Genomic DNA, 113,020 nt, shown 5'->3' on the forward strand with positions numbered 1-113,020 from the left:
TCAGGACGACCTTGTCTGCGAGCGTGTGAGTGGCCACGGTTGACTCCTTTCAGCGTTGAATGAAGCTACGAGTGTAGGCACGCACGACGCGACGGTCAGCCGGGCACGGCTGGATGAATTATCCAGAAAAACGATCCAATCATTCGGCCGGAATGGTGGGCTGCCGCACTGACGGCGGCTACTCGATCTGTCCGACGCGACACGCTAGCGGCGCCGGCCTGCCGGCTCAATAGCAGCGAATCGAATGGCATGACTTTCCGTGAAGAATGACCGCGCACAGAGCGCGCGTTCGTGCCGGTGCCGCCCCGCCGCTTGATAGAATGCGCGCGCTATGGATCTCGAAAGCATTCTCTACACGCAGGGCTTCGGCTCGCGCCGCCAGTGCCGCGGCCTGATCGAATCGGGCCGCGTCACCGTCGCGGGCGCGAGCGCGACCGACCCTGACGCGTCGTTCGACACCGACGGCCTCGTATTCGCGGTCGACGACACCGCCTGGCCGTTCCACGCCCGCGCGTATCTGGCGCTCAACAAGCCGGCCGGCTATGAGTGTTCGCGCGACCCGCAACACCACGCGAGCGTGTTCAGCCTGCTGCCCGCGCCGCTCGTCGCACGCGGCGTGCAGTGTGTCGGCCGTCTGGACCAGGACACGACGGGCCTGCTGCTGCTGTCCGACGACGGCCAGTTCGTGCACGCGTACACGTCGCCCAAGCGCAAGGTGCCGAAGACCTACGTCGCGACCGTGCGCCACCCGCTCGACGACACCCAGTTGAACGCGCTGCGCGCCGGCGTGCAGCTCCACGGCGAGCCGAAGCCGATCGCGGCGGTCGCCGCCCACGCGCGCGACACGCACGCGCTCGCGCTGACCGTCCTCGAAGGCAAATATCATCAGGTGAAGCGCATGGTCGCCGCGGCGAGCAACCGCGTCGAGGCGCTGCACCGCGAAAGCATCGGCGGCTTCACGCTGCCGGAGGATCTCGCGCCCGGCGCGTGGCGCTGGCTCGGGGAACGCGAGCTGTCGGCACTGCGCGATCCCGTCAAAACCCTCTAAGGGAAAATCCGCACGACCGTTCGGTGTCCGGCCGCATCTCGGCCGCACGATCCCCCGCTATACTGAAATCACAAGCTGTACGAGCAGCGATGCAGGGGAGACACATCATGAACATCAATCATTCGTTGGAACTGTCGTACGTGATGATCGCGTTCGCGGTCGTGGGCGCCATCGTGATCGGCGCACTGCTGGTCATGATGCACAGGAAGCACAAATACAGTCCGAACCTGATCGGCGCGCTGATCGGCGCGTTGCTGTGCTTCCTGCTGATCGAGGCGCTACCGGCGCTGACCTGACGCGCCGCGCGGCGCGAGCGTTTGAAGGAATTCGTCTACGGTCGGGTAGCGCAACGTCACGCACAATTCGGTCTTGAGGCGCGCATTGGACAGGCGCCGCGATTCGCGCATGAATGACAGCAGCGTCGGCTCGAGCTGATGCTCGGCGTCCGCGCGGCTGATGCGCGGCGGCGGCGGCAGGCCGAACACTCGCGCGACCCGGTCGAAATACTCTCCCATTCGCAGTTCGCTGTCGTCCGACGCGTGCACGGCGCGCGCCGGCTTGCCGCGCACGGCCGCGCGGCGCAGGATCGTCGCGAGATCGTCCGCGTGGATGTGATTCGTGTAGACGTCGTCGGCCGCATCCAGCGCCGGCGTGCCGCGCTCGAGCCGCGCGAGCGGCAGCCGGTTCGCCGCGTAGATGCCGGGAATGCGCACGATGCGCGCGGACAATGCGCCGCGCACCGTCGCCGCCCGCAACTGACGCTCGGCCGACACGCGCCGGAACGCGCGCGGATTCGCGGGGCGCAGCGGCTGCGTTTCGTCGATTCGCGCCCCGCCGCAATCGCCGTAGACGCCCGTCGTGCTGGCGTAGACGAGCGTCGGCGCGCGAAGGGCGTCGGGTACAATACGCGCTGCCCGACCGGGCGCGCCGGCTTGTCGGGTCGCCGCGCGCAGCGTGCGAAGCCGGCCGACCGCGGACACCGACGGTGCGGCGGGTCGCCGCGCAGGCACGGACAATGCGGCGATCAGCGCGCGGGTGCGGCGATCGTCGCTGCCGTCGGACTGCGGCGGCGCCAGATGCAGGATCGTGCGGGCGAGCCCGGCGATCCGTCCGAGCGTCGCGCGGTGATCGAGGTCGCCGACGATCGGCGTCGCGCCTGCCGCGCGCAATTCGTCGCAGCGGCCCGGATGGCTCGTCAGCGCGACGATGCGCAGGTCGGGGCGCGCGGCGCGCCATTGCGCGACGCAGCGCAGGCCGACGTCGCCGCAGCCCACGATCAGTGCGCGCGGGCGGTGCAGGATTCGAGTCGCGATCATGTTGGTTGCGAAATCAGTAGCCACCGTTGCGCGGCGCGCAACGGGTTTGCATTGTAGCTGCCGTGCGCGATATGCACGGTCCCCACATTTTGTTCTATTTGGTTCTATGGCATTCAACGTTACTCTCAAGCAAAGCGGCCGGCAGTTCCAGGTCGAGTCGGACGAAACCGTGCTGGCGGCGGCGCTGCGCCAGAACGTCCATCTGCCGTACGGGTGCAAGAACGGCGCGTGCGGCTCCTGCAAGGGTCAGATCGTGTCGGGCCAGATCGAACAGGGCCCGCACGCCGCGTCCGCGCTGTCCAACGACGAGCGCACGCGCGGCCTCGCGCTGCTGTGCTGCTCGAAGGCGCAATGCGACCTCGAGATCGACGTGCGTGAAATCGCCGGCGTCGACGGCGTGCAGGTGAAGAAGCTGCCGTGCCGGATCGCCGCGCTCGAGCGCCGTGCCGACGATGTGATGGTCGTGAAGCTGCAGTTGCCCGCCAACGAGCGCCTGCAATACCTCGCGGGCCAGTACGTCGAGTTCATCCTGAAGGACGGCTCGCGCCGCAGCTACTCGATGGCGAACGCGCCGCACGAGGAAGGCCCGGTCGAGCTGCACATCCGCCACATGCCGGGCGGGAAGTTCACCGATCACGTGTTCGGCGCGATGAAGGAGCGCGACATCCTGCGCTTCGAAGGCCCGCTCGGCACGTTCTTCCTGCGCGAGGACTCCGACAAGCCGATCGTGCTGCTCGCGTCGGGCACCGGCTTCGCGCCGATCAAGGCGATCATCGAGCACGTGAAGCACACGGGCATCACGCGCCCGATGACGCTCTACTGGGGCGCGCGCCGCAAGAAGGATCTCTACCTCGGCGAGCTCGCCGAGCAATGGGCGCGCGAGATCCCGAACTTCAAGTACGTGCCGGTGCTGTCGGAGCCGGACGACGCCGACCAGTGGACCGGCCGCACCGGCTTCGTCCACCGCGCGGTGATCGAGGATCTGCCCGACCTGTCGGGCTACCAGGTGTACGCATGCGGCGCGCCGGTGATGGTCGAATCCGCGCAGCGCGACTTCACGCAACATCACGCGCTGCCGGCCGACGAGTTCTACGCGGACTCGTTCACGAGCGCCGCCGATCTCGCGCATCCGGTCTGAGCACCGGGCGCGCCCGCGCCTGCCGCTGTGCTCCGCCGTGTCACATCCGTGGCATCGCGGCGGTTTACAGTGGGGCGCGGGATGCCTTATGCTTGCGCACATGAACCGCTTCCTGTCCGCTCTCCGACGTCGCCGCTCGCCGCTCCGCCCGGATGCCGCCGGCTCGTCACGGACTCGCGCGTAACCCTCCTCGCTTCACCGGTTACGCACAAGCTGTTCGATCCACCAGCCACGGCCTTCCGTGGCTTTTTTATTGCCCGTTTCCCTTTCAACGCCCGCTGGAGTCTGCTGCCATGCCCCTGAACGATTACCCGATCGACTCGCTGATGTACATCACGAACCGCCCCGACATCGTGTTTACGCACGGCAAGGGTTCGTGGCTCTACGATCACACGGGCAAGCGCTATCTGGACTTCATCCAGGGTTGGGCCGTCAACAGCCTCGGGCACTGCAACGATGGCGTGGTCGAAGCGCTGAAGAGCCAGGCGGAAAAGCTGCTGAACCCGTCGCCGGCGTTCTACAACGAGCCGATGGCGAAGCTCGCGGGGCTGCTCACGCAGCACAGCGTATTCGACAAGGTGTTCTTCACGAACAGCGGCGCCGAGGCCAACGAAGGCGCGATCAAGCTCGCCCGCAAGTGGGGCCGCAAGTTCAGGAACGGCGCGTACGAGATCATCACGTTCGACCACAGCTTCCACGGCCGCACGCTCGCGACGATGTCGGCCAGCGGCAAGCCGGGCTGGGACACGATCTACGCGCCGCAGGTGCCGGGCTTCCCGAAGGCCGAACTGAACAACATCAACTCGGTCGAGAAGCTGATCACCGACAAGACCGTCGCAGTGATGCTCGAGCCGATCCAGGGCGAAGGCGGCGTGATTCCGGCGACGCCCGAGTTCATGCGCGAGCTGCGCGCGCTGACGAAGCAGCACAACCTGCTGCTGATCGTCGACGAAGTGCAGAGCGGCTGCGGTCGCGCGGGCACGCTGTTCGCGTACGAGCTGTCCGACATCGAGCCGGACATCATGACGCTCGGCAAGGGTATCGGCAGCGGCGTGCCGCTCGCGGCGCTGCTGTCGAAGGCCGACGTCGCGGTATTCGAGGCCGGCGACCAGGGCGGCACGTACAACGGCAACCCGCTGATGACGGCGGCCGGCTATTCGGTGATCTCGCAACTCGTCGCACCCGGCTTCCTCGAAGGCGTGCGGGCGCGCGGCGAATACCTGAAGCGCAAGCTGCTCGAACTGTCGGAGGAGCGCGGCTTCGAGGGCGAACGCGGCGAAGGGCTGCTGCGCGCGCTGCTGCTCGGCAAGGACATCGGCCCGCAGATCGTCGAGAAGGCGCGCGACATGCAGCCCGACGGCCTGCTGCTGAACGCGGCGCGCCCGAACCTGCTGCGCTTCATGCCCGCGCTGACCGTGACGACCGACGAAATCGACCAGATGATGGCGATGCTGCGGTCGATCCTCGACACGCTCTAAGGAGACTGCCGCGATGGATGCCGCCGCCGATGTTGTTGCCGATGCTATCGCCATCCGCCCGTTCGAACGCGCCGACACCGATGCCGTGCTGGCCGTCTGGCGCGACGCCTTCCCGCAGTACGACGAAGCCGGCGCGCCGCCGCACCGCGATCCGCTGCGATCGATCGAGCTGAAGCTCGCGACGCAGCCGGAGCTGTTCTTCGTCGCGACCTGCGGCGCGCGGGTGGTCGGCACGCTGATGGCGGGTTTCGACGGACATCGCGGCTGGCTCTACTCGTTCGGTGTGTCGAACGACGCGCGGCGACTCGGCATCGGCCGCGCGCTGATCGCGCATGCGGAACGCGCGCTCGCCGCGCGCGGCTGCCTGAAGATCAATCTGCAGGTGCTGCCCGGCAACGACGACGCGTGCCGCTTCTATGCGGCGCTCGGCTATCGCGTCGAGGAACGCATCTCGTTCGGCAAGACGCTGCCGGCCGCCTGACGACGCCGGCAGTCGCCTGCCTCAGCGCGTGATCGGCCCCGCGTCCGGCAGCGGATTGCCGAGCGCGTCGGTCGGCACGGCCTGCTTCTCGAACGCCGCGAAATACGCGGCCCATTGCGTGTCGCTCACGCGCACGATCAACGCGCCGTCCTGCCACACGTCGTTGTGATCGTTGTGGTCGTTGCCCGCGCGGTGCAGGTAGTTCGAGCCCGTCGAACCCTGGTTCATGTGCGTGTCGTGGATGCCGTTGCCTTGCGCATACGTGCGGCCGAACACGACGACGTCGAGCTCTTGCGACTGCGCGGCGTTGACGAGCCGCAGCAGCGATGGAATCGGCTCCGCGCTCTCGGTGCCGTCCATGACGGCGCTCGCACGCCATGCGCCCGTCTCGTTCAGGATGTCGCTGCGCAGATAGTCGAGCGCCGGCAGCGCCGTTTGCCCGGTGAGATCCGTATAGCCTTCGGCCGCGGCCGCGAGCGTCGCCGTGACCGGATGATGGAAATCGTAGACGAGCTTGTAGTTCAGCAGGTCGTCCGCGTCGTTGGTACCGACGTTGATCGCGACGTCCCAGTCGCCCGTCGGCAACGCGAGCGTCAGGTGAATGTGATACTGGATCTCGCTGCCGTGCGGCGAGCCCTTGAGCTTCGCCACCGACGTCACCTTCGCCTTCACGAAACCGTAGTCCAGACTCATGCGTGCTCTCCGTGTCCCGATGGATCGACCATGCTACGCAGCCCGCGTGTCGGTTTGCCGACGGCCGGTGCGGACGGCCGGTAGCGGACGGCCGGTGCAACTATCGAATCAATGGAGTCGCATCCGCGTGCACAGTTCGCCGTCGGGCGCGCCGCATGAAAAAAAGGCTGTCACGGATTCCCGTGACAGCCTTTCGAAAGCCCTGGCGCGACACGCCGGCATCCGCCGCCGCGCCGCCCCGGGCCCCCGGGCCCGCTCATTCACCCAGATACGCAGCCCGCACCTTCGGATCGTCGAGCATCTGCTTCGCATCGCCTTCCATCGTGACCGTGCCCGAATCCATCACGTAGCCACGGTCGGCCGCCTGCAGCGCGAGGCGCGCGTTCTGCTCGACCAGCAGCACCGTGATGCCCTCCTTCGAGATCTCGCGCACCACTTCGAAGATCTTCTCGACCATGATCGGCGACAGGCCCATCGACGGCTCGTCGAGCAGCAGCAGCTTCGGCTTCGACAGAATCGCGCGCGACATGGCGAGCATCTGCTGCTCGCCGCCCGACAGCGTGCCGGCCAGCTGCGTCGCACGCTCCTTCAGACGCGGAAAGAAGCCGAACATCCGATCGACGTCCTTCTTGATCTGCTCGTTGTCGTTGCGCAGGTACGCGCCCATCTGCATGTTCTCGATGATCGACATCCGCGCGAAGATCCCGCGGCCTTCCGGCACCATCGCGAGGCCGCGCTTCAGGAGCTCATGCGACGGCACGCCCTTGATCGACTTGCCGTCGTACTCGATGTCGCCCGCCGAATACGGCTTAAGACCCGTGATCGCCTTCATCGTCGTGGTCTTGCCTGCACCGTTCGCGCCGATCAGCGTCACGAGCTCGCCCTGACGGACTTCCATGTCAACGCCCTTGACGGCCTGGATGCCGCCGTAGTTGACCTGCAAGCCCTTGATTTTCAACATTGCCGCTGCCATCAGTGCACCCCTGCGCCGAGATATGCCTCAATCACCTTCGGATTCTTCTGCACGTCCTGCGGCAGACCCTCGGCGATCACCTTGCCGTAATCGAGCACCGTCATCCGGTTGCACAGACCCATCACGAGCTTCACGTCGTGCTCGATCAGCAGGATCGTGCGGCCGTCCGAACGGATCTTGTCGAGCAGGCGCGTGAGTTCGACCTTCTCGGTCGCATTCATCCCGGCCGCCGGCTCGTCGAGCGCGAGCAGCTTCGGGTCGGTGGCAAGGGCCCGCGCGATCTCGAGACGGCGCTGGTGGCCGTACGAAAGGTTGCGCGACGTGTAGTCGGCGTACTGCAGCACGCCGACGTATTCGAGCAGCTCGATCGCACGCTCCTTGATCTCGCGCTCTTCCTTGCGCTCGGCCGGCGTCTGGAACACCGCGCCCAGCAGCCCGTGCTTGGTGCGCACGTGGCGGCCCACCATCACGTTCTCGAGTGCGGTCATCCCGCCGAACAGGCGGATGTTCTGGAACGTGCGCGCGATGCCCGTCTTCGCGACCTGGTGCACCGCGGTCGGCTTGTATTCCGTGCCATCCAGCTTGAACTCGCCGGAGTCCGGCGTGTAGAGGCCCGTGATCACGTTGAAGAACGTCGTCTTGCCGGCGCCGTTCGGGCCGATCAGCCCGTAGATCTCGCCTTCCTTGATCTCGAGGCCGACGTCGGACAGTGCCTGCAGCCCGCCGAAGCGTTTGTTCACGCCCTGCACGGACAGTCGGATTTGCTTGTCGCTCATGTGTGTATCCCCTGTGTCCGTCGATTAAGCGCGCACCGGCTTCTTGCTGGCGCGCTTCGCCAGTTTCGCGATCTTGTCCTCATGCTTCGGCGCGGGCCACAGGCCTTCCGAGCGGTACAGCATGATGATCACCATCGCGAGGCCGTACAGCGCCTGACGGATCACTTCCGTATCGACGATGTCATGACCGAACAGCGCATGCTGCAGCGGGCTCATCGTCGAGCGCAGGAATTCCGGGAAGATCGCGAGCAGCACTGCGCCCAGGATCACGCCCGGGATGTGGCCCATGCCGCCGAGCACCACGCAGGCCAGCACGACGATCGATTCCCAGAACGTGAACGATTCCGGCGACACGAAGCCCTGGAACGAACCGAACATCGCGCCCGACAGGCCGCCGAACGATGCGCCCATCGCGAACGCGAGCAGCTTCACGTTACGGGTGTTGATGCCCATCGCCTTCGCCGCGATCTCGTCTTCGCGGATCGCCGCCCACGCGCGGCCGATACGCGAGTGCTGCAGGCGCGTACAGATCCAGATCACCAGCAGCGAGCACAGCACGAACAGGTAGTAGTACATGTACACCGACGGCAGCTGGAAGCCGAACAGCGAGTGCGTCTGCGACAGGTTGAAGCCGGCGACGTGCACCGGATCGATGCCCGTGATCCCCTTCGGGCCGTTGGTGATGTTCACCGGACGGTCGAGGTTGTTCATGAAGATCCGGACGATTTCACCGAAGCCGAGCGTCACGATCGCCAGGTAGTCGCCGCGCAGGCGCAGCGTCGGCGCACCGAGCAGGATCCCGAAGGTGGCCGCCAGCGCCATCGCGATCGGCACGATCAGCAGGAACGGGATGTGCAGCCCGTTCGGCGCGAGCGCCGCGATCCACTCGAACTGCGAGGTCAGGTGCGGCGAGCTCAGGAGCGCCGCCGTGTACGCGCCCACCGCGTAGAACGCGATGTAGCCGAGGTCGAGCAGGCCGGCGAAGCCGACCACCACGTTAAGACCCAGCGCGAGCATCACGTACAGCATCGCGAAGTCGAGCACGCGGACCCAGTAGTTGCCGCCGGCCGAGCCGATGATGATCGGCGCCGCGATCACGAAGACCGCGGTCAGGATGCCGATGATGACCGTCTTGGTGATGTTGCGTTCTTCGACGAGCGACGTCGAGGATTCGATCGGTTGAATGGATGTCATGTTGTTTGCTCCCCTTCCGTTACGCGCGATCCGCGACACGTTCGCCCAGCAGGCCCGACGGACGGAACACCAGCACGATGATCAGCACGATGAAGGCGAACACGTCCTGGTAGTTACTGCCGAATACGCCGCCCGTGAGGTTGCCGATGTAGCCGGCACCGAGCTGCTCGATCAGGCCGAGCAGCACGCCGCCCACCATCGCGCCGCCGAGGTTGCCGATACCGCCGAGCACCGCTGCCGTGAACGCCTTCATGCCGGGGATGAAGCCCATGTAGAAGTGCACGTTGCCGTATTCGGACGCGATCATCACGCCGGCCAGCGCGGCGAGCGCGGAGCCGATCATGAACGTCGCGGAAATCACGAAGTTCGGGTTCACGCCCATCAGGCTTGCCGTGTTCGGGCTTTCGGCGATCGCGCGCATCGCGCGGCCGAGCTTGGTCTTGTGCACGAGCAGCAGCAGGCCGCCCATCACGATGAACGCCACCGCGATGATCACGATTTCAGTGACCGAGATCACGGCGCCGGGCGTCGTGTCGGTCGCCTTGATCACGTTGATCGGATCGGTCGGCAGCAATTGCGGGAACGGCAGCGGGTTGCGCGACCAGATGATCATCGCGGCCGTCTGCAGCAGGATCGACACGCCGATCGCGGTGATCAGCGGCGCGAGGCGCGGCGCGCGGCGCAGCGGCCGGTACGCGACCCGCTCGATCGCGAAACCGACGAACGCACATACGACCGCCGCAATGCCCAGGCCGATCGTCAGCGTCGCGACGTTGCCGAGTCCGGGAAAATGGTTCTGCAGCACGGTGATGGCCGACAGCGCAACCATCGCGCCGATCATCAGCACGTCGCCGTGCGCGAAGTTGATGATGCCGAGAATGCCGTACACCATCGTGTAGCCCAACGCGATGATGGCGTACACACTGCCGAGCACCAGCCCGTTGAGAACCTGCTGGACGAAAATATCCATTTAAAGCTCCTTGGCCCATGCTGCCGGAGGACGTTGCGCCCCGCGGGTAAGCGAGGAATCGCGCCTTCTCGGCGACACTGCGGGTACTAGTCGATACCGGTAAGGGTGGATCGTCCCGGCGCGCGCCGCCCGGCCTGTACGGCCGGACCTGCCGCCGGAGCGGATACAAAAACGGCACCGCACTGTTCCGGTGCCATCGAGGGTCCTGTCGCTAAATCGTCACGACATCGAGGACGGTGTACTTGGCCTCCTTGAAGTCGTAGGGCAGCGTGCCGAAACGGCCGGCCTCCGGTTTCCCGAAGTCCACGCCTTTTTCCGTCCGGGCCGGGGCGAACCCCGCGTCCGGGCAGATCAGGTTCCGCGCCGCGTCGCCCGCGTGCTCGACCACCTTGACGGCGCACATGCCATTGCCGCCAGGGATTTGCGCTCCGATGCAGGACGCCGGCGCCTGTCTGGCAAGCCGGCCGTCCGCTGCCGCCCGCGCGGCGCCCGAACGGGCATCGCGAAGGTGGCGTCCGACTTTCGTCAGGACTGCATCGGAATTCGTGAAACGAAGCACGCCGCCCGCCGCGCCGCGGGTCGCGGCGACATGCCGTTTCGTCGAATCGAAATGAAAGGGGATCACCGACATCTGCACGCTGCCTGTGTTGCCCCGAAACCCGGGCGTCCGTCGGATGACGCGCCCTGCTGCTGCCGCATCGGCGGCTCGTTGTCGGGCGACCCACGTGCCCGTCGCCCGGTTGGCCGCAGCGTTACCGGCGCATGCTGCCCGCCGTGCCGAATGCATGCCGATCTTCGGGCCCTGCGCGTTGAAATCCTCGATCGCCAAACGTGCCCCGTTATCCTTGTCACCGTCCGATTGCGCCATGCGGCACGCCACCGGCGTCGCACGACCGGTTCCGGCAGCGTGCACGTCGCTGCTCGCCGATACTGCGTATGCCGCAGCCTCCCCACCCGCCCCGTCGTCGCTCTTTTTGCTGCGACCGGCAAGCATTGCAACCGGTGCGGCGACGAACCTGGCGTAAGCCAACCTCACATGCATCGAATAGGTCTCCCGCGCCTTCCCAAAACCCGATTTCAAAGCCATTCCGGCCTGAAAACGGGCGCATTGTAACTCCATTTAGAGGACGCCAATATTCCTGATTCGATGGGGTTTTCCTGCATTGCAACCAATTTTGAGAGACGGTTAAGCGCGGGGATAGCAACCGGGTTGCACTATTAATGTGAATAATGGTTGCGATGTCGTTTTTCACGACGCAAAAAAAGCGCGCCCGGAGGCGCGCTTTTGGAGTACCGCGGGTGCGATGCGGCAATCAGACGGCAGGCGGCAGATTCAGGCCGCGCGGCAGCGGAAACGACACGTTTTCCTCGATGCCGTCGAGCGCGCGCACGTTGCGCACGCCGAGCTCGCGCAACCGCGCGATCACGGCCTGGGCGAGCACTTCGGGCGCCGATGCGCCGGCCGTCACGCCGATGCGGCGCTTGCCCGCGACCCACGCGGGATCGATCTGGTCGGGTGCGTCGACCATGTACGCGGCCACGCCGCGCTTCTCGGCCACTTCGCGCAGGCGGCTCGAATTCGAGCTGTTCGGGCTGCCGACGACGATCACGACGTCACACTGCGGTGCCATGAACTTCACCGCATCCTGGCGATTCTGCGTCGCGTAGCAGATGTCCTGCTTCTTCGGCTCGCGGATCTTCGGGTACTTCGACTTCAGCGCGCCGATGATCTCGGCCGCGTCGTCGACGGACAGCGTCGTCTGCGTGACGAGCGCGATGCGCTCGGGATCGGCGAGCTCGAGCTTCTGGACGTCTTCCACGCTTTCGACGAGATGCATGCCGCGCTCGACCTGCCCCATCGTGCCCTCGACTTCCGGATGGCCCTTGTGGCCGATCATCACGATGTCGACGCCGTCCTGGCGCATCTTCGCCACCTCGACGTGCACCTTCGTGACGAGCGGGCAGGTTGCGTCGTAAATGCGCAGCCCGCGCACGTCCGCTTCGTCGCGCACGGCCTTCGACACGCCGTGCGCGCTGAAGATCACGGTGTTGCCGGCCGGCACTTCCTCGAGTTCCTCGACGAAGATCGCGCCCTTCTTCTTCAGATCCTCGACCACGTACTTGTTGTGGACGATTTCGTGACGGACGTAGATCGGCGCACCGTGCATCGCGATCGCGCGCTCGACGATCTCGATGGCGCGGTCGACCCCTGCGCAGAAGCCGCGCGGCTGGGCCAGCAGGATTTCGGCATCGGCGGCGACGGTCTGCCCGGACAGCGTATCGGTGGTACTCATGATTACAGGATTCCGATGATTTTCACTTCGAACGTGAGCGCCTGGCCCGCGAGCGGATGATTGAAGTCGAACAGCGCCGAGGTTTCGCTGACTTCCTTCAGCACCCCTGCATAGCGGCCGCCGTCCGGCGCGTTGAACTCGATCAGCTCGCCCGGCGTGAAATCGTCGCCGACCATCCCGTTCTCGCGCAGCGTCGACAGCGTCACGCGCTGGAGCATGTCGGGATTGCGGGGACCGAACGCCTGCTCGGGCGTTAGCTGATAAGTCGAATGGTCGCCGACCCGGAGCCCGAGCAGAATCTGTTCCAGCGAGGGCGCCAGTTGGCCCGCGCCGAGCAGCAGCGTGGCGGGCTTGTCGGAGAAGGTATTGACGATGTCGGCGCCGTCGGCAAGTGCAAGCCGGTAATGCAGCGTGACATGGGAACCGGGCTTCACTTCGGATAGATCGATGAGGCTCATGGATTACTCGTGTTCGTCGGCGCCCGAACTGGCCGAAAGGCCCGGCGCAAAGCCAATATTGTAAGTCACCTGAGCGCGCAAGGCTGAAAGTGCGACGACGTCGCATCCACGCCCGCCGCCAATGGAGTTTCGCTCATGCTGTCACCCTGTCTCGCCGCCCCGGCGACCGAATGTCGCGACCCCGCCGATGCGCCGGCCGCTCCGGCCCGCCACACGGGGCCGGCCCGGCCGCGCAAGCGCCGTCCGCGAAACTGGAAGCCGCATCTGCCGCGCGAGCGGTTGCTGGAACGCGGGCCGGCCGCGCTGACCGACGCGGAGTTGATCGCGCTGCTGCTCGGCACCGGGGGCGGCGGCCGCGACGTATTCGCCAGCGCCCGCGCGCTGCTCGCCCGGTTCGGCGACTCGCTGCGCGACATGCTCGATGCGGAGCCGGACGTGTTCGCCACGCACCCGGGCATCGGCACGGCGCGCTCGGCGGTGCTGATCGCCGTGACCGAGATCGTGCGGCGCGCGCTGGTCGAAAAAGCGCGCGAGCGGCTGCAGATCGATTCGCCGGGCGCGGTCGAGGATTATCTGCGGCTCAGGATCGGCACGCGTCCGCACGAGGTGTTCGTCACGCTGTACCTCGACGCCCGCCACGGCCTCATCGACGTGGAAGAAAGCGCCCGCGGCTCGCTCACGCGGATGGCCGTCTATCCACGCGAGATCGTGCGACGCGCGCTCGTACTGAATGCCGCGGCGCTCATTATCGCGCACAACCACCCGTCCGGCGCGGTGCAGCCGAGTGCCGAAGACCGGCGGCTGACGCGCGTGCTTCACGAGGCGCTCGCGCTCATCGACGCGAAGCTGCTCGATCACGTGGTCGTCGGCACCGCCGATACATTTTCGTTCGCGCGTGCCGGTTGGCTGTAGACTGTGGCCCGGCGACCCGCCCTGGGGCGCCGCGACGATGAAGCGAAATTGGGTTTGATTTTTCTGAACTTTTTCTGCTAGAATCATCGTCTGTCTTTTTTCCAACCAGTTCTAGCCATCGAAGGGCCTTGTCTGTAAGGGCTTCGGCGTTCTGAGTGCAGCCATGGATCACGTGGCGGTACGATGGAACCTTCATCGGCGATCGAACCCCGAATTTAGCGTATTAGGAGTGCTCTCATGGCACGCGTATGCCAAGTAACTGGGAAAGCGCCGATGAGCGGCAACAACGTTTCCCACGCCAACAACAAGACCAAGCGTCGCTTCCTGCCGAACCTGCAAAACCGCCGGTTCTGGGTAGAGAGCGAAAACCGCTGGGTGCGCCTGCGCGTCTCGAACGCCGGCCTGCGCCTGATCGACAAGAACGGCATCGATTCCGTGCTCGCTGACCTGCGCGCACGCGGCGAAGCCTAAGCCCAAGGAGCACAATCATGGCAAAAGGCGCACGCGACAAGATCAAGCTCGAGTCGACCGCTGGTACGGGTCACTTCTACACGACCACGAAGAACAAGCGCAACATGCCGGAAAAGATGGCGATCAAGAAGTTCGATCCCGTCGTCCGCAAGCATGTGGAATACAAAGAAACCAAGATCAAGTAATCTCCGGTTTCTGTAGCCTGACGGCGACCAAAAAGCCCCGCACATGCGGGGCTTTTTGTTTTGCGCATACGCGCGCGGGCCCGACGCGGTATGCTCTCCCCTTTCCGCGGCCATAGCCGACGGAACGCACAAGTCTAAAGCGTAACGATGGAGATGCAGCATGAAATTCGACGTGGCGATCGTCGGCAGCGGCCTGGCAGGGCTGTCGGTCGCACTCAACCTGGCCAGCACGCGACGTGTCGCGCTGATCGCGAAACGTTCGATGATGGAGGGGGCGAGCGATAACGCGCAAGGCGGCATCGCGGCCGTCCTCGACTCGGCGGACAGCATCCAGAACCACGTCGACGACACGCTGGTCGCCGGCGGCGGGCTGTGCGACGAAGGCGCGACGCGCTACATCGTCGAGCACGGCCGCGAAGCGATCGAATGGCTGATCTCGCAAGGCGTGCCGTTCACGAAGGACGATGCGGCCGAACTCGGCTTCCATCTGACGCGCGAAGGCGGCCACAGCCACCGCCGGATCATCCATGCGGCCGACGCGACCGGGCATGCGGTGCTCGCGACGCTGTCCGACCGCGCGCGCCAGCATCCGAACATCACGTTCTTCGAAAACCACCATGCGATCGACCTGATCACGTCGGACCGGCTCGGCCTGCCCGGCCGCCGCTGTCACGGGCTGTATGCGCTCGACGTCGACAACGACCGCACGATCACGATCGAGGCGCCGCACACGGTGCTCGCAACGGGCGGCGCCGGCAAGGTCTACCTGTACACCACGAACCCCGACACCGCGACCGGCGACGGCATCGCGATGGCGTGGCGCGCGGGCTGCCGCGTGTCGAACATGGAATTCATCCAGTTCCACCCGACTTGCCTGTTCCATCCGTATGCGAAATCGTTCCTGATCTCGGAAGCCGTGCGCGGCGAAGGCGGCTTGCTGAAGCTGCCGGACGGCACGCGCTTCATGCCCGCGCACGATCCGCGCGCGGAACTCGCGCCGCGCGACATCGTCGCGCGCGCGATCGACTTCGAGATCAAGAAGCGCGGGATCGACTGCGTGTATCTCGACATCAGCCATCAGCCGGAAGCGTTCCTGCGCGAACACTTCCCGACGATTCACGCGCGCTGCCTCGAATTCGGCATCGACATCGCCCGGCAGCCGATTCCGGTCGTGCCGGCCGCGCACTACACGTGCGGCGGCGTCGTCACCGACCTCGCGGGGCGCACCGATCTCGCGGGCCTGTATGCGGTCGGCGAAACGTCTTACACGGGGCTGCACGGCGCGAACCGGCTCGCGAGCAACTCGCTGCTCGAATGCCTCGTGATCGGCCGCGCGGCGGCCGAGGCAATCGAGGCGGCCGGCTTCGACGCCCAAACGCCGGCCACGCTGCCCGCATGGGACGAAAGCCGCGTGTCGGATGCGGACGAGGAAGTCGTCGTGGCGCACAACTGGGACGAGTTGCGCCGGCTGATGTGGAACTACGTCGGCATCGTGCGTACCGACAAGCGTCTCGAACGCGCGAAGCACCGCTTGTCGCTGCTGCGCGACGAGATCCACGAGTACTACGCGAATTTCCGCGTGACGCGCGACCTGCTCGAACTGCGCAATCTGGTCGACGTCGCGACGCTGATCGTGAAGAGCGCCTACTCGCGCCGCGAAAGCCGCGGGCTGCACTACAGCCGCGACTGGCCGCACACGTTGCCGAAGGCGCTGCCGAGCGTGCTCACGCCGCGCTCGCGCCGCTGACCGGCACGCCCTCCCGGGGGCGGCCACCATACAGAAAAAAGGCCGTTGGCGCTTGCACGCCAACGGCCTTTTTCGTCAGACGACATGCCGCGAGGTCAGTCGACGATCCGCATCGAATAGTCGGTCGCGCGCACGTCCTTCGTCAGCGCGCCGATCGAGATGCGGTCGACACCCGTTTCCGCGAACGTGCGCACCGTATCGAAATTGACACCGCCCGACACTTCGAGCACGGCCTTGCCGGCCGCGACGCGCACCGCTTCGCGCATCATGTCGAGCGTAAAGTTGTCGAGCAGCACCGATTGCGCGCCATGCGCGAGCGCCGTGTCGAGCTGCGCGAGCGTCTCGACTTCGATCTGCACCGGCACGCCCGAATCGAGCGCGAACGCCGCATCGAGGGCTTCGCCGACGCCGCCGGCCGCCGCGATGTGGTTCTCCTTGATCAGGATGCCGTCGTACAGCGCGAGACGCTGGTTCTCGCCGCCGCCGACCCGCACCGCGTACTTCTGCGCGAGCCGCAGGCCCGGCAGCGTCTTGCGCGTATCGAGGATCTTCGCGCGCGTGCCTTCGACGCGATCGACGTAACGACGCGTCGCGCTCGCGACGCCCGACAGCAGTTGCAGGAAATTCAGCCCGTTGCGCTCGGCCGTCAACAGTGCGCGCGCCGGCCCTTCGAGCTCGCAGACGGTCGAATCCGGCGTCATCCGGTCGCCTTCGCGATAGCGCCATTGCACGACGATCGACGGATCGATCCGCGCGATGACGGCCTCGAACCATGGCACGCCGCACAGCACCGCTTCCTCGCGCACGATGATCCGCGCACGGCGCCGCTCGCCGGCCGGCACGAGCCGCCCGGTCTGGTCGCCGGTGCCGACGTCTTCGGCGATCGCATCGGCCACGTTGCGCGCGATCGCTTCGTCGAATGCCGCACCGTATTGAGCGCGGACGGCGTCGAACAGCGGCGAGACTGCGGTCGCAACGGCGCCTTCCGGCGCGCCGCCCTCGAGCACCGCGGCCTTCCCCTCGGAAGGCGCCGTGCCTGGGACCAGAGTAAGCGCCGCAGCGCCAGTTTCGGGTGACAGCGAACGAATGTGGGCGCGGGAGTCGCTCATTACGCAGCCCCCACGTTCGCGAACAGTTGCTGGTCGCGCTGCAGATCGCCGCTCGCCTGCACGCGCTTCTTGTGCGCCGCTGCGAAATCGAGCATCCGGTCGATCGGCAGACGCGCACGCACGCCGATCGCGGGATCGACGAAGATCTCGTTATGACCGCGCTCGAGCACGTCGGCGAGGTTCGCGAGGCCGTTCATCGCCATCCACGGGCAATGCGCGCAGCTCTTGCAGGTCGCGCTGTTGCCGGCCGTCGGCGCGGCGATGAAGGTCTTGCCGGGCGCCGCGAGCTGCATCTTGTGAAGGATGCCGAGATCGGTCGCGACGATGAAGTGCGTCGCGTCGAGCTTCACGGCTGCGTCGATCAGTTGCGTGGTCGAGCCGACGACGTCCGCCTGCGCGACGACGTTTTCCGGCGACTCGGGGTGCACGAGCACCTTGGCGTCCGGATATTCGGCGCGCAGCAGGTCGAGCTCGATGCCCTTGAATTCGTCGTGGACGAGGCACGAACCCTGCCACAGCAGCATGTCCGCGCCGGTTTTCTTCTGGATATAGCTGCCGAGATGGCGATCGGGTGCCCAGATGATCTTCTCGCCGCGCGCGTGCAGGTCGGCGACGATCTCGAGGCCGATCGACGACGTGACCATCCAGTCCGCGCGCGCCTTCACGGCGGCGCTGGTGTTCGCGTAGACGACGACCGTGCGATCGGGATGTGCATCGCAGAACGCGGAGAATTCGTCGGCCGGGCAGCCGAGATCGAGCGAGCAGGTCGCATCGAGATCGGGCATCAGCACGCGTTTGCCGGGGCTCAGGATCTTCGCGGTTTCGCCCATGAAGCGCACGCCGGCGACGACGAGCGTCTGCGCGTCGTGGTCACGGCCGAAGCGGGCCATTTCGAGCGAATCGGCGACGCAGCCGCCTGTTTCATCGGCCAGTTCCTGCAGCTCGGCATCCACGTAGTAGTGGGCGACGAGCACGGCCTTTTCCCGTGCGAGCAGCGCCTTGATGCGCGCTTTCAGTGCAGCGCGTTCCTCGGGGGACGGCGCGTCGGGCACCTTGGCCCATGCTTGTCCCACGCCGCACACGGTCCCTGCTGCGACGGGCCGGTCGTACTCGACGGGTTTGATCGTCGATTGCATCTCCATATCTCCTGTCGACCAGAGTTGGCGCTTTAGCGCTTACTCTGGTCCCATGCTTCGCGGTCGACCAGAGTCGGCGCTTTAGCGCTTACTCATGGCCCCATGGGGCATCGAATCCACTGCCCCAAGCCTCATACCAATCCACCCTGCCGATCGGCCATCAAAAACCGGCGGCCCAAATGAAAAAACCCCGCCAACGCGGGGTTTGTGACGTCCTTAGATTCTAATCGATTTCGAATCAGGCGTAGCGACGCAGACGTGTCGCGAATTCCTGCAGCGCCTTGATGCCGCTTTGTTCTGCGCGATGGCACCAATCCTGCAATTGCGCGAGCAGCTGTTCGCGAGACGCGGTCGAGCGATCCCAGATCGCGGCCAGATCCTGGCGCAGCTGGAAGTACGTCTGCAGCTTCTGGCTGTTCGCGAAGATTTCCGGCAGCAGCTTCTTCTGCGGCTCGTCGAGGCCGTCGGCGTCCTTGTGGAACCACTTGCGCGCGCTGCGCATCAGCTGGTACTTGTCGCTCGCACCGAGCTCCTTCAGGTGCGCGAGCTCCTGGCGGTATGCACGCTTGACGGCCTTGCCGTAGCGCGCCATCACTTCGTAGCGGTTCGACAACACGGCCTGCAGCGTTTCCTGGTCGAGCACCGTCTTCGGCTTGTTCAGGCGCGGCGTCGGTGCGACCTTCTTCACCTTCGCGAGACCGAATGCCGACATGATGCGGATGTACATCCAGCCGATGTCGAACTCGTACCACTTGTTCGACAGCTTCGCCGACGTCGCGAACGTATGGTGGTTGTTGTGCAGCTCTTCGCCGCCGATCACGATGCCCCACGGGAACAGGTTCGTGCTCGCATCGGCCGAGTTGAAGTTGCGGTAGCCCCAGAAGTGGCCGAAGCCGTTCACGACACCGGCGGCCCAGAACGGAATCCAGACCATCTGCACGGCCCACACGGTCAGGCCGAGCACGCCGAACAGCGCGACGTCGAGCACCATCATCAGGCTCACGCCGAGGATCGGGTACTTCGAGTACAGATTGCGCTCGATCCAGTCGTTCGGCGTGCCGTGGCTGAACTTGCGCATCGTTTCTTCGTTCTTCGCTTCCGCGCGATACAGCTCGGCGCCTTCGAGGAACACCTTCCAGATCCCGCGCGTCTGCGGGCTGTGCGGATCTTCCTCGGTTTCACACTTCGCGTGGTGCTTGCGATGGATCGCGGCCCACTGGCCCGTCAGCATGCCGGTCGTCATCCACAGCCACATGCGGAAGAAATGGCTCGCGATCGGATGCAGCTCCAGCGCGCGGTGCGCCTGGCAGCGATGCAGGTAGACCGTCACGCCGATGATCGTGACGTGCGTGACGGCGAGCGCGAACAGCGCGACCTGCCACCACGAAAAACGCAGGAGCCCGTGGGAAAGAAAATCGAGCAGGGAATTCAACAAGGCAGTTACCTGTGGTGAGAGCGACGCCGGCGCCGGCCGACGTCATAAAAATGAAAGCATACCGCGTGTAGACCGGAATTTTACTTCAACCGTTCCAAGTCTTTGTAAAAAATGAATATTTTCTTGTGTTGACGCAAGGCGGACAGTCCATCTCCGGACCCGGAAAGCCCCGCGATCCCGTTCTGGCCGGTCAGATTTACCCGATTCGGGGCGACGCGCCGCGCCTGGGCCGCCTGAGGCCACTTAGGCCGCCGACGCCTGCCCGTCCACCGTCCCGACGCCCGCCACGGGCAAGCCCTTCGCCACCACGCCGCTCGCCGCAAGACCGTCGGGCAGGCCGACCACGCGCACTTCGCGCTGCGGGAACGGGATCGAGATCCCGTGCTCGCCGAACAGCCGCCAGATATTGCGGTTCACGGCCGAACGCACGCCCGACGTGCCCGTCGCCGCATCCTCGATCCAGAAACCGAGCTCCAGATCGATCCCGTCCGCGCCGAAGCCGACCAGGTACGGGGCCGGCGCAGGCTCCGCGAGCACGCGCGGCACGCCCTTCGCGGCTTCCGCCAGCACCGCCAGTGCCTGCTCGACGTCGTTCGTATAGGCGATCTGCACGGCGACCTTCGCGTAGCCGCGCGTCAGGTACGACGACTGGTTCTGCACGACGTCGGTGATCAGCTTCTCGTTCGGGATCAGCGTCTCGTTGCCGTCGAGGCCGCGCACGACCGTATAGCGCGTGCGGATCTGCGTGACGACGCCCTGCAGCCCGCCGACGCTGATCGCGTCGCCGAGCCGCAGCGAGCGATCGAGCAGGATGATGAAGCCCGACACGTAATTGCTGGCGACCTTCTGCAGGCCGAAGCCGAGGCCGACGCCCAACGCGCCGCCGAACACGCCGAGCACCGTCACGTCGATGCCGACGAGCGACAGCCCGATCAGGACCGCCGCGAACACCAGCAGCGCGCGGCCGACCCGCGACAGCACGACCTTCAGGTTCGCGTCGAGCGTGCTCGCGCGCGCGAGGCGATCCTCGAGCACCGAGCCGAGCCACATCGCGACCATCAGCGTCACGCACACCCACAGCGCGCCGGAGATCACCGACAGCAGCGTGAGATGCGCATTGGCCACGCGGAACTGCACGCTGTCGAGCCAGCCGAGCACGTCGCGCTGGATGCCGAGCACGGTCAGCACCATCGCGGCCCACACGATGGTCGACACGATCTTCTCGACGATCGACAGCCACGCATGCGTGTGGCCGTCGCGCGCGAACACGCGCCGCGCGAAGAAGAACAGCACGTAGATCAGCCCGATGCCGAACAGCGGCACGAGCGCGAGCGACAGCAGCGACGTCGACATGAACGGCTCGAACGCGAGCTGCGCGATGCCGACGAAGATGCCGCCGAACAACGGGAACAGCGCGCGCTTCAGGCTATCCGAGCCCGCGCCGGGCGCGCGTCCGGACGCCGTACGGCGCGCATCGATCCGGCCGTGCACGAAGCGCGCGGCCAGCCACGCGAAACACAGTGCGCCGACGAGGATCGCCGCCTGCCAGATCATCACCGGCTGGTGGAAATCGCGAATCACCGAGGCCAGCCGGCGCGACAGCAGGCGGCTTTGCAGACTCTCCATCGCCCGTCCCTGCCGCCGTTACTGCGCGCGCCGCTCGAGCACCGCGGCGAAGAAGCCGTCGGTCGCGTGGCGGTGCGGCCACAGCGACAGGTAGTCGCCGGTCTCGATCGCGATGCGCTGGTCGGCCAGCACCTGCTGCGCGGGCACCAGCACGAACTCCGCATGGTCGGCCAGGAACTGCTCGACGATCGCTTCGTTCTCCGCGTGGAGCACGCTGCAGGTCGCGTACACGAGCCGGCCGCCCTTCTTCACGAGACGTGCGGCGCTCGCGAGGATCGACGCCTGCTTCGGCGTGAGCTCCTCGATCGACGTGCGCGTCTGGCGCCACTTCAGGTCGGGATTGCGGCGCAGCGTGCCGAGGCCGCTGCACGGCGCGTCGACCAGCACGCGGTCGATCTTGCCGGCGAGCCGCTTGATCTTCGCGTCGTGCTCGCTGTCGATCAGCACCGGGTTCACGTTCGACAGCCCGCTGCGCGCGAGGCGCGGCTTGAGCTTGGTCAGGCGCTTTTCCGACACGTCGAACGCGTACAGGCGCCCGGTCGAGCGCATCATCGCGCCGAGCGCGAGCGTCTTGCCGCCGGCGCCCGCGCAGAAATCGACGATCATCTCGCCGCGGCGCGGCGCGACCAGCGAGCACAGCAGCTGGCTGCCCTCGTCCTGCACCTCGATCTGCCCTTCCTGGAACACCTGCAGGCGCGTGAGCGCCGGCTTGCCGACGACGCGCACGCCCTGCGGCGCGAACGGCGTCTCGCCCGCGTCGATGCCCTCCGCGCGCAGCGCGTCGATCACCTGGTCGCGCGTCGCCTTCTGCGCGTTGGCGCGCAGGTCGAGCGGCGCCGGGTAGTTCAGCGCGGCGGCGAGCTGTGCGAGCTCCTCGGCGTCGAAACGGGCCGACAGCGCCTGGTAGATCCAGTCCGGCAGGTTCGTGCGCACGCGCACCGGCAGGCTCGCCGGGTCGATCTTCGACACGTGCTCGAGCCACGCGGCCTCGGTGTCGGACACGAACGGCTTCAGCGCATTGCGGCCGAGCGTCTGCATCAGGCCCAGCAGCGTGAGGCGTCGTGCGGGGCTGCCCGTGCCGCTCTCGGCGAGGTGCGAAAACTCCATCTTGCGGCGCAGCACCGCGAACACCGCCTCGGCGATCACGCCGCGCTCGGCGTGGCCGAGCTTCGGGTGCGCGCGGAAGAACCGGCTCGTCGTCGCGTCGGCGGGGCCGGTGAACTTCAGCACCTCCGCCAGCAAGGTCTCGGTCTGGCCAATCAGGAATCCGTGCAGCTTCATACGCCCTCGCTCGTTTCGGTATGCGGTTGATCCGCGAAAATCCAGCGCGCCTCTTCCGGCGCCACCACTGCCCGGCCGTTCTCGAGGCGCAGGCGCCCCTCGACGAACCAGCGCACCGCACGCGGATACAGCACGTGCTCGACCGTCAGCACGCGCCGCGCGAGCGCGGCCGCGTCGTCGCCCGCGCGCACGGGCACCGCGCCCTGCGCGACGATGGCGCCGCTGTCGAGTTCGGGAATCACGAAATGCACGCTCGCGCCATGCAGCGCGACGCCGGCATCCAGCGCCTGCTGGTGCGTGTGGATACCCTTGAAGCTCGGCAGCAGCGACGGGTGGATGTTGAGCAGCCGGCCCTCATATCGTCTGACGAAATCGGGCGTGAGGATGCGCATGAAGCCGGCGAGCACGACGAGATCGGGCGCAAAACGGTCGATCTCGGCGGCGAGCGCCGCGTCGAAGCTGTCGCGGCCGTCGAACGACCGGTGGTCGACCACCGCGGTCGCCACCCCGTGCGACGCGGCAAAAACCAGGCCGGCTGCGTCAGGCCGGTTGGCGATCACGGCGGCGACCTGGGCCGGCCAGCGTTCCTGCGCACACGCGCGAACGATGGCCTCCATATTGCTGCCGCGACCGGAAATCAGGATCACGAGTTTTTTCATCCGCGAATTTTACCATTCGCCCCCGCGTTTCCCTCCTTCTCGGCCGCCGGGCCGCCCGAACGTTTATAATCTTCTGCTTTGCGGCATTCCACCGCCCATTCCCCCGACGCTGCTTCCGCTATCGTGAAAGTCTTCCGCGGCCTGCCCAACGCCGAGAGCCGCGCGCCGTGCGCGCTGACGATCGGCAACTTCGATGGTGTCCATCGCGGCCACCAGGCCCTGCTCGCGCGCGTGCGCGCGGCAGCGGACGCGCGCGGCCTGCCCGTGTGCGTGATGACGTTCGAGCCGCACCCGCGCGAATTCTTCAATCCGGCCGGCGCGCCGCCCCGCATCGCGATGCTGCGCGACAAGCTCGAAGCGCTGCGCGAGCACGGGGTCGACCGCGTCGTCGTCGAGCACTTCAACCACACGTTCGCGAGCCAGTCGCCGCAGGCGTTCGTCGAACGCACGCTGGTCGGCGGGCTGCACACGCGCTGGATGATGGTCGGCGACGATTTCTGCTACGGCGCGAAGCGCGCGGGCACCTTCGACACGCTGAAGGCGGCCGGCGAACAGTACGGTTTCGAAGTCGAGCAGATGGGCACGGTCTCCGGCAGCGACGGCACGCGCATCTCCAGCTCCGGCGTGCGCGCCGCGCTCGCCGCGGGCGATCTCGACGCGGCCGCGCAGGCGCTCGGCCACGGCTACGCGATCAGCGGCCACGTCGCACACGGGCTGAAGCTCGGCCGCGACCTCGGCTTCCCGACCCTGAACCTGCCGATCGCGCACAAGCGGCCGGCGCTCGCGGGCATCTTCGTCGTGCAGGTGCACGGCCTGGGCCCCGCCCCGCTGCCGGGCGTCGCGAGCCTCGGGCTGCGCCCGACCGTCGACGATTCCGGCCGCGTGCTGCTCGAAGTCCACCTGCTCGACTGGCACGGCGATGCGTACGGCAAGCTGATCCGCGTCGAATTCCTGAAGAAGCTGCGCGACGAGGCGAAGTTCGACGATCTCGAGGCGCTGTCGCGCGCGATCGCCCTGGACGTCGCGAATGCACGCGCGTACTTCGTCGAGCGCGCCCGCGCGCCGGGCAGCCGCGCGACCGGCTTCTCGACGTCGGCGACCGACCGAATTAGCTGATCCGGCCGGCGGCGCCATGCGCCGCGCCCTCGCGCCGCCCACACGCGCGCATCCCCGATTCACGACGCACGAGCGTCCACCGATTTAGATAGCGATCCCATCATGAGCAACAAGAAAGCCGATTCGAAACCGCAGGCCAAATATCCGGTCAACCTGCTCGACACGCCGTTCCCGATGCGCGGCGACCTGCCCAAGCGCGAGCCGCAGTGGGTCAAGGAATGGGAAGAGCGCGGCATCTACGAAAAGATCCGCGCGGCCAGCAAGGGCCGCCCGAAGTTCATCCTGCACGACGGCCCGCCGTATGCGAACGGTGACATCCACCTCGGTCACGCGGTCAACAAGATCCTGAAGGACATCGTCGTCAAGTCGCGCAACATGGCCGGCTTCGATGCACCGTACGTGCCGGGCTGGGATTGCCACGGGATGCCGATCGAGATCCAGATCGAGAAGCAGTTCGGCAAGTCGCTGCCGGCGGCCGAAGTGATGAGCAAGGCGCGCGCGTATGCGACCGAGCAGATCGAGAAGCAGAAGGTCGGCTTCAAGCGCCTCGGCGTGCTCGGCGACTGGGCGAATCCGTACAAGACGATGAACTTCGTGAACGAGGCGGAAGAGATCCGCGCGCTCGGCAAGATCATCGAGAAGGGCTACGTGTACCGCGGGCTGAAGCCGGTGAACTGGTGCTTCGACTGCGGCTCGGCGCTCGCCGAGGCGGAAGTCGAGTACAAGGACCGCACCGACCCGACGATCGACGTGATGTTCGCGTTCGCCGAGCCGGAAAAGACCGCGCAGGCGTTCGGCCTGCCGGCGCTGCCGCGCGCCGAGGGCGGCATCGTGATCTGGACCACCACGCCGTGGACGATCCCGGCCAACCAGGCGCTGAACCTCCATCCGGAAATCGTCTACGCGCTGGTCGACACCGAGCGCGGGCTGCTGATCATCGCGGAAGAACGTGTCGCCGCGTGCATGGCCGACTTCAAGCTGACCGGCCGCGTCGTCGCGACCGCGCCCGGCGTGAAGCTCGCGAACCTGCGCTTCCACCACCCGCTCGCGTCGGCCCACCCCGGCTACAAGCGCACCACGCCCGTCTACCTCGGCGACTACGTGACGACCGACACGGGTACCGGCGTCGTGCACTCGTCGCCCGCCTACGGTATCGAAGACTTCATGTCGTGCAAGGCGCACGGGATGACCGATTCGGACTTCATCAACCCGGTGATGGGCGACGGCCGCTACATCGAATCGCTGCCGCTGTTCGGCGGCCTGTCGATCTGGGACGCGAACCCGAAGATCGTCGACGCGCTGAACGCGGCCGGCTCGCTGCTGCGCAGCGAGAAGTACACGCACAGCTACATGCACTGCTGGCGCCACAAGACGCCGATCATCTACCGCGCGACGTCGCAATGGTTCGCCGGCATGGACGTGACGCCGCGCGACGACGGCAAGACGCTGCGCGAAGCGGCGCTCGAAGGCGTCGAGGCAACCGCGTTCTACCCGTCGTGGGGCAAGCAGCGCCTGTTCAGCATGATCGCGAACCGTCCCGACTGGACGCTGTCGCGTCAGCGCCAGTGGGGCGTGCCGATGGCGTTCTTCGTGCACAAGGAAACCGGCGAGCTGCACCCGCGCACGCTCGAGCTGCTCGAGGAAGTCGCGAAGCGCGTCGAGCAGTCGGGCATCGAGGCGTGGCAGTCGCTCGATCCGCGCGAGCTGATCGGCGACGACGCAAATATGTACGAAAAGAACCGCGACACGCTCGACGTGTGGTTCGACTCGGGCACGACGCACTGGCACGTGCTGCGCGGCTCGCACAAGGATCAACTGCAGTTCCCGGCGGATCTATACCTCGAAGGCTCGGACCAGCACCGCGGCTGGTTCCACTCGTCGCTGCTGACCGCGTCGATGATCGACGGCCGCGCGCCGTACAAGGGCCTGCTCACGCACGGCTTCACGGTCGACGGCGAAGGCCGCAAGATGAGCAAGTCGCTCGGCAACGGTGTCGACCCGCATGAAGTCGCGAACCGCCTCGGCGCGGAAATCATCCGCCTGTGGATCGCGTCGACCGACTATTCGGGCGAGCTCGCGATCTCCGAGGAAATCCTCAAGCGTGTGACGGAAGGCTATCGCCGCATCCGCAACACGCTGCGCTTCCTGCTCGCGAACCTGTCGGACTTCGACTTCGCGCAGCACGCGGTGCCGGTCGACGAATGGCTCGAGATCGACCGTTATGCGGTCGCGTTCTCCGCGCAACTGCAGACGGAATTGCTCGGCCACTACGAGAAGTACGAGTTCCACCCGGTCGTCGCGAAGCTGCAAACATACTGCTCGGAAGATCTCGGCGGCTTCTACCTCGACGTGCTGAAGGACCGCCTGTACACCAGCGCGGCCGATTCGCGCGCGCGCCGCTCCGCGCAGACCGCGCTGTACCACCTGACGCACGGGCTGCTGCGCGTGCTCGCACCGTTCCTGTCGTTCACCGCGGAAGAAGCGTGGAAGGTGTTCCAGCCGGCCAGCGACACCGTGTTCACGGAAACGTACTACGCGTATCCGGAAGTGGCCGGCTCGACCGCGCTGATCGAGAAGTGGGCGCTGCTGCGCGACGTACGCGGCAACGTGACGAAGGCGCTCGAGGAAGCACGCACCGCGAACCGCATCGGTTCGTCGCTGCAGGCCGAAGTGGCCGTGCATGCGAGCGGCGCGCGCTACGATGCGCTCACGAGCCTCGGCGACGATCTGAAGTTCGTGCTGATCACGTCGGCGGCGACGGTCGTGAAGGTCGACGACGAGGCGCAGGAAAGCGTCGACGTCGCGGCGTCGAAGTACCAGAAGTGCGAACGCTGCTGGCACTACCGCGAGGACGTCGGCGCGCACGCCGACCACCCGACGCTGTGCGGACGCTGCTTCTCGAATCTGTTTGAAAACGGCGAAATCCGGAGCGCGGCTTAACCATGGCAAAAACCCTGTCGAAACCGGCCAGCGGCGCGCTCGCGCCCTGGCTCGGCATTTCGCTGATCGTGATCCTGTTCGACCAGCTGTCGAAAATCGCGATCCTGAAAACGTTCGCGTACGGCGCGCAGCATGCGCTGACGTCGTTCTTCAGCCTCGTGCTGGTGTACAACCGCGGCGCCGCGTTCGGCTTCCTGTCGACCGCGAGCGGCTGGCAGCGCTGGGCGTTCACCGCGCTCGGCATCGGCGCGACGCTCGTGATCTGCTTCCTGCTGCGCCGCCATGGCCAGCAGCGGCTGTTCAGCCTGTCGCTCGCGCTGATCCTCGGCGGCGCGCTCGGCAACGTGATCGACCGGCTGGTCTACGGCCACGTGATCGACTTTCTCGATTTCCACGTCGGCGGCTGGCACTTCCCGGCGTTCAACCTCGCCGATTCCGCGATCACGATCGGCGCGGTGCTGCTGGTCTACGACGAACTGCGTCGGGTGCGCGGCTCGCGCTGAGCGCGCATACTCGGTGTCGACGGCCGGCTTCGCGCCGGCCGTTCCGTTTGACCCTTGGAGGCCTGAGTTGGCACACGCAGAACTCGCTGGAAAACACCTCGTTCTCGGCCTGACGGGCGGCATCGCCTGCTACAAGATCGCCGAGCTCACCCGGCTGCTGACGAAGGCAGGCGCGACCGTGCAGGTCGTGATGACCGAAGCCGCCGCGCAGTTCATCACGCCCGTGACGATGCAGGCGCTGTCCGGCCGGCCCGTCTATACGAGCCAGTGGGATGCGCGCGTCGACAACAACATGGCGCACATCGACCTGTCGCGCGAAGCCGACGCGATCGTGATCGCGCCCGCGTCGACGGATTTCCTCGCGAAGCTCGCGCACGGATTCGCGGACGACCTGCTGTCGACGCTGTGCGTCGCGCGCGACTGTCCGCTGCTCGTCGTGCCCGCGATGAACCGCCAGATGTGGCAGAACCCGGCCACGCAACGCAATGCCGCGCAACTGCGCGCCGACGGCGTGTCGGTGCTCGGCCCCGATTCGGGCGCGCAGGCCTGCGGCGAAGTCGGCGACGGCCGCATGCTCGAGCCCGAGGCGATCTATGAAGCGATCGTCGCGCACTTCGCACCGAAGGTGCTCGCGCACCGTCGCGTGCTGATCACGGCCGGCCCGACGTTCGAGCCGCTCGACCCGGTGCGCGGCCTCACGAACCGCTCGAGCGGCAAGATGGGCTTCGCGCTCGCGCGCGCCGCGCAGCAGGCCGGCGCCGACGTGCATCTCGTCGCGGGGCCGGTCGCGCTCGACACGCCGTGGGGCGTGACGCGCCAGGACGTGCAGACCGCGCAGCAGATGTACGACGCGGTCATGCATGCGGTAACCGACGCGGACATCTTCATCGCGGTGGCCGCGGTCGCCGACTGGCGCGTCGACCAGCCGGCCGAGCACAAGATGAAGAAGACGGCCGATCGCAAGATGCCGGCGCTCGCGTTCGTCGAGAACCCCGACATCCTCGCGTCGGTCGCGGCGCTGCCCGATCCGCCGTTCTGCGTCGGTTTCGCCGCCGAAAGCGGCGACCTCGACGTGCATGGCGACGAAAAGCGCAAGCGCAAGAACGTGCCGCTGCTGGTCGGCAACCTCGGCCCGCTGACGTTCGGCCGCGACGACAACGAAGTCGTATTGTTCGAGGCAGCGGGGCTCACGCGCCTGCCGCGCGCGCCGAAGGACGAGCTCGCGCACGCGCTCGTCGCCGAAATCGCGAAGCGCCTGCCCGACAATCACCTGATCTGATCCATTGCTTGGCGGCACGCGCCGCCGCGCCCTTCCCGACCGATTCGACGACCGCATGAAACTCGACCTGAAGATTCTCGACGCGCGCATGCGCGACTACATGCCCGCCTACGCCACCACCGGCAGCGCGGGCCTCGACCTGCGCGCGTGCCTCGACGCACCCGTCACGCTGCAGCCGGGCGAAACGACGCTGGTGCCGACGGGCCTCGCGATTCATCTCGCGGATCCCGGCTATGCGGCGCTGATCCTGCCGCGCTCGGGCCTCGGCCACAAGCACGGGATCGTGCTCGGCAACCTCGTCGGCCTGATCGATTCCGACTACCAGGGCCAGCTGATGGTGTCGACGTGGAACCGCGGCCAGACCGAATTCGTGCTGAACCCGTTCGAGCGGCTCGCGCAGCTCGTGATCGTGCCGGTCGTGCAGGCGCAGTTCAACATCGTCGACGAGTTCGCGCAAAGCGATCGCGGCGAAGGCGGCTTCGGCAGCACCGGCCGTCACTGAACGGCGCGATGCGAAACGGGGGCCTCGCGGCCCCCTTTGCTTTTTCCGTTTCCATTCACCGATCGGCCGTCCGCGCGAGCCGCGCGGGTGCGAGCTGGCGGCCGCGCATCACCGTCGCCGCGCAGGCCATCGCCCGCGACGTACGCTCACGCGTCAACGCGCGTGCTGGTGCCGATAGTGGATGGCGTACGCGAGCGTCAGCAGCACGACGAACACGACGCCGACCACCATCGTCATCCGGAATTCGCGCGTGAACGCGGTCGTGAGCAGGACCGCGCCCACGAGCCCCGCACCGAGCAGGCTGCCGAACGGGTGGCCCCACATCCGGAATGCGAGCGCCGGGCCGCGATACCGCGCGCGAAAGCGCAGGTGCGTGACGAAGATCATCAGCCACGTGAACAGCGCGCCGAACATCGCGATCGCCATCATCACGGTAAACGCGGTGTCGGGCGACAGCGCGACCAGCACGGCCGCGACCGCGACGCCGCTGGTCGAGATCCACAGCGCCGCACGCGGCACGCCGTTGTTGCCGAGCCGGCCGAACACCGCCGGCGCGAGCCGCGCACGCGACAGGCTGAACATCATCCGCGTCGTCACGTAGAGCTGGCTGTTCATCGCCGACAGCGCCGCGATCAGCAGCACGAAGTTGATCACGCCGGCCGCATACGGCACGTGCGTGGCGGCCATCACCTTCACGAACGGGCTTTCGTCGGTGCCGGCCTGCGTCCAGGGCACGATCGCGAGCATCAGCGACAGCGTCAGCAGGTAGAACAGCACGAGCCGGAACACCGTCGAACGGAACGCACGCGTGACCGCATGCTGCGGATCGCGCGCCTCGCCGGCCGCGATCGCGACCGCCTCGATGCTCATGTAGCTGAAGATCGCGACGATCACCGCGACCCAGGTGCCCCACGGCCCTTTCGGCATGAAGCCGCCGTGCGCGGTGTAGTTCGCGAAGCCGATGCCCGACGCCGCCGGCGCCGACCACACGAGATACGCGCCGAGCACGATGAACACGACGATCGCCGCGATCTTCAGCAACGAAAACGCGTATTCGACCGACCCGTACAGCGTGACGCTCGCGAGGTTCACCGCGATCAGCAGCGCGGAGAAGCCGATCACCCAGTACCAGCCGGGCACGGCCGGGAACCAGTACTTCATGAACACGGCGATCGCGCTGATCTCGGTGCCGATCGCGAACACCACCGCGAACCAGTACGCATAGCGCACGAGAAAGCCCGCGAGCGGGCCGACGTAGTGCTCGGCGTACGCGCCGAACGAACCGGCCGTCGGATGCGCGACCGTCATTTCCGCGAGCGCGCCCGTCAGCAGCAGCGCAATCAGTGCGCCAATCGCATACGAGACCAGCACGCTCGGGCCGGCGAGCCCGATCGCGAACCCGCTGCCGAGGAACAGCCCCGTGCCGATCGCGCCGCCGATCGCGATCATCGCCATCTGCCCCGACGTCAGCGCGTGGCGCAACCCTTGTTCGCGCGCGACGATGTTGTCGAACGACCGTTGTTGTTGTGTCACTGCGTTGCTACCCCCTGCCCCACCATTGCGCCACCGGCGCCAGATAAAACGAAACGGCGCGGAGAACTTCCCGCGCCGTTCGCATGAACAACGAATTATCGCTTACTCGACTTCGACCGTCTCTTCGTTCGGCTTGTGCGGCGGATTCGCCAGCTTGTCGAACGACAACTGAACCTTGTCGTTTTCGTCGACGTCGACCGTCACATGCCCGCCGTTGACGAGCTTGCCGAACAGCAGCTCATCGGCCAGCGCACGACGGATCGTGTCCTGGATCAGCCGCTGCATCGGCCGCGCGCCCATCAGCGGGTCGAAGCCGTGCTTCGCGAGATGCTTGCGCAACGCGTCTGTGAACAGCGCGTCGACCTTCTTCTCGTGCAGCTGCTCCTCGAGCTGGATCAGGAACTTGTCGACCACGCGCATGATGATTTCCTCATCGAGCGAGCGGAAGCTGATGATCGAATCCAGGCGGTTGCGGAACTCCGGCGTGAACAGACGCTTGATGTCGGTCATCTCGTCGCCCGTCTCGCGGCGCGTCGTGAAGCCGATCGTCGCCTTCTGCATCGACTCGGCGCCCGCGTTCGTCGTCATGATGATGATGACGTTGCGGAAATCCGCCTTGCGGCCGTTGTTGTCCGTCAGCGTGCCGTGGTCCATCACCTGCAGCAGCACGTTGAAGATGTCCGGATGCGCCTTCTCGATTTCGTCGAGCAACAGCACGCAATGCGGCTTCTTCGTGACGGCTTCGGTCAGCAGGCCGCCCTGGTCGAACCCGACGTAGCCCGGCGGCGCGCCGATCAGCCGGCTCACCGCGTGACGCTCCATGTATTCCGACATGTCGAAGCGGATCAACTCGATGCCGAGCGTGAACGCGAGCTGGCGCGCCACTTCGGTCTTGCCGACGCCCGTCGGGCCGGAGAACAGGAACGAGCCGATCGGCTTGTCCATCTTGCCGAGGCCCGCGCGCGCCATCTTGATCGATGCGGCGAGCGCATCGATCGCCGGATCCTGGCCGAACACGACGCTCTTCAGGTCGCGATCGAGCGTCTGCAGCTTGCTGCGATCGTCCTGCGACACGCTTTGCGCCGGCACGCGCGCGATCTTCGAGATTATTTCCTCGATCTCGCTCTTGCCGATCGTCTTCTTCTGCTTCGACTTCGGCAGGATGCGCTGCGCGGCGCCCGCTTCGTCGATCACGTCGATCGCCTTGTCCGGCAGGTGGCGGTCGGTGATGAAGCGTGCCGACAGTTCGGCCGCGGCCGACAGTGCGCCCGACGAATACTTGACGCCGTGATGCTCCTCGAAGCGCGACTTCAGCCCGCGCAGGATCGCGACCGTCTGCTCGACGGTCGGCTCCGTCACGTCGACCTTCTGGAAGCGCCGCGACAGCGCCGCATCCTTCTCGAAGATGCCGCGATACTCGGTGAACGTGGTCGCGCCGATGCACTTGAGCGTGCCCGACGACAGCGCCGGCTTCAGCAGGTTCGACGCGTCGAGCGTGCCGCCCGATGCGGCGCCCGCGCCGATCAGCGTATGGATCTCGTCGATGAACAGGATCGCGTGCGGACGCTCCTTCAGCTCCTTCAGCACCGTCTTCAGACGCTGCTCGAAGTCGCCGCGATACTTGGTGCCCGCGAGAAGCGCGCCCATGTCGAGCGAATACACCTGCGCGTTCGCGAGGATGTCCGGCACTTCGCCGCGCGTGATGCGATAAGCGAGCCCTTCCGCGATCGCGGTCTTGCCCACCCCCGCTTCGCCCACGAGCAGCGGATTGTTCTTGCGGCGGCGGCACAGCACCTGCACGACGCGCTCGACCTCCGGCTCGCGGCCGATCAGCGGATCGATGCGGCCGTCCTTCGCCATCTGGTTCAGGTTCTGCGTGAACTGCGCGAGCGGCGTTTCCTTCTGCGCGTTCGCGTCTTCGCTTTCCGCGTTCGCGTCGGTCGACTTTGCGGCTTCGCCGCCGTTCGTCTTCGCGATGCCGTGCGAAATGAAGTTCACGACGTCCAGGCGCGTGACGCCCTGCTGCTGCAGGTAGTAGACGGCGTGCGAATCCTTCTCGCCGAAGATCGCGACCAGCACGTTCGCGCCGGTGACTTCCTTCTTGCCGTTCGACGTCGACTGGACGTGCATGATCGCGCGCTGGATCACGCGCTGGAAACCGAGCGTCGGCTGGGTATCGACATCGTCGGTACCCGGGACGGTCGGTGTGTTGTCGTGGATGAAATTGCGCAGGTTCTGACGCAAGTCCTCGATGTTGGCCGCACACGCGCGCAACACCTCGGCTGCCGTCGGATTATCCAGCAGGGCCAGCAGCAGATGCTCGACCGTAATGAACTCATGGCGCGCCTGGCGTGCTTCCATGAACGCCATGTGCAGGCTGACTTCCAATTCCTGGGCAATCATGCTTCCTCCATCACGCACTGCAGCGGATGCCCGGCCTGCCGCGCATGGGTAACGACTTGCTCAACCTTGGTCGACGCGATGTCCCGCGTATAGACCCCACATACCCCTCGCCCTTCACGATGGACCTTCAGCATGATCTGCGTGGCCGTCTCGCGATCCTTCTTGAAATACTCCTGTACGACCATCACGACGAACTCCATCGGCGTGAAGTCGTCGTTGAGCAGCACCACCTTGTACATCGAAGGCGGCTTGAGCTTCTGCTGCTTGCGTTCCAGGACGGTGCTGTCCTGCTTGTCCGGGATAATCGCCATACACCCATTCTAAACAACTCGGACAGGCCCGCAATCCTGCCATTACCCGACCGACCGGCCGGCGCCCTCCCTGGTTCCCGACGACATGCGATCGTCTTCGCACCATACGAAAGCCGGCTGCGGTGCCGGCTTTCACGCGTGGCGCGGAACACGAACCGTCAGGTGGAGACTGCACCGGACCGTCGCATCCGCATCCAGTATCCCACAAGCCGGGACGACTCGATCGCGTGTCACTCGAGCCTGGTATATGAGCCGATTATGCGACTTTTCAAGTCCGCGCGCTCGGCGGCATGCTGCGAAGCAAAGCCGGAAAAACCCTGAAAATGGGTTCTTTACAACGGCCCTCTAACTGTCTAAAAATTCCCCTTGACACTCAAATAAAGAGCGCCAACAATCAAGCTGGCACTCTTTTTCATTTGCCGGTTGGCGAAATGAAAGAGGCCGAAGGTGAGCTTGTGAGGGGGGAACGGCTGTATTTTCCGGTCGTTTAGCTTTTCGAGCGTGCTCGTGGTAAGTAGCAGCGACTGTGTGACAGGGGAAGTAGGAAAATGGCAACTGGTATCGTTAAGTGGTTCAACGACGCGAAGGGCTTCGGTTTCATCACCCCCGACGAGGGCGGTGAGGATCTGTTTGCGCACTTCTCGGCCATCAACATGCAGGGCTTCAAGACCCTGAAGGAAGGCCAGAAGGTGAGCTTCGAGGTCGTTCAAGGGCCGAAGGGCAAGCAAGCGTCGAACATCCAGGCCGCGTAAGGCACCGGATATTGGACGAAGAAACCCGGCATTGCGCCGGGTTTCTTTTTTTCAGGCCGGCCATTCGTTAATTCGATTGGCCGGCCTTTACGTTCAATCCCGATTATTGAACACGTATTGTCTTGTCGCACACGCAGATCGAATGCCGTCATACGTGTGAAACATAATCGATCTCGTTACACGACCTTCAGCGTGCCCATCATGCCGAGATCCTCGTGTTCGAGAATATGGCAGTGGAACATGCGCTCGCCGGGCATGTCTTGCGTAACGAGAATCGTCACGGTCTCGCCGCTGCGCACGTTCACGGTGTCGCGCCACGCGCGGAACGGTTCGCTCGTGCGCGTGCCGTCCGATGCACGCTCGATCACCTGGAATTGCGTGCCGTGCAAATGGAACGGGTGATCCATGTCGGTCGCATTGCGGATCGTCCAGCGCTCGACGTCGCCGCGGCGGCTCGTCAACGTCGCGCGATGCGGCGCATAGGTCGCGCCGTTGATCGTGAAGCGCATCCCGGCCGGACGGCCATGCATCGGGCCGTTCATCATCGCATCCATGTCCATCTCTTCGCCGAACGCGACTTCCTTGTGCGCAACCGGCTCGCCGAGCGCCGGCACCGTGCGCAGCGTCGCCGGCAGCGTACGAGGGGCGGCCGGTGCGAACGCGACGTCGGCCAGCGGCAGCGCCGGATCGGGTGGCAGGCTGCCGTGGCCGTCGTCGTGCGACATCGCCATCTTGCGGCGGTCGTATTCCGCCGCCTGCAGCACCGCGCGTGATGCGCGGTCGCCGGCGCGCACCAGCAGTTCAGCCCGCTCGCCCGGTGCGAGCAGCAGCGACGTCACGCGGCGCGGCGCATCGAACAGCCCGCCGTCCGTGCCGGCATGCTCGAACGCGCGGCCGTCGTCGAACGCCACGCGCAGGTAGCGTGCGCTGCACGCGTTCCACACGCGCCAGCGCTCGTCGCTCGCAACGTCGATCCGCGGCCGGCGCGCACCGTTGACCAGCACGAACTGGCCTTCTCGGCCGTTCATCCAGTCCATCATGTCGTTCGGCGCAATGGTGCCGTCGCGCGCAAGCTTCAGGTCGGACACGAACAGGTTGCGCTCGGGCCAGCCGGCGAGCGGGTCGTCGGCGGCACGCACGACGAACGGCCCGGCCAGCCCGCGGAACACCTGCTCGGCGGTCATCATGTGCGGATGCGGGTGATACCAGTAGGTGCCGGCACTTCCCTTCGGCAGCGTGAAGCGGTACACGTGCGACGCACCCGGCGCGACCGGGTCGGACGGGTTGCCGTCCTGGTCGGGCGGCACCGGCAGGCCGTGCCAGTGGATCGTCGACGGTTGCGGCAGCTTGTTCACGAAGCGGATTTCGACCGTATCGCCCTCGCGTACGTCGATCAGCGGGCCGACCACCGGCCCCTGCGTGCCCGCGCCGAACTGCCAGAACGTCGTCGGACGCGCGCCGTGCAGCAGCGGACGCGCGACCGGCTGTGCGACCAGCGTCGCGCGGAACGTGCCGGGCTCGCGACTTTCGTTCGCGAGCGTGCGCAGCGACGCGAGCGGCGCGCCGGCCGGCAGCGCATCGGCCGCCGCGAGCGCGGCCGGCGCCGGCTTCGCGTGCTGGGTGTGGCCCGTCATTCCTGACATGCCGGGCATGTCGTCCATCTGATCCATGCCGGCCATGCCCGCGTGTGCGGCATGCTGCGCCCACGCGGTGCGCGCAAACAGCGATGCGGCCGCCACGCCGATGGCATGCGACAGGAAGGTTCTCCGTATCATCAATCGTTCCTCGTTATTCGTGCTGCGTCGTGCTGCGTCGTGCTGCCGTCGCGACACCCGCGCCGGCCGGTGCGCAAAGCGCCCATGCGCGACGCGAAACCTGAAGCCCGCGTCATCATAACCGCGGGTCGCGGCCGAAGCACCGCGGCACCGCGCGAGCGGCGATACGCCGCAGTGCGCGGTTGGGCCTGACGCCCCCGGGGCGCCGTTCGCGCTGCGTTTTCGATCATCGGTCGACGCCGCTACGCCCCCACTGCATTCGTGCCAGCTGCCCGGTCGATCGCACACGCTGCCCGCGTTCGCCCCGCCCCATCGCGCGCAGTTCGCCCCACCCGTTCATCCCGCCAGCGTCACACCGTCCGCCATCGATGCACGGACCCCCTCGATTTTTCACGATGTGGAACAAGTCACTGCGTTATAAAAATTCGTGGTGCACGGCACAAATTCGCTGTTTCGCGATGCCAAAAATCGTTCCGCAATACAAAACAGGCAAAATAAATGGCTGTTTTTAAAAAGGAATTTTTGTTTCGAGAAAGCGTTCTACGCGCACCATCGGTCGCGGCCACGGACGTAGACTGGGTTCCATGCACCGACGCTTCGCCACGACGGTCGATACGAAACCCAACCGGCGAGCGGCACCACAGAATCGCTTGTAATCAGAAAGGGAGAACGGAAATGAAGGGATTTCGCTTTGGTTCAGCGCTCGGGTCGTTCTACATCCTGCCGGGTAACGGCGGCTGGGAAGCGACGTTCGGCAACGCTCTGCTCGGCGCGTTCTCGTGCCCGGAAGTAGCCGCCGACCACATCTCCCGCGGCGACTGCGAGCAACCGACCGAACTCGATACGGCCACGCTCGAAGTGCCGCCCGAAATCAGCGAATGGGAAATCGTGCACGTCTGAATGGCACGCCTGCAACGAAAAACGCCCCGGGCGACCGGGGCGTTTTTATTGTCGGCGAAGCGGCGAGCCGTGAAGCCCGCCGCCGTTGCCGTCACGCGCGCGGGGGCGCGGCCGGCGTCAGGCGACTGCGTCGACGATGGCGTTCAGCGTTGCGCTCGGGCGCATCGCCTGGCTCGTCAGCTCGACGTTCGGACGGTAGTAGCCGCCGATCGCCTGCGCGGTGCCCTGCGCGGCCGACAGTTCTTCCAGGATGCGCGCTTCGCTGTCGGCCAGCGACTTCGCGACGCCTTCGAACTGCGCCTTCAGCGCGGCATCGTCGGTCTGCTCGGCCAGCGCCTGCGCCCAGTACAGGCACAGGTAGAAATGGCTGCCGCGGTTGTCGAGGCCGCCGACCTTGCGTGCGGGCGACTTGTTCTCGTCCAGGAACTTGCCGGTCGCCTGGTCGAGCGTCTTCGCGAGCACGAGCGCCTTCGGGTTCTGGTAAGCGTGGCCGAGGTGTTCGAGCGACGCGGCCAGCGCGAGGAATTCGCCCAGCGAATCCCAGCGCAGGAAGCCTTCCTCGACGAACTGCTGCACGTGCTTCGGTGCCGAGCCGCCCGCGCCCGTTTCGAACATCCCGCCGCCGGCCATCAGCGGCACGATCGACAGCATCTTCGCGCTGGTGCCGAGTTCCATGATCGGGAACAGGTCGGTCAGGTAGTCGCGCAGCACGTTGCCCGTGACCGAGATCGTGTCCTTGCCCGCGCGGATGCGCTCGAGCGAGAAACGCGTCGCATCGACCGGCGTCATGATGCGGATGTCGAGGCCGTTCGTGTCGTGATCCTTCAGGTAACGTTCGACCTTCGCGATGATCTGCGCGTCGTGCGCACGGGCCGGATCGAGCCAGAACACGGCCGGCGCGCCGGTCGCGCGGGCGCGGTTCACCGCCAGCTTGACCCAGTCCTGCACCGGTGCGTCCTTCGTCTGGCACATGCGCCAGATGTCGCCCGACTCGACCGCGTGCTCGAGCAGCACGTTGCCGGCGTCGTCCGTGACGCGCACGACGCCATCGGCCGGGATCAGGAACGTCTTGTCGTGCGAACCGTATTCCTCGGCCGCCTGCGCCATCAGGCCGACGTTCGGCACGCTACCCATCGTGACCGGGTCGAATGCGCCGTGCTGCTTGCAATCTTCAATGACGGCCTGGTAGACGCCCGCGTAGCAGCGGTCCGGAATCACGGCCTTCGCGTCGGACAGTTCGCCGTCCGGGCCCCACATGCCGCCCGAGTCGCGGATCATCGCCGGCATCGATGCGTCGACGATCACGTCGCTCGGCACGTGCAGGTTCGTGATGCCCTTGTCCGAGTTGACCATCGCGAGACGCGGGCGCACCGCGTACTCGGCCTTGACGTCGGCTTCGATCGCTTCGCGCGTGTCGGCCGGCAGGTCCTTCAGGCGCGCGTACAGGTCGCCGATCCCGTTGTTCGGGTTGAAGCCGAGTTTCGCGAGCACGTCCGCGTGCTTGGTGAGCGCGTCGCTGTAGAACACCGACACGAAGTGACCGAACAGGATCGGGTCCGAGACCTTCATCATGGTCGCCTTCAGGTGCACCGAGAACAGCACGTCCTGCGCCTTCGCGTCGGCGATCTGCGCTTCGATGAAGCTGCGCAGCGCCTTGCGGCTCATCACCGATGCGTCGATGATTTCATCGGCCTTCACCGCCGTCTTTTCCTTCAGCACCTTCTTCACGCCGTCGGTCGTCGTGAGTTCGATCTTCACGCTGCCGGCCGCGGCGATCAGCGCCGACTTTTCGCTGCCGTAGAAGTCGCCTTCGCTCATGTGCGCGACGTGCGCCTTCGACGTGGCCTTCCATGCGCCCATCTTGTGCGGGTGCTTGCGGGCGTAGTTCTTCACCGACAGCGGCGCGCGGCGATCCGAGTTGCCCTCGCGCAGCACCGGGTTCACCGCGCTGCCCTTGATCTTGTCGTAGCGGGCCTTGACCGCCTTTTCTTCGTCGGTCGACGGGTCTTCCGGATACGCCGGCAGCTTGTAGCCCTGCGCCTGCAGTTCGGCGATCGCGGCCTTGAGCTGCGGCACCGACGCGCTGATGTTCGGCAGCTTGATGATGTTCGCTTCCGGCTTCAGCGTGAGCTGGCCCAGTTCGGCCAGATCGTCGGAACCCTTCTGCTCCGGCGGCAGGACGTCGGCGAATGCCGCGATGATGCGGCCGGCGAGCGAGATGTCGCGCGTTTCGACGGCGACGCCGGACGAGCGCGTGAAGGCCTTGACGATCGGCAGCAGCGAATAGGTCGCGAGCGCGGGCGCTTCGTCGGTGAGGGTGTAGATGATCTTGGGCGAAGTGGACATGGTGGTCAAAGCGTTGCTACGTGAATGTTGGACTGAGGAGCGCCGGCGATAACCGGCGGTGAGCGACCGGGTGGGTCGCGAAAGGGGCGCGCCGGCTCAGCCGGGCGGTGGTGTTGCGAGGGCCGTCATGTTCTACCTTGCAGGGCATGCGGGCCGCAGCGCGGCGCCGCGGCCCGCACGCCGGACCGCCCTGCCAACAAACCTGCCATCCACGAAACGCCCCGGCGCCGGCAGTAGGCGCCGGGGCGGCCGGCGATCCGCCGGCCCACCCCGGAAGGGGTCTTACATGTTCTCGATCAGCACTTCGCCGAAGCCGGAGCACGACACCTGCGTCGCGCCTTCCATCAGGCGCGCGAAGTCGTACGTGACGCGCTTCTGCAGGATCGACTTTTCCATCGCGGCGATGATCGTGTCGGCCGCTTCCGTCCAGCCGAGGTGGCGCAGCATCATTTCCGCCGACAGGATCTCGGAACCGGGGTTCACGTAATCCTTGCCCGCGTACTTCGGCGCCGTGCCGTGCGTCGCCTCGAACATCGCGACCGAATCCGACAGGTTCGCGCCCGGCGCGATCCCGATGCCGCCGACCTGCGCGGCCAGTGCGTCGGAGATGTAGTCGCCGTTCAGGTTCAGCGTCGCGATCACGTCGTATTCGGCCGGACGCAGCAGGATCTGCTGCAGGAATGCATCGGCGATCGAATCCTTGATGACGATCTCGTTGCCCGTCTTCGGGTTCTTCACGCGCATCCACGGGCCGCCGTCGATCAGCTCGCCGCCGAATTCCTTCTGCGCGAGCGCGTAGCCGGCGTCACGGAACAGGCCTTCCGTGAACTTCATGATGTTGCCCTTGTGCACCAGCGTGACCGACTTGCGATCGTTGTCGATCGCATACTGGATCGCCTTGCGCACGAGACGCTCGGTGCCTTCGGTCGACACGGGCTTGACGCCGATCCCCGATGTTTCGGGGAAGCGGATCTTCTTCACGCCCATCTCGTCCTGCAGGAACTTGATCACCTTCTTCGCCTGCTCGGAGCCCGCGGCCCATTCGATGCCCGCGTAGATGTCTTCCGAGTTCTCGCGGAAGATCACCATGTCGATCTTTTGCGGCTCGCGCACCGGCGAGGGCACGCCCTTGAAATACTGGACCGGGCGCAGGCACACGTACAGGTCGAGTTCCTGGCGCAGCGCGACGTTCAGCGAACGGATGCCGCCGCCGACCGGGGTCGTGAGCGGCCCCTTGATCGACACCACGTATTCCTTCAGCACCTGCAGCGTTTCGTCCGGCAGCCACACGTCCGGACCGTACACCTTCGTCGCCTTCTCGCCCGCGAAGATCTCCATCCAGTGGATCTTGCGCTTGCCCTTGTAGGCATGGGCCACCGCCGCGTCGACGACCTTGATCATGACCGGCGTGATATCGAAGCCCGTACCGTCGCCTTCGATATAGGGAATGATCGGCTGATCGGATACGTTGAGCGAGTAGTCCTTGTTGACGGTGATCTTGTCACCGCCCTCCGGAACCTTGATGTGCTGATACGGCATGATCGACTCCAGTGACGTGGCTGAGCAGGTGATGCTGGTCGAAACTGCGCGCGTGGCGAGGTGGCCTTGCCCCCTTCGTGACGGCAACAGCGAGCCGCTATTCTAGCGCCCCAATCGGGGCCGGCGGCACGAAGCGCGACGCTGCGTATCAAGTCTTCCCTTATGTCTTATATAAGACAGATGACTTGCCGTTCCGTATTATGCATTAAGATTCCGCCATTTGCCATAGACCGCCGGCCCGCCTTCCCGCGGCACGCCGCGCGGGCGCCCCGCCATGACCCTGATCGCCCTCAACAAGCCGTTCGGCACGATTTGCCAGTTTTCCGCGCACGAGACGCGGCCATCGCTCGGCGACTGGGTAAAAACGCCCGGCGTCTACCCGGCCGGCCGGCTCGATGCGGACAGCGAGGGCCTGCTGCTGCTCACCGACGACGGCGCGCTGCAGGCGCGCATCGCGGAGCCGCGCCACAAGCTCGTCAAGCGCTACTGGGCGCAGGTCGACGGCGCGCCGGGCCCGGCCGACCTGAAGGCGCTCGCACGCGGCGTCGATCTCGGCGACTACGTGACGCGCCCGTGCCGCGCCGAATTCATCGAGCCGCCCGACGCGCTGTGGCCGCGCATCCCGCCGATCCGCTACCGCGCCGCGATCCCGACCACGTGGATCGAACTGGCGATCACCGAAGGCAAGAATCGGCAGGTGCGCCGGATGACGGCCGCGATCGGCTTCCCGACGTTGCGTCTCGTGCGCGTGGGCATCGGCGCACTGGACATATTCGCGCTCGGCATTGCGCCGGGCGAAACAATCGCGCTGCCGCCGCGCGCCCCGTGGGACGGTTTTGCCCGCGACGCGTGAGTCCGCGGCAACTTTCGATTTTTTCGTCATCTTTTTCGTCAACCGCCGGCGAAGATCGCGCGTTAAACCACGCAGATGCCATCCTGAGCTATCCGGCATTGGCAGCCGAACCGGTATTTCCGTGTTTGCGTCACGAAAGCGACGTTTTCTTCGAATACGATTCGGCGCCCGCAGCGCAATGAGAAATTTCTCGAAGCGTCTGTCAACCGAAAGGTGGATGGCACCGTTAGACGACATGACTCCTATGCCGGGTCATTTGGTTAATTAACTAAAGCTGAGGAACACAACATGAACAAACTGATCGCCGCTCTGGTCGCTGGTCTCTTCGCAACGGCTGCTTTCGCACAAGCTTCGGCTCCGGAAGCTGCTTCGGCTGCTGCTCCGGCAGCTGCTTCGGCACCGGCAAAGCACACGGCCAAGAAGCACCACGCAAAGAAGAAGCACCACGCAGCGAAGAAGGCAGCTAGCGAAGCCGAAGCGCCGGCAGCTGCTTCGAACTAAGCAAGCTGGTTGTAATAACGCAGTCAAGAACACGCAGTCTTGCCGTTCTTACGGCGTTGAAAGGCAGATCACCGCGAGGCGATCTGCCTTTTTCTTTTTGTGCCCGCCGGCGCGCTTCGCGTACCATGCGGGTCTCGTTTTCCCGATAGGAGCCTTGCTGTGCGATTCTCCCTGCGCTCGTCGCTCGGCCGCCTTGCGCGCGCCGCCGTGTTCCCCGCCGCGCTCGCCGTCCTCGCACTCGGCGTGCACACCGCCCACGCGCAGATGCCGCCGGGCGCCAAGCAGCCGAGCGAGTTCCCGCACGTGAAGCTGCGCGCCGGCATGTACGTGATCGACGCGGCCGTCGCCGCGAACGACGCCGACCGCGAACAGGGGCTGATGTACCGGTCGCAACTCGGGCCGAACGAAGGCATGCTGTTCGTGTTCAACGAGAACGCCGTGCACTGCTTCTGGATGAAGAACACGCTGATTCCGCTGTCGATCGCGTTCATCCGCGCGGACGGCACGATCACCGACATCGACGAGATGCGGGCCGAGACGACCGACAATCACTGCCCGCGCAACAACGGCGTCTATGCGCTCGAAATGAGCAAGGGCTGGTTCGCCGCGAAGGGCATCAAGCCGGGCATGAAGCTCGACGGGCTGCCCAAGCCCCAGTAACGGCGAGTGCCGCGGCGCCGCCGCGCATCGACCGAAGCCGGCCGCCCGTTGCGCGCCGGCTTTTTTTTCGCGCGCCGGCGGCGCCCGCCTTGATTCGGCCGACGCTGGCCGCATCTGCAAAAGCCACGGACAAGCGCTATCCTTTAAATCTCGCTTGTTCCAATCCGGACCGGCCCAGCCGGCCCGCTTACGATCCGAACCACCAGGAGGTTCACGTGCCCCGCAAAACCCCCATCGAGCGCTATCGCAACATCGGGATCAGCGCTCACATCGATGCCGGCAAGACCACGACGACCGAGCGCATCCTGTTTTACACCGGCGTGAGCCACAAGATCGGCGAAGTGCACGATGGCGCGGCCACGATGGACTGGATGGAGCAGGAGCAGGAACGCGGCATCACGATCACGTCGGCCGCGACCACGGCCTTCTGGAAGGGCATGGCCGGCAACTATCCGGAACACCGGATCAACATCATCGACACCCCCGGGCACGTCGACTTCACCATCGAGGTCGAACGCTCGATGCGCGTGCTAGACGGCGCGTGCATGGTGTACGACTCGGTCGGCGGCGTGCAGCCGCAGTCCGAAACCGTGTGGCGCCAAGCGAACAAGTACAAGGTGCCGCGCATTGCGTTCGTCAACAAGATGGACCGCGTCGGCGCGGACTTCTTCCGCGTGCAGCGCCAGATCGGCGAGCGCCTGAAGGGCGTCGCGGTGCCGATCCAGATTCCGATCGGCGCGGAAGAGCATTTCCAGGGCGTCGTCGATCTCGTCAAGATGAAGGCGATCGTCTGGGACGACGAAAGCCAGGGCGTGAAGTTTTCCTACGAGGAGATCCCGGCGAACCTCGTCGAGCTCGCGCACGAATGGCGCGGGAAGATGGTCGAGGCCGCCGCGGAAGCCAGCGAGGAACTGCTCGAGAAGTACCTGCACGACCATGAGTCGCTGACCGAGGACGAGATCAAGGCCGCGCTGCGCCAGCGCACGATCGCGAACGAGATCGTGCCGATGCTGTGCGGCAGCGCGTTCAAGAACAAGGGTGTGCAGGCGATGCTCGACGCGGTGATCGATTACCTGCCGTCGCCGGTCGACGTGCCGGCCATCCTCGGCCACGACTTCGCCGATCCGGAAAAACCGGCGGAACGCCACCCGAGCGACGACGAGCCGTTCTCGTCGCTCGCGTTCAAGATCATGACCGACCCGTTCGTCGGCCAGCTGATCTTCTTCCGCGTGTATTCGGGCGTCGTCAATTCGGGCGACACGGTGCTGAACGCGACGAAGGACAAGAAGGAGCGGCTCGGCCGAATCCTGCAGATGCACGCGAACGAGCGCAAGGAAATCAAGGAAGTGCGCGCGGGCGACATCGCGGCGGCGGTCGGCCTGAAGGAAGCGACGACGGGCGACACGCTGTGCGATCCGACCAAGCCGATCATCCTCGAGAAGATGGAATTCCCGGAGCCGGTGATCTCGCAGGCCGTCGAGCCGAAGACGAAGGCGGACCAGGAGAAGATGGGCCTGGCGCTGAACCGTCTCGCGCAGGAGGACCCGTCGTTCCGCGTGCAGACCGACGAGGAATCCGGCCAGACGATCATCTCGGGGATGGGCGAGCTGCACCTCGAAATCCTGGTCGACCGGATGAAGCGCGAGTTCGGCGTCGAGGCGACGGTCGGCAAGCCGCAGGTCGCGTACCGCGAAACGGTGCGCACGACGGCGTCCGACGTCGAAGGCAAGTTCGTCAAGCAGTCGGGCGGGCGCGGCCAGTACGGGCATGCGGTGATCACGCTCGAGCCGAACCCCGGCAAGGGCTACGAGTTCCTCGATGAGATCAAGGGCGGCGTGATTCCGCGCGAATTCATCCCGGCCGTCGACAAGGGCATCACCGAAACGCTGAAGAGCGGCGTGCTCGCCGGCTACCCGGTCGTCGACGTGAAGGTGCACCTGACGTTCGGCTCGTACCACGACGTCGACTCGAACGAAAACGCGTTCCGGATGGCAGGCTCGATGGCGTTCAAGGAAGCGATGCGCCGTGCGAAGCCCGTGCTGCTCGAGCCGATGATGGCTGTCGAGGTCGAGACGCCCGAGGATTTCATGGGCAACGTGATGGGCGACCTGTCGAGCCGGCGCGGCATCGTGCAGGGGATGGAGGACATCGCGGGCGGCGGCGGCAAGCTCGTACGCGCCGAAGTGCCGCTTGCCGAGATGTTCGGCTATTCGACGTCGCTGCGCTCGGCCACGCAAGGCCGTGCGACGTACACGATGGAGTTCAAGCAGTACGCTGAAACGCCGGCGAACGTGTCGGAAGGCGTGATCAACGCGAAAGTGAAGTAAGCGCCGGGCGCGTGCGCCCGACGGCAAGCCGAAGGCCCGTCCGGTTCCGGACGGGCTTTTTTTCGTCCGTCGAGCGCGCCGATGCGCGCGGCCGCCGACGTTTTCGATCGGCACGCCAGGCATTTTTTGCACATGCCACAATGGATCGCGATTCGTCCGATGGAACCTTCCCCATGCCGCCCACCCCTGCCCTGCGCCGCCTGCTGACGCTGTATGCGGGCCTGATCGTCGCCAACATCGCCGTCTGGCTGTGGGCGCTCGCGGTGCTGCGCGACCATCCGCTGCTGCTCGGCACCGCGGCGATCGCGTACGGGCTCGGGCTGCGTCACGCGGTCGACGCCGATCACATCGCCGCGATCGACGTCGCGACGCGCAAGCTGATGCAGGACGGCCAGCGTCCGGTGACCGTCGGCCTGTTCTTCTCGCTCGGCCACTCGACGATCGTGATTGCCGCGACGCTCGGCATCGCGCTGACCGCGTTCGCGCTGCGCGACCGTTTCGACGCATTCCGCGAGATTGGCGGCACGATCGGCACGGCGGTGTCCGCGACGTTCCTGCTCGTGCTCGCATGCATGAACCTGGTGATCCTGCGCGGCGTGTGGCGGCGCTATCGCGCCGCGCCGGACCATGCCCACGGCGGCGCGCACACGCATCGGGCGGGCGGCCTCGTGTCGCGGCTGCTGCGCCCGCTGTTCCGGTTCGTGTCGAAAAGCTGGCACATGTATCCGGTCGGCGTGCTGTTCGGCCTCGGTTTCGATACTGCAACCGAAATCGCGCTGCTCGCGATTGCGGCCGCGCAGGCAAGCCACGCGCTGCCGCTCTATACGGTCATGCTGTTTCCCGCGCTGTTCGCGGCCGGCATGACGCTGATCGACTCGACCGACAACGTGCTGATGATTCACGCGTACGGTTGGGCGATGGACGACCCGCAGCGCAAGCTGCTCTATAACGCGAGCATCACGCTGCTGTCGGCGGTCGTCGCGCTGGCCGTCGGCGGGATCGAGGCCGCCGGCCTGCTCGCCGACAAACTGTCGCTGACGGGCCCCGTACGCGATGCGCTCGATACGCTCGGCGAACACTTCGGCGCGATCGGCTATGGCATCGTCGCGCTATTCCTCGTCGGCTGGATCGCGTCGATCCTCTGCCATCGCTGGCCGCGCGCTGCCGATCCAACGGCGCGCTGATCTGGTCAGACGTTTCATTCCAGAAACAAAATGCGCCCGACAGCGTTTCACGCGCTGTCGGGCAACGAGTGCACGCCTTGCGCCACGGGCATAGCCGGCCGGTGGCACGAATCTCGCAGATAGGGATTCGCACGGCGGGCCCGCGTGCCGATCCGTGTTCGCGACTGCCCTCGGGCGCCAGCGCGACACGCATCGGCCGCCGATACGACATTGCATCGTTGCTGGTCCCCTGCATCACACGTTGACGGTCGCGCGTGACGAGGCATCGCGCCCATCGGGGAGATCAATGATGAGCAGAACGAAACAATTGTCCCGCACGGCGGGCCGGCGCTTTCACACCACCCTGCTGGCCGCAGCCGCGTTTGCATGCTGCTGTTCGTACGCCAGTGCGCAGGACGCGGCGCCCGGCGCCGCGCCCGACGCGATTGCGGGCGCGGACCCCGTGATGATGCTGGTCGAGGATGCGGCGTCCTGCGCCGCCAATCCGGCTGCATGCGCGGTACACGTCTATGCCGGCCGTGGCGCGGCAGGCAGCGGGGCCGGCAATACCACTGGCGGTGGCAGTCCGGCTAATGGCGGAAGTGGCGCGGTCGGGCCCGCGGGGGTCAGTGGCTCCACGGGATCAACATCCGGCGGTATGAATGGCACAGGCAGTGGCGGGACTGCGTCCGGCAACGGAGGTAAGGGTGATGGGTCTTCTGGTGGCGGCACTTCGGGTAACGGCGCTTCGGGTGGTGGTACTTCTGGTAGTGGCACTTCTGGCGGCGGCACTTCTGGTGGCGGTACTTCGGGTGGCGGTACTTCGGGCGGTGGCACTTCCGGCGGCGGTACTTCGGGTGGCGGTACTTCGGGTGGCGGCACTTCGGGTGGCGGCACTTCGGGTGGCGGCACTTCGGGTGGCGGTACCTCGGGCGGCGGTACCTCGGGTGGCGGCACTTCGGGTGGCGGTACCTCGGGTGGCGGTACTTCGGGCGGCGGCACTTCGGGTGGCGGTACCTCGGGTGGCGGTACCTCGGGTGGCGGTACCTCGGGTGGCGGCACGTCGGGTGGTCATGGTGGTCACGGCGGTGGTGGTCATGGCGACGGTGGCGGCAATGGTGGTGGAAATGGCGTAGGTAACGGTGGCGGCAATGGCGGCGGTCACGGCGGCGGCAGCGGTGGCGGTCACGGCGGCGGCAACGGTGGCGGCAACGGCGGCGGTCACGGTGGCGGCAACGGCGGCAGCGGTGGCGGTCACGGTGGCGGCAACGGCGGCGGTCACGGTGGCGGCAACGGCGGCGGCAACGGCGGCGGCAACGGTGGCGGCAGCGGTGGCGGCAGCGGTGGCGGCAGCGGTGGCGGCAGCGGTGGCGGCAGCGGTGGCGGCAGCGGTGGCGGTCACGGCGGCGGCAACGGTGGCGGCAGCGGCGGTCACGGCAACGGCGGCGGCAACGGTGGCGGCAGCGGTGGCGGCAGCGGTGGCGGCAGCGGTGGCGGTCACGGCGGCGGCAATGGCGGCGGCAACGGCGGCGGCAACGGCGGCGGCAACGGCGGCGGCAACGGCGGCGGCAACGGTGGCGGCAGCGGTGGCGGCAGCGGTGGCGGTGGCGGTCACGGCGGCGGCAATGGTGGCGGCGGTGGCGGTGGCGGTGGCGGTGGCGGTGGCGGTGGCGGCGGTGGCGGCGGCGGCAGCAGCGGCGGCGGCAGCGGCGGCAGCGGCGGCGGCGGCGCCGGCGGCAGCGGTGGCCAAGGTAACGGCGGCGGCAGCACCGGCGGTCACGGAATCGGTGGCCACGGCAATGGCGGTGGCAACGGTAATGGCAACGGCAATGGTGGCGCCGGCAGCGGCGGCGCCAACGGTGTCGGCAACGGCAGTGGCGGCGGCGGCAGCGGTGGATCGGCCGGTGGCCATGGCCACTGACCGACGCATCGCCTGAGCAGTGCCGTCAGAGCATTTCGAGCGCGCGCTTGCTGCGCGGCGGACGGAAATAACCGTCGATCTGCGCGCGCTCGTCATCGCTCAACACGAGGTCGAGCACCGCACGATTGTCGCGCACGTGCTCGATCCGCGACGCCTTCGGAATCGCGAACACACCCGGTTGCGCGAGCACCCACGCAAGCGCGACGCGCGTCACCGACACGCCCCGCTGCCGCGCGATTTCGTCGAGCGGCGAGCGTTTCGGCAGCCGCCCGTGATCGACCGGGCTGTAGGCCATCGCGGGTATCCGGTGGTCGGCGAGCCACGGCAGCAGGTCGAATTCCGGACCGCGCCGCGCGATGTTGTAGAGGATCTGGTTGGTCGCGCACGCGCCACCGCCCGCCTCGTCGACGAGCTCGGCCATGTCGGCCGTATCGAAGTTGCTGACGCCCCAGTGCCGGATCTTGCCCGCGCGCCGCAACGCCTCGAACCCCTCCACGGTCTCCTCGAGCGGCACCGAACCGCGCCAGTGCAGCAGGTACAGGTCGAGACGATCGGTACGCAAACGTTCGAGGCTCGCCTCGCACGCGGCGACGACGCCGCGCCGGCTCGCATGATGCGGGTACACCTTGCTGACGAGGAACACGTCGTCGCGCAGGCCGGCCAGCGCCTCGCCGACGAGTTCCTCGGTCGCGCCGTCGCCATACATTTCGGCGGTGTCGACCAGCGTCATCCCGAGCGCGATACCCTCGCGCAGTGCGGCGATCTCGTCGGCGCGGCGCGCGGGGCGCTCGCCCATTTCCCAGGTGCCCAGGCCGAGCTTCGGAATCGTCTCGCCGTCCGGTAGGACGACCGTGGCGATCGTGTCTGTCATGCGTTCCTCGCTGCGGTTCGTGGCCGCGCACCGCGGCCGAAGCATCGAATACGACGCATCAGTGTAGTCAATCGGTGCGGCCTTCACGTATTACACGGCAAAAACCGGCTATAACGGCGCCGCATGATGACTTAGAATGGCCGGCAACCTGATCGATACCCATTCCATGAAGTCACCCACGGACGACCGCTGGCAGGACCTGCGCCCCGACCCCGACAACGACACGCCGCTCTATCTGCAGCTCGCCCGCAAGCTCGGCGACGCGATCCACGACAATCGCTGGGCGGCCGGCGAGGCGCTACCGTCCGAACGTGTGCTGTCCGAAGCGCTCGGCGTGTCGCGCATCACCGCGCGCAAGGCGATCGCGCTGCTCGTCGAGCAGGGCCTGATCCGCCGCACGCAAGGCGCCGGCAACTTCATCCAGCCGCGTTACGAGGATCCGCTGTCGCGGCTGTCGAGCTTCAGCGAGATGCTCGAGCGCCGCGGCTTCAAGCCGAGCTCGCAATGGCTCGAGCGCGAAATCCAGCCGGCGAACCGCGACGAAGTGATTCAGCTGGGGCTGTCGCCGGCCGCATCCGTTACACGGCTGAAGCGCCTGCGCCTTGCCGACGGCATCGTGATGGCCGTCGAGAACTCGACATTCCCCGCCACGCTGATTCCCGATCCGCAGGCGATCGGCGGTTCGCTGTACAGCTATCTCGAGGCGCGCGGCACGCCGATCGTGCGCGCGCTGCAGCATTTCCGCGCAGTCAACGCGACCGACGAGATCGCGCAACAGATGGGCATCGCGCCACACGACGCGCTGCTGCTGATCACGCGGATCGGCTACACGGCCGACCAGCGCGCGATCGAGCTCACCGATACCTACTGCCGCAACGATTACTACGACTTCGTCGTCGAGCTGCGCAAGTAACGGGCACGGCGCAGCCGGCGCTTACAGCCAGCGCGCGTCGTCCGTGCCGAGCGGAACGGGCGGCCGGGCGAAGCACGGCGGCGTCGCCGACAGGCGTTCGGCCGGGCGCACCGCATCGATCGTGCCGAACGGCGACGCGCTCCGGTCGATCCGGTCGCGCACGTCGTCAGGCGTGAACTCCGCCGCGTGCAGACCGTCCGGCACCACGCCGAACGATTGCAGCCAGCGCCCCGTCTGCGCGAGCGACAACCGCACGTGCCAGCTCCCCCCTTCCGTCGCCCGCCGCGCGAGCGCGATCATCGCGCCGAACGCCGCCAGATAACCCGTCGCATGATCGAGCGCCTGGCACGGCAGATGGCGCGGGCCGTCCGCGTGCGCCGCGTGCTGCTCGCTCCATGCGATGCCGCTCGCCGACTGCACGAGGCTGTCGAAGCCGCGCCGCATCGACCACGGCCCCGCGTGTCCGTAAGCGGATACCGACACGCAGACGATGCCCGGCCGCAGTTCCGCGAGCGCCTGCGGCGAGAACCCGCGCGCCGCGAGCGCGCCCGGGCGATAGGCTTGCAGGAATACGTCGGCGTGGCGTGCGAGATCGCGTAGCGCGGCGACGCCCGCCGGCTCGCGCAGATCGATCCACGTCGAGCGCTTGCCGCGCCCGTTGTCGATCACGAGCGACGCGATGTTCGGCAGGTGCGGGCCGTTGACGAGCAGCGTTTGCGCGCCGTGCGATGCGAGCGTGCGGCCCGCGACCGGCCCCGCGATGATGCGCGTGAGATCGAGCACGCGCACGCCCGCGAGCGGCTGGTCGGGCTCGCCGTGTCCGATCGCCTCGACGGGCGCATCGCCGATCCGCTCGATCTCGAACAGCGGCAGCGACGCGAGCGCGCGCGCCTGATCGTGCGCAGCCCATTCGTCAGGGGTTCTGATCAATGCCGCGCACAGGCCGGCCTCGGCCAGCGCGGTATCGAGCGCCGCGCCGTCCCATGTGCGGATCGCCGCGGCAACGTCGTCGCGCCGTGGGCCGCAGCCGAGCACGTCGAGAATCCCATGCAGGTGATGGGGAAAGTTCGCATGCAGCTGGATCCAGCGTCCGTCGCGCGTGTCGTAGAAGCCCGTCACCGGATGACGCAGCTCCGGCGGCGGCCCATCGTCGACGCGCAGGTAGCGTTCGCTGCGGAACGCGACGAGCGCGTCGCGCATCGACACGTCGACGCGCTGCGCGACACCCGTGCGCAACCGGTGACATTCGGCCGCCGCGAGGCCGGCTGCCGCGATGGTCGCCGCGGCCAGCGTGCCGACGTGGAACGTCGACGGCAGCGTCGGGTCCTGCCCTGTCACGGCCGCGCGGGCCAGCGCGTCAGGCGCGCCGTGCGCGAGTTGCCACAAACGAGTCAATGCGAGTTCGGGTGTCATGGTGAAAGCGCGCCGTTGAAGAGACTCAATCGAGTCTAGAATTCGCGACGGGTGCGATCAATCTTGATTGCGCGAATCAATGCATAACGAATAGTTGTAGCCGGGCCGCGCTTCATGCGCCCCGACAGGAGCGATCCGCATGACGTCCCTCAGCGCGCCGGAAGCTGCCGGCATCCTCGGTGTCAGCGTGAGCACCCTTTATGCGTATGTGAGCCGCGGGCTGCTGCGTTCGCTGCCCGACGGCGCGAGCAAGCGCCGCCGCTACGATGCGGACGAGGTGCGTCTGCTCGCCCGCCGTCGCGCCGATGCAAAACGCGCGGGCGGCGTCGCCGAACGCTCGCTCGACTGGGGCGTGCCCGTGCTCGAATCGCGGATCACGCAGATCGCCGACGGCCGCCTGCACTACCGCGGCGCCGATGCGATCGCGCTGGCGAACGACGCGACGCTCGAGGAAGCGGCCGCACGTTTGTGGGATTGTCCGCCCGCGCGGCTCGCCGCCGCATCGCCAGCGTCGACCGGTTTCGACGCCGCGCAGTGGGACGACTGGGCTCGCCGCTGGGCGCATCTGGCGCCGCTCGAGCGCACACTGGTGCTACTCCCCGCCGCGGCCGCGTCGCTGCCGCGCCTGTGGGCGCTGGGGCGCGACGCGCAGTTCGACGCGGCCACGCTGCTGCTGCGCGTGACGGCGGCCGCGCTGGCCGGCAGCACGCCGAACGACGCGCCCGTGCACCGGCAGCTCGCCGCCGCGTGGCGGATCCGGCGGCGCGACGAAGCCGACCTGCTGCGCCGCGCGCTCGTGCTGTGCGCCGACCACGAGCTGAACCCGTCGACCTTTGCGGTGCGCTGCATCGCATCGACCGGCACCCACCTGTTCGGCGCGATCGCGGGCGGGCTCGCCGCGCTGTCGGGCCCGCGTCACGGCGGCGAGACGTTCCGTGCGGGTGCCCTGCTCGATGAAGCGGCGCGTGCCGCCGACCTCGACCGCTATCTCGCGCTGCGCGTCGCGCACGACGAACGCGCGGACGGCGCACGTACGGTGCTGTCCGGCTTCGCGCACCCGCTCTATCCCGACGGCGATCCGCGTGCCCGCGCGCTGCTCGACGCACTGCACGCGACGCTGCCGGACCGGGCGCCGCTCCAGGTGGCTCGCGCGCTCGCCGCGCGCGTGGAAGCGGCGACCGGCCTGCGCCCGTCGATCGATTTCGCGCTCGCGGTGCTGGAGCGCACGCTTGCGCTGCCCGACGGCGCCGCGTTCACGCTGTTCGCGGCCGGCCGCACCGCGGGCTGGATCGCGCATGCGCTCGAACAGTATGCGGACGGCAAGCTGATCCGGCCTCGCGCGCGCTACGTCGGCAGCGATGCGACGGGCTGAGCGCGGCCAGCGCGCCATGCGGCAAACCGTCGCCACGCGATCGGCGTCGCGTGCACGGCCGGCGCCGCCTGGGGGCCGAACGCGAACACCGCACCGCCCGCCGCCGCGCTGATCCATACGCGCATGCCGGGCAGCAGCGAGAGCGACTCGCCGGCGCGCAGCCAGTGATCGTCGGGCCGGCCTTCGACCGTCACCCACAGGTCGCCGTCCGCGACCTGCAGCGCGGTGCGATCGACGATCCGCCACCGCGCTGCCGGCTCGTTGCCGTCCATCTCGTAGAGTCGCAGTTCGCGCATGGCGGCCTCCGGGTCGCGTGGGTTCGATGACACCAGTATTCCGGACGGCGGCGACACGCGGACAGATACGCCTGCAGACACATTCGGCTGAACTGTACCGGTCCGCCGGCGGACGGGCGTCCGCCCGATGCCGGTACGCCCGCTGCCGGTCGCCCGGTTTCATGTCATGACGGCTGGCGGGCCCCCCATTCTGCGTGTTCCGGCAGCTTTGCCTACAATGGCGGCTGTCCCGCGCCCCCGGTCCGCCCCCATGTTCCAACCCCCGCCCGCCGCCGCTCCCGGCGAAAAGAACCTCACCGTGATGCTGTGGCTCGTCGCGACGGGCTTCTTCATGCAGACGCTCGATGCGACGATCGTCAACACGGCGCTGCCGTCGATGGCCGTGAGTCTCGGCGAATCGCCGCTACGGATGCAGTCGGTCGTGATCGCGTACTCGCTGACGATGGCGGTGATGATTCCCGTTTCGGGCTGGCTCGCGGACACGTTCGGCACGCGACGCGTGTTCTTCAGCGCGATCCTGGTGTTCTCGCTCGGCTCGCTGCTGTGCGCGAACGCGCATACGCTGCAGCAGCTCGTCGTGTTCCGCGTCGTGCAGGGGGTGGGCGGCGCGATGCTGCTGCCGGTCGGGCGGCTCGCCGTGCTGCGCACGTTCCCGGCCGAACGCTACCTGAGCGCGCTGTCGTTCGTCGCGATTCCCGGGCTGATCGGTCCGCTGATCGGGCCGACGCTCGGCGGCTGGCTCGTGAAGATCGCGTCGTGGCACTGGATCTTCCTGATCAACGTGCCGGTCGGCATCGCCGGCTGCATCGCGACCTTCTACTCGATGCCCGACTCGCGCAACCCGGCCGTCGGCCGCTTCGACCTGAAGGGCTACCTGCTGCTGACGATCGGGATGGTCGCGATCTCGCTGTCGCTCGACGGGCTTGCCGATCTCGGCATGCAGCACGCGGCCGTGCTCGTGCTGCTGATCCTGAGCCTCGCATGCTTCGTCGCGTACGGACTGTACGCGGTGCGCGCGCCGCAGCCGATCTTCTCGCTGGAACTGTTCAAGATCCATACGTTCAGCGTCGGTCTGCTCGGCAACCTGTTCGCGCGGATCGGCAGCGGCGCGATGCCGTACCTGATCCCGCTGCTGCTGCAGGTGAGCCTCGGCTATTCGGCGTTCGAGGCCGGGCTGATGATGCTGCCGGTCGCGGCGGCGGGGATGTTCTCGAAGCGGATCATCACGCAGCTGATCACGCGGCACGGCTACCGCAAGGTGCTGCTCGTGAACACGATCATGGTCGGCGTGATGATGGCGAGCTTCGCGCTGATGCGCGACACGGTGCCTGTCTGGGTGAAGGTCGTGCACCTTGCGCTGTTCGGCGGCTTCAACTCGATGCAGTTCACCGCGATGAACACGCTGACGCTGAAGGATCTCGGCACCGGCGGCGCGAGCAGCGGCAACAGCCTGTTCTCGCTCGTGCAGATGCTGTCGATGAGCCTCGGCGTCACCGTTGCCGGTGCGCTGCTCGCGACCTTCACCGGGATGCTGCGCACGGTGACGCCGAGCAACACGCTGCCCGCGTTCCATGCGACCTTCATCTGCGTCGGGATCATCACGGCCGCGTCCGCGTGGATCTTCGCGCAGCTCGCCCCCGAAATCCGCGGCCGCGCGCAGAAGACCGACCCGTCCGAACGCGCGTGACGCCCGGCGCACGCCGTCGAGATCGCCGCGATCGCCACGACGGCGCGGCGCGCACCATGTCGGTGCGGCCATGCTGCACCGCGCGGCAGCCGGCGGCCGCGACGGCCCGCCGCACGGGGCACGATGCCGTGCATGCTTCTTGCTCGCCTATTCTGTAGGTAAACTGGCAGTCTCCCTTCGGCCGACATCATGAGCATGATCGACATCGATCCCCCCGGCTTCCAGCCGCCCCGCCCCGTCGCCGGTGACGACGGAAAGCGGCGCACCGTGCTGTACGGCGCGTACACCGTGTTCAGCGTGTTCCAGCCGGTTTTCTCGGTGTCGCACCGCCGCGCGATCGGCTATCACGCGTCGCTGCGCGCGCACGACGAGGAAAGCCGCCAGGTCGCGTCGCACGAGGTGTTCACGCAGGCGGCGCGGCGCGGCGACCTGCTCGAGCTCGGCCGGCTCGCCGAATCGCTGCATCTCGGCAACTTCCACGCGTTCGACAGTCACGACGAATGGCTCTTCCTGAGCCTGCATCCGGCCGCGCTGATGGACACCGTCTACGGGGACGCGCTGCTCGCGAACCTGAAGGCGCTCGGCCTGCCGCCGCATCGCGTGGTGCTCGAGGTGCCCGAACAGGCGGGCGGCGAGACGCCGCGCTATGCGGCAATCGTCGACGGGTTGCGCAAGGCCGGCTTCCTGATCGCGCTCGGCGGCTTCGGCGCGAAGCATTCGAACATCGATCGCGTGTGGCACCTGCACCCGGACATCGTCACGCTCGATCGCGGCATCCTCGCGCAGGCGAGCGAGCACTCGCATCTCGAACGCGTGCTGCCGGGGCTCGTGTCGCTGCTGCACGAATCCGGCCAGCTCGTGCTGATGGGCGGCCTCGCGACCGAGCGAGACGCGCTGATCGCGCTCGAATGCGACGTCGATTTCGTGCAAGGGCAGTACTTCGCGGGGCCGAGCGTCGATCCCGTTCAGCCGCAGGCCGCCGCCGGCTGCATGGACACGCTGTCGGCCGCGTTGCGGCTGCGCGTCGCGCAACGCGAGCGCACGCAGGCCGAACGCCTCGCGCCGTATGTCGCCGCGCTGGAGGAAGCGAGCCAGAAGCTCGCCGCCGGCGAGCCGCTGATCGACGCCGCCGGCGCCGTGCTCGGCTTGCCGGAAACCGCGCGCTGCTTCCTGCTCGATGCATCGGGCCGCCAGATCGGCGACAACGTGCTCGCGCGCGGCAGCGTATCGCAGCGGGCGAAACGCTTCCGGCCGCTGCTGCATTCGGAAGGCGCGAGCTGGGAGCGCCGCCCCTACTTCAGCCACGCGATGCGCGCGCCGGGACGCGTGCATCTGACGCCGCCGTACCTGTCGATCAACGAGGCGCACCTGTGCGTGACCGCATCGATCGCCGCGCCGGTCGCGACTGGCATGCAGGTGCTGTGCGTGGACATCAACTGGGAAGCGGCGCTCAACCGCGAATGAAGATGCGCGCCGCGCTCATGCGGCGCCGTTGACATCGTCGGCCCGGCGCGCGATCAGCCGGTGCACCCGCTTGCCGGACGACGCGCTGACGACTTCATGCTCGTCGATCACCTGCATGCCGGCGCCGAGTGCCGCACGCATGCGCGCCGAATCGAGCGGCGTGTACAAGCGGCCGCGCTCGTCGCGCAACCCACCGTTGCCGGCCACCCGCCAGCTCAGGTACAGCGTGCCGCCGGGCATCAGCAGTGTGGCGAGCCGTGCCGCCGCCGCGGCCGCATCGGCCTGGTCGAGGTGCATCACGACCGTTTCGCACAGTACGTTCCGGAACGCGCCGGACGGCACGCCGGCGAGCGCCGGCAGCGTGGCCAGTTCGAACGTCAGCGACGGGTGGCGCAAGCGCGCCTCGGCAAGCAGCGCGGCGCTCGCGTCGTAGCCGCGCACGTCGAATCCTTGCGAAGCGAGCCAGGCGGTGTCGCGCCCCGCGCCGCAGCCGACATCGGCCGTCGGCCCCGGCGAGAAATACTGCTCGAGCAACGCATACATGTCGTCGGGGGCGGCCTCGTCGAGCCAGTCCTGCGCGTATTGCGCGGCATGGGCTTCGTAGGCGTCGAGAGTCGGGCGATCCACCATGGCGATTGCTCCGCATACGCGTCTGATCGTGCGACGCATCCCGCATCTTAGCCGTTGCGCATCGCGCGTGGTATGGCGCGCGGCGCGTGACGCTACGCCGCTCGCATGCCGTCCGCGCGAGTCACCACGGCCGTCAGTTCGGCCCACAGCGCGTCGCCGCGCCAGGCCGGCCGCGATGCCGCCGTTTCCGCGTCGTGAACGAGTGCGCAGAGCCGCGCGTTGACCGGCGCCGGCGCGCCGAAGCGCGCGGCCAGCCGGACGATCTCGCCGTTGATCCATTCGACTTCGGTCGCCCGGCGCGCGGCGAGATCGTCGGACATCGACGAACGCGCGAGCGGATCGATCGCGAGCATCCGGCCGCCCAGCGCGCGAAACGCGGGATCGGGGAGCTCCAGCACCGCGGGAATCCATGCGGCCGGCAACGGCGTGAGGCGCGCGGGCCGGATCGCGGCGCGGGACAACACGTGCAGCGCTTCGCGCTGCGCCAGCGCAACGCAGCGCCGGTACGCGCGTTGCGAGAGTTCGTCGCGCAGCGGCAGGTTCGCGAGCGCATTGACCGCGTTGTTCAGGTTCAGCAGCAGCTTCGCCCATTGCACGGCGCGCATGTCGCGGTGCAGCGCGAGCGGCAGCCCGGCACGCGCGAACGCGCCGGTGAACGGCCGCAGCGCGGGCGACGCATCGGCCGCGAGCGCGCCGGTCGAACCCTGGTGAAACGCGCCGGGCCCGCGCTCGATCACGTTGAACGGCACCATGCCGGCCAGCACGGTCGCCTGCGGCAGCGCGTCGCGCAACACGTCGGCGTTGGAGAGGCCATTCTGGAAACTGACGACGACCGTGCCGGGCCGCAGCACGCCGGCGAGCTGCGCCGCGGCGTCATGCGTCGCGGCCGACTTCACCGTGACGAGCACCAGCCGCGCGGCGGCCGCTGCGGCCCGATCGGTCGAGAATGCGACCTGAGCCGGCTCGAGCGTCGCGCGATAGCCGCGCGAGTCGGTCAAGGTCAGTCCGTTCGCCCGAATCGCGTCGCCGATGCGGGCGCGGCCGACGAGCGCCACCGGCGTACCGGCCGCCGCGAGCCGGCCGCCGAGATAGCAGCCGACCGCGCCCGCGCCAAACACGCAGACGGGCGCGGCCGACGTGTCAGACATGCGAATGCGCGCCGCCGTGGACGGACCCCGCGCGCCGCTCGACTTCGCGGCGCACGTCGCCGCGCAGGCCCGCGAAGAACGCGACTTCGGCGACGACGAACAGTGGCCCGACGATCAAGCCGACCAGATCGTCGACGAACGCGGGCTTGCGCCCCTCGAACCAGTGCCCGACGAACTGCACGATCCAGCCGACCACGAACGCACCGATGCCGATCCCGAGCCACTGCGCGGTGGGCAGCAACGCGAGCGTCTGCGCGGCCCACAGGCCGAGCGCGAACAGCGCGGTCATCACCACGCCGAAGCGCAGGTCGAGGCGCAGGTAGAACACCACGGACGCCACCGCGAGCAACAGCGCAGGCGACAGCGCGACGCCGGCCAGCGTGCCGAGCACCGGCCGCGACAGCAGCACCTCGACCGCGAACACGATCATCGGAATACCGACCAGGTGCGTCGCGATGTTGCGCGCGTCGCGATGGTAGGCCGCATACTGGGAAAGGTGGTCCTCGAGGGTCTTCATGGTGTCTCCTGAACGATCATTGAGCGCTATGATGCGCGTCACGCCCGAGAACCTCTGTCAGCTACCCGACATCGCGTGCCCATGCCCTCGTCGCTCGCCCCTTACCTGCCGCAGATCGAAGCGCACCCGTGGTTCGCCGCGCTGCCGCCGGCGTTGCGCGCCGACCTGCTCGCCCGCGCCGCGGTGCGGCGCCTGCCGGCCGGCCGCGCGCTGTTCCGCCGCGGCGACCCGCCATGCGGGCTGTATGCGGTGCTGGCCGGCTCCCTCACCATAGGCGCGGTGGATCCGCAGGGCAAGGAAGCGCTGCTGATGGTCGCCGAGCCCGTCACGTGGTTCGGCGAGATCGCACTGTTCGACGGCCAGCCGCGCACCCACGATGCGATCGCGCTCGACGACACGCTGCTGCTGCACGTCCCGCAGGCCGCGCTGCTCGCGATTCTCGACACGACGCCCCAGTACTGGCGGCAGTTCGCGCTGCTGATGGCGCAAAAGCTTCGGCTGAGCCTCCTGAACGTCGAATCGATGAGCGTGATGCCGGCCGCGCAGCGGCTCGCCGCGCGGCTGCTGATGATCGCCGAAGGCTACGGCGGGATCAGCGCCGGCCGCACGCACATCCGGCTGTCGCAGGAAAAGCTTGCGGCGATGCTGTCGCTGACGCGACAGACCACCAACCAGCTGCTGAAGGCGCTGCAGGCCGACGGCGTCGTGCGGCTGCACGTCGGCGAGATCGAACTTGTCGACGTCGACGCGCTGCGCCGCGCGAGCGGATTGCCCGGCAGCACGGACTGATACTGCCACGCAAGCGCAACAATCGCAGCAAGCGCCGCAACATCGCGTTCCCGCCGTCATGGCATTGCGCTATCGTGGCGGCTCGTTCCCCCTCCCCGATCCGCGCTTGAACACGTCGACCGTCACCGCCCCGTCCCGCCACGCCTGGCCCGTGTTCGTCGTATTCCTGCGGCTCGGCCTCACGTCGTTCGGCGGCCCCGTCGCGCATCTCGGCTACTTCCGCGATACGTTCGTCACGCGGCGCGGCTGGCTGACCGAGCGCGCCTATGCGGATCTCGTCGGGCTGTGCCAGTTCCTGCCGGGGCCGGCGAGCAGCCAGGTCGGGATGGCGATTGGCCTCGCGCGCGCGGGCTATGCGGGGATGTTCGCCGCGTGGCTCGGCTTCACGTTGCCGTCGGCGCTGCTGATGATGCTGTTCGCGCTCGGCGTGCATGCGACGGGCATGCCGGTCGCCGCCGGCGCGCTGCACGGGCTGCGCATCGTGTCGGTCGCGGTGATCGCACAGGCGGTGTGGGGCATGGCGCGCACGCTGTGCCCGGACGCGCGCCGCGTCACGCTGATGGCGATCGCGGCCTCCATCGCGCTGCTCGTGCCGGCCGCGTGGCTGCAGGTTGCCGTGATCGTCGCGGCGGGTATCGCCGGTCTCGTGCTGTTGCCGCAGCCCGAGCGCGGGGCGCACGAGCCGTTGCCGCTGCATGTGTCGCACCGCGCGGGCGTGCTGTGGCTCGCGCTGTTCGCCGCGCTGATCGTCGTGTTGCCGTTCGCGGCCCGCGCGTTCCATTCGAACACGCTCGCCGTCGTCGACGCGTTCTTCCGTACCGGTGCGCTGGTGTTCGGCGGCGGCCACGTGGTGCTGCCGCTGCTGCAGGCCGCCGTCGTCGCGCCGGGCTGGGTCGGCGATTCGGCGTTCCTGGCCGGCTACGGTGTCGCGCAGGCCGTGCCGGGGCCGCTCTTCACATTCGCGGCCTTCCTCGGTGCTTCGCTGCGCGACGCGCCGAACGGCTGGCTCGGCGGGACGATCGCGCTCGTGTCGATCTTCGCGCCGTCGTTCCTGCTCGTGGCCGGCACCGCGCCGTTCTGGGAACGCCTGCGCCGCAGCACGCGCATGCAGGCCGCACTTGCGGGCGTGAACGCGGCCGTCGTCGGCCTACTGCTCGCCGCGCTCTATCACCCGGTATGGACCGACACGATCGTGTCGCCGGGCGATTTCGCAGCCGCACTCGTCGCGTTCGTCGCGCTGGTGTTCTGGCGCGTGCCGCCGTGGGCCGTCGTGATCGCAAGCGCGGCGCTCGGGTGGTTGGCGGGGATGGTTGCCTGATCCGGCGCGTGTCGTGCGCCGATTCACGTCCGATGAAAAATAAAAAAGCCCTCGTCACGAGGGCTTTTTTGCGGTGCCGCGCGCCGCATAGGCGCGCAGGACGCATGAACTTACGCGAAGTTCTTCGCTGCGAAGTCCCAGTTCACGATGTTCCAGAACGCTTCGACGAACTTCGGACGTGCGTTGCGGTAGTCGATGTAGTACGCGTGTTCCCACACGTCGATCGTCAGCAGCGCCTTGTCGGCCGTCGTCAGCGGCGTTGCGGCGTTGCTCGTCGACACGATGTCGAGCGAACCGTCGGCCTTCTTCACGAGCCATGCCCAGCCCGAACCGAACGTGCCGACCGCTGCCTTCGTGAACGCTTCCTTGAACGCGTCGTACGAACCCCACTTCGCGTTGATCGCGTCGCCCAGCGCGCCCGACGGTGCGCCGCCGCCGTTCGGCGACAGGCTGTTCCAGAAGAACGTGTGATTCCAGATTTGCGCGGCGTTGTTGAAGATGCCGCCCGACGACTTCTTCACGATCTCTTCCAGCGACAGGTTTTCGAATTCCGTGCCGGGGATCAGGTTGTTCAGGTTCGTCACATAAGCCTGGTGATGCTTGCCGTAGTGGTACTCGATCGTCTCTTTCGAGATGGTCGGCGCGAGTGCGTCTTCAGCGTACGGGAGCGGCGGGAGCGTATGAGCCATGGCGATTCCTTCGTTGAGTATGTAGGGGGGCTGTATTGGATGCTGCCGAGCGTCCGATTGTAGGCGAGTCCGAATATCCCCGCAAACTCACGGGCATTTATCCGCGGTATGCAGAAAATCGCCGTTGGCGCTTCATCCGGCAGGACGAGACGACGAGGCGCAGCATCCGTTCCCGCGCGCGGCGCGACCGGCCGATTCGGTACGCCGGGCGCGCGACTTTCGGTTCGCATACGCCGTCCTCGTCAGATCGAATCGGTCAGCCGCGGCTGCACGTCGGCCAGCGACACGTCGGCCGAGCCTTCGGCGAGATGCACGGTCAGGCGGCGCTGCGGCTTCAGCGCGCTCGGCGCGCGCACCGCGCGGCCGGTCTGCGCGTCGATCAGCGCCGCGTAGCCGCGCTCGAGCGTGCGCTGCGGGCTCAGCACCTCGAGCCGCGCCGCGCAGGCCGACACCCGCGCGGTGTCGCGCTCATGACGGCGCTGCAACGCCACGGTGAGCCGCTGCGACAGCCCTGCGAGCGCATGGCGCGCCTGCGTCGGATCGGGCCGCGCGCGCTGCCAGCGCAGCTGCGCGAGCGCGAAACGCGCACGCGCGTCGCGCACCGGCCGCGACGCCGCCGACGCGAGCCGCACCGCGAGTTGCTCGACGTGGGTGCGCTGCCGCCGCAGCCGTTCGGCCGGGCTGACCAGCCGGCGGGCGAGCCAGTCGAGCTGCTGCGCCCGCTGCTCGAGCCCGCGTTCCAGGCAGCGCGCGAGCGCGCGCTGCCGGTCGGCGACCTCGCGCAACAGCAACGCGCGCTGCGGACTCGCGAGTTCGGCCGCGCCGGTCGGCGTCGGCGCGCGCAGATCGGCCGCGAAGTCCGCGATCGTGAAATCGGTTTCGTGGCCGACGCCGCTGACGACCGGCAGTTCGCTCGCGGCGATCGCGCGCGCGAGCGCTTCATCGTTGAACGACCATAGATCCTCGATCGACCCGCCGCCGCGACAGACCAGCAGCACGTCGACCTCGCGCCGCGCGTTCGCGGCCTGCACGGCCGCGACGAGCTTCTCGGCCGAGCCCGCGCCCTGCACGGGCGCCGGATAGACGATCACCGGGATGTGCGGCGCGCGGCGCGCGAGCGTGGTCAGCACGTCGCGCAGCGCGGCGGCCTGCAGCGACGTGACGATGCCGATCCCGCGCGGGTGCGCCGGCAGCGGCCGCTTGCGCTCGGGCGCGAACAGGCCTTCGGCCTCGAGCTGCGCCTTCAGCCGCAGGAACGCCTCGTACAGCCGCCCTTGCCCGGTGCGCCGCACGGCCTCGACATTGAGCTGCACTTCGCCGCGCGGCTCGTACATCGTGACGACCGCGCGCACCTCGATCCGGTCGCCTTCGCGCGGCGTGAATTCCGCATACTGCGCGCGACCGCGGAACATCACGCAGCGCATCTGGGCCTGCCCGTCCTTGATCGAGAAATACCAGTGACCGCTCGCGGCGCGCGTGAAATTCGACACTTCGCCCGAAATCCACAGCAGCGGAAACGAGCGCTCGAGCATCGTCGAAATCGCGCGATTGAGCGCCGAAACGGGAATCACTTCGTCGCCGCCGCGGGTGGCGCCGGGAACGGAAAAAGGAGAGTCGGAAAGCATGGGCGGTCGAATGAATGCTGGCGGCGACACGATAGTCCGACACGCGCCCGACGTCCAGCGCGGACCGTGCGCGCCGCGATGCGCGAAATGTGTCCACATGCTGGCAATCGTCCGCCAAAAACACTTGAAAACCGCACAAAAATCCAGACAATTGCCCGCAACACCTTGATTTTTATATATTTTTAAACCTTACGAATTCATTCTCGACCGATTCGATGTCCGCCCGGCGGGCGTTTGGCGCGAACAGGCGGGGAGTTCTTCACAGAGTTATCCACAGCGCGCGACGATCCGACCCCGTCGGGTGCGTCGCCCGGCCGCGCTTGCCGGGCCCGCGTGCGGCGCGCTAGAGTGCCGCCTTCCGAAGACCTTGCGGCACGCGCCGCGCAACGGAGAATCCGTCTTGACGAATCCGTCCCACGCCGCGGCGCACGACACGCCGCGCCCGGCCCGATGAGCGCGCCCGGCAGCCCGCTCGCGCGGCTCGAAGCGCGCCTTACGCGCGAATGGCAGCGACGCGGCGCGCTCGCGTGGGCGCTCACGCCGTTCGCGTGCGTGTTCGGCCTGTGCGCGGCGCTGCGGCGTACCGCCTACGCACAGGGCTGGAAGCAACCGGTCGACGTCGGCGTGCCCGTCGTCGTGGTCGGCAACGTGACCGTCGGCGGCACCGGCAAGACGCCGACCGTGATCGCGCTCGTCGATGCGCTGCGCGCGGCCGGGTTCACGCCGGGCGTCGTGTCGCGCGGCTACGGCGCGAACGTGAAGACACCCACCGCGGTCACGCCCGCGTCGCGCGCGAGCGCCGCCGGCGACGAACCGCTGCTGATCGCGCGCCGCACCGATGCACCCGTGTGGGTGTGTCCCGACCGCGTCGCGGCCGCCCAGGCGCTGCGCGCCGCGCACCCGGACGTCGACGTGATCGTCAGCGACGACGGCCTGCAGCACTACCGCCTCGCGCGCACGGTCGAGCTCGTCGTGTTCGACCACCGGCTCGGCGGCAACGGCTTCCTGCTGCCGGCCGGCCCGCTGCGCGAGCCGCTGTCGCGCCACCGCGACGCGACGCTCGTCAACGATCCGTACAGCGGCGCGCTGCCGCCGTGGCCCGACACCTACGCGGTCGCGCTGACGCCGGGCGCCGCGTGGCACCTCGACCAGCCGGCGCTGCGCCGCCCGCTGTCGCAGTTCGCGCACGAGCGCGTGCTCGCCGCGGCCGGCATCGGCGCGCCGGAACGCTTCTTCGCGACGCTGCGCGCGGCCGGCCTCGCGCCGGCGACGCGCGCGCTGCCCGACCATTACGCGTTCGCCGACAATCCGTTCGTCGACGACGCAGTCGACGCCATCCTGATCACCGAGAAGGATGCAGTAAAATTGGGCGCTTCCTGGCGCGACGCTCGGCTGTGGGTCGTCCCCGTCGAAGCCGCGCTCGATCCTCGCCTCATTGCCCTCGTTGTGGAGAAACTCCGTGGACGCTCGCCTGCTTGAAATCCTTGTGTGCCCTATCTGCAAAGGCCCGCTCCACTATGACCGCGCCGCGCAGGAGCTGATCTGCAATGCGGACAAGCTCGCCTACCCGATCCGCGACGGCATCCCCGTGATGCTCGTCGACGAAGCACGCCAGACCGTCGAAGGCACGCCGGTCGACCCCGCCGGCCCGGCCGGCAGCTGAACGCCGCACCGGCACGCGGCCGCGGTTCGCCGCGGCCGCATGCCGAACCCTGCCGGGCGGCCTGCTTTCGACGCGTCGCCCACCCCAGCCCTTCTCACCGCCCAGCCCCGATGACTCATCCGCAGCCCTTCATCGCCGTCATTCCTGCCCGGCTCGCGTCGACGCGCCTGCCGAACAAGCCGCTCGCCGATCTCGGCGGCAAGCCGATGGTCGTGCGCGTCGCCGAGCGCGCGCGCGAAGCGGGCGCGCAGCAGGTGCTCGTCGCGTCCGACGCGCAGAGCGTGCTCGACGCGGCACGCGATCACGGTTTCGAAGCGGTGCTGACGCGCGCCGACCATCCGTCCGGCACCGACCGGCTCGCGGAAGTCGCCGCGACGTTCGGATGGAGCGACGACACCGTCGTCGTCAACGTGCAGGGCGACGAACCGCTGATCGACCCGGTGCTCGTGCGCGACGTAGCGTCGCACCTCGCCGCGCATCCGGACTGTGCGATCGCGACCGCCGCGCACCCGATCCACGACGCGGCCGACGTGTTCAACCCGAACGTCGTGAAGGTCGCGCTCGACGCGCGCAACGTCGCGATGTACTTCTCGCGCGCGCCGATTCCGTGGAGCCGCGACGCCTATCAGCCCCACTGGCCCGACGTCGCGGCCATGCCTGCACCGGCCTTTCCGGTCCATCGCCACATCGGCCTCTACGCGTATCGCGTGCGTTTCCTGCGCACTTATCCGTCGCTCGCGCAGGCGCCGGTCGAGCAGGCCGAGCAGCTCGAACAGCTGCGCGCGATGTGGCACGGCGAGCGCATTGCCGTGCTGATTACCGAGCACGCGCCCGAAGCCGGCATCGACACGCCGGCCGATCTCGCACGCGTGCAGGCCCTTTTTCGCCCGGGTTCAAAATAACCCGTGGCATAATCGGGCGATTGTGCGAGCCGTCCGCGACCCGCGCGTTCTCGCTTGACCCGCCACGGCCCGTCCCGGCAGCCGCGCGTCGCTTTTCGCCGACGCGCCGCGTCAGACCGGTCCGCCGCGCGCCAGGCAAGCGCCGCGCACGCTGTCGCCGACACTTTCGCGTCTCGCCATACGAATCTACATTCTGGAGATATCACCATGCGTTTGATCCTGTTGGGCGCGCCCGGCGCGGGAAAGGGCACCCAGGCAAACTTCATCAAGGAAAAGTTCGGCATCCCGCAAATCTCGACGGGCGACATGCTGCGCGCGGCCGTCAAGGCCGGCTCGCCGCTCGGCGTCGAGGCGAAGGGCTACATGGACGCCGGCAAGCTCGTGCCGGACGCGCTGATCATCGGCCTCGTGAAGGAGCGCCTGAAGGACGCCGACTGCGCGAACGGCTACCTGTTCGACGGCTTCCCGCGCACGATCGCGCAGGCTGACGCGATGAAGGACGCCGGCGTCGCGATCGACTACGTGCTCGAAATCGACGTCCCGTTCTCGGAAATCGTCGAGCGCATGAGCGGCCGCCGCACGCACCCGGCATCGGGCCGCACGTACCACGTGAAGTTCAACCCGCCGAAGGTCGAGGGCAAGGACGACGTGACGGGCGAACCGCTGATCCAGCGCGACGACGACAAGGAAGAAACCGTCAAGAAGCGTCTCGAAGTGTACGAAGCGCAGACCAAGCCGCTGATCACGTACTACGGCGACTGGGCGCAGCGCGGCGAGGAAAACGGCCTGAAGGCCCCGCAGTATCGCAAGATCTCGGGTCTCGGCACCGTCGATGAAATCCGCGAGCGCGCGTTTGACGCACTGAAGTAAGCACCGCGTCGCGCACCCGCAAGCCGCCCTTTCCGGGCGGTTTTTTTTCGTCTGCTTGATCCGCTTCGGCTGACCTGGATTCGCACGAGCGTGCCGGTCGCTCCTGCGCCCGGCGGCGCCCCGTACAATCGATCGGACGCAGGTGCCGACCGGCATCGGACCCAACCAAGGAGACAGTGATGGAGATTCGCGGCAACGTCTTTCTGATCACGGGCGGCGCATCGGGCCTCGGCGCCGGCACGGCACGCATGCTCGCGCAGGCCGGCGGCAAGGTCGTGCTCGCCGACCTGAACGAGGCGGCCGGCACGGCGCTCGCGAACGAACTGGGCGGCACATTCGTGCGCTGCGACGTGTCGAGCGAGGCCGATGCGCAGGCAGCTGTGGACGCCGCGACGCGCGCGGGCACGCTGCGCGGCCTCGTGAACTGCGCGGGCATCGCGCCCGCCGCGAAAACCGTCGGCAAGGACGGCGCGCATCCGCTCGACGTGTTCGCGAAGACGATCAACGTGAACCTGGTCGGCACCTTCAACATGATCCGGCTCGCGGCCGCCGTGATGGCCGCGACTACGCCGAACGACGGCGGCGAGCGCGGCGTGATCGTCAGCACCGCATCGGTCGCCGCCTACGACGGCCAGATCGGCCAGGCCGCGTACGCGGCGTCGAAGGCCGGCGTCGCGGGCATGACGCTGCCGATCGCGCGCGACCTCGCGCGCCAGGGCATCCGCGTGATGACGATCGCGCCGGGGCTGTTCGAGACGCCGATGCTGCTCGGCATGCCGAAGGACGTACAGGACGCGCTCGGCGCGATGGTCCCGTTCCCGCCGCGGCTCGGCAAACCGGACGAATACGCGATGCTGGTGCGCCAGATCGTCGAGAACCCGATGCTCAACGGCGAAGTGATCCGCCTCGATGGCGCGATCCGGATGCAGCCGAAGTAAATGCAAACAACTGCAAACAAAAACGCCCGCAATGCGGGCGTTTTGTTGTTCAAGGCTCCCGACGCGGGGCTGCGCCAGCGGCTCAGTCCTCGTCGTCGCGCTGCATCCGCTGCCGCAATTCCGTCACCTGCGATTCGACGACGGTTGCGTCGTCCGCATCGGGCCGCTCACCGAGATACTGCTCGAGATCCTCGAGCGCCGGGCGCAGGTAGTCGAGCCGTGCATACGCGAAGCCGCGGTCGCGCACCTCGTCGAGGTGCTCCGGCAGCAGGATCACGAGCCGCTGCTGCACCGCGAGCAGCCGCTGCCAGCGTTCCGTCTGCAGATAGATCGTCTTCAGGTTGCGCAGCATCCGCGCGATGATCTCGCGGCTCGTGGCCGGCTGCAGCAACGCGCGCAACGCGCTGTCGACCGCGCCCGCCGCCCGCGCGACGTACGGCTCGAGCATCTCGACCATCTCGGCTTCGGACAGCGAATGGCCGTTGGTCGGATCGATGATCAGGTCGCCGTCCGGCAGCGTCACGCGCAGCAGGAAATGGCCGGGGAACGACACGCCGCGCGCCGGCACGCCGATCTGCTCGGCGAGCTCGAGGTACAGCACCGACAGCGAGATCGGAATCCCTCGCCGGCGCTTCAGCACCGCGTTCAGATGGCTGTTATCGGGGTCGTAGTAATCGTTGTGATTGCACGCGAAGCCGAGTTCGCGAAAGAAGAATTCGTTGAGCGCGGCGACGCGCTCCTTCAGGCTCGCATCGTCGGCGAGCCGGCGGCGCAGCCGCGCGGCCAGCATGTCGAGTTCGGCCAGCGTGCCCTGCAGGTCGAGGTCGGGATAGGCGTCCTGTGCGAGCGACAGCGCGGTCTCCGTGACGGGCAGGCTGTCGTCGTCCGCCACGAGCGTGCTGAAGTAGTCGAGGACGCGGGTCATTGCGGTCGTCACTTGGCGCGCCTTCTGAAGTAAGCGTATTTGAAGCCCATCACCCACAACATACCGAAATATAGTGCAGCGAACAGCACGAGGCACGCGGCCATCAGCGCGATGCGATCGAGCGGCTGCGCGCGCATGCCGGTCCAGTCGAAGCTGATCGCGCACCAATGCATCAGGCCCGCGAGCACGAGCGCCGCGCCGACGAGCTGCACGAAGAAGCGCGGCCAGCCCGGCGACGGCTGATAGATGCCGCGCTTGCGCAGCCCGAGGAACAGCAGCAGCGAGTTCAGGCACGCGCCGACGCCGATGCTCAGCGTGAGGCCCGCATGACCGATCAGCGGCACGAACACGTAGTTCGACAGCTGCGTGACGATCAGCACGCCGACCGCGATCTTCACCGGCGTCTTGATGTCCTGCTTCGCATAGAAGCCCGGCGCGAGGATCTTGATCAGGATGATGCCGACGAGGCCGATCCCGTAGGTCGCGAGCGCGCGGGCGACCATCGTGACGGTATGCGCGTCGAACTTGCCGTAGTTGAACAGCGTCGCGGTGAGCGGCGTCGCGAAGAAGAACAGCGCGAGCGCGCTCGGCGCCGCGAGCAGGAACGTGACGCGCAGCCCCCAGTCGAGCAGCGACGAATACTCGTTCGCATCGGCGTCGACGTGCGCCTTCGACAGGCTCGGCAGCAGGATCGTGCCGAGCGCGACGCCGAGCAGCGCCGTCGGGAACTCCATCAGGCGGTCGGCGTAGTTGATCCACGACACCGCGCCCTGCCCGAGCCGCGACGCGATGTTGGTGTTGATGATCAGCGACAGCTGCGCGACCGACACCGCGAACGTCGCGGGCACCATCTTCGCGAGCACGCGCTTCACGCCCGGATGGCGCAGCGCGCGCAGCGGGTTGATGCCGATCAGCGGCACCATGTCGATCTTCTTCAGCCCCGGCAGTTGCACGAGGAACTGCAGCACGCCGCCCACGATGACGGCCCACGCGAGCGCGTACACCGGCACCTTCAGATGCGGCGCGACGAACACGGCCGCGGCGATGAACGCGACGTTGAGCAGCACCGGCGCGAACGCGGGCAGCGAGAAGCTCTTGTAGGTGTTGAGCACGCCGGACGCGAGCGTCGTCAGCGAGATGAACACGATGTACGGGAACATGATCTGCGTCATCGTGACCGCGAGCGGGAAGGCCTGCCCGTCGGTACGCAGGCCGGACGCAACCGCGAACACGACCCACGACGCGCCGGCAATCCCGAGAACCGACAGCACGGCGAGCGCCCACGCGAGGACGGTCGACATCGCGTCGACGAGCGCCTTGGTCGCATCGTGCCCCTGCTGGTTCTTGAACTCGGCCAGGATCGGCACGAACGCCTGCGAGAACGCGCCTTCGGCAGACAGGCGGCGCAGCAGGTTCGGAATACGGAAGGCGACGTAGAACGCGTCGGTGTATTGACTGGCGCCGAACGCACGGGCGATCAGCGTCTCGCGGGCCAGTCCGGTCACGCGCGACAGCAGCGTGAAGCCGCTGACCGTCAGCAGGGCTCGGAATAGATTCATGGGGCGCTTATTATACGGAGGTTGCGTGTCCCGGCACGGACGGATGCCGAAAAGGACCTGCGTCGCCGGCGGCCCCGCCCGGCGGGCGTCACGTTGAACTTGCCACGCGCTTGATTTTGTTGCTATAATTGCCGGTTTCTGAGCCTGTTACATGCACGGCAGCTGTCGTTTTCATGTCTCGGCCTCGGTTAAACTCACCGTTTTTTATGCGCCCCTGGGCAATCGTTCTCAGGGGACGGATCGAAAAGCAGCGCTTGGCCGTCAGGCTCCAAGCTCTGGAAACAGGACAGGATAAGGAACCGTCATGGCTAACTCCGCACAAGCACGCAAGCGCGCCCGCCAAGCCGCGAAGGCAAATTCGCACAACTCGGCGCTGCGCTCGAAATTCCGTACCGCGATCAAGTCGGTTCGCAAGGCTGTTGAAGCCGGCGACCAGGCAAAGGCTGCCGAGCTGTTCAAGGCTGCCGTGAAGACGATCGACACGATCGCCGACAAGAAGATCGTTCACAAGAACAAGGCCGCTCGCAGCAAGAGCCGCCTCGCCGCGGCCGTCAAGGGCCTGCAGGCAGCAGCGTAAATCTGGTGCGCCCGCTTCGGCGGGCGTTCCTGTTTCCTGCGATCGCAAAAAAGCCCGCCTAGGCGGGCTTTTTTGCGTGTCGTCCGCGCATCGCGCCGGACGACCACCAGACGCGCGCGCGCCATGCGCGCCCGCCCGTCGATCTCACTTCTTCTCGTTGTAGTCCGGCAGCTCGCACGCCTCGGTGACGACGAGGTTGTTGTCCTTCGCGAAATTCAGCACGAAATCGAATGCCATCGGCTCGATGTCGCGCAGCCGGGAATCGAGGATCACGCATTTCAGGTCGCCGAGCATCGTCGGGCGCACGTACAGCGAATATTTCAGGCGCGCGTTCGGGCCGCTCGCGCCGGGCCCGAAGCAGGCCATCACGCCGGCCAGACGCTCCGACCAGTCGCTCGGGCGAAACTTTTTCCCGTCTTTCGTGATGCCCTGGATGAAGAATTCGGTCGGAGGGGTTTCAGCCATGTGGTTACCCAAGTGACGGCCCGGCGATGTCCAGGCGACGGCGCCTGGATACGCGAACACAAAGCTGGAGTGGACGACACACGCGCTTCGATATCCCGAAAACAGGCCGTCGATGCGTGCCGCCGGCGCGCCGCACCGGATGTGTGCAGCGCATGGCTTGTGTCCGGCAGAGCGCGAAAAGCCTTGCCTGCCGGGCTGGAGAAAACTTTTGGATTATACCGCAGCGCGCCATTGCGCGTCGTCTCGCCGCCCCTCTCCCGGCGTGCTCCAGCGTGCGCGACGATGCCGCCCCGGTTTGTGTCGCGGCTCGTCAAAGCACAGAAAATCCTTTATGCTGCTTTGCAGTTATCCACACCCGACGGCTGCGGCGTCCGGCTCCGCAGCCGGCTCCAACCCGCCGTATTTCGTTTCATGACCGCCAAAACCATTCGTCACTACCTGCAGTTCAAGGATTTCTCGCTGGAAGACTACGAGTACGTGCTCGAACGCACGGGTATCCTGAAGCGCAAGTTCAAGAACTACGAGACCTATCACCCGCTGCACGACCGCACGCTCGCGATGATCTTCGAGAAGAGCTCGACGCGCACGCGGCTGTCGTTCGAAGCCGGCATCTTCCAGCTGGGCGGCCACGCGGTGTTCATGAGCACGCGCGACACGCAGCTCGGCCGCGGCGAGCCCGTCGAGGATTCCGCGCAGGTGATCTCGCGAATGGTCGACATCATCATGATCCGCACGTTCGAGCAGGACGTGATCACGCGCTTCGCGCAGAACTCCCGCGTGCCGGTGATCAACGGCCTGACCAACGATTACCACCCGTGCCAGGTGCTCGCCGACATCTTCACGTACTACGAGCACCGCGGCCCGATCGCCGGCAAGACGGTCGCGTGGGTCGGCGATGCGAACAACATGCTGTACACGTGGATCGAAGCCGCGCAGATCCTCGGCTTCAAGCTGCGCCTGTCGACGCCGCCGGGCTATGCGCTTGACATGAAGCTCGTGTCGCCGGACAGCGCGCCGTTCTACGAAGTGTTCGACGATCCGAACGAAGCGTGCAAGGGCGCCGATCTCGTGACGACCGACGTGTGGACGAGCATGGGTTTCGAGGCCGAGAACGAAGCGCGCATGCAGGCGTTTGCCGACTGGTGCGTCGACGAGGAAATGATGGGCCACGCGAACGCGGACGCGCTCTTCATGCACTGCCTGCCCGCGCACCGCGGCGAGGAAGTGACGGCCGGCGTGATCGACGGCCCGCAGAGCGTCGTGTGGGACGAGGCGGAAAACCGCCTGCACGTGCAGAAGGCGCTGATGGAGTTCCTGCTGCTCGGCCGCCTGAAGCACTGAACGCAGCACTCGCGCGCCGCCGGAATTCGGCGGCATGCGAAGAAAAGCGCCGATCGACGATCGGCGCTTTTTTGTTTGCGCGGGCGAAAGCGAACCAAAGCTGCGGGTCGAACGCCCGCGTTACACGCACACCGGCTCGGGTTCCAGCTCGACGCCGAATTGCTTGCGCACGTCGTCCTGGATCGCGCGCGCCAGTGCGAGCACGTCGGCGCCCGTCGCACCGCCGCGATTGACCAGCACGAGCGCCTGACGGTCATGCACGGCCGCCGCGCCGAGCGCGCGCCCTTTCCAGCCGCAGCGGTCGATCAGCCAGCCGGCCGCGAGTTTCACCTGGCCGCCCGGCTGCGGATACGACACGACGTCCGGCACGCGCGCGCGCAGCGCATCGAACCGCGCGGCGTCGATCACCGGATTCTTGAAGAAACTGCCCGCGTTGCCGAGTTCGAGCGGATCGGGCAGCTTTGCACGGCGGATCGCGACGACCGCGTCGAACACGTCCCGCGGCGTCGCCGCGTCGGGCGCGATGCCGCGCGCATCGAGCTCGCGCGTGACATCCGCGTAGCCGAGCCGCGGCGTCCAGCGCTTGGGCAGCCGGAACGTCACCGCGACGATCGCGAAGCGGCCGCGCCCTTCCCGCTTGAAGAAGCTGTCGCGATAGCCGAACGCGCAGCGCGCGGCATCGAAGCGCTCGCTGCGCCCCGTCGCGAGTTCGACGGCGACCAGCGAGTCGAAGTACGTCTTCATCTCGAGGCCGTACGCGCCGATGTTCTGGATCGGCGCGGCGCCGACGGTGCCCGGAATCAGCGCCAGATTCTCGAGGCCCGGCATGCCGTGCTCGAGCGTCCACGCGACGAATGCGTGCCAGGTCTCGCCGCCGCCGGCCTCGACGTACCATGCGTCGTCGTCCTCGCGCACGACGCGGCGCCCGGCGATCTCGTCGAGCAGCACGATGCCGTCGAAATCGCGGGTGAACACGACGTTGCTGCCGCCGCCGAGCACGAGTTGCGGCAGTTCCGCGACGCGCGGATCGCGATGCAGCGCCGCGAACTGCGCCGCCTGCGTGATGCGGGCGGCAAAGCGCGCGGTCGCGTCGATGCCGAACGTGTTGTGCGCGGCAAGCGGATGGTCGGGGAGCAGCGACAGGGCGGAATCGTCAGGTGGCATCGGCATTCGCGGTCACGTCCGCCGGGGCGGCATAAGGCCGACCTTGGGCAAACGCAGGGGCATCGGTAAAATGGCAAACAGTCCGCAATTATAGCGAGTGCCCGCGCGCAAGCCGGGCGCTTGCATCTCAAGGGAGAATGCCATGCCATCGTTCGACGTCGTTTCCGAAGCGAACATGATCGAAGTGAAGAACGCCATCGAGCAGTCGAACAAGGAAATTTCGACGCGCTTCGACTTCAAGGGCTCCGACGCACGCGTCGAGCAGAAGGAGCGCGAGCTGACGCTGTTCGCCGACGACGATTTCAAGCTCGGTCAGGTCAAGGACGTGCTGATCAACAAGCTCGCGAAGCGCAACGTCGACGTGCGCTTCCTCGACTACGGCAAGGTCGAGAAGATCGGCGGCGACAAGGTCAAGCAGATCGTCACCGTGAAGAAAGGCGTGACGGGCGACCTCGCGAAGAAAATCGTCAGGCTCGTGAAAGACAGCAAGATCAAGGTGCAGGCGAGCATCCAGGGCGACGCGGTGCGCGTGACCGGCACGAAGCGCGACGACCTGCAGAGCGTGATCGCGATGCTGCGCAAGGACGTGACCGACACCCCGCTCGACTTCAACAACTTCCGCGACTGATCGACGCCGTCGACCGGTCACGCCGCGCCGCCGGGCCCCGATGCCCCGGCGGGCGGCGACAGCAATACCCCCTTCCTCAGAGCTTCCCGCCGTCCTGCGCGCCGCCGTTGGCCGCCGCCTTCTTCTTGTCGCCGATCCGGCTTTCCTGCCCCGCCAGCAGCTTCGAGATGTTGCCGCGGTGACGCCACACGAGCAGCACGCTCATCGCGAGCACGGCCCACGCGACCGGGTTGTGGCGCGTGCCGAACAGGAACACGTCGAACAGCGGTGCGAACACGGCCGCGACCAGCGCGGCCAGCGACGAATAGCGGAAGAAGAACGCGACGATCAGCCAGGTCAGCGCGGTCGCGAGCCCGAGCACCGGGTGCACCGCGAGCAGCACGCCGGCCGCGGTCGCAACGCCCTTGCCGCCCTGGAAGCGGAAGAACACCGGATACAGGTGGCCCAGGAACACGGCGATCGCGACCCACGCAACGGCGACGTCGGGCAGCCCGAAGTGCCGCGCGAGCCAGACGGCGAGCCAGCCCTTGAACGCGTCGCCGACGAGCGTCAGGATCGCGGCCTTCTTGTTGCCGCTGCGCAGCACGTTGGTCGCGCCGGGATTCTTCGACCCGTACGAACGGGGATCGGCCAGGCCCATCGCGGCGCTGACGACGACGGCGAACGACACCGAACCGATCAGGTAGGCAACAAGTGCGGCGAGCAGGATCTGCATGCGGAGAACTCTTCTTTCAACGTATCGGTGAAGGGGCGGCCGGGCGCGGCAGGCGCCGTCGCGGCGAACCGCCGGCAGGCCGTGGCGGCCGGCCGTGCGGGCCGACCGGCCGAAACGGCGCCCATTCTACCGAACGCGCACGGCCTGCCACGAAGGTGAAACCCTCAGTCGACGCTTGCGCACTGCACGGGCGTCGCGCCGAGCAGCGTCGTGAGCACCGTGGGTGCGAGGCTGACGAGATAACCGCGGCGGCCGCCGTTCAGGTAGATCGTCGGCAATTCGAGGATGGTCGACTCGACGTACACGGGCATCGGCTTGCGCGTGCCGAACGGCGACGTGCCGCCGACCAGATAGCCGGAATGGCGGTTCGCGACGTCGGGCTTGCACGGCTCGACGCGCTTCGCGCCGATCTGCCGCGCGAGGTTCTTGGTCGACACCGTGCGGTCGCCGTGCATCAGCACGATCAGCGGCTTCGCATGCTCGTCCTCCATCACGAGCGTCTTCACGACGCTGTGTTCGTCGACGCCGAGCTGGCGCGCCGACTCGCCGGTGCCGCCGTGCTCGACGTAATCGTACGGATGCTCGCCGAATGCGACGCCGTGGCGGCGCAGCAGCTGGGTCGCGGGTGTCTCGGACACGTGTCTGGATTTGCTCATCGCGGCATTTTAATGGCGAACGACCGGCGGGCGCGCGCCATCGCCCCCTTGGCCGGTTCGCGGCGGGTTGCCGCGCGCCGGCGGTATACTCGCGGCCCTCTCGTTCCGGACGGGCGCGCCGCCGCAGCGCGCCCCTCCATCATCATTGCGGACTTCGCGAAGCGCCATTGCCCGAATGGCCGATTGTGGCGCGCCCGCCGTCATGGCACGATCGTTCGCAAAACTCGCCGCGCCATCGCCCGGCCCTTCTTCTGGAGACGCCATGTCCTCGCCTGCCCGCTCATCCGCGCCGCCCGACGTCGCGGCACTGCTCGCCGCGTTGCCAGCCCGCATCGCCGACGTGCCTGCCCGCTGGGCCGCGCAGGCGCCCGCGCATCCGGCGCTGATCGAGGACGCGCGCCGCCTGTCGTACGGCGAGCTGGCACAAGCCGTCGAGGCGGCCGCCGCGCGGCTCGCGCGCCTGGGCGTGCGCGGCGGCGATCGCGTGATGATCGTCGCGGAAAACAGCGTCGCGCAGATCGTGCTGCTGTTCGCGGTCGCCCGCATCGACGCATGGGCGCTCGTGTCGAACGCGCGGCTGTCGGCCAGCGAGCTCGATGCGATCGCCACGCACGCGCGCCCGAAGCTGATCGCGTTCGCCACGGAAGCGTCGCCCGACGCACGCGCGCATGCGGCGCGCCACGACGCGACGCCCGCCGACGCGCTTTCGGTCGACATCGGCGCGTGGTCGCACCGCGTCGACCCGAGCGCGCCCAGCGAACCGGTGGCGGCCGACGGCGCCGCCCAATGCGCGGCGCTGATCTACACGACCGGCACGACGGGCACGCCGAAAGGCGTGATGCTGTCGCATCGCAACCTGCTGTTCATCGCCGCGATGTCGAGCACGCTGCGCCGCGTATCGCCCGACGACGTCGTCTATACGGTGCTGCCCGTGTCGCACGTGTACGGCCTCGCGTCGGTCTGCCTCGGCAGCCTGTACGCGGGCGCGACGCTGCGGCTCGCGCCGCGCTTCTCGCCGGAGGCCGTGCGCGTCGCGCTCGCCGACGAAGGCGTGACGATCTTCCAGGGCGTGCCCGCGATGCACGCGAAGCTGCTCGAGCATCTGCACACGCACGCGCACGCGTGGCGCGCGCCGCGGCTGCGCTTCGCGTATTCGGGCGGCTCGCCGCTCGACGCCGACCTGAAGACGCGCGTCGAGCGCGTGTACGGCGTGCCGCTGCACAACGGCTACGGAATGACCGAGAGCAGCCCGACGATCACGCAGACGCCGCTCGACGCACCGCGTACCGACTGCTCGGTCGGCGTGCCGATCCCGGGCGTGGAGATGCGGATCGTCGCACCGGACGGCACCGACGTGCCGCAGGGCGAAGTGGGTGAAATCCGCGTGCGCGGGCCGAACGTGATGCTCGGCTACTACCGCGACGCGGATGCGACGCGCGCGGCCGTGTCGCCCGACGGCTGGCTCGGCACCGGCGATCTCGCGCGCCAGGAAGCGGACGGCTCGGTGACGATCGCGGGCCGCAGCAAGGAGTTGATCATCCGCTCGGGCTTCAACGTGTATCCGGTCGAGGTCGAACAGGTGCTGAACGCGCACCCGGACGTCGTGCAGGCGGCCGTCGTGGGCCGCGCGGTCGAGGGCAACGAGGAAGTGCTCGCGTTCGTCGAGCTGGTGCCCGGCGCGAGCGCGACCGAGGCCGCGCTGCAGGCGTGGTGCGCGCAACGGCTCGCACCTTACAAGCGCCCTGCGCGGATTCGCGTGCTCGATGCGCTGCCGGCCGCATCGACGGGCAAGGTGCTGAAGCACAAACTGCGCGAACTCGCGTGACGCATGACGCATGACGCGCGGCGCCGGTCGCCTGCCGCGCATGGGCCGGCGCGCGTGCCGCGCTAGCCGCGCGGATGGTGCGTCGCGTGCAGCGTCTTGAGCCGCTCGCGCGCGACGTGCGTGTAGATCTGCGTGGTCGAGATATCGCTGTGGCCGAGCAGCAGCTGCACGACGCGCAGGTCGGCGCCGTGGTTCAGCAGGTGCGTCGCGAACGCGTGCCGCAGCGTATGCGGCGACAGGTGCGCGCGCACGTCGGCCTGCTGCGCGTGGCGCTTGATGATGTTCCAGAACTGCTGGCGCGTCATCCCGTCGCCGCGCGCGGTCACGAACAGCGCGTCGGCCGCGCGTGCGCCGAGCAGCGCCGGCCGCGCGTCGCGCAGGTAGCGTTCGATCCAGCCGTGCGCGACTTCGCCGAACGGCACGAGCCGTTCCTTCGAGCCCTTGCCCATCACGCGCACGACGCCCTCGTTGAGCCCGACCTCGACGGTCTTCAGCGTGACGAGCTCGCTCACGCGCAGCCCGCTCGCGTACATCAGCTCGAGCATCGTGCGATCGCGCAGGCCGAGCGGCGTGCCGATGTCGGGTGCACCGAGCAGCGCCTCGACCTGTGCCTCGGACAGCGTCGACGGAAACCGCGCGGCCTGCTTCGCCGACGTGATCCGCAGCGTCGGGTCCGCATTCGCGCGATGCTCGCGCACGGCCCAGCCGTAATAGCGACGGAACACCGACAAGCGCCGGTTCGACGACGTCGCCTTGCCGTCGCTGCGCGCGGCGATGTAGCCGATCAACATCGCTTCGTCGGCCGAGTCGAGCGGCGCGTCGTGCGTCGCGGCCAGCCATTGCGAAAACAGCACCAGATCGCGCCGGTACGCGTCGAGCGTATTGCGCGCGAGCCCGTGCTCGAGCCACAGCGCATCGCAGAACACGTCGATCGACGCGCGGCTCGCGAGCAGCGCCGGCGATGCGGCGGCCGCGTCGCTAGCGGTATCGGTGTCGGACGCGGAGTCGGGGGAAAGCAACGGTTCACTCATCGGTACGGCACGCCCTCGTGCGCCAGCAGCCAGCGCTTTACTTTCTGGTAATAGCCATTGTCGTCGTGGTTCGCGAAGCCGCCGAGGCCGCCCGCCGCGACCACGCGATGGCACGGAATCACGAGCGGAAAATAGTTCGCGCCGCACGCCTGGCCGACCGCGCGCGGCGCGCTGTCGATCCGCTTCGCGACCTGTCCGTAGGTCAGCACGGTGCCCGGCGCAATGTCGCTGATCACGTTCCACACGCGATGCTGGAATGCGCTGCCGACGTCGGCGAGCGGCAGGTCGAAGCGCGCCGATGCACGCTCGAAATAGCGTTCGATCTGCTCGACCGCGCGCCGCGCGAGCGGCGAGTCCGGCTCGACCGACTTGACCGACTCGGGCAGATACACGATCTCGCGCACCACCGCGGCGTCGGTGCGGATGCCGACCTTGCCGAACGGTGCGTCGATGACTGCGTTGAACATGAGCTTCTCCTCCCGATGAAACGCGCGCCGCCGCCGCGCGCCGACGCTACTTTACGCCGCGTTCATGCGGCACGCAGCGCCCATTCGACATGCTCGCGCACGATCGGCGACGGATCGTCGGCCCGCGCGCGCAACGCGGCGACGATCGCGTCGCGCGCATCGGGCGCGAGCCGGTCGGCCGGCGCGCGCAATGCATTGCCGAGCCCGACCGCGAGATTGCGCAGCCAGCGTTCATAGCCGATACGCCGGATCGCGCTGCCCTGCATCCGCGTATCGAACGTGTCGGCATCCCAGCCGAACAGCTCGACGAGCGTCGCACGGTCAAGCCCGTGCCGCACGTCGAAATCGGCGACGGGCGCGGCCTGCGCGAACTTGTTCCACGGGCACACGAGCTGGCAGTCGTCGCAGCCGTACACGCGGTTGCCGATCATCGGCCTCAGCGGCTCCGGAATGCTGCCTTTCAGTTCGATCGTCAGGTACGAGATGCAGCGACGCGCGTCGACGCGATACGGCTCGACGATCGCGCCGGTCGGGCATGCATCGATGCAGCGCGTGCAGCTGCCGCAGTGCGCGCCGGGCGTCTCGGGCGCGGTGTCGGGCGCCGTTTGCGCGTCGGTCGGCAGCGGAATGTCGACGTAGATTTCGCCGAGGAAGAACAGCGAACCCGCGTCGCGCTGCAGCAACAGCGTGTGCTTGCCGCGCCAGCCGACACCGGCCTTCTGCGCGAGCTCGACCTCGAGCACCGGCGCCGAATCGGTGAACACGCGGTAGCCGAACGCGCCGATCTCCTGCTCGATGCGCTCCGCGAGCGTCTGCAGCCGGTTGCGCAGCACCTTGTGATAGTCGCGCCCGCGTGCGTAGATCGACACGACGGCCGCCTGCGGATCGTCCAGGCGCGCGCGCTCGCGGGCGCGCCAGTCGTGCGGCACGAGCGCGCCGGGGGAGGCATCGGGCGCGTCGGGCGCGAGCGTCTGAGCCGGCAGATAGGCGAGCCGCGCGGAGATCACACGTCGCGTACCGGCCACAAGTTCGGCCGGCCGCGCGCGTTTCGTCCCGTGTTTCGCCATATAATCCATTTCGCCGTGGTACCCGGCTTCCAGCCAGGCGGCGAGGCCTGCTTCGGCATCCGAGAGATCGGTATCGCTGATGCCAATCGCCCCGAAACCCAATTCGCGCCCCCACGCCTTGATGCGAGTGGCGAGCGCAGTCAACGTCGCATCATCGAGCGCGCACGGCGCCGCGCCTTCGGTACGAGTCGAAGGCCTGTCGGATGCGGCGAGTTCCGGTAATCGGTTCATCGCACTATTTTACGAGAATGCCAGCCACGTCCCATACGCCTCATGCAGACACGCTGCCCGCCCCGCTCGCGGAGCGCGTGATCGCACTCGCCGACGAAGCGGCGACCGAGGCCTTCGGCGCCCGCTTCGCGCACGCGCTCGACGCGGCGCGCGGCGAACTCGCCCGCGCGCACGCGTTCGACGGGCTGCAGATCCAGCTGATCGGCGACCTCGGCGCGGGCAAGACGACCCTCGTGCGCGCGATCCTGCGCGGCCTCGGCCACCCGGGACGCGTGCGCAGCCCGACCTATACGCTCGTCGAACCGTATGCATTCGCACGCGACGATGGGGAACTTGAGGTCTATCACTTCGATCTGTATCGATTCAACGATCCGGCCGAATGGTCCGACGCGGGCTTTCGCGAATATTTCAATTCCAGCGCGATCTGCCTCGTCGAATGGCCGCAACAGGCGGGCACCCTGCTCGGCGTGCCCGATCTGGTTTTCTCGCTCGACGTGGACGGCGACGGTCGCGCCCTCACCGTCCGGGCGTTCAGCGCTTCAGGAAAGGCATGTCTCGAAAGATGTTGATCAAACCGTTCCGCTCGATCGAATCGGCGGCCACCGCGACGCACAACTGGCGGCGCCGCCAGATCCTGCGCGCGGGCGCGTCGACGCTGGTGCTCGGGCTCGCCGCGCCGCGGCTCGCGCACGCGTCGTCGGTGCTCGGCGTGCGCGTGTGGCCCGCGCGCGATTACACGCGCGTCACGATCGAATCGGACCAGCCGCTGCAGAATAGCCAACAGCTGTTGCAGGGCCCCGACCGGCTCGTCGTCGACCTGAGCGGGCTCGATCTCGATCAGGCCCTGCGCGACCTCGTGTCGAAGATCGCGCCGAACGATCCGCAGATCCAGTCGGTGCGCGTCGGCCAGTACCAGCCGCACGTCGTGCGGATGGTGTTCGACCTTAAAGGCTCGGTGAAGCCGCAGGTGTTCACGCTGCCGCCGGTGGGCACCTACAAGTACCGGCTCGTGTTCGACCTGTATCCGGCCGTCGCGCCCGATCCGCTGTCCGACCTGATCGCGCAGACGGAACGCAAGGAACAGGCGCTCAACGACACCGCGCGCGCGCAGCAGATGCAGCCGCCGACCTCGCTCGCGGGCCCGGCCGCGCCGTCGGCGCCCGCCGCGGGCGACAACACCGACGCGTTCTTCCAGCGCTTCGCGCAGAACACGCCGGCCACGCCGCGCACGCCGCCGGCCGCCGCGACGCCTTCCACGCCCGCGAAGCCGGCCGTCAAGCCGCCGCCCGTCATCGCGCGCCGCGACGACAGCGACGACGACGGCGACACCTACAAGTTCACCGCGCCGAAATCCGGCAAGGGCGGCACCATGCGCCTGCTGACGGTCGCGATCGATCCCGGCCACGGCGGCGAGGATCCGGGCGCGATCGGCGGCGGCGGCACGTACGAGAAGCACATCGCGCTCGACATCGCGAAGAAGCTGCGCGCGAAGATCGACGGCGCGCCGAACATGCGCGCGATGATGACGCGCGACGCCGACTTCTTCGTGCCGCTGAACGTGCGCGTGCAGAAGGCGCGCCGCGTCGGCGCCGACCTGTTCGTGTCGATCCACGCGGATGCGTTCACGACGCCGTCCGCGCGCGGCTCGTCGGTGTTCGCACTGTCCGACCACGGCGCGACGAGCGCCGCCGCACGCTGGATGGCGAACAAGGAAAACTCGTCGGACTTGATCGGCGGCATCAACATCAAGACGCAGGACGCGGCCGTGAGCCGCGCGCTGTTCGACATGTCGACGACCGCGCAGATCCGCGATTCGCTGCGCTACGGCGGCTACGTGCTGAAGGAAGTCGGCGGCATCAACAAGCTGCACAAGGGCTCGGTCGAGCAGGCCGGATTCGCGGTGCTGAAGGCGCCCGACATTCCGTCGATCCTCGTCGAGACCGCGTTCATCAGCAACCCGGAAGAAGAGAGCCGGCTGAACGACGAAAGCTATCGCGACCAGATGGCCGACGCGATCTTCCGCGGCATCAAGCGTTACTTCGCCGCGAACCCGCCGCTCGCGAAGAACCGGATGGCCTGACGCACGGCCGCCTGCTTTTCCCTGCCGCCGGCACGCGCTGCGTGCCGGCCCGTCACGACGCCGCGAAGCGGCGCACCAGCTTCCCGCCGAATACGTTCACCGCGAGCCCGCCCATCACGAGCGCGGCGCCTGCCAGCTGCGTGCGCGTCAGGTGTTCGTCGAGCAGCAGCGCCGACGACGCGAGCCCGACGATCGGCACCAGCAGCGAGAACTGCGCGACCTGCGCGGCCGGATAGCGCGACATCAGGCGGCTCCACAGGCCGTAGCCGAGCAGCGTCGCGACGAACGCAAGATAGACGACCGCGAAGATCGACGCGCCGTCCAGCCCGGCCAGCGCGGCGCCAATCCGCTGCGGCCCCTCGAACCACAGCGACAGCAGGAAGAACGGCACGGGCGGCACGAGGCTCGCCCATACGACCAGCGACACGAGGTTCGCGCGGCCGACCTTCTTCGTGACGATATTGCCGATCGCCCACATCGCGGCCGAGCAGATGGTCAGCAGGAAGCCGGCGAGCGTCATCGCGCGGCCGCCCTGCGCCGCGATCACGACGAGCCCGGCCGCGGCGATCGCGAGCCCGATCAGGTTCTCAATGCGCAGCCGCTCGCCGAGGAACAGCATCGCGAACACGAGCGTGAAGAACGCCTGCGACTGCAGCACGAGCGACGCGAGACCGGCCGGCATGCCAACGTACATGCCGGTGAACAGGAACACGAACTGGCCGAGCTGGATCGTCGCGCCGTACAGGATCAACATGCGCCACGGAATCTGCGGCCGGCGGACGAAGAACACCGCGGGCACGGCCGCGAGCGTGAAGCGCAGCGCGCCGAGCAGCATCGGCGGCATGCCGTGCAGCCCGACCTTGATCACGACGAAGTTCACGCCCCACGCCAGGATCACGACCAGCGCGAGCAGCAAGTCCTTCGGGGCCATCATCGGTGTCTCCTCGTTTTGAATGGTGGTTCCGAAGCGGCTCAGTCTACCGGGTTTCGCCGTACGGCCCGATACCCGCGCGGCGCGCATGGAATCGCCCGTGGGCGCAGCCGCGCATCCAAAGACAACCGCATCGCGCGTGCCCGCTGCCGCCCGCACCGCCGGCTGGCGCAGCGCCACGCCCGGTGCGCGCGTCGGCGCCACGCGGCCAGTACAATGACCGGCATCCCCGCCGTTCGCCACGAGGCCTGTCATGACCGAACCGATCAAAGCCTTGCTGAAGCCGCACATACGCGACATCGGCAACCTGCAGGTGCGCCGCACACTGCCCGCACTCGCCGCACGCCTCGTCGGCCCGTTCATCTTCTTCGATCACATGGGGCCCGCGGCGCTGCCGGCCGGCACCGGGCTCGACGTGCGCCCGCACCCGCATATCGGGCTCGCCACCGTCACCTACCTGTTCGACGGCGCGATCCTGCACCGCGACAGCCTCGGCTCGCGGCAGGAGATCGCGCCGGGCGACGTGAACTGGATGACGGCCGGCCGCGGCATCGTCCACTCGGAGCGCACGCCCGATGCGCAGCGCGCGAGCGGCCATACGGTGCACGGGATCCAGACCTGGGTCGCGCTGCCCGTCGCCCACGAAACCACCGAGCCGTCGTTCGAGCACCATGCGGCCGACACGCTGCCCACGCGCCACGAAAACGGCGTGACGCTGACGGTGATCGCCGGCGACGCGTTCGGCTTGCGCTCGCCCGTCACGACGTTCTCGCGCACGCTGTACGTCGCCGCCGAATTCGCGGCCGGCAGCCGCCTCGAGCTCGACGCGTCGCACGAGGAGCGTGCGGTCTACGTGGTCGACGGCGACCTGACGATCGACGGCACGCCGGTGCCGGCCGAGCAGATGGCCGTGCTCACGCCGGGCGCGACCGTCACGCTCGCGAGCGGCAACGGCGCGCGCGCGATGTTGCTGGGCGGTGACAAGATCGACGGCGAGCGCTTCATCGAATGGAATTTCGTCGCCAGCAGCCGCGACGCGATCGAGCGCGCGAAAGCAGCGTGGACGAACCAGGAAATGGGCAAGGTGCCCGGCGAAACCGAATGGATTCCGCTGCCCGCAGCGAAGCCGCGTTGAAAAAGGCGCGCACCGCCCCCATCCTCACGACATTCGACTGGAAGAGAACGACATGGACACCACGCTTGCCACTTTCGAGAAAGACGTCATCGAGGCGTCGCTGGACGCCCCCGTGCTGGTCGACTTCTGGGCGCCGTGGTGCGGCCCCTGCAAGACGCTCGGTCCGCTGCTCGAAAAGCTCGAAGCCGACTACCAGGGCCGCTGGAAGCTCGTGAAGGTGAACGTCGACGAGAACCAGGAGCTCGCCGCGCACTTCCAGACGCGCAGCATCCCGCACGTGATCGCGTTCGCCGACGGGCGCCCGGTCGACCAGTTCATCGGCGTGCTGCCGGAAGGCCAGTTGCGCGCGTTCCTTGACCGGCTGCTGCCGGCGCCCGAGGAAGCCGAACGCCGCGCCGCGCAATACGCGATCGCCGAGTCGCGCTACGACGATGCGCTCACCCACCTCGAGGCGGCGCTCGCGCTGAACCCCGGTTTCGACGATGCACGGCTCGACCTGATCGAACTGCTGCTCGCGAACAACCAGGTCGATGCCGCGCGCACCGAGGCCGAGCGCCTGTCGCCGCAGACCGTGCAGGGCGCCGATCCGCGCTACCAGGCGATCAAGACCCGTTTCGATGCGCTCGACGCGACCGCCGACCTGCCGCCGACCGACGCGCTCGAAGCGCGTATCGCGGCGAATCCCGCCGATCTCGACGCACGCTTCGACCTCGCGCAGAGCCTGATCGCGCGACGCGCGTACGAAGGCGCGCTCGAGCAGCTGCTGGAAATCGTGTTGCGCGACCGCGCGTATGGCGACGACCTCGGCCGTCGCACGATGCTGTCGGTGTTCGAGATGGCGGGCGACAGCCCCGAGCTCGTCGCCGCGTGGCGGCGCAAGCTGAGCATGGCGCTCAACTGACGAACGGGCGGCCGGGCTGCAATGGCCCGGCTGCCGCGCCATCGCGCGCGCCGGATCTGCCGCGCCGCGGCATCGCAGCATGCTTCTACGCGCGGATCGCTTTCCGGATCAGCCCGCGGCCCGCGCCGCGAGCGCGCGCAGCGCATGCGCGGCGGCCGCGAAACCGAAGCTCGCGGTCACGCACACGCTGGAACCGAATCCCGCACAGTTGAGCCCCGCGACATGCGCGGCCGCGGACGGCTCCGCGCCATCCTCGATGTCGCAAGCGGCCGCTTCCGGATAGATCAGCGGCTCGTCCGAATACACGGCGCTGACCTTGAAGCGCGCCTTCGGCCCGCGCGGAAAGCCGTGCTGCTTGCGCAACTGCGCGCGCACCTTCGACAGCAGCGGATCCTGGATCGTCAGCGCGAGATCGTCGATCCGGATGCGCGTCGGGTCGAGCTGCCCGCCCGCGCCGCCGACCGTGACGAGCGGCTGCCCTTTCGCGACGCACCACGCGATCAGCGCGACCTTCGTCCGCACGCTGTCGATCGCATCGATCACGTAGTCGAAGCCGCCGCCGAGCAGCGCGTCGAAGTTATCGGGTTCCACGAAATCCTCGATCCGGTTCACGCGGCACGCGGGATCGATCAGCGCGATCCGCTCGGCCATAGCATCGACCTTCGGCTTGCCGTAATTGCCGTCGAGCGCGTGAATCTGCCGGTTCGTGTTGCTTTCCGCAACGTTGTCGAGATCGATCAGCGTCAGCGTGCCGATCGCGCTGCGCGCGAGCGCCTCGGCTGTCCACGAACCGACGCCGCCGATGCCGATCACGGCGACGTGCGCGCGCTCGAACGCGGCGAGCGCGGGGGCGCCGTACAACCGCGCGACGCCGCCGAAACGGCGTTCGCGATCCACGTCAAGCTGGATTGTCGGGCTCGGGGTAAGATCAGAAGAACTAGGCGGGGCAGCGTCGGGGGCGGACATGGCAGCAAGGAAAACGTAAGCGTACAGCCCTCTATTTTGCCTGAACTCGCCGCCTACACGCGCCACTGTGCACGCACGATTCTCGCGCGTTCGCTATACTGGCCCCGGATTGAAGCGTTTGCATAACATGACAACTCTCGCCGATCTTCGCATCAACTATTCGCGTGCTTCGCTCGATGAAGCCGACGTCGCCCCCGACCCTTTCGCCCAGTTCGATCGCTGGTTCAAGGAGGCGCTCGCCGCCAAGCTTCCCGAGCCGAACACGATGACGCTCGCCACCGTCGGCGACAACGGCCGGCCGTCGGCCCGAATCGTGCTCATCAAGGGTGTCGACGAACGCGGGTTTGTCTTCTTTACCAATTACGAAAGCCGCAAGGGCCGCGATCTCGCCGCCCATCCGTACGCGGCGCTGCTGTTCTACTGGATCGAGCTCGAGCGCCAGGTGCGCATCGAAGGCCGGATCGAGAAAACCAGCACCGACGAAAGCGACCGCTATTTCGCGTCGCGCCCGCTCGGCTCGCGCATCGGTGCGTGGGCGTCCGAGCAGAGCGCCGTGATCGACAGCCGTGCGACGCTCGAAGCGCGCGAGAAGGCCGTGGCCGAACGCTACGGCGAGAATCCGCCACGCCCGCCGCAGTGGGGCGGCTATCGCGTCGTGCCCGACGCGATCGAATTCTGGCAGGGCCGCCCGTCGCGGCTGCACGATCGCCTGCTCTACACGCGCGACGCCGCGGCGGCGCCGGGCTGGACCATCTCGCGCCTGTCGCCGTAAGCAAGGCAGCGGCGCCGGTGCCTGCCGGTCGTATCTCGTGTTGCATGAGGGCGCCCGCCTCGCGGGGAGCGGGCGCCGGTCAAGATACTTGGCTGTATTCGATTCAACGAACAAACGGAGAATCCAAATGTTCTGGGAAAAGAAGCTGGCACAGTGGGCGGACGAAGTACGGGCGAAGGCGAACATACCGGCGCGCCTCGTGCTGTGGAACGGCGATCAACTCGATTTCGGCACCTTCAGCGCGCCGCAGGTCACGCTGAAGGTCAACAGCGCGTCCGCGTTGCCGCTGCTGCTCGAACCAAGCCTCGACAATCTCGGCGAGGCGTACGTGAAGGGCAAGATCGACATCGAAGGCAAGCTGTCGGACATCATCAACATCAGCTACTCGCTCGCGCGCAGCACGGTCACCAGCGCCAGCAAGCTCGCGCGCGTGAAGCGCTACTTCAATCATACGAAGAACAGCGACAGGAAGGCGATCCAGTATCACTACGACGTCTCGAACGAGTTCTACCAGCTGTGGCTCGACGAGAACATGGTGTACTCGTGCGCGTACTTCGAGAACGGTGACGAGGATCTCGCCACCGCGCAGATCAAGAAGATCGACCATATCCTGACCAAGATCCAGCTCGAGCCCGGCCAGCGGCTGCTCGACATCGGCTGCGGCTGGGGCGCGCTCGTGCTGCGCGCCGCGCAGAAGTTCGGCGCGACCTGTCTGGGCGTGACGCTGTCGCAGAACCAGTTCGATCTCGCGACCGCGCGCGTGAAGGCCGCCGGGCTCGAGGACAAGATCGAGATCCGCCTGCAGGACTACCGCGAGATCGACGGGCAGTTCGACCGCATCACGAGCGTCGGGATGTTCGAGCACGTCGGCCGCAAGAATCTGCCGCTCTATTTCTCGCGCGTGCATGACCTGCTGACCGACGACGGCATCGCGATGAACCACGGGATCACGTCGACCGACGCCGAAAGCGGCGAGACGGCGCTCGGCGGCGGCGAATTCATCGACCGCTACGTGTTCCCGGACGGCGAGCTGCCGCACATCAGCCTCGCGCTCGAAGCGGCGCAGCGCGGCGGGCTCGAGGCCGTTGACGTCGAAAGCCTGCGGCGGCACTATGCGCGCACGCTCGAGATCTGGACCGAGAACTTCGAGACGAAGGCGGAACAAGCGCGCGCGCTCGTCGACGACGAAAAATTCCGCATCTGGCGCGTGTACCTCGCCGGTTGCGCGTATGCATTCGAGCACGACGACGTGTCGATCTTCCAGATCGTGTGCCGCAAGGCCGGACGCAGCGCGAAAACGCTGCCGTGGTCGCGGCGCTATATGTACGAACACACGCTGCCGCGCTAGGCGGCACTTCACGCTGGGCACGCATGGGTGACGGCAGGACGCGGCGCAACACGCCGACGCAACGACAGCAGCGCGACGAAGCGGACGGGTCGCACGCCGACGGGCAGTTCGATCTGTTCGGCGCGCCGCCCGACGACGCACGCGCGGCGGCTGCGCCCTCGGGCGACGACTACCAGCCCGGCGCCGGCGAACGCGTGACGCCGGGCGAGCACGATGCCGCGCCACCGGCAAAGTCGCCTACGCGCGCAGGCCGTGCGTCGCCCCGCCCTTCCTCCGATCAGCAACCGGAACCGCCTCCCGCCTCAGGCCTGCTGTGGGACGAACCGTTGCCGCCTGCCACGCCGCCGAAGAAGAGCAGGCGCCAGCGCGGCGTGCCGCCCGCACCGGTTTCCGCGGAAGTCGCCGACGTGGCGGCCGCGTTGCCGCCGAATGTGCGGCTCGGCACGTCGTCATGGTATTTCCCCGGCTGGGACGGCATCGTCTACGACGGCGATTTCGCGCAGACGAAGCTGTCGCGCGAGGGGCTCGAAGCGTACGGCGCGCATCCGCTGCTGAAGAGCGTGAGCCTCGACCGGTCGTTCTACGGCCCGCTGTCGGTGGCCGACTACCTGCGCTACGCGCAGCAGGTGCCGGACGACTTCCGCTTCGTCGTGAAGGCGCCGGCGTCCGTCACCGATGCGGTCGTGCGCGGCCGGCGCGGCGAACCGTCGGGCCCGAACCCGACCTTTCTCGACGCGCAGCTGGCCACCCGCGAATTCGTGCAGCCGTGCATCGAAGGGCTTGGCAAGAAAGCCGGCGTGCTGGTGTTCCAGTTTTCGCCGATGCCCGATCAACTGCTCGTCGAACCGGCCGCGCTGATCGACCGGCTGTCGGCGTTCTTCGCGGCGCTGCCGCCGCTGCCGCTAGACGCCGACGGCACGCGCTACGCGATCGAGATCCGCGACGCGTGCCTGCTCACGCCGCGCTTCATCCGCGCGCTCGCGGCGCTCGGCGTGCGCTACTGCGTCGGCCTGCATGCGCGGATGCCCGACCCGCTGCGCCAGGCGGCCGCGCTCGCGCTGCTCGACGGCGACGCGCCGGGCCCGCTGATCGTGCGCTGGAGCCTGCATGGCGGATTCAAGTACGAACAGGCCAAGGCGAAGTACGAGCCGTTCGACAAGCTCGTCGACGAGGATCCGGCCACGCGCGCGGCGCTCGCCGAGTTGGCCGCGCGCTACGCGCTGGCCGGACAGCCGGTGATCATCACGATCAACAACAAGGCGGAAGGCTCCGCGCCGCTGTCGTGCGTCGCGCTCGCGCGCGAGATCGCCGCCGCGTGCGCGCAGTGGCGCAGCGAGGCGGCGTAGGGTTCGGCGGCGGGCGTCTCGCGGCGCCGCCTGCGGGCTTGCCGGCCGATTACGCGCCGCGCAGCGACTTCAGCCGGTGCGAGAACTTCTGGCGGAATTTCGCGAGCTTCGGCCCGATCACGACCGAGCAGTAACCCTGCCCCGGATTGCGCGCGTAATAGTTCTGGTGATAGTCCTCGGCCGGCCAGTAGTTGTCGTTGAGCGGCACGACCTGCGTGACGATCGGCTGCCCGAACACCTGCTCGCGCTCCAGTTCGCGGATCACGTCCAGCGCGATGTCGCGCTGCTCATCCGAATGCGTGAACACGACCGAACGGTACTGCGTGCCGACGTCGTTACCCTGCCGGTTCAGTTGCGTCGGATCGTGCGTCGCGAAGAAGATCTCGAGGATCTCGCGATAACCGATGCGCGCCGGATCGAACGTCACGTTCACGACCTCCGCGTGACCGGTATCGCCCTCGCACACGTCGCGATAGCCGGGATTGCGCATATGGCCGCCCGCATAGCCCGACTGGACGGCCGTCACGCCGTCGACATCGAGAAACACGGCCTCCGTGCACCAGAAGCACCCACCACCCACGGTCGCGGTTTCAAGCATCTCGTTCACCATGAAATCATCACCTCGTTGATAGCGGCGACCGCACGCATGCGCGCGCCGGCGCCGCCGGTCCGTATCGCCGCTGCCCGGTTGCCCGGCGCGAAGCGGCACGCGTTCAAGTATCTCACTCGCGCGCGAATCAGGCAGAAACGCGCGCGTATCACGCACCACCGGCGGTGCGTTTCTCGACTACACTTAGGCACGCTTGCCCGCGACGGCACACCGTCCCGGCTGCACGCAGCGTCCGATGCATGCCCGCCCCGATGCCAACATCATCCGCCGGAACATCGCTATGCACGCCCCGACAGAAATCGTCCGGATTGCAGCTCCTGCCACCGGTGCCCCGCGCGCCGGCAGTTCCATCGCACCATTGCGCCACCATGCATCCGTTGCGCCCGTTGCGCCGCCTGCGCGGCGAGCCGGTGCATCGCGTTTCCCCGCTGTCCCGATCTGATGCACCACACCGCGCGTCCTGCCATGCGTGCGGCCGCCGGTGCATGCGCATCACGCAACCGTTCGACCCGCACGTCCGCAACGAACGGCCGTGCGCCCGTGATCCGATACAACCGAGAGAGGCACTACGATGAGCATGCGGCCTGACCCGACATTTCACGCTTCGCCGGAACTCGCGATGCAGGCGCCGGCGGAAGAGTTCGCCTATACATTGTTGCTGAGCCCCGATTTTTCCAGACCCGACGCGCTCGCCGTGATCGACGTGAAGCCCGGTTCCTCGACCTACGGCAAGATCGTGCACACGGTGACGATGCCGAACACCGGCGACGAGTTTCACCACTTCGGCTGGAATGCGTGTTCGTCGTCGCTGTCGCCGCTGACCGGCCACGCGTTTCTCGAGCGCCGCTTCCTGATCATCCCCGGCCTGCGCTCGTCGCGGATCTACGTGATCGACACGAAGCCGCACCCGACGCAGGCACGCATCCACAAGATCATCGAACCCGACGAGATCTTCGCGAAGACCGGCTATTCGCGGCCGCATACGGTCCACTGCGGCCCCGAGGGCATCTACGTGAGCACGCTCGGCGGCGCGGGCAAGGACGGCACCGACGGCGCGCCCGGCATCTTCATCATGGACTGCGAGACCTTCGACGTGCTCGGCCGCTGGGAAATCGACCGCGGCCCGCAGGACAAGCATTACGACTTCTGGTGGAACCTGCCGCGCGACTACATGGTGTCGAGCGAATGGGCGCTGCCGCCGCAGTTCGAGAACGGCATCGTGCCGGAAGACCTGCTCGCGAACCGTTACGGCCACCGGTTGCATTTCTGGGACCTGCGCGCGCGGCGCAACGTGCAGACGATCGATCTCGGTGCGCAGCACCAGATGGCGCTGGAGGTGCGGCCCGCGCACGATCCGGTGCGCGAATACGGGTTCGTCGGCGTCGTGGTCGATACGACCAACCTGGAAGGGTCGATCTGGACGTGGTGGCGCGAGGACGGCCAGTTCCATGTGAAGAAGACCGCGACGATCCCGCCCGAGCCGGCCGCGGCCGACGAGCTGCCGCCGCTGCTGCAAGGGTTCGGCGCGGTGCCGCCGCTCGTGACCGACATCGACCTGTCGCTCGACGACCGCTTTCTGTACGTATCGTGCTGGGGCACGGGCGAAATGCGCCAGTACGACGTGTCGGATCCGCATCATCCGGTGCTCGCGGGGTCGGTGCGCATCGGCGGCATCGTGCGCCGCGCGCCGCACACGAACGGCCGCGCGTTCGCGGGCGGCCCGCAGATGGTCGAGATCAGCCGTGACGGCCGGCGCGTGTACTGGACCAACTCGCTCTACTCGACGTGGGACGACCAGTTCTATCCGGACGGCGTGCCGGCCGCGCAAGTGCTCGCGCATGTGGGGCCGGAGGGCGGGCTGACGCTCGCCGACGACTACTGGGTCGAGTTCCCCGACGGCTATCGCGCGCACCAGATCCGGCTCGAGGGCGGCGACTGCTCGACGGACTCGTTCTGCTATCCGTCGGTCAAGCGTTGAGCATCGGCCTCTCCGCGCCGCTCGCGCTGTGGGCAGCCGTGCTCGCGAGCGGCGTCTATCACGGACTCAACCCGGCGATGGGCTGGCCGCTCGCGGTGTCGAACGCGCTGATGACGCGCCGCGGCGGCGCGCTGGTCGCGGCGCTCGGCTATCTCGCGCTCGGCCATGCGCTCGCTGTCTTCATGGTGATGCTGCCGTTCGGGCTGCTCGCCGCGTTGCTCGCGTGGCAGTCGGCGATCCGGATCGGCGCGAGCGCGCTCGTGATCGGCTTCGGCGCGGTGCTGCTGATCCGGCGGCGCCACCCGCGCGCGCTTGCGCGGATCGCGCCCGCGCGGCTCGGGCTGTGGTCGTTCGCGATCGCGCTAGCGCACGGCGCGGGACTGATGCTGGTGCCGATCTATCTCGGGCTCTGCGGGCTCGACCGGGACGCCGGCCATCGCGCGGCGGCCACGCTCGTCGATGCGCATCTCGGGATGGCCCTCGTGGTCGCGGCGGTGCACGCGGCCGCGATGATCGGCGCGGGCGGCGTGCTCGCGTGGCTCGTGTACCGCTATCTCGGGCTGAAGTTCGTCGCGCGGAGCTGGTTCAACCTCGACGCGGTGTGGGCGTCGAGCCTGATCCTGACGGGCGCGCTGTCGCTCGGGCTGGCGGCGGCGCGCTAGCAGCGCCGCACGGCGCGGCCGCGGATCACGCGGTAAAACGCGACAGAACGGCCGTTCCGCGTCGATCGCGGCGCCACGCGACAGTGTTCGCTACCTCACGCTCACCTCACGCTCACGCCGCAATGCGCCGTGCGCACGGGCCCGGCGGTCGCGATTCCGCTAAAATCCGACCATGCGCACCCCTTCCCAACCGACCACCCCGGCCTTGTCGCCTTTCGTCCGCCGCGCCCGTTGCATCCGCCGCGCGCCGCGCCCGTCCGTTTCGTTCCGGATGGCCGCCCGATGAACCATGCCAACCCGCCGGACTTCGATTCGGCCGCATTCCGCCAGGCGCTCGGCCAGTTCGCGACGGGCGTCACCGTCATCACGACGCAGGCGCCGTCCGGGCAGTTGATCGGCATCACCGCAAGCTCGTTCAACTCGGTGTCGCTCGATCCGCCGCTCGTGCTGTGGAGCCTCGCGCACAAATCGGCGTCGACGCCGGTGTTCCGCAGCAACAGCCATTACGTGGTGAACGTGCTCGCGGCCTCGCAGATCGACCTGTGCAAGCGCTTCTCGACCTACAAGGGCGACCGCTTCGAAGGCATCGCGCACGTGGCCGGCAACTCGGGCATGCCGGTGCTCGACGGTGCGCTCGCCTGGTTCGAATGCCACAACCGCAGCCGCTACGACGAAGGCGATCACGTGATCTTCGTCGGCGAAGTGGAACGCTGCGGCGTGCGCGCGGTGTCGGATACCACGCCGCCGCTCGTGTTCCACGGCGGCGGCTTCCACGGCCTCACACCGCTTTGATCGCCCCGGTGCGCGCCAATCCGACCGGCGCGCCCGCTTCGTCCTTCAGCGTCTGCAGTACGATGTTCGAACGGATGTCCATCACGCCCGGCGCCTTGTAGAGCCGGTTCAGCACGAAATCCGAATAGTGCTTGAGGTTGTGCGCGAGCACGCGCAGCAGATAGTGGCTCTCGCCCGTCACGACGAACGCGCCGACCACCTCCGGCCATTCGCGCAGCGCTTCCGCGAAGCGCTCGTGCCATTGATTCTCTTCGTTGCGCATCGACACCTGCACGAACGCCTCGAGCTCGAAGCCGAGCTTCTCGCGGCTCAGGCACGCGCGATAGTGTTCGATGACGCCCTGCTCCTCGAGCAGGCGCATCCGGCGTAAGCAGGCCGACGGCGAAAGCGAGATGCGTTCGGCCAAGTCGAGATTGCTGATTCTGCCCTCCTCCTGCAGTACCGCCAGAATCCTGCAGTCGGTGGCATCGAGCGTGATCGCATGCATTTTTGGTCCCCCTTTTCCCTCTCATTCGAATTATCTGCCAATTCGGCGGATTGTCCATGTTTATTTCGCAAGCACTTTCTGCGAGCGTCCACCTATCATTCGAAGGATCGATTCACCGATTCGTCATGCCATGGACATACTCTGGGACATCTCGCCGCCTGTCAGCCCCGCCACCCCCGTGTGGCCGGGCGATACGCGCGTCTCCGTCGAACGCGTGTGGCGGATGGAGGCCGGCTCGCCGGTCAACGTCGCGCGGCTGACGCTGTCGCCGCATACGGGCGCGCACTGCGACGCGCCGCTCCACTATGACGCCGACGGCGCGCCGATCGGCGCGGTGCCGCTCGATACCTATCTCGGCCCGTGCCGCGTGATCCACTGCATCGGCGCAGCGCCGGTCGTGCGCCCGGCCGACATCGAGGCCGCGCTCGACGGCGTGCCGCCGCGCGTGCTGCTGCGCACCTATGCGCGCGCCAGCGTCGAGCAATGGGACAGCGGCTTCTGCGCGGTCGCGCCCGAGACCGTCGACCTGCTCGCCGCGCGCGGCGTGACGCTGATCGGCATCGACACGCCGTCGCTCGACCCTCAGGAATCCAAGACCATGGATGCGCATCATCGCGTGCGCGCACACCGGATGGCGATCCTCGAAGGGATCGTGCTCGACGACGTGCCGCCCGGCGACTACGAGCTGATCGCGCTGCCGCTGAAGTTCACGACGCTCGACGCAAGCCCCGTGCGTGCGGTGCTGCGCGCGCTGCCCGGCCATTCCTCCTGATTACCCGACCCACTGACCCGACATCATGATCAAGACCCGTGAAGACGCGCTCATCCTCGACCGCGACGACCCGCTCGCCGCGCTGCGCGACCAGTTCGCGCTGCCCGATGGCGTGATCTATCTCGACGGCAACTCGCTCGGCGCGCAGCCGCGCGCATCGGCCGCCCGCGCGCAACAGGTGATCGGCGCCGAATGGGGCGAAGGCCTGATCCGCAGCTGGAACACCGCCGGCTGGTTCGCGCTGCCGCGCCGCCTCGGCGACAAGCTCGCGACGCTGATCGGCGGCGCATCGGGCGAGACCGTCGTGACCGACACCATCTCGATCAACCTGTTCAAGCTGCTGTCGGCGATGCTGCGTCACCAGGCCGCGCGCGCGCCGGAGCGCCGCGTGATCGTGTCGGAGCGCTCGAACTTCCCGACCGACCTGTACATCGCGCAAGGGCTCATCGAGCAGCTCGGCGGCGGCTACGAGCTGCGCCTGATCGACGATCCGGCCGACCTGCCCGACGCGCTCGGCGCGGACACGGCCGTCGCGATGATCACGCACGTGAACTACCGCACCGGCTACATGCACGACATGCCAGCCGTCACGCAGCTCGTGCACGACGCGGGCGCGCTGATGCTCTGGGATCTCGCGCACTCGGCCGGCGCGGTGCCGGTGGACCTGAACGGCGCGCATGCGGACGGCGCGGTTGGTTGCACGTACAAGTATCTGAACGGCGGCCCCGGTTCGCCCGCGTTCGTGTGGGTGCCGCAGCGCCATCACGCGCATTTCTCGCAGCCGCTGTCCGGCTGGTGGGGCCACCGCGCACCGTTCGCGATGCAGCCGGGCTTCGCGCCCGATCCGGGCATCGCGCGCTTCCTGTGCGGCACGCAGCCGATCGTGTCGATGTCGATGGTCGAATGCGGGCTCGACGTGTTCCTGCAGACCGACATGCACGCGATCCGCCGCAAGTCGCTCGCGCTCACCGATGCGTTCATCGCACTCGTCGAAGCGCGCTGCGCGGGCCTGTCGCTGAAGCTCGTCACGCCGCGCGCGCATCACCAGCGTGGCTCGCAGGCGAGCTTCGAGCATCCGCACGGCTACGAGGTGATGCAGGCGCTGATCGCGCGCGGCGTGATCGGCGACTACCGCGAGCCGTACGTGCTGCGCTTCGGCTTCACGCCGCTCTATACGCGCTTCGTCGACGTGTGGGATGCCGTCGAGACGCTGCGCGACATCCTGGCCACCGATGCGTGGAAGGCACCCGAGTTCGCCGAGCGCGGCGCGGTGACCTGATCGGCGTCGACCGGCGCGCGCAGGCCGCGCGCCGCGCCCCCCGTCATTCAAATCTGGAGAGAGTCGTGAATTCTGGTCATATGCAGCCACCCGGCGACAATGCGCCGGCGGGCTGCCCGTTCTCGGGCGCACGCGCGGCCCAACCCGCTCATGAAGCGCCGCACGTGCCGGGCGACGCGGCAGGCGAAGCCGGCTGGCACGACGCGCAGCTCGATTTCTCGAAGTCGATGAGCTACGGCGACTATCTGTCGCTGAATTCGATCCTCGACGCGCAGCATCCGCTGTCGCCCGATCACAACGAGATGCTGTTCATCATCCAGCATCAGACGAGCGAGCTGTGGATGAAGCTCGCGCTGTTCGAGCTGCGCGGCGCGCTCGACGCGGTGCGCGGCGACGCGCTGCCGCCCGCGTTCAAGATGCTCGCGCGCGTGTCGCGGATCCTCGAGCAGCTCGTGCAGGCGTGGAACGTGCTGTCGACGATGACGCCGTCCGAGTATTCGGCGATGCGGCCGTATCTCGGCCAGTCGTCGGGTTTCCAGTCGTACCAGTACCGGCAGCTCGAATTCCTGCTCGGCAACAAGAACGTGCAGATGCTGCAGCCGCATGCGCACCGGCCCGACATCCTCGAGCAAGTGCGCGCGACGCTCGAGGCGCCGTCGTTCTACGACGAGGTCGTGCGCCTGCTCGCGCGGCGCGGTTTCCCGATCGCGCCCGAGCGGCTCGAGCGCGACTGGACGCAGCCGATGCGTCACGACGAAACGGTCGAGGCCGCGTGGCTCGAGGTCTACCGTCACCCGCAGCAGCACTGGGAGCTGTACGAGATGGCCGAGGAACTCGTCGATCTCGAGGATGCGTTCCGCCAGTGGCGTTTCCGCCACGTGACGACCGTCGAGCGCATCATCGGCTTCAAGCAGGGCACCGGCGGCACGAGCGGCGCGCCGTATCTGCGCAAGATGCTCGACGTCGTGCTGTTCCCCGAGCTCTGGCACGTGCGCACCACGCTGTAACGCACCGCATGCGCCCGCGCGTCACGACGACGTGCGGGCCAGCTCCTCCCCGTCGCGCGGCAACGCCCGTTCGCGCGCGAACCGCGGAATGTGACGCCGCATCGCGAGCAGTGCGACGCACACCACGCCCATCGCGACGGCCAGCATCGCCAGGTACGCCGTCGCGCCGCCCGCGGTGATCACGATCGCACCCGCGAACGCGCTGAGGATCGCGCCGAGCCGGCCGAAGGCGAGCGCGCTCGCGGTGCCGGTCGCACGCACCGCCGTCGGATAGATGTACGCGCAGAGCGCATACATCGTCGACTGCACCGCGTTGACGAACAAACCGTGCAGGCCGAGCCCGACGATCAGCCAGCCCGTGTGGCGTCCCGCATCGATACCCATCAGCCATATCGCGCTCGCCACGCCGCCGATGCTGCACAGCGCGAGCGGCCAGCGCGAACCGGCATGCGTGATCGCCCATGCGCACAGCAGCGCGCCGATCACGCCGCCGAGGTTGTACGCGGTCAATCCCGAGCCCGCGACCGACACGCTCAGCCCGCTCGCGGCCAGCATCGTCGGCAGCCAGCTGAATGCCGCATACACGGCGAGCAGGCACATGAAGAATGCGCACCACAGCGCGATCGTGTCGCGCGCCTGATGGCCGGCGAACAATGCGCCGAACCCGCCGCGCGCGCCGGGTGCGCGCGCATCGCGCAGATCGGTGAACACGGTGCCCGGCGCGACCGGCCGCTGCATGCGCGCGAGCAGCGCGCCGAGCTCCGGCCAGCGCGCGGGGCGGCGCGCCAGATAGCGCGGCGATTCGGGCAGCGCGCGCACCAGCACGAAACCGAGCACGAGCGGCAGCGCGCCGCCGGCGAAGAACAGCCCGCGCCAGCCATAGCGCGGCAGCACCTCGTGCGCGAACAGTCCGGCCAGCATGCCGCCGAGCGGCACGCAGACGATCGTCGCCGTCACCATCATCGTGCGGCGCCGCGCGGGCGTGTATTCGGCCGTCATCGTCGTGGCGGTCGGCAGCGCGCCGCCGATCCCGAGCCCCGCGCAGAAGCGCAGCAGCGCGATCGTCGCGACATCCGGCGCGAAGCCGATCGCGCAGGTCGCGACGCCGAACAGGAACACGCTGCCGATCACCGCCTGGCGGCGGCCGAAGCGATCCGCGACGATCCCAGCGCATGCGCTGCCGATACCCATGCCGATCAGCCCGGCGGCCACCGCCGGCGCGAATGCGCCGCGCGTGATCCCCCATTCGCGGATCAGCACCGGAATCGCGAAGCCGATCAACTGGCCGTCGAAGCCGTCGAGCACGATCGCGAGCGCGGCGAGCAGCACCACGCAACGCTGCATCGTCGTGAATGGCCCGTCGTCGAGCGTCGCGCCGATGTCGACCGCCGGCGGCTGCACTCCGTCGTGCGTGCTCATGCAACCTCCCGGCTGCCGCGCAGCGGCGGCAAGGTGCGCGAACGGCGCGCGGCAAGACAACGGTATTCGATGAGTTTCATGGCGTCTCCTGTTGCCCGGGCTGACGCGGCTGCGCGTGCCCCGGATCTCGTGCTTCGCGGCCGGTCGATGTCGATGCATCGGCGCCGGCATCCTGTTCTATCTGCGCCGATCCGGCGGCATCGCGTCACGCGGCGCGCGCGTATCGTCGTGCGGCGCCAGCCGGCCGCCGGCCCGATGCTCAGTCGAGCTGCGCGTCGATCAGCCGGACCAGCGCGAGCAGCGTCTCGACGTGCGGCACCGCGACGCCCGTCTCGCGCGCGGCCGCGACCACCTGACCGTTGATCGCGCCGATCTCCGTGCGGCGGCCGGCGAGCACGTCCTGCAGCATCGACGGCCGATGGCCGCGATGCTCGCCGATCGCGTGCTCGACATTGCGCGCGATCCGCTCGCCGTCCACGGCGATGCCTTTCGCGCGCGCGACGGCCGCCGTCTCCGCCGCGATCGCGAGCGCGAGCCGCGGCCCTTCGGGATCGCGGCCGAGCTGGTCGACCGTGCAGCCCGTCGCCGCGCACAGCGTGTTGAGCGCCGCATTGAACGCGACCTTCTCCCAGATCGCGGCCCAGACATCCGCATCGAGCGAACATGCGAGCCCGGCGCGCGACAGCGCGTCGGCCACGGCCGCCGCGAACGGGCGCGGCGCGCCGTCCGCCGTCATCATGCGGATCGTGCCGGTGCCGTGCGAGCGCACGTGTCCGGCGCCCGCGAAGTCGGCCGGCCACGTCGTGACGCCGACCAGAATGCGCTCGAGCGGCACGAACGCGTTCAGCGCCTCGACGTTGCCGAGACCGTTCTGCAGCGTCAGCACGGAGGTCCGCGGCGTCAGCAATGCGTGCACGCCTTCGAGTGCCGCGCACGTGTGCAGCGATTTCGTGAACACGATCAGCAAGTCGAACGGGGCATCGGGCGCGGCGCCGGCCGCCGCATTCGCGGCTTCCGGCCGCACGGCCTGCAGCGTGCGGATGCGGCGTTCGCCGCGATCGTCGTCGATGCGCAGCCCGTCGCGGCGGATCGCATCGAGATGCGCATCGTTCACGTCGATCAGCGTGACGGCTTCGCCGTGCTCGGCCAGCCGCGCGCCGAACAGCGAGCCCATCGCGCCGGCACCCAGAATCGCAATCCTCATCGTCGGTCGCCTCTCAGAACGGATAGTGGCGCGGCGTGGTCTGCACGGTGATCCAGCGCAGGTCCGTGAACGCGGCGATTCCGGCCTTGCCGCCGAAATGCCCGAAGCCGCTGTCCTTCACGCCGCCGAACGGCATCTGCGCCTCGTCGTGCACGGTCGGGCCGTTCACGTGGCAAATGCCCGATTCGATGCGCGCCGCGACGCGCATCGCGCGCGCCACGTCGCGGCTGAACACGGCCGACGACAGCCCGAACGCGTTGTCGTTCGCGCAGTCGATCGCGGCCGCCTCGCCGTCGACCCGCACGATGCCCTTCACCGGCCCGAACGACTCCTCCGCATAGATCCGCATCGCGGGCGTCACGCGATCGAGCAGCGTCGCCGGGAACAGCGTGGTGTCGGACTGGCCGCCGCACAGCAGCGTCGCGCCGTGCGCGAGCGCATCGTCGATCAGCATGCTGCAGCGCTCGACGGCCTTCATGTCGATCAGCGAGCCGAGCACGACGGGCCCGTGACGCGGGTCGCCGAGCGGCAGCGACGCGGCCCGGGCGGCGAGCTTCGCGACGAACGCGTCGGCGATCGATGCGTCGACGATGATCCGCTCGGTCGACATGCAGATCTGCCCGGAATTCGCGAACGCGCCGAACGCGGCCGCCGCGACCGCCGCGTCGAGATCCGCATCGTCGAGCACGACGAACGGCGCCTTGCCGCCGAGTTCGAGCACCGACGGTTTCAGATGACGCGCGCACGCTTCGGCGATGATCCGCCCGACGCGTGTCGATCCGGTGAAATTCACGCGGCGCACGGCCGGATGCGCGATCAGTGCGTCGACCACCGCGCCCGCGTCCTCCGGCGCGTTCGTCACGAAGTTCACGACACCCGCCGGCAGCCCGGCCTCCTGCAGCGCCTCGACCACCAGCCCGTGCGTGACCGGGCACAGTTCGGAGCCCTTGAGCACGATCGTGTTGCCGCACGCGAGCGGCAGCGCGAGCGCGCGTGTCGCGAGGATCACCGGCGCGTTCCACGGCGCGATGCCGAGCACGACGCCGGCCGGCTGCCGCACGCCCATCGCGAGCGAACCGGGCACGTCGGACGGGATCAGCTCGCCGCCGACCTGCGTGGTCAGCGACGCGGCCTCGACGAGCCCGCTCGCGGCAAGCTGCACGTTGAAGCCGGCCCACAGCGCCGACGCGCCGGTTTCGGCCGCCATCGCGGCGACGAACTGCTCGTGCTTCGCTTCGAGCGCGGCGGCCGCCTTCAGCAGCAGCGCGCGGCGCGCGCCGGGACCGAGCGCCGCCCAATCGGGAAACGCGCGCGCGGCCGCGTCGGCCGCCGCGCGTGCATCGTCGACCGTGCACGCCGGCGCGGCCGACGCGACTTCGCCATCGAGCGGGTTGTGGCGCACGAAGGTCGCGCCGCTGGACGAATGGCGGCGTTGGCCGCCGATCAGCATCGATACGGTTTGCATGAATTCTCCGGAACGACGCGCGCTGCGCGTCAGGCAACCTCGACGTCGACGACGACGGGCGTACCGGCCCGCAGCGCATCCGTCAGCGTGTCGCGCAGGCGTGCGGCATCGGTGACGCGGATGCCGCGGCATCCCATCCCTTGCGCGAGCGCGACGAAATCCAGGTCGGGCAGATCGGTGCCCTGCACCGGATCGTCGGGACCGAAACCGAACACGGACGCGAATTCCTGCAGCGCCGCGTAGCGGCGATTGTTCAGGATCACGAACGTGATCGGCAGCTTCTGCTGTGCGGCGCTCCACAACGCCTGGATCGAATAGAGGCTCGACCCGTCGCCGATCAGCGCGATCACGCGCCGCCCCGGCCGCGCGAGCGCGACGCCGACCGCGGCCGGCATCCCGTAGCCGAGCCCGCCGCTGTCCATCGTGTAGAACGTGCCGCTGCGTGTGAACGGCAGATGCGTCTGCATCACCGGCCGCGCGCTCGGCGCTTCCTCGACGACGATGTCGTGCGCGTCGCGCAACTCGGCGAGCGTCTGCAGCGCGAACGCCACCGACATCCGCTCGCCGGCGGCCGGCGCTTCGGCGCGCGGGCGCGGCGGCCGCGGCGCGGGCATCGCCCGCTCGGGCGGCGCCGGCCGCGCCAGCAGGTCGCGTGCCGCAAGCCGCAGGTTGCCGACGACCGCGTCGCCCGACGGCGTCCATGCGGCGATGCCCGGATCGTCGACGAGCTGCACGAGCGTGGCGCCCGGCGGCACATGCGGGCCGAAGCCCTCGACGTGATAGGTGAACGCGGGCGCGCCGAACGCGAACACGAGATCGTGCCCGTCGAGCCGCGTGACGATCTTCTCGCGGATCGCGGGCAGGAAGCCGGCGAACAGCGGATGGTCCTCGGGAAAGCTGCAGCGCCCCGACATCGGCGCAACGTACACGCTTGCGCGGTGCCGCTCGGCGAGCCACACCACGTCGTCCCACGCACCGGCCCGATCGACGGCCGCGCCGACCACGAGCGCCGGGCGCCGCGCGGCGTCGAGCGCGTCGCCGAGCCGGGCGAGCGCGTCGGGATCGGGCCGCACGACGCTGCTCACGTCGCGGCGCGGCAGCAGCTCGGCCGGCTGGTCCCAGTCGTCCACCGGGATCGACACGAACACCGGCCCGCGCGGCTCCTGCATCGCGATCCGGTAGGCGCGCGCGATCGCGGCCGGCACGTCCTGCGCACGCGCGGGCTCGATGCTCCATTTCACGTACGGCTTCGGCATCTCGGCGGCCTGGGTCGCGCCGAGGAACGGATCGAACGGCAGGATCGCGCGTGCCTGCTGGCCGGCGGTGACGATCAGCGGCGTGCGGTTCCGGAACGCGGTGAATAGGTTGCCCATCGCGTTGCCGACGCCGGCCGCCGAATGCAGATTGACCACCGCCGCATTGCCGGTGGCCTGCGCATGACCGTCCGCCATCCCGACCACGACGGCCTCCTGCAGGCCGAGCACGTAGCGGAAATCGGCGGGGAAATCGCGGAACATCGGCAGCTCGGTCGAGCCGGGGTTGCCGAACACGCGATCGATGCCGAACTGTCGAAACAGGTCGATGACCGCGTCGCGGACGGTGATCGGGGCGGCGGATTGGGACGGGGTGCCGGACATGCTCGGGCGTCTCCTCGGTGGCTTGGCGGTTTCCACAGTATCGAAGCGCGAGTCATTCTCGGATACTGTATTTTCTGCGAAAAGCCATTACGATTCGACATGACTTTCGATCTCCGGCAATTGCGTGCATTCACGACCATCGTCACGTGCGGCAGCCTCGGCCGCGCGGCCGACGCGCTGCACGTGACCCAGCCGGCGCTGAGCCGCATCCTGAAGCGGCTCGAGGATCAGGTCGGCGCGCCGCTGTTCGAGCGCCACTCGAAAGGCGTGCAGCTGACCGCGTTCGGCGAGGCACTGCTGCCGCACGCGACGCTGCTGCAGCACGAGGCCGAGCACGCGCGCGAGGAGCTCGATGCGATGCGCGGGTTCGCGAAAGGCACGATCAAGGTCGGCACGGTGGGCAGCATCGCGAGCCTCGTGCTGCCGGTGGCGATCGGCCGCGTGCTCGACCGCTGGCCGAACCTGCGCGTCGAGATTCTCGAAGGCGTGTGGGACCGGCTCGCCGATGGCCTGAACAAGCACCAGATCGATCTCGCGCTGTCCGCGCACGGGCCCGACACCGACGAGATCGTCGCGATTCCGGAGTGCCGCTGGGAGGATCGCAGCCATATCGTTGCGGCGCCGCACCATCCGCTGCGCGCACTCGGACGCGCGCCCACACTCGCCGACACGCTGCACGCGCGCTGGGCGAGTCCGCCGCGCGGCACCGCGCCGTTCGACCACATGCGCGCGACCTTCGACGCGCACGGGCTCGCGCTACCCGACATCGCGGTCGAGACGCGCTCGGTCACGACGCTGAAGAGTCTCGTCGCGCACGCGGGCTTCCTGAGCTGGATGGCCGAACCGATGTACGGCGCCGAACAGCGCGCCGGCACGATCGACACGCTGCCGGTGCGCGAAGTGGTCGCGGTGCGCACGCTCACCGCGTTTCGCCGGCGCCACGGGATCCTGCCGGGGCCGGCCGGCAAGCTGCTCGACGAACTCGTCGCGCTGACACGCGACGCGCGCGACGCACGCTGACACCCGCCCTCCCGCCCCGCAGCGCACCATCGAAATGCCGCGTCGCCGCCTTGACTTTCGCTCGCCCCAATACGATCATTCGCTCACATGACGAGCAAATGATCGTATTCGACGACGCGGATCGCGGGTGCTGCAGCCAGGCCGGCCGGGATCCGATCGCGACAGGAGACACCGGATGACCGAATCGCCCTCCGCCCGCACGCCCGTGCTGCTGCACATCGGCGCAGGCTCGTTCCACCGCGCGCACCAGGCGTGGTATCTGCATCGCGTGAATGCGGCCGTGCCGGCCGGCGAGCGCTGGTCGCTGACCGTCGGCAACATCCGCGACGACATGCGCGCGACGATGGACGCGCTCGCCGCGCAGCACGGCGCGTACACGCTCGAGACCGTCACGCCGCAAGGCGAGCGCGCGTACGAGACGATCCGCGCGATCTCGCGCGTGCTGCCGTGGTCGATCGACCTCGCCGCGCTGATCGACGCCGGCGCCGACCCGGCGTGCCGCATCGTGTCGTTCACCGTCACCGAAGGCGGCTACTACCTCGACGAACACAACCGGCTCGATATCGCGAACGCCGATCTCGCGGCCGACCTGCAGGGCGCGCGCACGACGCTGTACGGCGCGCTCGCGGCGCTGCTCGCCGAACGCGTCGCGCGCGGCGCGGGCCCGCTCACGCTGCAGAGCTGCGACAACCTGCGCAACAACGGCGCGCGCTTTCGCGCGGGCATGCGCGAATTCCTCGAACGGCGCGGCGAGGCCGGCCTGCTCGCGTGGTTCGATGCGCACGTCGCGACGCCGAGCGCGATGGTCGACCGCATCACGCCGCGCCCGACCGACGACGTGCGCGAACGCGTGCGCGCGGCCACCGGCGTCGACGACGCGTGCCCGGTGATGGGCGAATCGTTCATCCAGTGGGTGATCGAGGACCGCTTCGCGGCCGGCCGGCCGCGCTGGGAGCTGGCCGGCGCGGAACTGGTCGACGACGTGCACCCGTACGAGGAAGCGAAGATCCGCATCCTCAACGCGACGCACAGCTGCATCGCGTGGGCCGGCACGCTCGCGGGCCACATGTACATCCACGAGGGCACGCACGACGCGGCGATCCGCCGCTTCGCGCACGACTACGTGACGCAGGACGTGATCCCGTGCCTCAGTCCGAGCCCGCTCGACCTCGAACGCTATCGCGACGTCGTGCTCGAACGCTTCGGCAACCCGTACGTGCTCGACACGAACCAGCGCGTCGCGGCCGACGGCTTCTCGAAGATTCCCGGCTTCATCGCGCCGACCCTCGTCGAATCGTTCGCGCGCGGCGCGGCGCCGGTCGCCACCGCGGTGCTGCCGGCGCTGTTCCTGCGTTTTCTCGAACGCTGGGCGCGCGGGCTGTTGCCGTATGCGTACCAGGACGGCGTGATGGATGACGGCACCGCGCGGGCGATCGTCGAAGCGGACGATCCGGTCGTCGCGCTGTGCGCAAGCCGCGCGCTGTGGGGCTCGCTCGCCGGCAACGCCGCGCTGTTCGACGCGCTGCGCGCCGGGCTCGCGCGCGTCGACGCGTGGCTCGCGCAGCGCTGAGGCGCGGGCCCTCGACCCTCGCCCGGCGGCCGGCCGCGCGCCAGCGGCCGCGCATCCGGGCGAACCTGCGTTGGCATGCGCGCGTGCGTGCAGCTAAAGTAGCGGCTCCTCACTGACGGAACGGATCGCTCATGTATCTCGGCATCGACCTCGGCACCTCGGAAGTGAAGGTGCTGCTGCTGGCCCCGGACGGCACCGTGGTCGGCACCGCGGGCACGCCGTTCGGCGTGTCGCGGCCGCACCCGCGCTGGGCTGAACAGCATCCGGACGACTGGTGGCAAGGCACGCTCGCCGCGCTCGCGGCGCTGCGCGAACGGCACCCCCAGGCGTTCGCGCAGGTGCGCGGGATCGGCCTGTCGGGCCAGATGCACGGCGCGGTGCTGCTCGGCCGCGACGACCGCGTGCTGCGCCCCGCGATCCTGTGGAACGACATGCGCAGCGCCGACGAATGCGCGCTGCTCACCGAACGCGCCCCCGATCTGCACGCGCTGGCCGGCAACCTCGCGATGCCCGGCTTCACCGCGCCGAAACTGCTGTGGGTCGCGAAGCACGAACCCGACGTGTTCGCCGCGACCGCGTGCGTGCTGATGCCGAAGGACTACCTGCGCTTCCGGCTCACCGGCGCGAAGGTGTCCGACCCGTCCGACGCGGCCGGCACGCTGTGGCTCGACGTCGCGCGCCGCGACTGGTCCGACGCGCTGCTCGCCGCGTGCGACATGACGCGCGAGCAGATGCCGCGCATCGTCGAAGGCAACGCGCCGTCCGGCACGCTGCGCGCGGACGTCGCGCGCGAGCTCGGGCTGTCGGAGGCCGTCGTGGTGGCGGGCGGCGGCGGCGACAACGCGACGAGCGCGCTCGGCATCGGCGCGATCCACGCGGGCGACGGCTTCGTGTCGCTGGGCACGTCGGGCGTGCTGAGCGTGGTCGGCGACCGCTTCATGCCGAATCCCGCATCGGCCGTGCATGCGTTCTGTCACGCGATTCCCGATCGCTGGCAGCTGATGAGCGTCGTGCTGTCGGCCGCGAGCTGCCTGCGCTGGGTCTGCAAGCTGACCGGCACCGACGAGCCGGCGCTGCTCGCCGAAATCGAGGCACACGACGCGGACGCGCTCGCCACCGCGCCGCTATTCCTGCCCTACCTGTCCGGCGAACGCACGCCGCACAACGATCCGTATGCGCAGGGCGTGTTCTTCGGAATGACGCACGCGACCGAACGCGCGCATCTTGGCTACGCGGTGCTCGAAGGCGTGACGCTCGGCCTCGCGGACGGCCTCGACGCGCTGCACACGGCCGGCGTCGAAACCGACCGGCTGTCGCTGATCGGCGGCGGCGCGCGCAGCGCGTTCTGGGCGCAGCTGATCGCCGATGCGCTGAACGTGCACACGCGCCAGCACGGCGGCGGCGAAACCGGCGCGGCGCTCGGTGCGGCGCGCCTGGGCTGGCTCGCCGTCGGCGGCGATCCGCAGGTGGTGCTGACCAAGCCGCCGGTGCGCGCCGAATATACGCCCGACGCCGCGCGCCATGCGCTGCTGCGCGAGCGCCTCGACGCGTTCCGCGCGCTGTACCGCCACGTGCGCCCGCTTTACGAACCGTCGCGCGCGCGGCTCGCGTAAGCGCCGCAGCGGCCGTCGGCCGCGCCCCGGCATGCGTTACAGTGGATGCCGTCGGCGCCCCTGACGGCCGGCCCGCGGGGGCGGCCCCCAGATCCGAACCGAACCGCTATCGTGTCCAAGTCCTCAGAAAAACTCGATCTCGCCACACGCGCCGCGTGGCTCTACTACGTCGCGGGCGACACGCAGAATGAAATCGCCGAGAAGCTGCAGGTATCGCGCCCGGTCGCGCAGCGCCTCGTCGCGTTCGCGGTCGAGAAGAACCTGATCCGCGTGCGCGTCGATCACCAGCTCGCCGACTGTCTCGATCTCGGCGCGCAACTGTCGAAACGCTACGGGCTCGCGATGTGCGAAGTCGTGCCGGTCGATGCCGACGCACCCGAAGCGATCGACCGCAAGCTCGCGGTCGCCGGCGCGCAGGTGATGGAGCGTTACCTGAACGAAACGCGGCCGATGGTGATCGCGGTCAGCAGCGGCCGCACGCTGAAGGCGGCGGTCGCGCAGATCGCGCAGATCGAGCGGCCGCAGCACCGGCTCGTGTCGATGGTCGGCGCGATCGCGGCCGACGGCTCGTCGAACCGCTACGACGTCGCGCAGTACATCTCCGAGAAGACGGGCGGCAAGCACTTCCTGCTGCCCGCGCCGCTGTTCGCCGACAGCGACGCCGAGCGCGCGCAATGGTGCAATCACCGTCTGTACCGGATCGTCGATGCGCTGTCGGCGCAGGCCGACGTCGCGTTCGTCGGGATCGGCAACATCGGCCCGCACTGCCCGCTCTACGAGGACGGCTTCATCACCGAACAGGAACGCGACGAGATGACCGCGCTCGGCGCGGTGGCCGAGCTGCTCGGCGTGCCGATCGATGCGCGGGGCAGGCTGGTCGACGTGTCGACGAGCGCGCGCGTGACGAGCGTCGCGCTCGATGCGCCGCCGAAACGTCCGACGATCGCGTTCGCGGGCGGCCCGAAGAAGCGCGACGCGGTGATCGCCGCGCTGCGCGGCGGCTGGCTGTCGGGGCTCGTCACCGACGAGACCTGCGCGCGCGCGGCGCTGGAGGCGAAGGCGGCCTGACGGCGCGGAACGCTCACGCGGCCGCGCGCGGCGCCGGAAACGCATGCCGGCGCGCGCGCCACGCGCCGAGCCACGCCGCCGCCAGCAGCGCGACGAGCACCCACGGAATCACCCCCGCGCCCGTCGCGCCTAGCAGCATCCCGCCCACGATGCCGCCGCCCGCGATCGCGAGGTTCCACACCGTCACGAGCATCGACTGCGCGACATCGGCCGCATCGCCCGCCGCGTTCGCGGTGGCCGTCTGGAACAGCGTCGGCGCGCCGCCGAACGCGAGCCCCCACAGCGCGACGCCTGCATAGACGATCGCCATCCCGGACCCGGCGCCGAGCATCGCCGCCGCAAGCGCGAACAGCGCGATGCTCGCGAGCGTCAGCCGCCGCTGCGCGGCGCCGATCCATGCGCCCGTCAACGCGATGCCGACCAGCGACGCGACGCCGAACACGAACAGCACCGCATCGACCTGCGCCCCCATCCGCACGCCCGCGAGGAACGGCGCGACGTATGTGTACAGCATGTTGTGCGCGAGCACGTACGCGAACATCACGACCAGCACCGGCCGCACGCCGGGCAGCGCGAGTACGCCGAGCACGGGCTCGCGCGCGCCGGCCGGCTGCCCGGGATAGTCGGGCACGCGCAGCCGGATCCAGCCGATCAGCGCGAGCGCCGCGACCGTGATGCCCGCGAACGCGACGCGCCAGCCGAACATCGCGCCGAGCGCGGTGCCGGCCGGAATGCCGATCGACATCGCGACCGGCGCGCCGAGCATCGCGACCGCGATCGCCCGGCCGCGCAGCGATGCGTCGACCATCCGGCTCGCATAGCCGGCCAGCAGCGCCCACAGCAGCCCGGCCGACATGCCCGCGACGAAGCGCGCGGCGAGCGTGAGCGCGTAGTACGGCGACGCGGCCGTCAACGCATTCGACACGACGAACCCGGCCAGCGCCGCGAGCAGCAGCCGGCGCCGGCGCATCGCGCGCGTCGCGGCGACGAGTGGAATCGCGGCGACGATCGAGCCGAGCGCATAGACGGTCACGAGCTGGCCGATCAGCGCCTCGGTCACGCGCAGGTCGACGCTCATCAACGGCAGCAGGCCGGCCGGCAGCGCCTCGGTGAGGATCGTGATGAAACCGGCGGTGGCGAGCGCCAGCAGGTTCGCGACCGGCAGGCGTTCGCGCACCGGCGCGGACGGGTCGGACGCGCGGTCCGCAACCCGGTCGGAGACGGATACGCACTCACTCATGCCGCGCCCCGGTCGTCGACACCGTACACCGCATCGCGCACGTCGGTGGCGACACGCCCGTGCATCCCTTCGTACAACGTATTGGTCAGCGCGACGACCGTCAGCCCGGCCGCGCGGTCGACGAACCACGCATGCCCGTACGCACCGCCCCAGCGCCACGTGCCGACCGACTCCGGCGACCGCGCGGCCGCCGGATCGCGCAGCACCGAAAAGCCGAGTCCGAAGCCGAATCCCGGCGCGTCCGGCAAGTCGTTCGCCCCCGGCTGCAAGCGGGACATCTCGTCGATCCAGCGGCGTTCGAGCCAGCCGTCGCGGCCGGTGCGCAACGTATCGAGCAGCGTCATGCAGTCGCGTGCGGTGCCGACCATCCCCGCGCCGCCCGACGGCCACGCGGCCGCGTCGAACGCGCGCGCCGGTGCGAAGCGGATGCCGACCGTGCCGTCGTACACCGGCGCGAGATCGTCGTCGGCCATCCGGCGCGGCGCGACCGGCGTACTGACGTACGGCGTCGCGAAGCGTGCGGCGTCGTGCGAGAAGAACGCGGTGTCCGTCATCCCGAGCGGCGTCGTGACGAGTGCGGCCACGGCCTCGCCGAGCGGCCGGCCGTCGACCGCCTCGATCAGCGCGCCGACCACGTCGATCGCGAGCGAGTAGTCCCACGACGTGCCGGGCGCGAACCGCAGCGGCACGCCGGCGATGCGCCGCACGTTCTCCGCGAGCGACAGGTCCGCGCGATCCATCCCGTCGGACACGCCGGCACGCGCATACGGGCCGTCGGCGTCGGCTTCGAGGAAGCGGTAGCCGAGCCCGGCCGTATGCGACAGCAGATGACGCAACGTGATGTCGGTGGGCGTGCCGTCACGCAGCGTCGGCCGGAACGCAGGCAACCAGTGCGCGATCGGCTCGTCGAGTTCGATGCGTCCCGCCGCGACCAGCCGCATCGCGGCGGCCGTCACGATTGGCTTCGACACCGACGCGAGCCGGAACAGCGTGTCCTCCCGCATCGGCGTGCCGGCCTCGCGATCGGCGAGGCCGGCCGCGCGCGCATAGCGCAGTTCGCCGTCGCGGGCGACCAGCACGACCGCGCCGACCACGCGCGCGTCGGCCAGCGTGCGATCGAGCACCGCGTCGAGGCGCTCGGGCAGCGCGGCGTCCGGTTCTGCGCGGTGGGCGGTGACAGGCAGGGATGACATGGCGTGACCTCGAACAGTGAAGGAACGCCCATCGTAGGGAGCCGGCGCAAGAAGAAAAACCGGGTTAGAGTTCCGGACACTCCGGACATCGATGTCCGCAATCGGGAACCTGCATGGAAAATCTTGGCGGCTTCGTCGTGTTCGTCCAGGTCGCGGAAACGCGCAGTTTCGTCGCGGCCGGCCGCGCTCTCGGGCTGTCGGCCTCCGCGATCGGCAAGCGCATCGCGCGGCTCGAGGCCCGGCTGAACGTGCGGCTGTTTCACCGCAGCACGCGCAGCATCACGCTGACCGCGGAAGGCACGCGTTTTCTGGAGCGATGCCGGCGCGTGATCGCCGAGATCGACGCGGCCGAGCAGGAACTGACGCACAGCGCCGAAGCGCCGCGCGGGCGCCTGCGCGTGAGCCTGCCGACGATCGGCACGCTGCTGCTGCCGCTGCTCGCCGATTTCATGGCAGCGTATCCGGAGATCGAACTCGACATCGATTTCAGCGACCGCCTGGTCGACGTCGTCGAAGAAGGCTTCGACGCGGTGCTGCGCACCGGCCAGCCGACGGATTCGCGGCTGTCGTCGCGGCTGCTCGGCCATTTTCGCCAGCACCTCGTCGCGTCGCCCGACTATCTCGAACGGCACGGCACGCCGCGCACGCCGACCGATCTCGCACGGCACCGCTGCCTGCACTACCGCTTCCCGAGCAGCGGCAAGCTCGAGATCTGGCCGCTGCGCGCGTCGCGCTCGGGCACGCCACCGGCGGTGCCGGTCTCGATGGTCAGTAACAGCGCGGAGACTCGTCTGTGCTTCGCGCGGCGCGGGCTCGGCATCGCGTGCCTGCCCGAATTCTTCGTGCGCGACGCGCTCGACGACGGCACGCTGCGTGCGGTACTCGCCGAACACATCGTGAGCCGCACGCCGTTCTACGTGCTGTGGCCATCAGGCCGCCATCCGACGCCGAAGCTGCGTGCATTCGTCGACCACATGGCCGAGCACTTGCGCCTGTAACCGGCGCAAGCCGTTACGCCGCCTTCGCGTGTGCGCTCAACCGCCGGAACGCCTGACCCTGTTCGTCGAACAGGTGGCAATGCTCGGCCTGCGCATGCACGTGCAGCGCCGCGCCGGTGCGGTACGTGTCGAGCGGCGGAATCCGCGCGATCAACCCGTCCGGCGCGACCGCCGACTCCGCATACAGATACGCGGCATCGCCGAGCGATTCGACGGCCATCGTCCGCGCCGCGACACCGGTGCCCGCCGCACCCACCAGCAGGTGCTCGGGCCGCACGCCGACGGTCACGGCCGCGCCAGGCTGCAGCCCCGCCGCATCGACCGCCACGCGCTGCGTCTCGCCGCTGTCGAAGCGCACCAGCACGCCAGTGGCATCGGCCGACTCGGCCGTGCCCTTCAGGAAGTTCATCTTCGGCGAGCCGATGAAGCCCGCGACGAACTGGTTCGCCGGCGCGTGATACAGCGTGTTCGGCGTGCCGACCTGCTGCACCGCGCCGCCCGACAGCACGACGATCTTGTCGGCGAGCGTCATCGCCTCGACCTGGTCGTGCGTCACGTAGATCATCGTCGTCTTCAGCTCGTCGTGCAGTCGCGCGAACTCCAGCCGCATCTTCACGCGCAGCGCCGCATCGAGGTTCGACAACGGCTCGTCGAACAGGAACACCTTCGGCTTGCGCGTAATCGCGCGGCCGATCGCGACGCGCTGCCGCTGGCCGCCCGACAGCTGCTTCGGCTTGCGCTCGAGCAGGTGATCGATGTGCAGGATCTTCGCGGCCTGCTTCACCGCCTGGTCGATCTCGGGCTTCTTCGCGCCGGCGAGCTTCAGGCCGAACGCCATGTTGTCGTACAGCGTCATGTGCGGATACAGCGCATACGACTGGAACACCATCGCGATGCCGCGCTTCGCGCTCGGCACGTCGTTGACCTTCGCGCCGTCGATCAGCAGCTCGCCGCTCGAGATGTCCTCGAGCCCGGCGATCATCCGCATCAGCGTGGATTTGCCGCAGCCGCTCGGGCCGACGAACACGACGAATTCGCCGTCGGCGATGTCGAGGTTCACGTTGCGC

The 113,020-nt window shown here is 68.1% G+C and carries 105 protein-coding genes (2 of these 105 running past the window's edge); 55 read left to right on the forward strand and 50 right to left on the reverse strand.

Going from position 1 to position 113,020, the window contains the following annotated elements; genetic code table 11:
• Nucleotides 1-37, reverse strand: the beginning of a protein-coding gene (locus SB771_RS05285) for an SDR family oxidoreductase (RefSeq protein ID WP_011657695.1). 737 nt of this gene lie to the left of the window's left edge; only the first 37 of its 774 coding nucleotides appear in the window; it begins with the start codon at nt 35-37; the stop codon falls past the left edge of the window.
• A gap of 294 nt (nt 38-331) precedes the next feature.
• On the opposite strand from SB771_RS05285, the gene SB771_RS05290 reads away from it, so the two are divergent.
• Both SB771_RS05290 and SB771_RS05295 read left to right on the forward strand, forming a co-directional pair.
• On the forward strand, nt 332-1,048 hold the full coding sequence (locus SB771_RS05290; protein WP_175660286.1) for a pseudouridine synthase: 717 nt from the start codon (nt 332-334) through the stop codon (nt 1,046-1,048).
• A 107-nt stretch (nt 1,049-1,155) separates the two neighbouring features.
• Entirely contained in the window at nt 1,156-1,344 is a 189-nt protein-coding gene (locus SB771_RS05295) for a hypothetical protein (protein ID WP_105833108.1), read from the forward strand.
• Here SB771_RS05295 and SB771_RS05300 read toward each other — a convergent pair.
• A complete protein-coding gene (locus SB771_RS05300; RefSeq protein WP_175660287.1) occupies nt 1,327-2,364 on the reverse strand; it encodes an NAD-dependent epimerase/dehydratase family protein in 1,038 nt (345 codons plus the stop codon). The two genes, SB771_RS05295 and SB771_RS05300, sit on opposite strands and share 18 nt — an antisense overlap.
• 106 nt (nt 2,365-2,470) lie before the next feature.
• Here SB771_RS05300 and SB771_RS05305 point away from each other — a divergent pair, with 106 nt between their 5' ends.
• From SB771_RS05305 to SB771_RS05315, 3 genes are all read left to right on the forward strand, one after another.
• Nucleotides 2,471-3,502 carry a CDP-6-deoxy-delta-3,4-glucoseen reductase gene (locus SB771_RS05305; protein ID WP_011657699.1) on the forward strand — a complete coding sequence of 344 codons (1,032 nt, stop codon included), beginning with the start codon at nt 2,471-2,473 and terminating at the stop codon, nt 3,500-3,502.
• Nucleotides 3,503-3,795: 293 nt separating this feature from the next.
• A complete protein-coding gene (locus SB771_RS05310; RefSeq protein WP_175660288.1) occupies nt 3,796-4,980 on the forward strand; it encodes an acetylornithine transaminase in 1,185 nt (394 codons plus the stop codon).
• Between the two features lie 13 nt (nt 4,981-4,993).
• The gene (locus SB771_RS05315) at nt 4,994-5,461 is read left to right on the forward strand and encodes a GNAT family acetyltransferase (RefSeq protein WP_105833111.1); all 468 of its coding nucleotides are present in this window, start codon (nt 4,994-4,996) and stop codon (nt 5,459-5,461) included.
• Between the two features lie 21 nt (nt 5,462-5,482).
• Here SB771_RS05315 and SB771_RS05320 read toward each other — a convergent pair whose 3' ends face one another.
• The 8 genes from SB771_RS05320 to SB771_RS05355 all read right to left on the reverse strand — a co-directional run bounded on the left by SB771_RS05320 (nt 5,483) and on the right by SB771_RS05355 (nt 12,819).
• Nucleotides 5,483-6,154 carry a DUF2278 family protein gene (locus SB771_RS05320; RefSeq protein WP_011657702.1) on the reverse strand — a complete coding sequence of 224 codons (672 nt, stop codon included), beginning with the start codon at nt 6,152-6,154 and terminating at the stop codon, nt 5,483-5,485.
• Between the two features lie 256 nt (nt 6,155-6,410).
• Nucleotides 6,411-7,127, reverse strand: coding sequence for an ABC transporter ATP-binding protein (locus tag SB771_RS05325; RefSeq protein ID WP_006750046.1), 717 nt, complete (start codon nt 7,125-7,127; stop codon nt 6,411-6,413).
• The gene (locus tag SB771_RS05330) at nt 7,127-7,903 is read right to left on the reverse strand and encodes an ABC transporter ATP-binding protein (protein ID WP_006750047.1); all 777 of its coding nucleotides are present in this window, start codon (nt 7,901-7,903) and stop codon (nt 7,127-7,129) included. Before SB771_RS05330 ends, SB771_RS05325 begins: the two co-directional genes overlap by 1 nt.
• Nucleotides 7,904-7,927: 24 nt before the next feature.
• Nucleotides 7,928-9,097 (reverse strand): ABC transporter permease subunit, encoded by a 1,170-nt coding sequence (locus SB771_RS05335; RefSeq protein ID WP_165751888.1) that lies wholly within the window; start codon nt 9,095-9,097, stop codon nt 7,928-7,930.
• A 19-nt stretch (nt 9,098-9,116) separates the two neighbouring features.
• Entirely contained in the window at nt 9,117-10,067 is a 951-nt protein-coding gene (locus tag SB771_RS05340; RefSeq protein ID WP_006757318.1) for a branched-chain amino acid ABC transporter permease, read from the reverse strand.
• Nucleotides 10,068-10,278: 211 nt separating this feature from the next.
• On the reverse strand, nt 10,279-11,109 hold the full coding sequence (locus SB771_RS05345; protein ID WP_175660434.1) for a branched-chain amino acid ABC transporter: 831 nt from the start codon (nt 11,107-11,109) through the stop codon (nt 10,279-10,281).
• 271 nt (nt 11,110-11,380) lie between these two features.
• Nucleotides 11,381-12,361 carry a 4-hydroxy-3-methylbut-2-enyl diphosphate reductase gene (gene ispH, locus SB771_RS05350; RefSeq protein WP_006750051.1) on the reverse strand — a complete coding sequence of 327 codons (981 nt, stop codon included), beginning with the start codon at nt 12,359-12,361 and terminating at the stop codon, nt 11,381-11,383.
• A 2-nt stretch (nt 12,362-12,363) separates the two neighbouring features.
• Nucleotides 12,364-12,819 (reverse strand): peptidylprolyl isomerase, encoded by a 456-nt coding sequence (locus tag SB771_RS05355; RefSeq protein ID WP_011657706.1) that lies wholly within the window; start codon nt 12,817-12,819, stop codon nt 12,364-12,366.
• Nucleotides 12,820-12,954: 135 nt separating this feature from the next.
• On the opposite strand from SB771_RS05355, the gene radC reads away from it, so the two are divergent.
• The 4 genes from radC (at nt 12,955) to nadB (ending at nt 16,134) form a co-directional block, all read left to right on the forward strand.
• A complete protein-coding gene (gene radC / locus SB771_RS05360) occupies nt 12,955-13,731 on the forward strand; it encodes a RadC family protein (RefSeq protein ID WP_011657707.1) in 777 nt (258 codons plus the stop codon).
• A 237-nt stretch (nt 13,732-13,968) separates the two neighbouring features.
• Complete coding sequence (rpmB, locus tag SB771_RS05365) at nt 13,969-14,202, forward strand: 50S ribosomal protein L28 (RefSeq protein WP_004186391.1); 234 nt, start codon at nt 13,969-13,971, stop codon at nt 14,200-14,202.
• A 17-nt stretch (nt 14,203-14,219) separates the two neighbouring features.
• Entirely contained in the window at nt 14,220-14,387 is a 168-nt protein-coding gene (gene rpmG, locus SB771_RS05370) for a 50S ribosomal protein L33 (protein WP_006478046.1), read from the forward strand.
• A 160-nt stretch (nt 14,388-14,547) separates the two neighbouring features.
• Nucleotides 14,548-16,134, forward strand: coding sequence for an L-aspartate oxidase (nadB, locus tag SB771_RS05375; RefSeq protein ID WP_011657708.1), 1,587 nt, complete (start codon nt 14,548-14,550; stop codon nt 16,132-16,134).
• A 95-nt stretch (nt 16,135-16,229) separates the two neighbouring features.
• On the opposite strand, the gene nadC is transcribed toward nadB, so the two are convergent.
• From nadC to purN, 6 genes are all read right to left on the reverse strand, one after another.
• The gene (nadC, locus tag SB771_RS05380) at nt 16,230-17,243 is read right to left on the reverse strand and encodes a carboxylating nicotinate-nucleotide diphosphorylase (RefSeq protein ID WP_244096776.1); all 1,014 of its coding nucleotides are present in this window, start codon (nt 17,241-17,243) and stop codon (nt 16,230-16,232) included.
• Nucleotides 17,243-18,379: a quinolinate synthase NadA gene (gene nadA, locus SB771_RS05385; RefSeq protein WP_165751891.1), complete on the reverse strand. Its 1,137-nt coding sequence runs from the start codon at nt 18,377-18,379 to the stop codon at nt 17,243-17,245. The genes nadC and nadA overlap by 1 nt, the downstream gene beginning before the upstream one ends.
• Nucleotides 18,380-18,617: 238 nt before the next feature.
• On the reverse strand, nt 18,618-19,814 hold the full coding sequence (locus SB771_RS05390; protein ID WP_105834862.1) for an acyl-CoA desaturase: 1,197 nt from the start codon (nt 19,812-19,814) through the stop codon (nt 18,618-18,620).
• Nucleotides 19,815-20,057: 243 nt separating this feature from the next.
• A complete protein-coding gene (locus tag SB771_RS05395; RefSeq protein WP_175660290.1) occupies nt 20,058-21,440 on the reverse strand; it encodes a mechanosensitive ion channel family protein in 1,383 nt (460 codons plus the stop codon).
• A gap of 18 nt (nt 21,441-21,458) precedes the next feature.
• The gene (locus SB771_RS05400; RefSeq protein WP_175660291.1) at nt 21,459-22,721 is read right to left on the reverse strand and encodes an RsmB/NOP family class I SAM-dependent RNA methyltransferase; all 1,263 of its coding nucleotides are present in this window, start codon (nt 22,719-22,721) and stop codon (nt 21,459-21,461) included.
• Nucleotides 22,718-23,380, reverse strand: coding sequence for a phosphoribosylglycinamide formyltransferase (gene purN, locus SB771_RS05405; RefSeq protein WP_011657713.1), 663 nt, complete (start codon nt 23,378-23,380; stop codon nt 22,718-22,720). Before purN ends, SB771_RS05400 begins: the two co-directional genes overlap by 4 nt.
• Before the next feature lie 123 nt (nt 23,381-23,503).
• On the opposite strand from purN, the gene SB771_RS05410 reads away from it, so the two are divergent.
• The 5 genes from SB771_RS05410 (at nt 23,504) to dut (ending at nt 29,720) form a co-directional block, all read left to right on the forward strand.
• Nucleotides 23,504-24,496 (forward strand): bifunctional riboflavin kinase/FAD synthetase, encoded by a 993-nt coding sequence (locus SB771_RS05410; RefSeq protein ID WP_012364515.1) that lies wholly within the window; start codon nt 23,504-23,506, stop codon nt 24,494-24,496.
• Between the two features lie 102 nt (nt 24,497-24,598).
• A complete protein-coding gene (gene ileS, locus SB771_RS05415; protein WP_175660292.1) occupies nt 24,599-27,436 on the forward strand; it encodes an isoleucine--tRNA ligase in 2,838 nt (945 codons plus the stop codon).
• A 2-nt stretch (nt 27,437-27,438) separates the two neighbouring features.
• On the forward strand, nt 27,439-27,939 hold the full coding sequence (gene lspA / locus SB771_RS05420) for a signal peptidase II (RefSeq protein ID WP_011657716.1): 501 nt from the start codon (nt 27,439-27,441) through the stop codon (nt 27,937-27,939).
• A 67-nt stretch (nt 27,940-28,006) separates the two neighbouring features.
• Nucleotides 28,007-29,218, forward strand: coding sequence for a bifunctional phosphopantothenoylcysteine decarboxylase/phosphopantothenate--cysteine ligase CoaBC (gene coaBC, locus SB771_RS05425; protein ID WP_165751894.1), 1,212 nt, complete (start codon nt 28,007-28,009; stop codon nt 29,216-29,218).
• Between the two features lie 55 nt (nt 29,219-29,273).
• Nucleotides 29,274-29,720 carry a dUTP diphosphatase gene (gene dut, locus SB771_RS05430; protein WP_165751895.1) on the forward strand — a complete coding sequence of 149 codons (447 nt, stop codon included), beginning with the start codon at nt 29,274-29,276 and terminating at the stop codon, nt 29,718-29,720.
• A gap of 153 nt (nt 29,721-29,873) precedes the next feature.
• Here the strand turns inward: dut and SB771_RS05435 are convergent, their stop codons facing one another.
• The 3 genes from SB771_RS05435 to clpS form a co-directional block, all read right to left on the reverse strand.
• Nucleotides 29,874-31,253 (reverse strand): amino acid permease, encoded by a 1,380-nt coding sequence (locus SB771_RS05435; RefSeq protein WP_410721766.1) that lies wholly within the window; start codon nt 31,251-31,253, stop codon nt 29,874-29,876.
• A 102-nt stretch (nt 31,254-31,355) separates the two neighbouring features.
• Nucleotides 31,356-33,656, reverse strand: a complete 2,301-nt coding sequence (clpA, locus tag SB771_RS05440; protein WP_011657720.1) for an ATP-dependent Clp protease ATP-binding subunit ClpA — start codon at nt 33,654-33,656, stop codon at nt 31,356-31,358.
• Complete coding sequence (clpS, locus tag SB771_RS05445; RefSeq protein WP_006398529.1) at nt 33,653-33,967, reverse strand: ATP-dependent Clp protease adapter ClpS; 315 nt, start codon at nt 33,965-33,967, stop codon at nt 33,653-33,655. The genes clpA and clpS overlap by 4 nt, the downstream gene beginning before the upstream one ends.
• A 548-nt stretch (nt 33,968-34,515) precedes the next feature.
• On the opposite strand from clpS, the gene SB771_RS05450 reads away from it, so the two are divergent.
• Entirely contained in the window at nt 34,516-34,719 is a 204-nt protein-coding gene (locus SB771_RS05450; protein WP_004196460.1) for a cold-shock protein, read from the forward strand.
• 176 nt (nt 34,720-34,895) lie between these two features.
• On the opposite strand, the gene SB771_RS05455 is transcribed toward SB771_RS05450, so the two are convergent.
• A complete protein-coding gene (locus tag SB771_RS05455) occupies nt 34,896-36,494 on the reverse strand; it encodes a multicopper oxidase family protein (RefSeq protein WP_175660293.1) in 1,599 nt (532 codons plus the stop codon).
• Between the two features lie 675 nt (nt 36,495-37,169).
• Here SB771_RS05455 and SB771_RS05460 point away from each other — a divergent pair.
• Nucleotides 37,170-37,394, forward strand: coding sequence for a hypothetical protein (locus tag SB771_RS05460; protein ID WP_011657722.1), 225 nt, complete (start codon nt 37,170-37,172; stop codon nt 37,392-37,394).
• A gap of 117 nt (nt 37,395-37,511) precedes the next feature.
• Here the strand turns inward: SB771_RS05460 and SB771_RS05465 are convergent, their stop codons facing one another.
• Nucleotides 37,512-39,740 carry an NADP-dependent isocitrate dehydrogenase gene (locus SB771_RS05465; RefSeq protein WP_175660294.1) on the reverse strand — a complete coding sequence of 743 codons (2,229 nt, stop codon included), beginning with the start codon at nt 39,738-39,740 and terminating at the stop codon, nt 37,512-37,514.
• A 282-nt stretch (nt 39,741-40,022) separates the two neighbouring features.
• Nucleotides 40,023-41,279, reverse strand: a complete 1,257-nt coding sequence (icd, locus tag SB771_RS05470) for an NADP-dependent isocitrate dehydrogenase (protein WP_006754594.1) — start codon at nt 41,277-41,279, stop codon at nt 40,023-40,025.
• A gap of 274 nt (nt 41,280-41,553) precedes the next feature.
• Here icd and SB771_RS05475 point away from each other — a divergent pair, with 274 nt between their 5' ends.
• The 6 genes from SB771_RS05475 to SB771_RS05500 all read left to right on the forward strand — a co-directional run bounded on the left by SB771_RS05475 (nt 41,554) and on the right by SB771_RS05500 (nt 48,704).
• Nucleotides 41,554-42,132, forward strand: coding sequence for a pseudouridine synthase (locus SB771_RS05475; protein WP_175660295.1), 579 nt, complete (start codon nt 41,554-41,556; stop codon nt 42,130-42,132).
• Nucleotides 42,133-42,420: 288 nt separating this feature from the next.
• Nucleotides 42,421-42,633, forward strand: a complete 213-nt coding sequence (locus SB771_RS05480; protein ID WP_082089614.1) for a hypothetical protein — start codon at nt 42,421-42,423, stop codon at nt 42,631-42,633.
• Between the two features lie 159 nt (nt 42,634-42,792).
• Nucleotides 42,793-43,293 carry a DUF192 domain-containing protein gene (locus SB771_RS05485; protein ID WP_126228369.1) on the forward strand — a complete coding sequence of 167 codons (501 nt, stop codon included), beginning with the start codon at nt 42,793-42,795 and terminating at the stop codon, nt 43,291-43,293.
• Between the two features lie 215 nt (nt 43,294-43,508).
• Nucleotides 43,509-45,620 carry an elongation factor G gene (gene fusA, locus SB771_RS05490; protein ID WP_011657726.1) on the forward strand — a complete coding sequence of 704 codons (2,112 nt, stop codon included), beginning with the start codon at nt 43,509-43,511 and terminating at the stop codon, nt 45,618-45,620.
• A gap of 173 nt (nt 45,621-45,793) precedes the next feature.
• On the forward strand, nt 45,794-46,804 hold the full coding sequence (locus SB771_RS05495; protein WP_244096777.1) for a HoxN/HupN/NixA family nickel/cobalt transporter: 1,011 nt from the start codon (nt 45,794-45,796) through the stop codon (nt 46,802-46,804).
• Between the two features lie 289 nt (nt 46,805-47,093).
• The gene (locus SB771_RS05500; protein WP_279607363.1) at nt 47,094-48,704 is read left to right on the forward strand and encodes a hypothetical protein; all 1,611 of its coding nucleotides are present in this window, start codon (nt 47,094-47,096) and stop codon (nt 48,702-48,704) included.
• A gap of 25 nt (nt 48,705-48,729) precedes the next feature.
• On the opposite strand, the gene SB771_RS05505 is transcribed toward SB771_RS05500, so the two are convergent.
• Entirely contained in the window at nt 48,730-49,575 is an 846-nt protein-coding gene (locus SB771_RS05505; RefSeq protein WP_175660297.1) for an aldo/keto reductase, read from the reverse strand.
• 166 nt (nt 49,576-49,741) lie between these two features.
• Between SB771_RS05505 and SB771_RS05510 the strand changes: the two genes are divergently transcribed.
• The gene (locus SB771_RS05510) at nt 49,742-50,488 is read left to right on the forward strand and encodes a GntR family transcriptional regulator (protein WP_034177022.1); all 747 of its coding nucleotides are present in this window, start codon (nt 49,742-49,744) and stop codon (nt 50,486-50,488) included.
• A 21-nt stretch (nt 50,489-50,509) separates the two neighbouring features.
• On the opposite strand, the gene SB771_RS05515 is transcribed toward SB771_RS05510, so the two are convergent.
• Complete coding sequence (locus tag SB771_RS05515) at nt 50,510-51,901, reverse strand: CoA transferase (RefSeq protein WP_175660298.1); 1,392 nt, start codon at nt 51,899-51,901, stop codon at nt 50,510-50,512.
• Nucleotides 51,902-52,040: 139 nt separating this feature from the next.
• On the opposite strand from SB771_RS05515, the gene SB771_RS05520 reads away from it, so the two are divergent.
• Entirely contained in the window at nt 52,041-53,273 is a 1,233-nt protein-coding gene (locus SB771_RS05520; RefSeq protein ID WP_175660299.1) for a citrate/2-methylcitrate synthase, read from the forward strand.
• On the opposite strand, the gene SB771_RS05525 is transcribed toward SB771_RS05520, so the two are convergent.
• Nucleotides 53,246-53,569 carry a DUF2917 domain-containing protein gene (locus SB771_RS05525; protein WP_165751903.1) on the reverse strand — a complete coding sequence of 108 codons (324 nt, stop codon included), beginning with the start codon at nt 53,567-53,569 and terminating at the stop codon, nt 53,246-53,248. The two genes, SB771_RS05520 and SB771_RS05525, sit on opposite strands and share 28 nt — an antisense overlap.
• Before the next feature lie 250 nt (nt 53,570-53,819).
• Between SB771_RS05525 and mdtD the strand changes: the two genes are divergently transcribed.
• Both mdtD and SB771_RS05535 read left to right on the forward strand, forming a co-directional pair.
• On the forward strand, nt 53,820-55,256 hold the full coding sequence (gene mdtD, locus SB771_RS05530) for a multidrug transporter subunit MdtD (RefSeq protein ID WP_175700040.1): 1,437 nt from the start codon (nt 53,820-53,822) through the stop codon (nt 55,254-55,256).
• Between the two features lie 189 nt (nt 55,257-55,445).
• Nucleotides 55,446-56,720: an EAL domain-containing protein gene (locus tag SB771_RS05535; protein WP_012364534.1), complete on the forward strand. Its 1,275-nt coding sequence runs from the start codon at nt 55,446-55,448 to the stop codon at nt 56,718-56,720.
• Between the two features lie 15 nt (nt 56,721-56,735).
• On the opposite strand, the gene SB771_RS05540 is transcribed toward SB771_RS05535, so the two are convergent.
• The 3 genes from SB771_RS05540 to SB771_RS05550 form a co-directional block, all read right to left on the reverse strand.
• The gene (locus SB771_RS05540; protein ID WP_175660301.1) at nt 56,736-57,350 is read right to left on the reverse strand and encodes a methyltransferase domain-containing protein; all 615 of its coding nucleotides are present in this window, start codon (nt 57,348-57,350) and stop codon (nt 56,736-56,738) included.
• 92 nt (nt 57,351-57,442) lie between these two features.
• Nucleotides 57,443-58,498: a 2-dehydropantoate 2-reductase gene (locus tag SB771_RS05545; RefSeq protein ID WP_175660302.1), complete on the reverse strand. Its 1,056-nt coding sequence runs from the start codon at nt 58,496-58,498 to the stop codon at nt 57,443-57,445.
• A complete protein-coding gene (locus tag SB771_RS05550; protein ID WP_175660303.1) occupies nt 58,491-59,015 on the reverse strand; it encodes a DUF962 domain-containing protein in 525 nt (174 codons plus the stop codon). The genes SB771_RS05545 and SB771_RS05550 overlap by 8 nt, the downstream gene beginning before the upstream one ends.
• Nucleotides 59,016-59,096: 81 nt before the next feature.
• Between SB771_RS05550 and SB771_RS05555 the strand changes: the two genes are divergently transcribed.
• The gene (locus tag SB771_RS05555; RefSeq protein WP_126228846.1) at nt 59,097-59,804 is read left to right on the forward strand and encodes a Crp/Fnr family transcriptional regulator; all 708 of its coding nucleotides are present in this window, start codon (nt 59,097-59,099) and stop codon (nt 59,802-59,804) included.
• A gap of 106 nt (nt 59,805-59,910) precedes the next feature.
• Entirely contained in the window at nt 59,911-61,122 is a 1,212-nt protein-coding gene (gene chrA, locus SB771_RS05560) for a chromate efflux transporter (RefSeq protein WP_175660304.1), read from the forward strand.
• 110 nt (nt 61,123-61,232) lie between these two features.
• Here chrA and sodB read toward each other — a convergent pair whose 3' ends face one another.
• Nucleotides 61,233-61,811 carry a superoxide dismutase [Fe] gene (sodB, locus tag SB771_RS05565; protein WP_006762833.1) on the reverse strand — a complete coding sequence of 193 codons (579 nt, stop codon included), beginning with the start codon at nt 61,809-61,811 and terminating at the stop codon, nt 61,233-61,235.
• 242 nt (nt 61,812-62,053) lie between these two features.
• The gene (gene xseA, locus SB771_RS05570) at nt 62,054-63,436 is read right to left on the reverse strand and encodes an exodeoxyribonuclease VII large subunit (RefSeq protein ID WP_105832510.1); all 1,383 of its coding nucleotides are present in this window, start codon (nt 63,434-63,436) and stop codon (nt 62,054-62,056) included.
• A gap of 450 nt (nt 63,437-63,886) precedes the next feature.
• On the opposite strand from xseA, the gene lpxK reads away from it, so the two are divergent.
• The 5 genes from lpxK (at nt 63,887) to SB771_RS05595 (ending at nt 67,809) form a co-directional block, all read left to right on the forward strand.
• A complete protein-coding gene (gene lpxK / locus SB771_RS05575) occupies nt 63,887-64,915 on the forward strand; it encodes a tetraacyldisaccharide 4'-kinase (protein ID WP_175660305.1) in 1,029 nt (342 codons plus the stop codon).
• A complete protein-coding gene (locus tag SB771_RS05580) occupies nt 64,896-65,099 on the forward strand; it encodes a Trm112 family protein (RefSeq protein ID WP_006750935.1) in 204 nt (67 codons plus the stop codon). The genes lpxK and SB771_RS05580 overlap by 20 nt, the downstream gene beginning before the upstream one ends.
• A 110-nt stretch (nt 65,100-65,209) precedes the next feature.
• Nucleotides 65,210-66,001, forward strand: coding sequence for a 3-deoxy-manno-octulosonate cytidylyltransferase (gene kdsB / locus SB771_RS05585; RefSeq protein ID WP_175660306.1), 792 nt, complete (start codon nt 65,210-65,212; stop codon nt 65,999-66,001).
• Nucleotides 66,002-66,208: 207 nt separating this feature from the next.
• Entirely contained in the window at nt 66,209-66,871 is a 663-nt protein-coding gene (gene adk, locus SB771_RS05590) for an adenylate kinase (RefSeq protein ID WP_006750937.1), read from the forward strand.
• Between the two features lie 179 nt (nt 66,872-67,050).
• Entirely contained in the window at nt 67,051-67,809 is a 759-nt protein-coding gene (locus SB771_RS05595; RefSeq protein ID WP_175660307.1) for a 3-hydroxyacyl-CoA dehydrogenase, read from the forward strand.
• A gap of 82 nt (nt 67,810-67,891) precedes the next feature.
• On the opposite strand, the gene SB771_RS05600 is transcribed toward SB771_RS05595, so the two are convergent.
• On the reverse strand, nt 67,892-68,734 hold the full coding sequence (locus tag SB771_RS05600; protein ID WP_105832521.1) for a SirB1 family protein: 843 nt from the start codon (nt 68,732-68,734) through the stop codon (nt 67,892-67,894).
• 8 nt (nt 68,735-68,742) lie between these two features.
• Nucleotides 68,743-70,338 carry a murein biosynthesis integral membrane protein MurJ gene (gene murJ / locus SB771_RS05605; protein ID WP_341770281.1) on the reverse strand — a complete coding sequence of 532 codons (1,596 nt, stop codon included), beginning with the start codon at nt 70,336-70,338 and terminating at the stop codon, nt 68,743-68,745.
• A 259-nt stretch (nt 70,339-70,597) separates the two neighbouring features.
• On the opposite strand from murJ, the gene rpsT reads away from it, so the two are divergent.
• On the forward strand, nt 70,598-70,870 hold the full coding sequence (gene rpsT / locus SB771_RS05610; protein ID WP_006482211.1) for a 30S ribosomal protein S20: 273 nt from the start codon (nt 70,598-70,600) through the stop codon (nt 70,868-70,870).
• A gap of 144 nt (nt 70,871-71,014) precedes the next feature.
• Here the strand turns inward: rpsT and SB771_RS05615 are convergent, their stop codons facing one another.
• A complete protein-coding gene (locus SB771_RS05615) occupies nt 71,015-71,335 on the reverse strand; it encodes a DUF3579 domain-containing protein (protein ID WP_006762342.1) in 321 nt (106 codons plus the stop codon).
• A 411-nt stretch (nt 71,336-71,746) separates the two neighbouring features.
• On the opposite strand from SB771_RS05615, the gene argF reads away from it, so the two are divergent.
• Nucleotides 71,747-72,676, forward strand: a complete 930-nt coding sequence (gene argF, locus SB771_RS05620; protein WP_041491254.1) for an ornithine carbamoyltransferase — start codon at nt 71,747-71,749, stop codon at nt 72,674-72,676.
• Nucleotides 72,677-72,796: 120 nt separating this feature from the next.
• Here the strand turns inward: argF and murB are convergent, their stop codons facing one another.
• A complete protein-coding gene (murB, locus tag SB771_RS05625; RefSeq protein ID WP_175660309.1) occupies nt 72,797-73,846 on the reverse strand; it encodes a UDP-N-acetylmuramate dehydrogenase in 1,050 nt (349 codons plus the stop codon).
• Nucleotides 73,847-73,982: 136 nt separating this feature from the next.
• On the opposite strand from murB, the gene SB771_RS05630 reads away from it, so the two are divergent.
• The gene (locus SB771_RS05630) at nt 73,983-74,468 is read left to right on the forward strand and encodes a YajQ family cyclic di-GMP-binding protein (RefSeq protein WP_012364548.1); all 486 of its coding nucleotides are present in this window, start codon (nt 73,983-73,985) and stop codon (nt 74,466-74,468) included.
• Between the two features lie 76 nt (nt 74,469-74,544).
• On the opposite strand, the gene plsY is transcribed toward SB771_RS05630, so the two are convergent.
• Both plsY and ybaK read right to left on the reverse strand, forming a co-directional pair.
• A complete protein-coding gene (gene plsY / locus SB771_RS05635) occupies nt 74,545-75,183 on the reverse strand; it encodes a glycerol-3-phosphate 1-O-acyltransferase PlsY (protein WP_012364549.1) in 639 nt (212 codons plus the stop codon).
• 164 nt (nt 75,184-75,347) lie between these two features.
• Nucleotides 75,348-75,839 (reverse strand): Cys-tRNA(Pro) deacylase, encoded by a 492-nt coding sequence (gene ybaK, locus SB771_RS05640; protein WP_011657751.1) that lies wholly within the window; start codon nt 75,837-75,839, stop codon nt 75,348-75,350.
• A gap of 262 nt (nt 75,840-76,101) precedes the next feature.
• Between ybaK and SB771_RS05645 the strand changes: the two genes are divergently transcribed.
• Nucleotides 76,102-77,664, forward strand: a complete 1,563-nt coding sequence (locus SB771_RS05645; RefSeq protein WP_175660310.1) for a class I adenylate-forming enzyme family protein — start codon at nt 76,102-76,104, stop codon at nt 77,662-77,664.
• 62 nt (nt 77,665-77,726) lie between these two features.
• Here SB771_RS05645 and xerD read toward each other — a convergent pair whose 3' ends face one another.
• The 3 genes from xerD to queG all read right to left on the reverse strand — a co-directional run bounded on the left by xerD (nt 77,727) and on the right by queG (nt 80,460).
• A complete protein-coding gene (xerD, locus tag SB771_RS05650) occupies nt 77,727-78,695 on the reverse strand; it encodes a site-specific tyrosine recombinase XerD (protein WP_175660311.1) in 969 nt (322 codons plus the stop codon).
• Nucleotides 78,692-79,162 carry a methylated-DNA--[protein]-cysteine S-methyltransferase gene (locus tag SB771_RS05655; protein WP_175660312.1) on the reverse strand — a complete coding sequence of 157 codons (471 nt, stop codon included), beginning with the start codon at nt 79,160-79,162 and terminating at the stop codon, nt 78,692-78,694. Before SB771_RS05655 ends, xerD begins: the two co-directional genes overlap by 4 nt.
• Before the next feature lie 62 nt (nt 79,163-79,224).
• Entirely contained in the window at nt 79,225-80,460 is a 1,236-nt protein-coding gene (queG, locus tag SB771_RS05660; RefSeq protein WP_175660313.1) for a tRNA epoxyqueuosine(34) reductase QueG, read from the reverse strand.
• 17 nt (nt 80,461-80,477) lie between these two features.
• Here queG and SB771_RS05665 point away from each other — a divergent pair, with 17 nt between their 5' ends.
• Nucleotides 80,478-81,029: a bifunctional tRNA (adenosine(37)-N6)-threonylcarbamoyltransferase complex ATPase subunit type 1 TsaE/phosphotransferase gene (locus SB771_RS05665; protein WP_012364555.1), complete on the forward strand. Its 552-nt coding sequence runs from the start codon at nt 80,478-80,480 to the stop codon at nt 81,027-81,029.
• Nucleotides 81,011-82,540, forward strand: coding sequence for an N-acetylmuramoyl-L-alanine amidase (locus SB771_RS05670; protein ID WP_041491257.1), 1,530 nt, complete (start codon nt 81,011-81,013; stop codon nt 82,538-82,540). The genes SB771_RS05665 and SB771_RS05670 overlap by 19 nt, the downstream gene beginning before the upstream one ends.
• Before the next feature lie 52 nt (nt 82,541-82,592).
• Here SB771_RS05670 and SB771_RS05675 read toward each other — a convergent pair whose 3' ends face one another.
• Nucleotides 82,593-83,471: an EamA family transporter gene (locus SB771_RS05675; protein ID WP_175660435.1), complete on the reverse strand. Its 879-nt coding sequence runs from the start codon at nt 83,469-83,471 to the stop codon at nt 82,593-82,595.
• Nucleotides 83,472-83,724: 253 nt separating this feature from the next.
• On the opposite strand from SB771_RS05675, the gene SB771_RS05680 reads away from it, so the two are divergent.
• Both SB771_RS05680 and trxA read left to right on the forward strand, forming a co-directional pair.
• Nucleotides 83,725-84,606 (forward strand): pirin family protein, encoded by an 882-nt coding sequence (locus tag SB771_RS05680; protein WP_175660314.1) that lies wholly within the window; start codon nt 83,725-83,727, stop codon nt 84,604-84,606.
• A 52-nt stretch (nt 84,607-84,658) separates the two neighbouring features.
• Complete coding sequence (gene trxA / locus SB771_RS05685; protein ID WP_006750955.1) at nt 84,659-85,507, forward strand: thioredoxin; 849 nt, start codon at nt 84,659-84,661, stop codon at nt 85,505-85,507.
• A 108-nt stretch (nt 85,508-85,615) separates the two neighbouring features.
• Here trxA and tcdA read toward each other — a convergent pair whose 3' ends face one another.
• Nucleotides 85,616-86,473, reverse strand: coding sequence for a tRNA cyclic N6-threonylcarbamoyladenosine(37) synthase TcdA (gene tcdA, locus SB771_RS05690; protein ID WP_175660315.1), 858 nt, complete (start codon nt 86,471-86,473; stop codon nt 85,616-85,618).
• Between the two features lie 127 nt (nt 86,474-86,600).
• Here tcdA and pdxH point away from each other — a divergent pair, with 127 nt between their 5' ends.
• The 3 genes from pdxH to SB771_RS05705 all read left to right on the forward strand — a co-directional run bounded on the left by pdxH (nt 86,601) and on the right by SB771_RS05705 (nt 89,939).
• Complete coding sequence (gene pdxH / locus SB771_RS05695; protein WP_175660316.1) at nt 86,601-87,245, forward strand: pyridoxamine 5'-phosphate oxidase; 645 nt, start codon at nt 86,601-86,603, stop codon at nt 87,243-87,245.
• Nucleotides 87,246-87,372: 127 nt separating this feature from the next.
• Nucleotides 87,373-88,593: an SAM-dependent methyltransferase gene (locus tag SB771_RS05700; RefSeq protein ID WP_175660317.1), complete on the forward strand. Its 1,221-nt coding sequence runs from the start codon at nt 87,373-87,375 to the stop codon at nt 88,591-88,593.
• A 23-nt stretch (nt 88,594-88,616) separates the two neighbouring features.
• Nucleotides 88,617-89,939 carry a DUF72 domain-containing protein gene (locus tag SB771_RS05705; protein WP_175705433.1) on the forward strand — a complete coding sequence of 441 codons (1,323 nt, stop codon included), beginning with the start codon at nt 88,617-88,619 and terminating at the stop codon, nt 89,937-89,939.
• A gap of 49 nt (nt 89,940-89,988) precedes the next feature.
• Here SB771_RS05705 and msrA read toward each other — a convergent pair whose 3' ends face one another.
• Nucleotides 89,989-90,549 (reverse strand): peptide-methionine (S)-S-oxide reductase MsrA, encoded by a 561-nt coding sequence (gene msrA / locus SB771_RS05710; protein WP_175660319.1) that lies wholly within the window; start codon nt 90,547-90,549, stop codon nt 89,989-89,991.
• Nucleotides 90,550-91,120: 571 nt separating this feature from the next.
• Here msrA and SB771_RS05715 point away from each other — a divergent pair.
• The 3 genes from SB771_RS05715 to SB771_RS05725 all read left to right on the forward strand — a co-directional run bounded on the left by SB771_RS05715 (nt 91,121) and on the right by SB771_RS05725 (nt 93,981).
• Nucleotides 91,121-92,527: a selenium-binding protein SBP56-related protein gene (locus tag SB771_RS05715; protein ID WP_012364564.1), complete on the forward strand. Its 1,407-nt coding sequence runs from the start codon at nt 91,121-91,123 to the stop codon at nt 92,525-92,527.
• On the forward strand, nt 92,524-93,189 hold the full coding sequence (locus SB771_RS05720; protein ID WP_175660320.1) for a hypothetical protein: 666 nt from the start codon (nt 92,524-92,526) through the stop codon (nt 93,187-93,189). Before SB771_RS05715 ends, SB771_RS05720 begins: the two co-directional genes overlap by 4 nt.
• Nucleotides 93,190-93,471: 282 nt before the next feature.
• Nucleotides 93,472-93,981 carry a flavin reductase family protein gene (locus SB771_RS05725; protein WP_006761047.1) on the forward strand — a complete coding sequence of 170 codons (510 nt, stop codon included), beginning with the start codon at nt 93,472-93,474 and terminating at the stop codon, nt 93,979-93,981.
• On the opposite strand, the gene SB771_RS05730 is transcribed toward SB771_RS05725, so the two are convergent.
• A complete protein-coding gene (locus tag SB771_RS05730; RefSeq protein WP_006477992.1) occupies nt 93,968-94,468 on the reverse strand; it encodes an Lrp/AsnC family transcriptional regulator in 501 nt (166 codons plus the stop codon). The two genes, SB771_RS05725 and SB771_RS05730, sit on opposite strands and share 14 nt — an antisense overlap.
• A gap of 130 nt (nt 94,469-94,598) precedes the next feature.
• Here SB771_RS05730 and kynB point away from each other — a divergent pair, with 130 nt between their 5' ends.
• The 3 genes from kynB (at nt 94,599) to kynA (ending at nt 97,526) form a co-directional block, all read left to right on the forward strand.
• Nucleotides 94,599-95,240: an arylformamidase gene (gene kynB, locus SB771_RS05735; RefSeq protein ID WP_175660321.1), complete on the forward strand. Its 642-nt coding sequence runs from the start codon at nt 94,599-94,601 to the stop codon at nt 95,238-95,240.
• Between the two features lie 25 nt (nt 95,241-95,265).
• Nucleotides 95,266-96,519 carry a kynureninase gene (kynU, locus tag SB771_RS05740; protein ID WP_410721222.1) on the forward strand — a complete coding sequence of 418 codons (1,254 nt, stop codon included), beginning with the start codon at nt 95,266-95,268 and terminating at the stop codon, nt 96,517-96,519.
• 80 nt (nt 96,520-96,599) lie between these two features.
• On the forward strand, nt 96,600-97,526 hold the full coding sequence (kynA, locus tag SB771_RS05745) for a tryptophan 2,3-dioxygenase (RefSeq protein WP_034177043.1): 927 nt from the start codon (nt 96,600-96,602) through the stop codon (nt 97,524-97,526).
• Between the two features lie 21 nt (nt 97,527-97,547).
• Here the strand turns inward: kynA and SB771_RS05750 are convergent, their stop codons facing one another.
• The 4 genes from SB771_RS05750 to mdlC all read right to left on the reverse strand — a co-directional run bounded on the left by SB771_RS05750 (nt 97,548) and on the right by mdlC (nt 103,251).
• Complete coding sequence (locus SB771_RS05750) at nt 97,548-98,945, reverse strand: MFS transporter (RefSeq protein ID WP_175660322.1); 1,398 nt, start codon at nt 98,943-98,945, stop codon at nt 97,548-97,550.
• Between the two features lie 259 nt (nt 98,946-99,204).
• Complete coding sequence (locus SB771_RS05755; protein ID WP_175660323.1) at nt 99,205-100,149, reverse strand: ketopantoate reductase family protein; 945 nt, start codon at nt 100,147-100,149, stop codon at nt 99,205-99,207.
• A gap of 13 nt (nt 100,150-100,162) precedes the next feature.
• Nucleotides 100,163-101,614, reverse strand: a complete 1,452-nt coding sequence (locus SB771_RS05760) for an aldehyde dehydrogenase (protein ID WP_175660324.1) — start codon at nt 101,612-101,614, stop codon at nt 100,163-100,165.
• Nucleotides 101,615-101,643: 29 nt separating this feature from the next.
• On the reverse strand, nt 101,644-103,251 hold the full coding sequence (gene mdlC, locus SB771_RS05765; protein WP_175660325.1) for a benzoylformate decarboxylase: 1,608 nt from the start codon (nt 103,249-103,251) through the stop codon (nt 101,644-101,646).
• Between the two features lie 99 nt (nt 103,252-103,350).
• Here mdlC and SB771_RS05770 point away from each other — a divergent pair, with 99 nt between their 5' ends.
• From SB771_RS05770 to SB771_RS05785, 4 genes are all read left to right on the forward strand, one after another.
• On the forward strand, nt 103,351-104,271 hold the full coding sequence (locus tag SB771_RS05770; RefSeq protein ID WP_175660326.1) for a LysR family transcriptional regulator: 921 nt from the start codon (nt 103,351-103,353) through the stop codon (nt 104,269-104,271).
• Between the two features lie 175 nt (nt 104,272-104,446).
• Entirely contained in the window at nt 104,447-105,841 is a 1,395-nt protein-coding gene (gene dalD, locus SB771_RS05775; RefSeq protein WP_175660327.1) for a D-arabinitol 4-dehydrogenase, read from the forward strand.
• Between the two features lie 131 nt (nt 105,842-105,972).
• Nucleotides 105,973-107,454 (forward strand): xylulokinase, encoded by a 1,482-nt coding sequence (xylB, locus tag SB771_RS05780; protein WP_175660328.1) that lies wholly within the window; start codon nt 105,973-105,975, stop codon nt 107,452-107,454.
• Nucleotides 107,455-107,565: 111 nt separating this feature from the next.
• Entirely contained in the window at nt 107,566-108,522 is a 957-nt protein-coding gene (locus tag SB771_RS05785; RefSeq protein ID WP_041491260.1) for a sugar-binding transcriptional regulator, read from the forward strand.
• 13 nt (nt 108,523-108,535) lie between these two features.
• Here SB771_RS05785 and SB771_RS05790 read toward each other — a convergent pair whose 3' ends face one another.
• Both SB771_RS05790 and SB771_RS05795 read right to left on the reverse strand, forming a co-directional pair.
• Nucleotides 108,536-109,762, reverse strand: coding sequence for an MFS transporter (locus SB771_RS05790; RefSeq protein WP_175660329.1), 1,227 nt, complete (start codon nt 109,760-109,762; stop codon nt 108,536-108,538).
• Nucleotides 109,759-110,955, reverse strand: a complete 1,197-nt coding sequence (locus SB771_RS05795; RefSeq protein ID WP_175660330.1) for a serine hydrolase domain-containing protein — start codon at nt 110,953-110,955, stop codon at nt 109,759-109,761. Before SB771_RS05795 ends, SB771_RS05790 begins: the two co-directional genes overlap by 4 nt.
• A 113-nt stretch (nt 110,956-111,068) precedes the next feature.
• Between SB771_RS05795 and SB771_RS05800 the strand changes: the two genes are divergently transcribed.
• Nucleotides 111,069-111,953 (forward strand): LysR family transcriptional regulator, encoded by an 885-nt coding sequence (locus SB771_RS05800; RefSeq protein WP_175660331.1) that lies wholly within the window; start codon nt 111,069-111,071, stop codon nt 111,951-111,953.
• Nucleotides 111,954-111,966: 13 nt separating this feature from the next.
• Here SB771_RS05800 and SB771_RS05805 read toward each other — a convergent pair whose 3' ends face one another.
• Nucleotides 111,967-113,020 carry the 3' portion of an ABC transporter ATP-binding protein gene (locus SB771_RS05805; protein ID WP_175660332.1) on the reverse strand. The gene runs 56 nt beyond the window's last position, so only the last 1,054 of its 1,110 coding nucleotides appear in the window; its start codon lies beyond the right edge, outside the window — the gene reads right to left on this strand; the stop codon is at nt 111,967-111,969.

It is taken from the genome of Burkholderia sp. SIMBA_051 (assembly GCF_046534915.1).
Lineage (GTDB): Bacteria > Pseudomonadota > Gammaproteobacteria > Burkholderiales > Burkholderiaceae > Burkholderia > Burkholderia ambifaria.

Bases quoted from the DNA above. Each gene is read 5' to 3' on its own strand.
- SB771_RS05290 (WP_175660286.1), top strand. From the start codon at position 332: ATGGATCTCGAAAGCATTCTCTACACGCAGGGCTTCGGCTCGCGCCGC.
- SB771_RS05295 (WP_105833108.1), top strand. From the start codon at position 1,156: ATGAACATCAATCATTCGTTGGAACTGTCGTACGTGATGATCGCGTTC.
- SB771_RS05300 (WP_175660287.1), bottom strand. From the start codon at position 2,364: ATGATCGCGACTCGAATCCTGCACCGCCCGCGCGCACTGATCGTGGGC.
- SB771_RS05305 (WP_011657699.1), top strand. From the start codon at position 2,471: ATGGCATTCAACGTTACTCTCAAGCAAAGCGGCCGGCAGTTCCAGGTC.
- SB771_RS05310 (WP_175660288.1), top strand. From the start codon at position 3,796: ATGCCCCTGAACGATTACCCGATCGACTCGCTGATGTACATCACGAAC.
- SB771_RS05315 (WP_105833111.1), top strand. From the start codon at position 4,994: ATGGATGCCGCCGCCGATGTTGTTGCCGATGCTATCGCCATCCGCCCG.
- SB771_RS05320 (WP_011657702.1), bottom strand. From the start codon at position 6,154: ATGAGTCTGGACTACGGTTTCGTGAAGGCGAAGGTGACGTCGGTGGCG.
- SB771_RS05325 (WP_006750046.1), bottom strand. From the start codon at position 7,127: ATGGCAGCGGCAATGTTGAAAATCAAGGGCTTGCAGGTCAACTACGGC.
- SB771_RS05330 (WP_006750047.1), bottom strand. From the start codon at position 7,903: ATGAGCGACAAGCAAATCCGACTGTCCGTGCAGGGCGTGAACAAACGC.
- SB771_RS05335 (WP_165751888.1), bottom strand. From the start codon at position 9,097: ATGACATCCATTCAACCGATCGAATCCTCGACGTCGCTCGTCGAAGAA.
- SB771_RS05340 (WP_006757318.1), bottom strand. From the start codon at position 10,067: ATGGATATTTTCGTCCAGCAGGTTCTCAACGGGCTGGTGCTCGGCAGT.
- SB771_RS05345 (WP_175660434.1), bottom strand. From the start codon at position 11,109: ATGCATGTGAGGTTGGCTTACGCCAGGTTCGTCGCCGCACCGGTTGCA.
- ispH (WP_006750051.1), bottom strand. From the start codon at position 12,361: ATGAGTACCACCGATACGCTGTCCGGGCAGACCGTCGCCGCCGATGCC.
- SB771_RS05355 (WP_011657706.1), bottom strand. From the start codon at position 12,819: ATGAGCCTCATCGATCTATCCGAAGTGAAGCCCGGTTCCCATGTCACG.
- radC (WP_011657707.1), top strand. From the start codon at position 12,955: ATGCTGTCACCCTGTCTCGCCGCCCCGGCGACCGAATGTCGCGACCCC.
- rpmB (WP_004186391.1), top strand. From the start codon at position 13,969: ATGGCACGCGTATGCCAAGTAACTGGGAAAGCGCCGATGAGCGGCAAC.
- rpmG (WP_006478046.1), top strand. From the start codon at position 14,220: ATGGCAAAAGGCGCACGCGACAAGATCAAGCTCGAGTCGACCGCTGGT.
- nadB (WP_011657708.1), top strand. From the start codon at position 14,548: ATGAAATTCGACGTGGCGATCGTCGGCAGCGGCCTGGCAGGGCTGTCG.
- nadC (WP_244096776.1), bottom strand. From the start codon at position 17,243: ATGAGCGACTCCCGCGCCCACATTCGTTCGCTGTCACCCGAAACTGGC.
- nadA (WP_165751891.1), bottom strand. From the start codon at position 18,379: ATGCAATCGACGATCAAACCCGTCGAGTACGACCGGCCCGTCGCAGCA.
- SB771_RS05395 (WP_175660290.1), bottom strand. From the start codon at position 21,440: ATGGAGAGTCTGCAAAGCCGCCTGCTGTCGCGCCGGCTGGCCTCGGTG.
- SB771_RS05400 (WP_175660291.1), bottom strand. From the start codon at position 22,721: ATGAAGCTGCACGGATTCCTGATTGGCCAGACCGAGACCTTGCTGGCG.
- purN (WP_011657713.1), bottom strand. From the start codon at position 23,380: ATGAAAAAACTCGTGATCCTGATTTCCGGTCGCGGCAGCAATATGGAG.
- ileS (WP_175660292.1), top strand. From the start codon at position 24,599: ATGAGCAACAAGAAAGCCGATTCGAAACCGCAGGCCAAATATCCGGTC.
- lspA (WP_011657716.1), top strand. From the start codon at position 27,439: ATGGCAAAAACCCTGTCGAAACCGGCCAGCGGCGCGCTCGCGCCCTGG.
- dut (WP_165751895.1), top strand. From the start codon at position 29,274: ATGAAACTCGACCTGAAGATTCTCGACGCGCGCATGCGCGACTACATG.
- clpA (WP_011657720.1), bottom strand. From the start codon at position 33,656: ATGATTGCCCAGGAATTGGAAGTCAGCCTGCACATGGCGTTCATGGAA.
- clpS (WP_006398529.1), bottom strand. From the start codon at position 33,967: ATGGCGATTATCCCGGACAAGCAGGACAGCACCGTCCTGGAACGCAAG.
- SB771_RS05450 (WP_004196460.1), top strand. From the start codon at position 34,516: ATGGCAACTGGTATCGTTAAGTGGTTCAACGACGCGAAGGGCTTCGGT.
- SB771_RS05455 (WP_175660293.1), bottom strand. From the start codon at position 36,494: ATGATACGGAGAACCTTCCTGTCGCATGCCATCGGCGTGGCGGCCGCA.
- SB771_RS05460 (WP_011657722.1), top strand. From the start codon at position 37,170: ATGAAGGGATTTCGCTTTGGTTCAGCGCTCGGGTCGTTCTACATCCTG.
- SB771_RS05465 (WP_175660294.1), bottom strand. From the start codon at position 39,740: ATGTCCACTTCGCCCAAGATCATCTACACCCTCACCGACGAAGCGCCC.
- icd (WP_006754594.1), bottom strand. From the start codon at position 41,279: ATGCCGTATCAGCACATCAAGGTTCCGGAGGGCGGTGACAAGATCACC.
- SB771_RS05475 (WP_175660295.1), top strand. From the start codon at position 41,554: ATGACCCTGATCGCCCTCAACAAGCCGTTCGGCACGATTTGCCAGTTT.
- SB771_RS05480 (WP_082089614.1), top strand. From the start codon at position 42,421: ATGAACAAACTGATCGCCGCTCTGGTCGCTGGTCTCTTCGCAACGGCT.
- SB771_RS05495 (WP_244096777.1), top strand. From the start codon at position 45,794: ATGCCGCCCACCCCTGCCCTGCGCCGCCTGCTGACGCTGTATGCGGGC.
- SB771_RS05500 (WP_279607363.1), top strand. From the start codon at position 47,094: ATGAGCAGAACGAAACAATTGTCCCGCACGGCGGGCCGGCGCTTTCAC.
- SB771_RS05505 (WP_175660297.1), bottom strand. From the start codon at position 49,575: ATGACAGACACGATCGCCACGGTCGTCCTACCGGACGGCGAGACGATT.
- SB771_RS05510 (WP_034177022.1), top strand. From the start codon at position 49,742: ATGAAGTCACCCACGGACGACCGCTGGCAGGACCTGCGCCCCGACCCC.
- SB771_RS05515 (WP_175660298.1), bottom strand. From the start codon at position 51,901: ATGACACCCGAACTCGCATTGACTCGTTTGTGGCAACTCGCGCACGGC.
- SB771_RS05520 (WP_175660299.1), top strand. From the start codon at position 52,041: ATGACGTCCCTCAGCGCGCCGGAAGCTGCCGGCATCCTCGGTGTCAGC.
- SB771_RS05525 (WP_165751903.1), bottom strand. From the start codon at position 53,569: ATGCGCGAACTGCGACTCTACGAGATGGACGGCAACGAGCCGGCAGCG.
- mdtD (WP_175700040.1), top strand. From the start codon at position 53,820: ATGTTCCAACCCCCGCCCGCCGCCGCTCCCGGCGAAAAGAACCTCACC.
- SB771_RS05535 (WP_012364534.1), top strand. From the start codon at position 55,446: ATGAGCATGATCGACATCGATCCCCCCGGCTTCCAGCCGCCCCGCCCC.
- SB771_RS05540 (WP_175660301.1), bottom strand. From the start codon at position 57,350: ATGGTGGATCGCCCGACTCTCGACGCCTACGAAGCCCATGCCGCGCAA.
- SB771_RS05545 (WP_175660302.1), bottom strand. From the start codon at position 58,498: ATGTCTGACACGTCGGCCGCGCCCGTCTGCGTGTTTGGCGCGGGCGCG.
- SB771_RS05550 (WP_175660303.1), bottom strand. From the start codon at position 59,015: ATGAAGACCCTCGAGGACCACCTTTCCCAGTATGCGGCCTACCATCGC.
- SB771_RS05555 (WP_126228846.1), top strand. From the start codon at position 59,097: ATGCCCTCGTCGCTCGCCCCTTACCTGCCGCAGATCGAAGCGCACCCG.
- sodB (WP_006762833.1), bottom strand. From the start codon at position 61,811: ATGGCTCATACGCTCCCGCCGCTCCCGTACGCTGAAGACGCACTCGCG.
- xseA (WP_105832510.1), bottom strand. From the start codon at position 63,436: ATGCTTTCCGACTCTCCTTTTTCCGTTCCCGGCGCCACCCGCGGCGGC.
- lpxK (WP_175660305.1), top strand. From the start codon at position 63,887: ATGAGCGCGCCCGGCAGCCCGCTCGCGCGGCTCGAAGCGCGCCTTACG.
- kdsB (WP_175660306.1), top strand. From the start codon at position 65,210: ATGACTCATCCGCAGCCCTTCATCGCCGTCATTCCTGCCCGGCTCGCG.
- adk (WP_006750937.1), top strand. From the start codon at position 66,209: ATGCGTTTGATCCTGTTGGGCGCGCCCGGCGCGGGAAAGGGCACCCAG.
- SB771_RS05595 (WP_175660307.1), top strand. From the start codon at position 67,051: ATGGAGATTCGCGGCAACGTCTTTCTGATCACGGGCGGCGCATCGGGC.
- SB771_RS05600 (WP_105832521.1), bottom strand. From the start codon at position 68,734: ATGACCCGCGTCCTCGACTACTTCAGCACGCTCGTGGCGGACGACGAC.
- rpsT (WP_006482211.1), top strand. From the start codon at position 70,598: ATGGCTAACTCCGCACAAGCACGCAAGCGCGCCCGCCAAGCCGCGAAG.
- SB771_RS05615 (WP_006762342.1), bottom strand. From the start codon at position 71,335: ATGGCTGAAACCCCTCCGACCGAATTCTTCATCCAGGGCATCACGAAA.
- argF (WP_041491254.1), top strand. From the start codon at position 71,747: ATGACCGCCAAAACCATTCGTCACTACCTGCAGTTCAAGGATTTCTCG.
- murB (WP_175660309.1), bottom strand. From the start codon at position 73,846: ATGCCGATGCCACCTGACGATTCCGCCCTGTCGCTGCTCCCCGACCAT.
- SB771_RS05630 (WP_012364548.1), top strand. From the start codon at position 73,983: ATGCCATCGTTCGACGTCGTTTCCGAAGCGAACATGATCGAAGTGAAG.
- plsY (WP_012364549.1), bottom strand. From the start codon at position 75,183: ATGCAGATCCTGCTCGCCGCACTTGTTGCCTACCTGATCGGTTCGGTG.
- ybaK (WP_011657751.1), bottom strand. From the start codon at position 75,839: ATGAGCAAATCCAGACACGTGTCCGAGACACCCGCGACCCAGCTGCTG.
- SB771_RS05645 (WP_175660310.1), top strand. From the start codon at position 76,102: ATGTCCTCGCCTGCCCGCTCATCCGCGCCGCCCGACGTCGCGGCACTG.
- xerD (WP_175660311.1), bottom strand. From the start codon at position 78,695: ATGAGTGAACCGTTGCTTTCCCCCGACTCCGCGTCCGACACCGATACC.
- SB771_RS05655 (WP_175660312.1), bottom strand. From the start codon at position 79,162: ATGTTCAACGCAGTCATCGACGCACCGTTCGGCAAGGTCGGCATCCGC.
- queG (WP_175660313.1), bottom strand. From the start codon at position 80,460: ATGAACCGATTACCGGAACTCGCCGCATCCGACAGGCCTTCGACTCGT.
- SB771_RS05665 (WP_012364555.1), top strand. From the start codon at position 80,478: ATGCCAGCCACGTCCCATACGCCTCATGCAGACACGCTGCCCGCCCCG.
- SB771_RS05670 (WP_041491257.1), top strand. From the start codon at position 81,011: ATGTCTCGAAAGATGTTGATCAAACCGTTCCGCTCGATCGAATCGGCG.
- SB771_RS05675 (WP_175660435.1), bottom strand. From the start codon at position 83,471: ATGGCCCCGAAGGACTTGCTGCTCGCGCTGGTCGTGATCCTGGCGTGG.
- SB771_RS05680 (WP_175660314.1), top strand. From the start codon at position 83,725: ATGACCGAACCGATCAAAGCCTTGCTGAAGCCGCACATACGCGACATC.
- trxA (WP_006750955.1), top strand. From the start codon at position 84,659: ATGGACACCACGCTTGCCACTTTCGAGAAAGACGTCATCGAGGCGTCG.
- tcdA (WP_175660315.1), bottom strand. From the start codon at position 86,473: ATGTCCGCCCCCGACGCTGCCCCGCCTAGTTCTTCTGATCTTACCCCG.
- pdxH (WP_175660316.1), top strand. From the start codon at position 86,601: ATGACAACTCTCGCCGATCTTCGCATCAACTATTCGCGTGCTTCGCTC.
- SB771_RS05700 (WP_175660317.1), top strand. From the start codon at position 87,373: ATGTTCTGGGAAAAGAAGCTGGCACAGTGGGCGGACGAAGTACGGGCG.
- SB771_RS05705 (WP_175705433.1), top strand. From the start codon at position 88,617: ATGGGTGACGGCAGGACGCGGCGCAACACGCCGACGCAACGACAGCAG.
- msrA (WP_175660319.1), bottom strand. From the start codon at position 90,549: ATGGTGAACGAGATGCTTGAAACCGCGACCGTGGGTGGTGGGTGCTTC.
- SB771_RS05715 (WP_012364564.1), top strand. From the start codon at position 91,121: ATGAGCATGCGGCCTGACCCGACATTTCACGCTTCGCCGGAACTCGCG.
- SB771_RS05725 (WP_006761047.1), top strand. From the start codon at position 93,472: ATGAACCATGCCAACCCGCCGGACTTCGATTCGGCCGCATTCCGCCAG.
- SB771_RS05730 (WP_006477992.1), bottom strand. From the start codon at position 94,468: ATGCATGCGATCACGCTCGATGCCACCGACTGCAGGATTCTGGCGGTA.
- kynB (WP_175660321.1), top strand. From the start codon at position 94,599: ATGGACATACTCTGGGACATCTCGCCGCCTGTCAGCCCCGCCACCCCC.
- kynU (WP_410721222.1), top strand. From the start codon at position 95,266: ATGATCAAGACCCGTGAAGACGCGCTCATCCTCGACCGCGACGACCCG.
- kynA (WP_034177043.1), top strand. From the start codon at position 96,600: ATGCAGCCACCCGGCGACAATGCGCCGGCGGGCTGCCCGTTCTCGGGC.
- SB771_RS05750 (WP_175660322.1), bottom strand. From the start codon at position 98,945: ATGAGCACGCACGACGGAGTGCAGCCGCCGGCGGTCGACATCGGCGCG.
- SB771_RS05755 (WP_175660323.1), bottom strand. From the start codon at position 100,149: ATGAGGATTGCGATTCTGGGTGCCGGCGCGATGGGCTCGCTGTTCGGC.
- SB771_RS05760 (WP_175660324.1), bottom strand. From the start codon at position 101,614: ATGCAAACCGTATCGATGCTGATCGGCGGCCAACGCCGCCATTCGTCC.
- mdlC (WP_175660325.1), bottom strand. From the start codon at position 103,251: ATGTCCGGCACCCCGTCCCAATCCGCCGCCCCGATCACCGTCCGCGAC.
- SB771_RS05770 (WP_175660326.1), top strand. From the start codon at position 103,351: ATGACTTTCGATCTCCGGCAATTGCGTGCATTCACGACCATCGTCACG.
- dalD (WP_175660327.1), top strand. From the start codon at position 104,447: ATGACCGAATCGCCCTCCGCCCGCACGCCCGTGCTGCTGCACATCGGC.
- xylB (WP_175660328.1), top strand. From the start codon at position 105,973: ATGTATCTCGGCATCGACCTCGGCACCTCGGAAGTGAAGGTGCTGCTG.
- SB771_RS05790 (WP_175660329.1), bottom strand. From the start codon at position 109,762: ATGAGTGAGTGCGTATCCGTCTCCGACCGGGTTGCGGACCGCGCGTCC.
- SB771_RS05795 (WP_175660330.1), bottom strand. From the start codon at position 110,955: ATGTCATCCCTGCCTGTCACCGCCCACCGCGCAGAACCGGACGCCGCG.
- SB771_RS05800 (WP_175660331.1), top strand. From the start codon at position 111,069: ATGGAAAATCTTGGCGGCTTCGTCGTGTTCGTCCAGGTCGCGGAAACG.